Here is a 115,343-nt window from a genome sequence, read left to right as displayed (position 1 = left end):
GTCGGAATTGTAAACATACAACCCTGCGACGGCATAATCGGACTTCGGGCAGGCCGGCTTTTCCTCGATGGACTCAACGTGCCCTTCGCTCGAAAAGCCCACCACCCCGAATCGCTCCGGATCTTCTACATTAGCCCCGAAGACAAGGGCATCATCTTCGTTCCATACAGGGTCCTGAAATCCCGGCCCATAGAATAAATTATCTCCGAGAATTAATGCGGTACGCTCTCCTCGTATAAAAGCTTCCCCTATGATGAAAGCCTGAGCGATGCCTTCCGGTTTAGGTTGCACAGCATAGCGAATCGAGATCCCGAGCGTGCTCCCATCTCCGAGAAGCTGCTCGTATCGACCGAGATCCTGCTCCGTCGAGATGATCAAGATTTCACGGATTCCTGCTTCCATCAACGTACAGAGGGGGTAGTAAATCATCGGCTTATCGTAAAGGGGAAGGAGATGTTTCGAGATTGATTTCGTCAATGGATACAAGCGCGTACCGCTCCCCCCTGCCAATATGATGCCTTTCATATGGAACGCTCCCAACATAAGAAGATATTTCTGCTGTGTTATCGTATGCAAGGCGCAAAAAGAAGGTCCGCTGAGCACACATGCACAAAACCAAAAAAAGGAAAATATCTATTGCTGTCGAATATATTAAGAATCACGCTTAATCAAATGATAGGAGAAACCAATGAGCAAAAAGAAAAAAATCCTGTTGTTAGTGTTCCTTTCTGTAGCGGTCTTGATCGCCCTGCCTCCCTTCCTTGCGCCCGTTGTACACGGCCAAGGCTCGCCTGAATCTGCTTTGCGGGCAAGCATTTATCAAGAAGGCCATCCGTACCAAAGCTTCTTCGCACGAATCAGCGAGAACGAATACGTTGATGCTGAATTAGGCCAGCTCTATGATGTAAAATGGTTCGATTTTAATAGTCCGACCGGGGATACTTCATCTGTCTGCTATGCACCAAAACAGGATGACACTTACATGATCCAATGTGGCACCGGGCCATGAATGAAGGAATCAACGAGGTTCCTGGAAGAAGATGATTCCTGTTTAATGCAGGCGTCATCTTTTTTGATTCCATTCATATCGGCAATGATCAACCGATTATTCGAATGATCCTTCAACCGCTTGGTTAATCCCATTATTTTCAGCACATAATATGATGGTTACCAATCGATAAGGGGGATTGTTATGTCCAAGGATCGAAAAGCAGACACTCAAAGCGATACATACGGAGGAAAAGAGATCAAGCCCGATCAGCAACAACGATTACCGCATCACATGGAAATGGAGCTTCCACACGAACTCTCCATAAACCCTCTGTTTGCCCGCGAAGGTGAATCCACCATTCCCCGCCTTCATCTGGCGGATGGGGGGATGCTACCAGAAACAGCCTATCAGATCGTCCATGATGAAATCACTCTTGATGGCAATGCACGCTTGAACCTCGCTACATTCGTCAGCACGTGGATGGAGCCTGCCGCAGAGCGTTTATATGCCCAATCATTCGACAAAAACATGATAGACAAGGATGAATATCCGCAGACAGCCCAAATCGAGGAGAGATGCGTCCGCATTTTAGCCGATCTCTGGCATTCACCCGAGCCCCTGAAAACAATGGGTGTATCCACAACGGGGTCGTCTGAAGCCTGTATGCTTGGAGGACTGGCATTGAAAAGGCGCTGGCAAAACGCACGCGAAAAGGAAGGGAAACCGGTAGATCTCCCCAATATCGTATTTAGTTCTGCTGTTCAGGTCGTTTGGGAAAAATTCGCGAACTATTGGGAAGTGGAACCTCGCTATGTAAAGGTCACCCCTGAGCATCCCCAATTGAATCCTGAGGGAGTCCTCGCTGCAGTGGACGAAAATACGATCGGGGTAGTCGCCATTCTTGGCGAAACGTATACCGGTCTGTATGAACCCATAGCTGCCATTGCCAAAGCACTGGACGAGCTGCAGGAGAAATCCGGACTCAACATTCCGATGCATGTGGATGCAGCGTCAGGGGGATTTATCGCACCGTTCCTTCAACCTGACCTGGTTTGGGATTTCCAACTGCCGAGGGTGAAGTCCATCAATGTATCCGGACATAAGTATGGATTGGTCTACCCGGGATTGGGATGGATCATCTGGAGGGAAGCCAAGGACCTCCCTGAGGAACTCATCTTCCGTGTCTCCTATCTGGGCGGGAACATGCCGACTTTCGCCCTGAATTTTTCCCGACCCGGCGCACAAGTGCTGCTGCAATATTATAATTACCTGCGTCTGGGGAAAGAAGGGTACTATGAGGTCCAAAAGGCTTCACAGAACGTTGCCCTCTTCCTGAGCAAGGAGATTCAGAATATGGGACCGTTCGAACTTTTATCCGATGGTTCCGATATACCCGTCTTCGCTTGGCGACTGAGAGATGATGCCACATCCCATTGGACGCTATTTGATTTATCCAGACAAATGCGTGTGTTCGGCTGGCAGGTCCCCGCCTATCCATTGCCTCCTGACATGGAAACGGTGACGATAATGCGGGTGGTGGTCCGGAATGGTTTCTCCATGGACCTTGCCCATTTATTTTTGGTGAACCTCAAACAGGCCGTTGCTTTTCTCGATACTCTGGACGCACCTATGCCACATGATACGAAGTATGATAATGGGTTTCATCATTAGAAGGTAAACATGAGCAGATCTACTGAGTAGTTCCTGGTACTACACCAAAAAGCACCCTATAGGCAGACTCAGGTCTGTTCTATAGGGTGCTTTTTTCAGTCCTAGGGACCGTTGTTATTAGATCGACTTCACCATGCCTCCATCTACAAGGAAGGAGCTTCCGGTCATATAGGTGTTGGCGTCTGATACAAGGAAGGTGACGACGTTGGCGAACTCTTCCGGTGTCCCGTAGCGTTTCAACGGGATCTTCGCCTTCGACTCTTCCTCCACCTCTTCCACGCTCTTCCCATGCTTTTCCGCATTGACCGAATCGAGATGGGCGACGCGGTCGGTGGCGATCCTTCCTGGGGCTACGGTGTTGATCAGGATGCCGTACTCTGCTAACTCATCGGCAAGGGTCTTCGCCATGCCGATCATCCCCGTACGGAACGTATTGGAGAGGATCAGTCCCGGGATCGGCACCTTGATGGAAGAAGAAGCGATATTGATGATGCGCCCTCCATCCTTTTTCAGATGAGGCAAGGCCTCCCGGATGAGACGGACATAGCTCAATAGATTGAGCTGGAAGGCATTGATCCAGTCTTCATCGCTGAACTGCTCGAAGCTCCCTGCAGGAGGACCACCCGCATTGTTGATAAGGACATCGATCCCCCCGTACACGTCCACCGTCTGTTCCACAAGGCGGGTGATTTCTTCCGGCTTTGTAATATCTGCCGGACAATACTCCACCGTTCCATGGGCACTCAGCTCCTCCTTGACCTCTTTCAGAGTCCCCTCATTCCTGCTCGTGAGCATGACCCGCATGCCTTCTTTGACAAATTGGGTCGCAATGGCCTTGCCGAGCCCCTGGCTTGATGCCACCACCAAGGCCACTTTTCCATTCAGATTCAAGTTCATCTTGCTTCCTCCTTCTATGTATCCCTTCTATCACTCTATAACCTTCTCGGTTCAAGATGAAACTTCCTTCCCGACCCGATGGAAAGATTCCGCTGTTACAGCAGATGAAGCGTGAGAATGGGAGGAAATGACTTTTTTCTTTCGCGGTTTGACTGAAGGATCAAGGAGTCCTTCCAGTCCTTTCGTTGTTGCGGTCAAGGCAATGATGGCCAACGAGAAGAACAGCATCGGTGTCATGAAGATCCACCAGGCATTATAGATTTCACTGTAGTTCGTCCCCATGATGCTTGCCCACTCCTGGACGAACGGTTTAGGTGGATCACATCCGGCCGGATCATAGCATACGTCCGTTCCCCCGAAGTAAATCGTGAAGAATCCGAGATGGGCGATGATCAGGAGTGCCTGGATGACGAGTTTCGGGAAGAGGATGAACAGCCGCCCCTTCAGATGGGGGAGCACATGCTTCCAGAATAGGAAGAACCGGCTGCCGCCGAGGACCCGCGCACCTGCAATGAATTCCTTGCCGAGAATTTCTTTTGTTTCGTTGGAAATCAGGATGGCCGTCGTCGGCAGCATGATGAAGGCGAGCACCAGAATTGTCCAGATGATCCGCTCATTCAAGGTGGTGATAAAGCCCTCCTCCGTCTCCCACAGCAACGGATACAGGACGTTGTAGGCGATGATGGACTGCGGGATGAAATAAAAGCCCATGAGCACTTTATCGGAGTAGCGCCTGACTGCCGGCTTCCAGAATCCCATGAGGACACCGACAAGAAACGCCAAAAGGAAGGCCACCAGGGAAATGGCAATCGCTGCACCGAGGGTATACACCGCTCCGTCCACCACCTTATAGAACATATGGTAGCCGTCCCGGTCGGTCCCGAACATGATCTGGGATGAGGGGCTGAACGGAGCTGCGGCGAACCCCTCATCTCCGTTTGTCATGACGGTCTTAGGAATCTTGGATCCTTGGGAATGGAAAAGGATGCTCCACCCCAGCATCAAAAGGATGAACCCTGCTCCAAACCCTATCAGCAGCCGATTTTTCAACGTCGTCATAAACTCATCTCCTTCCCGATCCGGTGCTTCACCGTGAACTGCATCGCCTTCAGCACCCCATAGATCGGGAGAAAGAGCAGAATCGACGTGATGGCAAAGATCGCCGGCGTATTATAGGTGAACAAGAACGACGTGACACCGAAGACATTATACAGATACTCGAGGATCAACAGGTTCGACAGCATCATCCACACGATCTGCTTGCCGTGGTACGTCAGGCTGACCAGGATGTTCCGGATCATATGGATGAACAGAATCCGGTATTTTGTCAGTCCTTTGCTCCGGGCAAGCTCGACATATGGCAGATCTTCCTCTTCTTTCACGAATGAAATCATCAGACCGAGGAAGAAGAAGGTCGGCAGTACGCTCAGGGTGACGGCCGGAAGGAAGATGATTTCATTTGGATCGAGGGAAGCCACATCACCGAGAAGGATCCCCGTCTTCTTGAAAAACCAGATGATGAAGAGCTGCAGCGTAGCAATGACAAAGATATCCGGCACCGACTCGAGAACGGCGGCGATGGATTTGATCGCATTTTTCACGATCCGCCCGGACACCGTATAGATGATTAAGAGAATAAGAGAGGCACCAAGGGATATGGCAATCGCCAGAAAAAGGATCCGCATACTGCTCCATAGTGCCAGCAGGATGACCGGAAACAGCGGTCTCTCCGTTTGCGTTATGGTATATACGAGATCAAACGGATGAGAGAGATCCCCCCACATATCCAGGAAGGTTTGTCCGTACGATGCGAAGGAGAGGGATTGGTTTTTAAACAGGCCAGACCCGGCACTGACCAGTAGAATTCCTGCAATGATCAGAACCGGCTCGAGCAACCAGGCGAATCGCTTCATTACATTCAAAATTAATCCTCCAATTTCTTTTCGTTACATAAATTAACTGAATAAATATATTGATCCCATAATAATTTCAATAGATCTCTCAGAATGTATTACTTTTTAAAAGAGACCATTTTCAGAAATACATACAACAACCCCTAAATAAAATTGTACATTTTAAAATTATTTAACCCTTAAGTTCATCTACAAACAAAGAATAAGTATGCATTTTATGGGTAAATGATTCTATACCACCTTCAAGGCAATTAATAATAAGCTTTGCAATTTTTCTATCCGATGGATACCCTTTATTGGCAATCCACCCATTCTCATTATTTGATTCTAGTACAATTACTTGTTCTGTATCAGAATTAGTTACTATTGTAGAATTGTGAGTTACAACAATAACCTGTCTATTATTTTTTATTTTCTTCAAACTCTCTACCAAGTTTTTGTAAATATACTGGTTATCTAAATTATCTTCTGGCTGGTCTATAACAAGCGGTGTGTTATCGTTAGCATAGTGACCAAAATTAAATAAAAAAGATAATACAGCTACTACTTGTTGACCTAAAGACATTTCGCTTATCTCTTTCATGTAAGAACTTTTATTGCTAGTTATTTCTTTAGAGTTCACATTAAACATTAAAGTGAACTCATCAATTACTTCAAGCCATTTATTAATACTTGTTTCAATTGTCTTTCTCTCTATAGTTATTTTGTTAAATATTGTTTGGAAAATACGCATTTTATTCTCTTCATTAATTATTTCATAATTGGATTCTATATCACTAAACTGTAAATCAGTGGTGTCAACATAGAAAGAAATCGGCATTATATCATCTAATTTTCCGAACTTTTTCTGAAGTAATAACTTAATAAATAATAAAAATCCATGTTTTTGAGAAAAGCTTTGTATATATCTTGCAACATCATTCCAAGTAAGATATGTTTTTTCAACGTGTGCTTCTGAGCTTATTAAGTTTAGTAAATCAAGTAGATAGTAATCAGTATTTTTTATCTTAGGCGAATACTCTACTTTTAACAATTCACTGTATCTTAAGTTAAAACCATTAATTATTTTATTTATCCTTTCCTTACGTTCAGTAGCAGAGTCAATTATTTTATCAATGTTTTCTCTAAGGAATTTATTAAAACTCCTATCCTTAGTATTTTTAATTTGATCTGTGTAATTAGAAAAACTATCCCCATCTAAACCATGTAGTATTATTTCTTTTATAAATTCATCTACATTGCCTTGGCGGATCAAATTAATAATATTGTTTATTGAATAAGATCTTCTATATATATTTCCTAAGATTCTTTCAACATCTCCATGAGTTAATGTGGTATAAGAATCCTCGCTCACTTTAAATAAATTCACCCAATCTTTTGTGAGTAAATACTTCTCCTTACTCTTTTCAATGTAAGAATTGGGTAATAAAATATTTTCAACATAGTACTCTCTACTTAAATCCCTTTTCTGTGGTATAAATTCTAATATATAATCACTTTGCTTATGAAAAAACATAATATATATTTTTTCATGCTGAGAAATGAACTCCAAATTTTTCATACCCTGAATTTCCAATGTTAAGGCCGCCTCAAGAATATTTAGAATAGTACTTTTCCCACTACCTCTACCTCCAATAATACAGTTTAAGTCACGCGAAAAATCTATGCAAAAAGGTTCATTGGAGGGATAAGAAGGTTTATTCATTAAGAATCCTTTTTCACCTGGAAAAACTAACATTCCCTTAATAAAAGTGTCCGATTTCTGAGGTTTTTCGGTATAAATATTAATGGAATGGTTGTGAAATGCTTTCTTTAATGCAGGGAAATCAATTTTATTAAACTTTATCCAAGTATTTTTAACACCTATTGTTTCTATAGAATGGGAATCACCTTCATAGATAATCCCTAAATTTTTGGATGCAGCTTTATTGAAGTTTTTTATTCTACCACGTTGACTTTTCTCAGTACTGAGATTAGTTAGTCCGAATACTTTCATTAAATTTGATGAAAACAAGGTTTTATTATATAGTCCACTTCCATATAGATTACTGGAATTTAAATGAGCAATATATGCAAGTCCATCTAAGTCTTTAGTGATATCCTTTATAAGTTGTTCACTGGTTAAGTAAGTACCTTCCTCTTCACTAATAACTACATCCAGTAAAAATTGTTGGACCTTTTCATAATCATTCTCATTAAAAATTCCAATCAAATGATTTTGTTCTGAACATGAGATCTCAACACCCAAAAATAGGTATATCGGTCTCTGAGAATCCCAACCTTTAATCCTTTCCTTATAGTATTCCTCCAGTGCATACTTTAATTTTTTGAAACCGTTAATAGTATTGTGGTCTGTAAGTATTGCTACCTCGATTTGTTTCTGATATAACTTATGGGCGAGCAACATATAAGAGATATATTCTTTAAATGAAGCAAAAGGCTTCTTGCTACTTTTTAACTCATGAAAGTATGCTTCACCTTGATAATGCTCTATATCTTCAATTATTTTCTCACTATTATCTTTTGTTAAGTAAGACTGACGCACTGCAAAATCTAAAATCTCTTCAATTTTCAAGTCTGTATATCTATTATTTGGAATGAGTTCATAATCATGTGATGCTGGAGAGTGAAAATGAAATTCACATTTTTTTAATGTTCCGTAACTTTCTTTCGTGGAATGAAAAAGGTTTATAATATCTTCTAAATAGTCAGTGTCTTGCAATTTGTCCTACCCCATTCTAACAAATTATATTTTTATTTTATCACAATATTCAAAATAATTATATTTTTACAGACTAAAGAATTTTTAATACATATATCAAATGCACTTAAAATCATCTTTTGATTTTGATTCTAGAAGATAGTCAATCCTCCTTTATAATCCCCAAAATCAAATGATCCTCCCACGCCCCATTAATCTTAACGGACTTCCGCGAAATGCCTTCCTTCTCAAACCCGGCCTTCTCCAACACCCTGATCGAACCGCCATTCTTCGGCATCACTCCGGCCTCGATCCGGTGAAGGCCGAGGACGTCGAACCCATAGCGGACCAGTTGCCGGACGGCCTCGGTCGCATATCCCTTGCCGTTATGCTTCTGGCTCAGGCTGTAGCCGATGATGGCCATCTGCCTTGGCCCCCGTTCAATGCGGAACAAACCGATCGTGCCGATCAGTTCACCCCCATCAAGGAAGATCCCAAAATGATAGTCCTGGTCCTCTTCACTTCTCTCCAGTCTTGTTTTCAGCATATCCCGCTGCCCTGCCAGCGTATAAAAGTAATCCGGTCGACCGACACTGAATTCCTGGAAGAACGCCCGATTCTCCTCCTCGAATGCCAACAGGCTCCCTTCGTCTCCTTCTTGCAGCAATCGTATCGATAGGTTCTCCATCCCTTTTCCTCCTTTTGTCTATGTAGTAGGCATCCCCATCACCCGATCCAATGATCGTCCTCATGTATGTGCTGCGGGATATCCTTGTGCTCCATTTCGCCTTCTTCCCCTAGGTAATAGTGGCGGAGAGGGGTGAGATCATCATCCAGTTCATAGACAAGTGGAATGCCGTTCGGGATATTGAGCCCGGCCACTCCGTCATCCGGTATCCCGTCGAGATATTTCACGAGGGCCCTCAGCGTATTCCCATGAGCGGACAGGATGACGCGCTCGTTTTCCCGAAGGCACGGAACGATCTCATCCTTCCAATACTGAAGGGCTCGCTTTTCCGTATCAATCAAACTCTCTGTCATGGGGAGGTCTTCGTCGCTGACCGACGCATACTTGGGATCGTCACGATCCTTTTGGTGTGCGTCATCCGTCACGGCAGGCGGCCTGACATCTGCAGACCGCCTCCACTCCGTAACCTGCTCTTCCCCGAACTTCTCCGTGATCTCATCCTTATTCAACCCCTGAAGCCTACCATAGTGGCGCTCATTGAGCTTCCAGGATTTATACACCGGTATCCAGACGAGGTCCATCTCATGAAGCATGATCCACAGCGTCCGGATCGCCCGTTTCAATACGGAGGTGTGTGCGACATCGAACCCTATTCCGTGCTTTTTCAGGATGGCTCCAGCTTTTCTCGCTTCTGCGTACCCGTCGTCCGTCAGATCCACGTCGATCCAGCCTGTAAAACGGTTCTCAAGGTTGTACTGACTTTCTCCGTGCCGAATGAATACGATTTTCTTCATTGTCATCACCCACGTTTTTTTTACAGTATACACCTATTGAGAAAGAATTATGGAGTAATTTGCACAGGAAAATCCACACTAAGGGAAACTTGGAATTGAAAGGAGATAGGATCATGTTCAAACAAACGGCCGGGGAAAAGCTCATTGATATGCTCATTGAATGGGGCGTCGACCATATATACGGCATGCCGGGAGATTCCATCAACTCCCTCATCGAACCCCTTCGGAAAGCACAGGATAAAATCAAATTCATCCAGGTCAGGCATGAGGAAGCGGGTGCCCTTGCTGCCGCCGCCTATGCCAAGCTCACCGGGAAACTCGGGGTCTGCATGGCCATCGCAGGCCCTGGTGCCATCCACCTCTTGAACGGCCTGTACGATGCAAAGCTTGACCATGCACCGGTCCTTGCCATCACAGGTCAGGTGGAGTCCGACCTGATCGGGACCGATTCCTTCCAGGAGGTGAATCTGGAGCGGATGTTCGATGATGTGGCCGTTTATAATCAACGGATTATGTCGGCCGAGCAGCTACCCGCCGTCGTGAATCAGGCGATCCGGACCGCCTATGCTAAGAAAGGGGTATCGGTCCTCACGATTCCGGACGACATCCCGCGGTTCGAAGTCGGGAAAGAAGCCAGGGTCACCGCCCAGTTCACGGCTAAACAGGTTGTCCTTCCTATGAAGGACGATCTCCTCAACGCGAACAAGATCCTTGAAGAGGCTGCGAAACCGGTCATTCTCGCCGGTCGTGGTGCCCATGGACACCGTGATACCCTCCTCTCATTCGCGGAGAAGATCGGGGCCCCGGTCGTGCTTACCCTGCCCGGAAAAGGAGTCATCCCTGACAAGCATCCATACTGCATCGGGGGACTCGGCCTGATCGGGACCAAGCCGTCGTATGAAGCCATGCTGGAAGCCGACACCCTCATCATGATCGGCACCTCCTTCCCGTTCACGGCGTTTCTGCCGGAGCACGCGAAGACGATCCATCTCGATATCGACCCTGCCCAGATCGGGAAGCGTTATCCCGTTGATGTGGGTCTTGCCGGAGATGCCGGTGCAACCCTCTCCTGGCTGACGGATCATCTGGCAACGAAAGAAGATCGCTCATTCCTGGAAAAAAGCCAGGATCGGATGAAACACTGGCTGGCAAAGCTTGATCATCAGGAAGAAGACGGGTCCGTCCCTTTGAAGCCCCAGCGTGTCATCCATGCCCTCCAGGAAGTTGCAGCCGATGATGCCGTCCTGTCCGTGGATGTCGGGAACGTCACCGTCTGGATGGCGAGGCACTTTCATATCACCCATCAATCCTTCGTGATCTCGAGCTGGCTCGCCACACTCGGTTGCGGTCTGCCTGGCGCCCTTGCCGGCCAGATTGCCCACCCCGATAAACAGGTGTTCGCCGTGTGCGGGGATGGAGGGTTCGCCATGACCATGGCCGACTTCGTCACAGCAGTGAAATATGAGCTGCCGATCGTGGTCATCGTCCTGAACAACCATAAGATTGCTATGATCAAATTCGAGCAGGAGGTCATGGGGAATATCGAATTCGGGACCAACCTCCAAAACCCCGACTTCGCCCGCTACGCAGAAGCATGCGGTGGGGACGGGTACCGGGTGGAACGACCTGAACAGCTGCTGCCGGCGATCCAGCAGGCCGTCCAGAACCGCAAGGCCTGCATCATCGATGTCCTTGTGGATCCGGAAGAAGCCCCGATGCCGGCCAAAATCCAGTTCTCCCAGGCAGCAGGGTATACGAAACATATGATCAAGGAGTTGTTTGAGGAAGGGAAGATCGACCTGCCTCCTCTGTGATTCTTACATCAAAAAAGACTGTCAATCGCTTTTAAGCCGATCGACAGTCTTTCTATTTTTCCTCTATTAGAACAACACCGTACGGACTTGATTCCGTTTCACATCCAATGTGATGGTGCCATCGTGCACGCTCAGTTCACCAACCGGCTCTTCACTCAATTTGGCCTCTACCGGTATGATCCCCTGATCATTGAAGGCAAACGACGCTTGCGCCTGGTCGTCTGTCGGATTGTAGAATCTCAAGAGGAGACGTTCCTCCTTCTCCGCCTTCTTCAAAGTGCTGAGAACGATGCCAGATGGGCAGGTTTCCGCAAGAAGGCTGTATTCATGAGGGGTTAAGATCCCTGACGGGTTGAGCTTCATGGCATTATGCGGGATTTTATTATACGTATGGACCGGAGTCGTATACTCCTTCGCCTGGCGCCCCACATGGGCAGAAGACAACGAGCCACCGTGCATCAACAGGGCAAGCTCAAGATCCAGGGCCCCGATCATTTGGGAGTCCGGTGTAGGGAGTTTGATCCCGGATGGTCTTCCCGGTCTCCTTACAAGATTTTCTTTCCCGAGTACACCGACACTCCTGAACAGCGTGACGGCAATGGTGTCGTATGCCTCTCCGACAATTTCATATTCACGTGTGCTGTTCGTCAAAAGACTGACGCCCTTCATGTCATCGGTCAAACCGACAAATCCGAGCATCGGATAAATCGAATCAGGACGCTCATCCCAATCCTGGTCTTCCCACACTTCCATTGCCCCGTCGACGACATCACGCTTGATCATGCCGAACTGATTGTCAGACCAGGATACAGCCGACGCAATGCCTGTCGGGATCAAAGCACGGAGCCTGTGATCTTTTGCCTGATTATCTATGGCAGCCCTGATCCGGATCGTTGGGTCATCGTTCGCAATCTCAATATGCCAGTTGACCTGTACGGCACCGTCACGCTTTCCGGCTTTTCTGCTCTCGAGATCAATCGGCACCTGCAGGGCCACCCCGATGCTCATTTCGACGCCAAAGCGGTTCTGCCTTACGCTGATGTCTGCTTTGTTTTCCGCATTGTATAGGAGTTCTTCGCCTTCAAGTGGTGAGTAATCGTATTCGTCCCCATCATCTCCACCGTTTTCAAGAAGCAGCACCTGATCGATTTCACTTCCATCACACTTGTCATAGATTTTCAGCGTGCCGTTAGCGTTCACGCTGATCCGGTACAGATCCGTTTCCGCTGCATGGTCGTGAAGTTCCTCCCAATCGGCGACGGAGCATTCGTGGTCGGCCTCCTTGATCCTATATGCTTTATACCCCATTGCCGAAAGCGTGTCCTTCCATTGGATGACGTACTCATAGAATGGATCATAGTTTCCGTAGTGAACGATTTGCCGGTCAATCAGACCCGGATCCAGGATTTCTTTACCCAAGACTTCAAAGCTGACGCTCTCACCCGCTGAATCTTCCATGACAAAGCCATTCAGCTTGGTCACGACTCTGGCTTTGACGGTTTCTTCCCTATCATACGGAAGAAGATTGAACGCCGTCAGCAGATCCTCTCCGGTTTCGTTTTCGATGGAATCGGTGATCTTCCGCTTATAGAATTCAATGAGCTGATCGGTTTTTTCCTCGGCCAGGAAGAAGCGGTTCATGATTTCGCGATGCACTTTATCCGAACAGCAGCACCCGATGCTATCGTGGGCGTGGTTCTTCATGATCTCCTTCCAGATCAATTCGATTAGTCCGTGGTGATACTCAAATCCGAGGGAATACGCGATGGATGCGAGGGGCTCCAGGATATTCGTCAGCTTATTCTCGATCCGTGTGTTGGCCGCTTTGATATCCATCCTCGTCGAGTAGATGCTCCGGTGCACCCTCATATATTTCCCGTCCAGGAATTCGCCTGACAGGACGGAGAGATCATTCCCCTTCTCCAGCTCTGCAAAGATATTTTCATAGCGGCTAAGGAAAAACTCCCTGTCAGGGTAGAGGGTTCTGAGTTTATCCATGATCACATCGATATTCTGCTGAATCGGCATCTGATCATGGCCGTTCGGAAGGATGATGTGGTCGGTCGTGGCCCCTTTATCGAGCACGGTGAAATATTTATCGATCCGCTTCTGCAACGCCTCTTCATCCTCGGGGAGGTATTTCCCGATGGCGTATCCGAGGGGGAACAGCTGTACGAGTACCTTTGAGCCGTCGTCACTTTCCCAGTAGAACTCCGTCTTATCCGTTCCATGGCGCTCCGATGTCCCCCTCCAGAAGATGGAGAAGCTGATGTCGAAGCCGTTGAAGATCTGGGGCATCTGAGAGGATTGTCCGAACGAATCGGGCAGATAACCGATTTTCATCGGTGCCCCGAATTCCTCGCAATCCTTGTGCCCATAGAGGAGATTCCGGACGATCGACTCCCCGCCGACCACCATTTCATCCGTTTGGGTATACCACGGCCCGATAATCAGTTTCCCTGATTGGACCAGACTCCTCACACGCTCCCTGTTCTCCGGCTTAACGGCGAAGTAATCTTCCAGGATGGAAGTCTGACCGTCCAGCACATAGTGAGGATACTCCGGGTCACGTTCGAGCTTTTCCATGATTTCTTCCATATTGTTGACCAGTAGAATGCGAGATTCTTCTGTGGAAAAATACCATTCCCTGTCCCAGTGCATATGCGGGACGATGTGTACGTTCTTCATGAATTTCATTCCCCCTGGATGTATAGTTTCAGCTCTTTATGCTGCGAGATTTTCTTCTTTTGAAAGCTTACTCTTTCTTGTGACGATCAGGAGGAACATGGAGATGACCGCACCGATCAAGGCTGCTCCGAACCAGATGCCTGCCGCAAGCAAGATCGGCTGTCCTTTGAGTAGGGCAAGGGAGAAGATCCCTGCGCCCGGTACATTCAATCCAAGATCGAAGTAGGCTACGATGGCACCGGTCACGGCTGATCCCGCGACCAAGGATGGGATGACCCTGATCGGATCATTGATCATGAACGGGATTGCCCCCTCCGTGATCCCTGCCAATCCAAGGAGCCACGTCTGCTTTCCGATTTCCTGCTCCTGTTTGGAGAAGTATTTCTTCCCGATGATGGTGGCACCGGTCACGGCGAATGCCGAAACCATCTTGACCGAAGCAAAGGTGGCATAAGGGATGAAGTTTCCACTTGCCATCGCTCCGATACAGAACGTATAGGCCGCTTTATTGACGGGGCCGCCTAGGTCGAAGGACACCATCGCACCAAGTATGGCACCAAGGATAAGCGCGTTGGTGCCTGACAAGCTTCCGAGCCAATTGATCAATCCATTGTTGATCCATGCCAGTGGCTCACCGATGAGGAAGAGCATGATCGATCCGACCACGAGTGTTCCCACTACAGGATAGACCCAGAAGCTGATGAAGCCTGCGAACGTTCCTTTTGGCTGGATTTTTTTCTTCAGGAATTTCAAGAAGAATCCTGCCAGGAATCCACCGAGCATCCCTCCAAGGAAGCCGGATCCGATCAGGTTGGCTGCGACCCCTGCTGCAAACCCTGGTCCGAGTGCGGGCTTATCTGCAATGGAGTATGCCATGTAAGCGGCAAGGATCGGAACCATCAGCTGACCGAGGAGTCCTCCTCCAAGCTGCCTCAGTAGCCATAGCCAGGACCCTTCTTCCGCGTAGACATCCTGCAGGTTGAAGATCTGTGAAATCAGGACAGCCGCTGCCAGCGTCATTCCCCCTGCCACGATGACAGGGATGATGTAGGAGATACCGGTCAGGATGCTATCTTTGATTTCGGTTTTGAACGGTTTATGCTCCTGGTCATCCTGAGCGTCATCCGTGGCGCTTTGTTCCTCATACACCCTTTTCGGTGATTTTTCCGCTTTTTCCACTGCCTGCTCAAGCAGTCCCTTGGCATTCCGGAGCGGAGTGGCCACCGATGTTTTGACTTTCGGAAGATGGGCAAACCGGCTCTCATCCTTCACGGCCACATCATTGGCAAAGATTACGGCATCGGCACTCTGCAAGCGCTTTGAGGTATGCCGATCTTCGATCCCGTTGGCCCCCTGCTTCTCCACGAACACCTTGATCCCGAGTTCCTTCCCGGCTTTCACCAGGGCCTCGGCCGCCATGTACGTATGAGCGATCCCTGCAGGACAAGCCGTTACAGCCAGCACTACCTTACCTGTATCTTCGATTTCCCGTGTTTCCTCCGGGGCATCAACCACATCAAGGAGGCTGTATAGCTCCTCGCTTGAAGCAGCATTCAATAACCGTTCTTTGTATGTTTCATCTGATAAACGTGTGACGAATTCCGATAAGAGGGCAAGGTGGGTGGAGCCTGCTTCCTCATCCGGTATGGCCAGGAGGATGACAAGTTCCACCCGGTTGGCAGGATCGATGCTTTCCCAATCGGTCAACGGCGTCTCGATGGTGGCAACGGCAAACGCCGCTTCCTTTACGGCTTTCGACTTTCCGTGAGGAATTGCAAGTCCGCCTTCAAAACCAGTCGGTGATAGCTCTTCACGTTCATTAACCGCTTTCAAAAAATCGTACCGAGAACTCAGTTTCCCCTCATCAGCCAGTTGGTTGACTAAATACTCGATGGCTTCTTGTTTGGAACGAAGCTTCAGCTTCGTACTGATCAACTTCGGCGAGGTAAGTTTAGATAATTCCATGAGTATACCCCTCATTTCAATGTTTGTAAGTGTTTTCATTTTTTGAACTTGACCTAATCCTAGCAAAAAAAAATAAGAATAAAGGATTATTCTTATTTTTACACAGCATTCACCTGATAAAGCGTTTTCTTGTGTATACCGCCACTCTAGTAGTGCGCCCAGAAGTGATGGGAGAGCATCTCCAGCACCACCATTACAGGTGTTCGAGCCGTGATATTGTACCCGTTCTTCGTCTTCTTCGGCGCATAGCAGTACAGATTGATCGCAGCCATGGACTGAAGCGTGTTTTTCGTGAAGTGTGTCAGTGTGATCATGGGGATATTGCGCTCCTTCGCCTTGGTGGCCGCCTCGATGACCAACGGCGTCTCGCCCGATAAACTGATGAGGAAGAGGATGCTCTGATGATTCATTTGATCCAAACTGTGCAAAATCTCGTGCCGGTGCACATGATGATGGGTGGGTTTGCCGACCACGCGAAAATTGCGGGCCACCATCTCACACAGATCGGAGGAATCCCCGACCCCGAATAATTGAATCTGCTTGGAATCGACCAGGAGTCTGGCCGCTTCCTCCATCCGCTCCTTATCAAGGATCTCGAACGTCTTCTGGATCAACGAATGAGAGTCATCCTCGGGCGTTTCACAAGGTGATTCCAATTCCTCTTTCAGGCTGCTCTTCATATGGGAAAACCCGTCATACCCAAGCTTCTTCGATAGCCTGGTGATGGTGTTCGGCACGGTGAACACATTGGCCGCTACCGTCTGGATCGATTGGGTCACAAACTCAGCGTGCCTTTCTTTTATGTAATCAATGATCTGATCGTCTGTATCATTCAGCTTATACTCAAATTTGTGTGTGCGTTCGTCGAATCGCATGATGTCTCACCCCGTTATGGCAATGACATTATTATATCAGACGAAAGATCGATTTTCCCTATGACAGATTCCTTTCCAGCATAAAAAAGACCGCAGACATCATCCGCAGTCATACATCCCCTATCGTGTAGCCGGCCATCCTCCCTGCATCTTCCTGGACTGCATGATCTGACCCGTATGATACGCATCGTGGATCAGGATATGATACAAGTACTCGGCCACTTCGTTTTCTTTCATCTCTTCCTCTGACATTCCCTGAAGGATTGCCTTCAATCTGCCCTGGGCCCTCTCCGCCCGGTCGACGAGTGCCTTCCAGGCCGCTTCATCCTCCCGGGGCTCCGTCAGCTGAAACGTATCATGTCCATCAAGCGGGTTCTCCCACGGTTCACCGAGCAGCTTGGCCGCATGCCGCTCTTTATAATACGTCAGATGGTTTACATTTTCCCAGATGGAGTTCATGGCACTTCCCTCCGGCTTCCAGACGGCCATGGACACCGTCACCCCGCTCACGGCATCCTTGAACGGCGCATACCAGCTTTCCAGATCGTACGTATGGTCGAGCATCCTGATCAATAGGTCTTTACTTATCATGGTTTTCCCCTCCACGTTCAGAATTCACCTCTATACATTCCCCTTACCTCCCCTCAATTCCTGCCCACTTTCATTTACATTTATTTCATAAACCTCTATCATGGAAATGGGGTTCCATATATTAGTAGCAATGAGGTGAAAAAGATGAAAAAGCATTTTTGGGTGGGAATCTTACTCACAATTACCCTCCTGCTGATCGGGGGATGTTCATCTGATGAAAAAGGAGCAAAACCTGCTGATGATGACCTTTCCAACCAAGACACCGTGACGGAAGAAAGCACGAGTGAGGAAAACGAGTCCGATTCAGCTGTCACGGAGGATGATCGTGACGAGGAGGTTAACGAAGAAACACCAGCCGAGCCTTCTGACGAAGAAGAAGAGACCGTTGATCTAGAGGATCAAGAAAACGAAGAAGAAGCAACTTCGACTCCTCAGACGATCGAGGACAATGCCACCCAGGAGGAAAAAGACAAAGCGGTGGCCATCGTCACCGATTATCTGAAGGAAAAAGGGGAACTGGTGGAGGACAAGGATCACTTCGTCCAATATGACGGAACGTTCGATACCTATGTCATCGTCCGCTACTCAACCCTCGTATCAGGTCATTCTTCAACCAACGGACGATACGTCGTGGACCTTAAGACCAAGAAAGTGCAAGACTTCGACACTATCATGGATACTATTACCGAATGAAGAAAGGAGGAGACCCGATGCGGTCTCCTCCTTCTCTTACCTGACAGTAGAATAAATGCATGTATCCGTTAGCTTTGTGCCGTCAACAGACGGCGACTCATTCCTCAGGATCCCTTCCAACTCGTAGCCTAGCTTCTCCGGAATCGCCCTGCTCTTGACGTTCATCGACTCACAGCGGATCTCCACCCTCCTGAAGCCGATATGGCTGAGGGCAAGTTCCGTCAATCCTTTTACCGCTTCGGTTATGTATCCGGCACCACCATGCTTTGTGTCGACCCAGTAGCCGATTTCACCCTTTGGTACCTCCCAGTCCACATTATGAAACCCGGTGGACCCGATCAGTTCTCCGGTTTCCTTATGAAAAATCAGGTAACGGAACGCTTCCCGCTTCCGGAAGCGGACATACGCCTCCCGGAGATTGATTTCTGTCTCTTTCACGGTGGGAGCAACCTGGGCAAACCCGAGCCAAGGCTTCAGTTCGTTCAGGGAACGGTTAATGGCTTCATTCACCACCCTGCCGTCCCCCTGGGGAAGAGGTGCCCGCAACGTCAGCCTTTCCGTTTCAAATGATAATGGGATATCTTTCAATATGGGATTCATATCCGTTCTCCTTTCGCTCATCATATGTACTGTATTGCCTTCACCCTTATTGATGATAATCTACAAAATATAGAAATAGTACTAATTTATTCTATCGTTTTCACGTTTTCCAGAGAACAGCATTGTTTATAACAAGGAATATCTTATTGACGGCGATTATTTACTACTGGGAGATTTCAAGATCCCCTTACACTAAACAAGACAGCAGATGGCTGTCTTGTTTGTTTTCACCTGAAAGATTCTACGAACCGGTCCACTTCCCTGCTCATTTCCACTGAACGGGTCCAGTGGAGATAGTGATGGCCGTCCAGCGGCACCACCCGGCTCGCAGGTTCAGTCGTCAGCTGCGTTTCAAGGAATGTGACATTGTTCTTCCCGTCAGCAGTCGTCTTGCCCGCTTCCTTCGTAAAGAATAATACCGGCATGTCTGCCGGGAAGGCCATATCCTTTGTCTGATCGATATTCTTCTTGATTGCATTGGCCTCGGCTACGACATTGCGGTTATATCCCTTCCAGGCTGAGATCGCCTTGGTCTGGTCAAGATTTTCTTTTGAATATGTCCCTTCACCGGCTTCTGGTAAAAAGTTTCGGGAATCAATCATCAGGGCCAGCCTACCGATTCCAGACGGCGCAATATACTTCAAGAATCCAGGCATGGATGGCGGTGATTCATTGAAATAGTCCAGTGCCCCCGGCAGCGTCGGGTCGATCCCGATTACCGCCTTCACTTCCTCCGGGTATTGATCCGCATAGTACATGCTGTAGATGCCTGACACAGAATGAGGCATGAGAATGTAAGGTCCCTGGATATCCGCCTTACTCAGTGCCGCCCTCATCTCCCGTACTATGTTTTCCACCGTGCGATCCGTCTCGGCCAGGTCGCTCCACCCGTACCCGAATGGCTCCACGACAACGACTCGATGCTTCTTGGAAAGTTCATCAATCAGAGGGGCGAAATCCAGAACAGGCGCAGCCGTCCCCAATCCGCTCATGAGGACAATTGTCTCATCCCCCGTCCCCTTTGAATACACATGCATCTTCTTCCCATCCACTTCCACCCGTTCACCCGGCGGATGATACGTCCCCTGCTCATATGCCGTCATGATCGTGCTGAACACCGACCACCCGATGCACAGGATGAGCAGGATCGCTAGTCCGTTCCTCACGTACACCCATCCCCGTCTTCTCTTTTTCTTCATGAATTTGTCCTCCGCTGTAAGATGATTTCATCTTACCAAGTGGTCCTCACTAAGAAATGGAGACGGAGGAGTATCTTTTACTACGTCTAGAGGCTGATGGACTTCTCTCTCTTTTCATTAATCGCCTCACACCAACGCCGATTATCAGTAAACCCCGTGAAAAAGTTCCAATCAATCAGGAGATACATCTTACGGTCACCATGAGTCACGACAAGCGGCTCCCCTTTCCTAAAGAACCCGAGGCGGTCACTTGAATTCACAGTGAACCGACTAAACGCCTCATCATACTCGCAGGCCACGCGCTCGAACTCTTCCAGCGCCAGGTCTTCCCATCCATCCAATCTGAGTGTGTCCTCCGTCAGTTCAATGCTTCCGGTATGAGGGAATCTATACTTTGGATGGATCGTACCACTGATTTTATCTATCAACCCGTTTGTTTTCAGGTCTTTAGCTGTTGTGCCATAGTAAGTTGCTATCATTTGGTTCTCCTCTTAAAAATTCCATTTAATAGAAAATACACAAAAATAAGGACTTTTTCAATCAATAATGATAATGAAGGAAAATGAAGTTTGAGATGTAGGGCACTGCATTCATTAGTGAACACCCTGCAAATACTACAACCCTAGTCTTTGATCCATTTCATACTTTTGACGAAGATGATGACGGAAATGCATTCCCACAAGTTCATACCACTCCTGTGCGTTTAACCAACCAAAACCTCCATGTGCTTCTTTGTTGTCCGGATTTACATCCTTCAGCTTCTTCTCCACCCCCTCCATTCTCGTCATCAAGTGATCAAGCTCTCGCATCAGATCTTCTTTGGATGTCGGATTGTCGGGCGTTGCATTGAGTTCGGGTGGTAATTGAATCTTTATGGGAGGAAAGCAGCCGATATTGAATAGATATTCTCCAAATTCGGTTTTTCCTTTTTCTTGTTCTCCTTTGCCTGTGGCACAAGCTTCTGCACTATCCAAGTACTCATGGGCCACGCAAATCAGGTGGTTATACATTTGACCGATCGACCACACACCTTGCTCTGGTATATCGTTCAATTGCTCTAGGGAATACTTCTGTACAAATCCTTTGTATGTCTCAATCAACTTCAGATCATTCATGGGAATATCCCTCATCTAATTTAAGATTTTTAGTACTTTATCCTAGAATCCTGGCAGCTACCTAATCTATTCAATGAAAGAATCGATTTTCCTTTTAAAGAAATTTTCCGTAAAGAGTGTTGCATGTGAGGATAACCAAAAGCGATTAACTATTTATGGTATCATTTAGTAAAAACCCTATTTGTCTGAGCCTTCTCCCCTTCACGAAATACCGGTGTTGATGTGAAATATAGGATAAGCTTTGCAAAGAAGTTTGTATAAGATAGGAGATTCCTTTGAAAAAACAATTGATTAGCCAAATGATTATTTCGATTAGTATTCTGCTCATTTTATTCAGTCAGCTACGTTCTTTTCAGCATTGGAGTGACTTATCTTCCATGCGCCAATGGGCTTACATCCTCATGATCAGCCTATGGGGACTGCACCTACTAGTCTTTCTAACCATGGCGGTACTCAGCAACAGAACTAGATCAGTTTGATAAAAAAAACAAACAGAAAACGACCCTTTCTCAAGGGTCGTTTTCGTTTCAGCATTCACATATAAACTTCCTTTTACCTTTGCTCTGAAGCTTCCTGTCTTATTTTTTAGAATCTGAAAAAATACAATAAGCGCCAGGACAAAGCTAAGATTCAATAGCCGGAAAACAATATGGACACCATCAAACATATCCAATAATCCATGTACCACAATAATGTACATGGTAAATAATACGATTGTACTCTTCACCATACCCTCACCCTCTAGAATGTGTCTTCATTTGTTAAAATTGAAAACCTCATTACAACCCGCTCTGTTCACGATTCCTTTTTAACGACCTCGGCTTGCTAAAGAAGAGCGCAAGAATAAAAAAGAGGAAGGTCAACCATAATCCAAGCCACGCTTTTCCGGCTGTGTGTAATAACGGAGTGAGTCCTGCTGAAATAGAGGATAAAAGAAAGAAACATTTCATCAAAATAAACAGACTCCCAGCTACAAGATTTTAAAAGAATCCCATCCTAAAAAATGAGAAACCTTTGTTTATATGTAAATATTTTACACAAAATCCAGTCACCACACAAGCATAGACACAAAAAATCCGCTCCTGTTCCCAGGCAGCGGATTTTCCCATTAGTGTTCATGGCCATGCTCCATATCACAAAGAATCGCGGAGTCATGGGGATTGTTTTCAGTTTCGAATTGCATCGTGATATGTTTGATGCCGAAGTGCTGCAGACGGGGTTCCAAGCGTCTCAGAACTTGCTCTGTTCCTTTGACGGTAAGGTCTTCAGCTACTACGGCATGACAGGACATGGCAATGAATCCACTTGTAATAGTCCATATATGGAGGTCATGGATGTCGTCGATTCCCTCTTCCCGTTTGATCACATCAATCACCTCTTCGACATCAATTTGTTCTGGTGTTCCTTCCAAGAGGATATGAAGGGATTTTTTCACGACCCGGTATCCGCTGTTCAAGACGAGGATGGCGACGATGACACTTGCCAGTGGATCGGCCCAGCCCCAGCCGAAGAACATGATGAGAAGGGCAGCGATCACCGCTCCAACCGAACCGAGCATATCACTGATGACGTGAAGGAAGGCGCCCCTCATATTCAGGTTCTCATCCGTATCGCCTCCACGCATCATGATCCACGCAACCAGGACGTTGACAAGAAGACCGATGATGGAGATGATGAGCATGCCGCTTGTAGCAACCTCAGGCGGATGGGTAAATCGCTTGATGGCTTCATAAAAGATGAAGAGTGCGATACCGATCAAGGTAAGGCCGTTCAAGGTGGCTGCGATGATCTCAAACCGCTTGTAGCCGAATGTATTGCGATATGTAGCTGCCTTCTCCCCGAGCTTAAATGCGATCAGGGCAATCCCCAGGGATAGGGAGTCACTGAGCATATGACCCGCATCTGAGAGCAGGGCCAGACTGTTTGTCACATATCCTCCGATGGCTTCCACCACCATATAAACGGTTATGATGATAAATGAGATCAGCATGGTTTTCGTATTGGCGTGATGAGTGTGATCACTGTGATCGTGTGCCATGGGTATATTCCTCCTCTTCGGCTATGTTGTTTAACCTAGTTAGTCCTTCTTACGTTACCCATTTTCCTATTTATGCAACCTCAAAAACTTATATATGACTATATATTCATATATTAATTCAATTGCTTTCAACTGTCAACGTTCGCAAAAGGAAGGCAAGCCCTCAAAACTAAGGGCTTGCCTGTTAGGTGAAGCTATTCTCATTCCCCTACCTTTTCCCCCCGCACGACCAATCGCTCTTCAAATTCATTCGTGGTCCAGTTATAGGTCTCACACGTGATCAGTGTGATCGTCTGATCCTCCGTATCCTCCAGGACCGACAAATCATCAGGTGATACCCTCCTTTGTTCCGCCACTTTGTACGTAGTGGTTTTTCCGTTGACATCCAGTTCCATTACATCCCCTTCAGTCAGCTCATGAAGCCGATTGAAGAGGACACCGTATGCATTCATTTTATGTCCCGCAATGGAAATATTCGTGGCGGAAAAGGGAGTATCCTCCTCGATGGTCGCGACTCCATTCTTGAGATGGAATTCACTTGCCCCCTGGAAGATGGGCTCCTCTAATTCGATGGATGGGATACGGAGGACCGCCTTGATGTCAGAGGTCTCTACATCCGCGGAATCACTCAAGTATAGCTTCTCAAACATGGTTTTTTTCACTTCCCCCTTCCCTTCACTCGCTGCGACGAGAAGTTTTTCGTTGAACCCTTTATAGACTCCACCCTTGATTTGGCTATGAAACAAAAGGGGAAGGGACATCAGAATGATCAAGATGCCAATCACTTTCTTCATTTATAGACCTCCCCCTTCGGCAAGTCTGGCGTCAGGATGCCGTATTTCCGTTTGAAACGTTCCAGGATCCGAATCCACCCCACACTGAAGAGCCCGAGGAAAAATACGTTTGATAACGCATGGGCAAGATCAAAGTAAAAGCTAGCGATATAGGCCGAGGCGAACACTTCCCAAGAGGCATCACCAAGGAAGCCAAGGAGGAACCACAAATTCATGAACCACCCGAACAAAAAGCCTACGACAAATCCATATCCCATCAACCCCCATTTGGTATTGATGATCACTGTGTTACGGAGGAATCCGGCCATCATGCCGGCCATCCCCCAGGCATACATTTGCCAAGGGGTCCAGGGACCTTGACCCAAGAAGATATTGGAGACGATGGCCGCCATCGCTCCTATCAGAAAACCCGCTTCGGGCCCCAGAACGATGGCACTCACAATGATCACGAAGGTAGTCGGTTGCACACTCGGCAGGGGAGCAAACGGTACCCTGCTCATGGCTGCAATGGCTGCAAGTACCGCCAGCAGGACGATTTCCTTACTCCCGATCGCACGGAGTTCGAATCTCGCAAACAACGGGATGACCGTTACAATCATGATGGCGATGCAGATCATCATATAAGGCCTGTCGTCAAACAGAATGGCTGAAACAAATAAGAGAATCAAGGTCATGACAGAGGAGGTAATCAGGACGGCACGTGAAGATTCCATGTCTTATATGCCTCCTCTACCGTCAGGACCGTTGGAACATCGGCATTCTGACTCACGCGGTTGATCGTCGTGGTATAGAAGTAGTGATGATCCAACACCTCCCTCACCGTTCCGTCTGCCGTAATGCGACCGTCAAACAACCACGCGCATCGTGAAGCATGCCTTGCCGCAAATTCAATGTCGTGGGTCACCATCAGGATGGTCATGCCATCTTGATGAAGATCATCCAACATGACCGAGAACTGATCTTTGGACACCGCATCCATCCCCTTCGTCGGTTCATCGATCAAGAGTAGATCTGGCTCAATGAATAATAGGGTGGCAAGTGCCGCCTTCTGCTGTTCTCCCCCACTGCAATCATGGATATGCTTTTCCAGGATCGACTCAATGCCGAGACGGGTCGCGATGGACCTCATTCGTTCTTCCGGAAGCGGGATGTCGTAACGGACGGCAAGCTCAAGGATTTCTTCCTGTAGCGTTTCACACATAAAACAGAGCAACGGGTTTTGAGGAAGATAGCCCATTCTGCAGGATGACTTTTTCGAAACCTGCTTCCCATTCAGCCTTACCTTTCCGCTATACGGCTTCAGAATCGACGCAATGATTTTCAGGAGGGTCGTCTTTCCTGAGGCGTTTCCTCCCACCACAGTAAGAAAATCCCCTTTCCTCACCTCTAAGCTGATATCCTTCAGGATCATGGGTGCACGCTTTTCATACTTGAAGCTTACATGGTTCATTTCGAGAAGGGGTAATGCCTGCCCAGAAGAGACTTCTCGCTTGTGCTCCACCATCCCGATGGATAGATCCGATAGCCAGCGCTGGGCCTCTTTGACAGACAGGGGCACCCGCGTATCGTAAGACAGGTCGGCAAAGGTATAGTATAGCTTCGCAATGGCTGGAAGGAATGGAAGAAACGTGTTGTCCTGGTTCTTCCACACAGTGGAAACAACTGTCCTTGCCGTCCCTTCATAGGCCACGCTTCCTTTCTCCATGAGGATCACCCGATCCGCGATGGGATAGAGCTCTTCCAATCGGTGCTCGACCATGATGATCGTCATCCCGAATTCTTCGTTCAGACGGTGGACAAATTGAATCAGTGCTTTTGCCTGGACCGGGTCTAGTTGGGACGTCGGTTCATCCAATAACAACAGGTCCGGCTTTTGCAGGAGGACGCTCGCCACGTTCATCAGCTGTTTCTGCCCGCCTGAGAGATGTCTTGTATCCTGATCGAGGAGGTCTTCCATACCGAAGAAATGAACCATTTCCGCCACGCGCTGCCGCATCTCCCCCGTCCCCAATTGCTCGTTTTCCATGCCGAATACAAGTTCACTAAGGACGTTATCCATGACAATCTGATTTTCCGGGTCCTGAAACACGAATCCTACTCCCATATCTGACATCCTGATCTGTCCCATCATCCTTCCTACCGGTGTGAGTTCCTTTTTCAACAGCTTCAGAAGGGTTGTCTTCCCACAGCCTGAAGGACCTCCGATCACAATGAAATCCCCTTTATCCACGGTAAGGGAAAGGGAGCGGATGGCTGCTTGTTCTTCCTCTGGATAGTGAAAGCTTAGTTTGTCGAGTTCAATACATGCCATCGAAGTTGACTGCCTCCTTCAAGTAAAATGGGGAATGCCATCAGACAAATGAACAGGATCAAGATCAGCCAGTCCGAAGGGGAAAATGAGAGTGTCTCAAGCTGGGGATACACATTGAGTGTCCCGATTCCGTTCTGTGCAGAATACACACACACGCCGGCTATCCCTGCTAAGACGATGGACGCTCCCCAATCGGAATAGCGGAATGGGAACAGCTGATAATGCGACCTCTTCCGCTCCCCGAACCCTCTTGCATTCATGGATTCAGCCGTTTGAAGCGCCTCCTCCAACGACCACGTGAGGAGCTTTTGCATATAGAGCATGCCTGTCCTGCTCCGCTTCTTCACGCTTCCGTTGAACATATCGTGTCCCCTGAGCTTTTGCGTGTAATACAGCTCCTTCCACCGGGTAATGAGCAGCGGTACGAAACGCACCGTAATCATCAGCAGGAGGGCGAGCTGTGGCCACACTTTTGAAAAGAGAAATAAGAATTTCCGCCCGTGGATCACATCATTGAATGAAATGAACAGGATGAAGATCCCCCATAGACTCATGGCCATGATCATCCCGTATGCCACTCCTTCCAATGTAACGGGATTATGACGGAAATAGAACAGCACGGTGGCTCCCCTTCGGACGAAAAGGGGATTCATGACGATGATGATGAGCCCCATGCAAGCGATCGCAGGCATAGATTGGATCAGTTTCCCCCAGGTTCCTTGAAGGATATTCACCCCGAACAGGATCAAGATGGATACAGACAGGAACAACGGATGGGTGAACATCATCATGCACACACCCGCACAAACGTAGTAGAGAAAGCTTACGAAGGGGTGAAGTTCTTTCAATCTGATTGTCACGTTGCGTACCCCTTTCTTCTAGCGGAACGGCTTCAGCTCCGCTCCGAGATCTTTTCCGAGGTCGATGGTGTAAAGCCACTCAATGCGATCTCCGTCCTGGAGGGGGACTACTCCTGCCCCTCTGTTAGGGAAGATCCCATTCACCCGGTACATCCAACCGCTGCCGGATCCCCGGTCAAACTCAAATAGGTTGTTGATTCCTTCTACATAGGCATTCGCCCCTGTACCACCGCGGAACGACATGGGGATTCCTTGAGAACGTGTCACCTCGATGAGTACATCAAGGACCGTATCCCCATCCTCGATTTCGACTGAAGTCGGAGGGAGCACCGTACCCATTTGACTATCTGCCACAATGGAATAGGTGACTGTCGATGTTGCTGCCTGCTTTTCTTCCTTTTCGGGCTTTGGAGCGGGTCCAGGATTCTTGGAAGGCTGAGGTGCCGGTGCCTTGCTTTCAGATTGTGGTGATTCGGCACGTTCAGAGTCGGAAGGAGCTTTGGATTCTTTTGGGCTCTCTGCTTTTTGGTTTGAAGCTGTTTTTGCTTCTTTCGTTGATGTAGAGGTTTCTTGTTTGTCTGGCTTTCCTTCTGATTCAGGACGTTCCGTTGTTCCGTTTCTTTCTTCTTGTTGCTGAGGATCAGCCTTGCCGTCCTCTTTTGTACTTTTAGTGGTTGTGCTGTCCGATTTCTCGTTTGTGTCTTTTTCCTCTTTCTTTTCTTCCTGGTTCTCGGTCTTGGAATGTTCATCAGAGATAGCGTTTGGATCTTTTTGTTTTTCTTTATCCCCGGTCACGGAAGCGACGGAGTTTTCGCTACCCGCCACTTGCTTACTTGTTGGTGCCTTTTCTTCTTCGCCGGAGAAACCATAGGTAACCCCGATTACTCCAAGAGTAAGGAAGAACACCGTCAGGATCGACAGTATGAGCTTACGTTGCTTCTTCATCGAACTCCTCCTAACCTTTTATCTCCATCTTCCGCTTCTTGCGTGCACCCCAGAAATAGATCGAGAGGCCCGTGAGTAGAAAGAGCCCTCCCGCGACTGGAAGATACCATTCGTTCACGCCAGTATTGGGGAGCTTTTTCCCCGAAGAAGGGTTAGCTGCCGGTACAACAGTATCGTCTTTCTTGTTTTCCTTTGGAGACGAGCCCGTTTTTCCGTCATCCTGTGTTTTTTCTGGTTCATTTGTTTTCTCTTCCTCTTCCGTTCCCGTTGGTGCGGAGTTGAACACAGCAAATGTGCTCAGGTGATCAGGTTGTACACTGATCCATCCATCGGCATAGTCCCCTCCGACATGGTCCCACTTTTCCGTATCGGAATTATAAAAGTAAACGGCGGTAGATGTGCTGTCCACCTCTTCTTCCTTAACGGCGAAGGACAGTTCTACGGCATCTTTCACATCATGAATGCTTTCCCCATCCTGTTTGATGGTAAAGTCGTACACGTTACTAAGAGCTTCCTTCATGCCTTCCATGCGCTGGATGGAGAATTCAGCTTCTTTTTTTGAGAACCCTTTCAATTCAGTCTTCATTTTCACTTGAGATGATTCCAAGTGAAGCGTCGCCTCTTTATTGACCATCACACTCATGCTTTCATCCGGGAAGACGACGGTAACCGAATCGTCCGGGATCTCGATGATGATATCTCCCCCTGCCTTCAGGTTGCTGATACTATCCATCTCGATCGTGCCTTTTCCATCTTTCCATACAGGCTTTAGGGTCACCTGGTCCAGCAGCTTTGGCGGATCCTCATCTTTGGCTTCTTTTTTGTACTGTATCGTCACTTTCTTTGACACCACTTTTTCATTCTGATCTTGTGCGCTGACAATGAGAACATTCTTCCCCTCTTTTAACGAAAGGACGAACTCACCCGATTTGTTACCTTCAAGGGCTTGATCATTCAACTTCGCATCGACTACCAAGGCGTTTCCTTCTCCATCCTTTGCCTCAGCCGTGACCGTGATTTCTGGTGTTGTGACAATCTGGCCATCTTCTACCCCTTTTATCGTGAGGGTCGGATCAGGCATGGGTGTCGGTGGTTCCGGCTCCAATGGTTTAGGGAATGAATAAAGCTTCCCCTCCCCCTTTAAGAATTTCTGATACGCGACGAGGGCCTGCAGGGCTTGCTCGGTCGCCATCCCGTTGGAATTGCCTGGACTGACATGCATAAATCCGCCATCCTCCGACTTGAAGCTCAGAAGGTGTGTGACCAGATTATTGGATCCTTTCGTGAATGCCTTTGACGTCGGATCAATCCCGTTCGACGTCAGGGCAATGATGACTTGGGAAGTGGCTTCACTTGAAGTCCCCCCGACAAATGGATCGTCGAATCCTCCGCTTGATTGCTGTTCTGACGATAGGAATGAAAGCGCACCATCTACCGCTTTCTTCACATTCCCCTGGGATGATGTATAGGGTGCCAGAGCAATCAAGGCCATGGCCGTGATATCATAGCTCGGTCCCGACATGTATGCACTGAGGGACCAGCTTCCATCCTCATTCTGCTGCTTCAAAAGCTCATCAATCAGCTTTTGACGTGTCCACTTGGCGTTTGATGGCACCTCGAACTGTTGGCTGTCCAACGCGATCAAGGCGAAGATCGGTCCGTTATTCCCTTGAAGGGTCATCGTGTCATTCCCTGGTGACACATCATGACTGTTGTAGATCTTTTCAATCAAGTCTGTGCCGTTGACAGACAATGGATCCAAACCGATTGCCGCCGCCGCAATCACGTGGCGTTCAATATCGGTAATCTTAGCGTATCTCGATGGGTTGATGACCTGGCTATCCACCGATTGACTGAAATGATTCTGATAATAGGCATCCGGCACTGGATATCCCGCTGCCGCAAGTCCTATGGCTTCCCACTCACTACTTACTCCGCTGTCCAGAATGTGATTCGCAGCACCTTCAATGGTTTTATTGATCTCAGCCAGCGAAACATCCGTACTTGTCGCTGCCTCTGCGTGTCCAGACGGAATCCCCGCAACCGGCACACCCAAAAACAACACAACGCTCAATACACTTGCCAACATTGCTTGAAGTATTCTCACTCACATATCCTCCCGTATCCCTTATCCCCTGTACTAGATAAATAATATGTATATAAAAAAGCCCTGCTCTTCCCGAAAGAAGAACAAGGCTTTGAAATCCACGTGCACATACCAACCCCATGCATACTGATCCACCTCGCTTCACCTTTTACCGGAAGGCTCCACCATTACACATACAGGCAGGTCTCCTGACTCATGATTCATCGCTCCCTTCCGCCTTCCCGGACTCTTACATCCAGTGGCATTTCACAAAGATCGCTCATCACTTACAGTGGCCGGACCGCTCAGGATTCACACCTGATTCCCTTTTAATCAGCCCCGAACCCGAGGCTGAACCAATATGCACCTATGAAGTTATACTCCTCTCCATCTTAATGGAAACATTCGCTCAATTCAATATACTGTTAATTGGAGGAATATCAGGAAATGGGGAAGGATGTTGATGGGTGGCGGGGTTTGTCGGGGTTTGTACCATTGAAAATTATTTCACCAATCTTTTTCCATGATGATGAACCTATACTCCTGCCCTCTAATATTGTTCTGAAATTCACCTTTTTGTACAAACCCCGCACGTTCATACACGCTGATAGCACGGACATTGAAGTCCACCACAGCCAACTCCAAATGGTCATAACCGAGTTTCCTTCTTCCCTCTTCGATGATGGAATGGAAAAACCTCCTCCCCTCACCCTTCCCTGTCAGTGCCGGCTTCATCTGTATCCCAACTCCCATGATATCCTCCGTTTCATCTCCGACCTGGAAAAACTCACAGTTCCCTGCCAATCTCCCCTCCCGGTCAATGACCGAATAAAATCCTTCCCGATTACCGCTCTCAAGAAATCCGTTAACCTTCTCCTCTTGAATCGGATTATCATAGAACGAATAGTTGCCTTCATACCTCCACGTGATGAACTCTTGGATGTCTTGGTCTGTCCTTTTTCTTAACGTATAGCTCAAACGTATCACCCTTTCTTATACCTATAGTGTAAAGGCAAGCACACGCTCACTCTCCCTCGTAAACGACTACATAAAATATTCGAGGAAAAATAAAAAGCGTCCTCCGGTAAAAACCATCAGACGCTTCATGAAGACTATTCTCTCTTATAAACAATCCGTTCAATGCTCTTCACGGAAAGATGGTAGGCAGCAGCAAGCTGCTCCTTCTTCCACCCACACTTAAACCTCTCACAGATTTCCTTATTTCGCTCATCCAGAGTCTTCCTGGCTCCGCTCTGCTCTCCCCAGGATCGCTCGCTGCCGCTTTTTCTCGGGATGTATACATACTCACCATCCACATAGCCCTGAATGATGGCAATCAGTTCATCCGGTAGGACATCCTTTGCCCGTTTATGGCTCATTTTCGCCCCTGCTTCCTTATTAGAATTGGAATAAGAAAGGCAAAGACTGCTCATTTATCATTTCCATCTCCCGGCAGCCTTTGCTGCTAACGGGAGAATACTTTCAGGTTGGGGTATTTTGCCATGGTTGACCTCCTCGCGTATTTTTCTATATACTACCATATCCCTTGGCAGAGTTCCTGGTTTCGGTCAGCCTAACTCTTTATTCATCAATATGTTCTGTGATAATATCTGCAATCTCAGAGATAGAAAGTGTACCATCTACAACCAGGTCGGAATTTGGTTTAATTGTATGTAACATAGCAAGATACCCTTGCCTTCCTCTTGAAATGTAGTGATCTAGATCCCCTAATATATCTTCAACTGAAGCATGTTTAAAATCTCTGCTTATTCTACGCGCAAGCGCAAGATCTAATGGCGTATCAATAAACACGGTGAAATCAATCAGGTTGCTACTTGCATCATGTAGATAGGCAAATGGAAAATCCAATATGATGGTATCCAACGGCTCAGTCTGCAACGATTGTATCTCACAAATAAGAGGTGTTAGATCCCACTCATTCGGATTGCAACCATTCTCAATCCATTCAATCATGTCTTCTGGCCCTTTGAAGTCATAGTCATCGAAATAAAGCGCTATACTATTTCCTAGCTTCTCCTTTAAGCAAGAGGCTATTGTTGATTTTCCCCCGCCTGATACCGCAGCAATCGCAATCACTTTAGGGATTTTTCTTTTCATTAAATGCCTCCTTTTCAACATTATATTTTAAAGTTGTAAGGGATCTAGAAGTTAAACTTACCACCCTCCATTACTGGGATTTCCCTTCCTTCTTTCACTCCCACTACGTTCATATCGTCAGCTCCAAAGGTCACATTGACGGACAAGAGAGAGCTATTCAGACCCGCATCCTTTAATTCATGCTCAGATTTGTGAAGGCCATCTATGATCGTGGAGGGAGATGCATCCCCGATTCCGATATGACAGGCCGTATTTTCATCAAACAGGGTCTTGTAAAAGAGCGTATTAGCCTGAGCAAGAGGTACTTTAGTCGAAACCAACGCGATTTCCCCTAGATAATGTGAGCCTTCATCCGTTTCGATGAGATGTTGCAACGCTTCTTGTCCATTCGCGGCATAATAGTCGGTAATTCGGCCTTCTGTAAAAATCAGATGAAAGTCTTCTATGATATTCCCACCATAGATAAGAGGTTTAGTCCCTACCAGTTTGCCATTCACCCTGTTTTTGTGTGGAGCAGTAAATATTTCTTCTGTAGGGATGTTCGGAAAGAAAGGGATGCCTTGTTCATCTGTGACAGCCCCACCGATAAAAAGATGATTTTTGGCTAGACCCACTACTAAATCAGTTCCACGTTTATTTGTAAAATGCAGCGCTTCAAATCGGCTCTCGTTCAGGAATTTTTTTCGAGACTCGAAGGCTCTGTGGTGTTCTCTCCAATCATCAATGGGACTCTCCCCGTCTGCCCTAGCTCCACTTACAATCAATTCCCATAATGATTGTAAAGCTTCTTCTTTACTCAGGTTGGGGAATACTTTGGCTGCCCAATCAACGCACGGGACAGCTATAAGACACCACCGGACCTTATGGGATCTGACTTTGCTGTAATAATCCTTCAATTTTGTACGAGACGCTTTTTGGAAACGTTGAATCCTTTCAGCAGAAACGTCTTCCAAGACATTATCAGAAATAATATGAATGTAAGCAGCCCCTTCATCATTCCATTCTTTAAAACGCGCAGCCTGCCAATCGGGAATGTGATCGATGAAACGATCTGCTGCATGTATGTAAAATTCTTTGGACGACTGTTCATCCTTCCAATCAATCACTACATTCGAGGCACCTGCCTCGTAGGCTGCCGTTTGGATCAGACGAGCAAACCCAGCATGTTGGATATCACTATGAATAATCAATAACTGATCCTTTTGGAGATTCACACCGGCTCTTACAGCAAGTTCTGCGTACTTTTTCAATTGTGGGTCGCTTATAATCCCTTTAACCATTTACGATCTCCCCTATACTGTTCTGCATCGTTTTGCTAAAGACTCCTGACCTGCATAGCACCGATCTTGGCGTGCGTCAGCTCTTCGTAATCATTTCAATCTATAACGTTCAACACTTCTCTCACTAACCATTCTGCGATCTTGTCCCGACTGAGTTCATCTACCGTTATGATGTTTGCTTCTTTAAGATTGTTTATGATATTCATTTCAGGATGACGGTTTAAAGGAATCGTCCCAAGTACCACCTTGTTTCCTGAAAAAATGTCTTGAACGTTTTTCTTAAATGAATGAGAGAACATCTGCATATACCCGATCTCATCAATCACGATGATGTCCTTGGTACGAAGCGCCCCTTGTAAAATATCTTTGGCAAACAGATCAAACTCCTCTACATTAACACCATACCTTCCAACCCTGGTTGCGCTGCAGCTTTCTACGTTGGCAATGTCTACACTTTCTCCATCCATCGATACACACCGGAAACCTATCCGATCATCGAAGTTGGTTACTTCTTCCGTATAGAATCCTCCACAACGATCGACGCCGATTTCATGAATGATTTGTTTGATCAACGTTGATTTGCCTATTCTCGGCTTTCCCGAGAGTAAAAAAAATGTGGAATTCATATGTCCTCCTTCAACCGATATGTTGCTTAATATGGATGGATGGATTATTTCTGTGTAATAAACTCCCATCACCTCTTTTACATATTATTACATACAAAAGAGCTCACCAATACCCTAGTAGCTCATTTTCAAGATTTCTCATACGACTCAGGAATATTGAGGACTTGTTTCGGCAAGTCCTTTTTGTATGTTTCAAGCCCTCATTCATGGTGCATATTAGCAAGAGGGGGTGATAGAGTGAAGGATGAAAAGGGCAAATCAGAAAACCGTTCTGTATCGGATAAGGAAAGACAAGTCCAACACGACCGGAACAATGAAAATGCGAAGGCCAGAGCCGAGGTGGAATCACGAGTCCCTCGTATCAACACGGACAACCTCTGAATACTAAAAAAGCCATCCCTGGGCAAAACCGGGATGGCTTGTATCATTTATTTAAGGCAAAATAAAACCACCAAATATGTATTTGGTGGAGACGGAGGGAGTCGAACCCTCGTCCAGAAATAACGGCACTTGTGCGTCTACGAGCGTAGTCGATATATTCGCGGTTTCGCTGCAGCTTATGCCTACCGACTGGCGTCCGTGCAGCTAGTCTGGTTAATCTCTTCCTTTGTCCTCAGACGGTGGACTCCGGCGTAGCCTACTAAGAGTGAGTCCCTTACCCTACCACATAGGCGATGGAGGGAGGAACAGCTAAAGCGCTATTACGCAGCTAGAGCTAGGTTATTGTTAGTTTTGCCAGTTATTATTGGCTTTGACGTTTTAACGTAGACGATCCCTACGGCTCGCAACCCAAGCTCGAACTATCCCTGTCGAATCCGTAACGTCCCCATATGAGGAAGAACGGGAAAGAATAAGTTCTCACTGGTTACTTATTCAATTGTTCTTATCGCAGTCAGTTTGCCCTGCGACACTATTTATTATAACAAACTGAGCGCCAAATGCAACTGGAAGGATCAGTAATTCCCTTTTTGCCTTTGAGCGAGCTCGCGCTGGATCGAGCGGTTGGCTTCCTTGCGCTTCAGATCTTCACGTTTGTCATATTTCTTCTTACCGCGTGCAAGGCCGATGAGGAGCTTGGCGACGCCGTTTTTGATGTACAGCTTCAGCGGGACGAGTGAATATCCTGCCTCTTTCGTTTCACCGATGAGCTTGTTGATCTGCCTGCGGTGCAGGAGGAGCTTCCTCGTGCGGAGCGGATCATGATTGTACCGGTTCCCCTGCTCGTACGGTGATACGTGCATGTTGTAGACGTATACTTCACCGTTTCGGATGCGGGCGAAGGAATCCTTCAAGTTGACGCGACCGCCGCGGATCGATTTGATTTCCGTCCCCTGGAGGACGATGCCTGCTTCGAAGGTCTCTTCGACGGCGAAGTCATGGCGGGCTTTTTTATTCTGGGCAATGAGCTTGCCTTCTCCCTTTGGCATGTGAATCCCTCTCTCTCTTTCTGTGGTGCCATTATCTCATAAATACACCTGTATGGGTAGGATGAAACAGGAGCACGGGAGGATTCCCATGCTCCTTATGCTTACTTTTTCTTTTTGCGTTTGCTTTTTGGAGCATTGTCGAAGAACTTTTTGTTCTTCTTTTTCTTCTTATTGTTCTTCGGCGGACGTGTGGACCATTCGCCGCCTTCTTTTTTATCTTTATCAGCAGGCTTTTTGCCCGGCTTGCTTGTCGGTTTGCCTTTACGTTCCGGTCGGAATGAGCGGGCTTTGTCGTCGCGGCGACGAGTGCCTTTCATGCCGACGATCTCGAAGTCGATGGCGCGTTCGTCCTTGTTGACGTTTACGACCCGGACAGTGATCTCGTCACCGATGCGGTAGACGTTTGCCGTGCGCTCTCCGATCATGGCCAGCTGACGCTCATCGAACCGGTAATAGTCATCAGTCATGTAGCTCACATGGACAAGGCCCTCGATTGTATTCGGAAGCTCGACGAACAGTCCGAAGTTGGTGACGGAGCTGATGATCCCGTCGTACTCTTCCCCGACCTTGTCTTCCATGTACTCTGCTTTCTTCAGCTCATCCGTCTCACGTTCAGCATCGACGGCACGGCGTTCGCGGCTGGAGGTATGCTGGGCGATATTCCCCATCTGTGCTCCCCATTTGTCGCGTGTCGCCTGATCGACCTTTCCTTCGATCAGATATGTTCTGATCAAACGGTGGACGATCAGATCCGGATAACGGCGGATTGGCGAGGTGAAGTGGGTATAGAACTCCGTTGCCAGACCGAAGTGACCAAGGCTTTCCGGATCATACTTCGCCTGTTGCATGGAGCGGAGCATCATCGTGGAAACGACCATCTCCTCCGCTTTCCCCTGGACGTCATCGATGATTTCCTGGAGGGCACGCGGATGGATCGAGTTCGCCGATCCTTTCACGATGAGACCGAAGTTCGTGATGAACTCGAAGAAGCGCATAAGCTTATCTTCCTTCGGATCTTCATGGATACGATAGATGAACGGAACTTCCATCCAGTGGAAATGTTCTGCGACAGTTTCATTCGCTGCCAGCATGAATTCCTCGATGAGCTTCTCGGCAACGGAACGCTCGCGCATGACGACTTCCGTCGGCTCGCCTTCTTCGTTCACGAGCACCTTAGCTTCTTTGAAATCGAAGTCGATGGCACCGCGCTTCTCACGCTTCGTGCGAAGGATCTGAGCGAGTTTCTCCATGTCCTCAAACATCGGGACGAGTGGCTCGTATTTGCTTCTCAGCTCTTCATCTTTGTCCACAAGGATCTTGTTGACGTCTGAGTAGGTCATCCGCTCAGCAGTCTTGATCACACTCTGGAAGATCTCATGCTTCACGACTTCCCCGCTCGGTGTGATCTCCATATCACATGAAAGCGTCAGGCGGTCTACTTTCGGGTTCAGTGAGCAGATACCGTTCGACAGTCGGTGGGGGATCATCGGGATGACGCGATCCACAAGGTAGACGGATGTCCCACGGTCGAAAGCTTCCTCATCGATCGGCGAGCTTTCTTTCACATAGTAGGTAACATCGGCGATATGTACGCCGAGCTTGTAGTTTCCGTTTTCGAGCTTTGTAACCGTGACGGCATCATCGAGGTCTTTTGCGTCGGCCCCGTCAATGGTGACGATCGTTTGATCGCGCAGGTCGCGGCGGTTCTCAAGCTCGGATGGATTGATTTCATCAGGCACTTGATTCGCCTGCTCCATGACCTCTTCAGGGAACTCGACGGTGATGCCATGCTTATGGATGATGGAAAGGATATCGACGCCGGGATCATTTTTATGCCCGAGGATTTCAATGACTTCCCCTTCTGCGCTCTTGCGTCCTTCAGGATAAGCCGTCAGCTTCACGACAACCTTATGTCCTTCCGTCGCACCTTTTTGGGCGGATTTCGGGATGAAGATGTCACTTGCGAACTTCTTATCATCAGGGATGACGAAACCGAAGTGCTTGCTTTCGGTGAACGTCCCGACAATCTGATCGACACCGCGCTCGACGATGCGGACGATGGTCCCTTCGCGTCTTGAGCCTGACGAAGAAGCCGATACCCGTACGAGGACGATATCCCCGTGCATCGCATTGCTTGTTTCATTCGGCGGGATGAAGATATCATCCATGCCCTGCTCTTCCGGGATGACAAAGGCGAAGCCCTTGGCATGTGCCGATACCTTCCCTCTTACCAGATTCATTTTTTCAGGAAGACCGTAGCGGTTGCTTCTTGTACGCACCACCAATCCCTTCTCTTCCATGACGACAAGCGCCTTCACGAAATCTTTGAAGTTCCCTGACCCCTCGATTCCGAATGCTTCCTCCAGCTCTTGTACCGTCAATGGCTTGTAGGCTTCTTCCTTCATGTAAGAAAGGAGCTTATCCACATGCCCTTTAATATTTTCGTCCATGACATTCCCTCCTGATCGTGATTATACCATCCAGTCCAGTTTCTCCAGGAAGTTGTACACATCCTCGTGAAGCTGCTCTTTCTCTTTATCGAGCGTAATGACGTGCCCAGACTCTTCATACCATTTGATCTCTTTATCATCAGATTCTACGCTGTCATAGATGATATTCGCAGAATCCGTGTTGATCATATGGTCGTTCCGTGCCTGCACGACAAACGTCGGCGAGTAGATCATATCCACATTCCCACGCACATCGGCGATGAGCTCCTGAAGGGCCTTCAACGTACCCATCGGCGTCTTCTTGAACTCTTCCATTTCCTTTTCAATCTGGTCTTCTGGTTTTCCTTCATATTTTTTAAATTCACGGGCATATTCTACTACCCCGTCATACATGACTTCTTCGCTTTTTATATACATTGGCGCACACATTGGGACAATACCCTTTACAGGTACAGTGTAACCTAATTTCAATGAAAATACCCCTCCGAGCGAGAGGCCCGCAACGGCGATTTCCTCATACCCAAGGCTCTTCAGATGCTCATACCCGTCCATGACATCCTTCCACCAGTCTTCAGGGCCCGTATGCACCAATTCCTCCGGCGGCACACCATGTCCCTTATAGTGAGGCGCATGTGACGTATAGCCCTTCTTCTCAAGGAATCGCCCGAGCATACGCACATCCGATGAGTTCCCAGTGAACCCGTGCAACAGCAGGACAGCACGTTTTCCTGCTTCAAATGTAAATGGTTTCGGCAAATTGGTTTTCATGGTTTGATAGCTCCTTTTCGATCTCTTTGATGTCTAGTGGCTTGATGCAGCCGTTCAGATTCTTCTCACTTCTATTTTTAGCAAATATCGGTGGGACAATCCACCATTTCGCATTGTTGTGGCGGTTTTGGAGAGGATTGTTCAGAGTGTGAGGTTGGGTCATCCCGATGGGTGGCTCTACGCAGGTAGAGGCTATTTGCTACTTTAATCGAGTATTTGCGAATTTTTTGGAATCATAGCGATTCATAATGGTTTACCATGCATTTACCATCGCCATTCCCCTCTACTTTTCCCTTATGACATAATTCGACTTTTTTCGCACTTGATTTATGTCCCTTTTCTCTATCCCGAGACTCCACGATTCTGATCTAGGCGGATTTATTTGCGATAATCAAAAAAATACTTGCGGAATTTTGGATTTCATTTGCGAAAAAAAGCATTCTATTTGCGAACTGACATGTTGCCCTCGTTCCAATTTGCACATCATCCCCGGAACCAGCGTTCACTCGGAGTTATTTGCGAATGCGTCCACATACGGATGAACCACCCTAACCATCACCTGACGACTACTTACACCGCAAACGCACAAACGAGATTTGCACATCATCCCTTGAACCAGCATTCACACGCAGTTATTTGCGAAAGCCATCCCATAAGGATGAAACGCCCCAACCATCACCTGACGACCACCTACATCGCAAACCTACACAAACGAGATTTACACATCATCCCTTGAACCAGCATTCATTCACACCCAGTTATTTGCGAAAGCCATCCCATACGGATGAATCGCCCCAACCATCAACTGACGACTACTTACACCGCAAACCCACAAATGAGAATTGCACATCATCCCCGGAACCAGCGTTCACGTAAAGTTATTTGCGAAAACCATCCCATACGAATGAATCGCTCCGCCCAGCACCAAAGGGCCAAGTACAACCCCGATAAAACAAAAAACCTGACCCACAAACGAGATCAGGTTTTTAAACGTTCATTTAGATACGGACGATGGCAACTGTAAGAATGAAGAATAGTACGGCCAATACGATTGTGATGCGGTGCAAAATCAAGTCGAGTCCGCGCGCTTTCTGTTTACCGAATAGCTGTTCCGCACCACCTGAGATGGCCCCTGAAAGTCCAGCACTCTTACCTGATTGAAGCAATACCATGACGATCATGGCGATCGATACGATGATAAGTAACGTGACTAAAATAGTATGCATGAGTCCCACCTCCTGATCCGAACATAACATTGTCTTCATTTTACCATACGGGGGCTGGGGCAACAAGAACATAATGAATATTCGCTTAGATGACGTCCATTAAAAAAATCCCCGTCCGAGGACGGGGATTTCGGCAAACCGGCTATTAGCGGTTAACGTTGTAGAACGTTTTTGCTCCAAGGTATTGAGCAGTGTGAGCCAATTGATCTTCGATGCGAAGAAGTTGGTTGTATTTCGCCACACGGTCAGTACGTGAAGGAGCACCAGTTTTGATCTGACCAGCGTTAGTAGCAACCGCGATGTCAGCGATTGTGCTGTCTTCTGTTTCACCAGAACGGTGAGAGATGACAGCTGTGTAACCAGCGCGTTTAGCCATTTCGATAGCGTCGAATGTTTCAGTAAGAGTACCGATTTGGTTCACTTTGATTAGGATTGAGTTAGAGATTCCTTGCTCGATCCCTTGAGAAAGTTTTGTTGTGTTTGTTACGAATAGGTCATCCCCAACGAGTTGGACTTTGTTACCGATGCGCTCAGTAAGAAGTTTGTGTCCTTCCCAGTCGTTTTCGTCAAGACCATCTTCGATTGAGATGATTGGGTATTTGTTAACCATTTCTTCGTACCAGTCAACCATTTCTTCAGAAGTACGTACAACGCCTTCTCCAGAAAGATGGTATTTACCGTCTTCTTTGTTGTAGATCTCAGAAGAAGCTACGTCCATTGCAAGAAGTACTTCTTCGCCTGGTTTATAACCGGCTTTTTCGATTGCTTCGATGATTGTAGAAAGAGCTTCTTCGTTGGATTTAAGGTTAGGAGCGAATCCGCCTTCGTCACCAACAGCTGTGTTGTAACCTTTGTCTTTAAGAACTGATTTCAGGCTGTGGAAGATCTCAGCACCCATGCGAAGAGCTTCTTTGAATGTAGGAGCTCCTACAGGCATAACCATGAATTCTTGGATGTCTACGTTGTTGTCAGCGTGCTCTCCACCATTGACGATGTTCATCATTGGTACTGGAAGTTGCTTCGCGTTGAATCCACCAAGGTATTGGTACAATTCTACTCCGAAGAAGTCAGCAGCTGCGCGTGCAACGGCCATAGATACACCAAGGATTGCGTTGGCGCCTAGTTTACCTTTGTTTTCAGTTCCATCAAGAGCGATCATCGCCTGGTCGATGGCAACTTGTTCTGTTACATCGTAACCGATGATTTCTTCAGCGATTTCGTTGTTCACGTTATCGACTGCTTTTTCTACACCTTTACCTAGGTAGCGGCCTTTGTCGCCGTCACGAAGTTCAACTGCTTCGTATTCACCAGTTGAAGCACCAGATGGAACAAGTGCACGTCCGAAAGCTCCGGATTGAGTGTAAACTTCTACTTCGATTGTTGGGTTACCACGGGAGTCAAGGACTTCGCGTGCGTATACATCAGTAATGATTGGCATGAAAAACTCTCCTTTTTATAGGTGATTTTAGTTTAAAAGCTCTTACCGTCCGGGTGCCCCTGCAGGTCGGCACGCCGGCAGGTTTACTTCTTGATGAGGGATTGACCCGTCATTTCTTCCGGTTGATCGACGTTCAAGAGGTCAAGCATCGTTGGGGCAAGATCACCAAGGATCCCTCCGTCACGAAGTTCAAGTCCTTCTTTTGTCACGATGACCGGTACCGGGTTGGTCGTGTGGGCAGTCATTGGGTCGCCACCTTCTGTGATCACCTCATCTGCATTCCCATGGTCCGCAGTGATGATGGCCGTGCCACCTTTTTCAGTGATCAAGTCGATGATCTTGCCAAGACATTCGTCCACGGTTTCGATCGCTTTGATCGTTGGTTCAAGCATTCCGGAGTGACCGACCATATCAGGGTTGGCGAAGTTCAGGATGATGGCATCCTGGCGGTCTTCACGGATTTCTTCAAGAAGGGCATCCGTCACTTCGTATGCGCTCATTTCAGGTTTCAGATCGTATGTTGCCACTTTCGGTGAATCGATGAGGATGCGCTTTTCCCCTTCGAATTCCGCTTCACGGCCGCCGCTCATGAAGAATGTCACGTGCGGATATTTTTCCGTTTCAGCGATGCGGAGCTGCTTCAAGCCGTTTTGGGCAAGAACTTCTCCAAGTGTATTATCAAGGTTCGTCGGTTTGAATGCCACATATCCGTCAACCGTTTCACTGAACTTCGTCAGGCAGACAAAGTGCAGGTTCTTAGGGAACTTGTCCCCGCGGTCAAATGAACGGAAGTCCTGGTTGGCAAACGTATTCGAGATCTGGATGGCACGGTCGGGACGGAAGTTGTAGAAGATCACAGAATCGTCATCCTGAATCGTTGCAACCGGCTCGCCGTTTTCCTTTGTGATCACGGATGGAATGACGAATTCGTCATGGATTCCATTTTCGTATGAATCGTTCACCAATTCGATCGGATCCGTGTACGTAGGGCCTTCTCCGTATACCATGGCACGATAGGATTTCTCCACGCGCTCCCAGCGCTTATCGCGGTCCATTGAGTAATAGCGGCCAGAAATCGTCGCGAATTGACCGACACCGATTTCTTTCATTTTTGCTTGTGCATCTTCAATGTACTTCTTGGCGGTCTTAGGACCGACATCACGGCCATCAAGGAAAGCATGGACATAAACTTCTTCCATTCCTTCTTTAGCAGCGAGGCGAAGGAGGGCATACATATGCTCGATATGGCTGTGGACCCCTCCGTCCGATAGAAGTCCGAAGATGTGAAGCTTCTTGTCGTGCTTTTTAGCATGTTCGATGGCATCTTTGAAGGTTTCGTTCTTCTCGAACTCCCCTTCGCGGATGGCAAGGTTCACGCGCGTGAGGCTTTGATACACGATGCGGCCGGCACCGATGTTCAAGTGACCCACTTCAGAGTTACCCATCTGACCATCAGGCAGACCTACTGCTTCACCGCTTGCAGTCAGCTGATTGTGCGGGTATTGGTTCCAAAGGCGGTCGAAGTTCGGCTTGTTGGCCTGAGCAACCGCATTTCCTTCTTTCACATCACGGAAGGCAAAGCCGTCCAGGATGATGAGTGCTACTGGAGACTTACTCATGAGAGCTCGCCCCTTCTAGAAGCTGAAGGAAGCTTTGTGGTTCAAGGCTTGCGCCACCGACCAATGCACCATCGATATCAGACTGTGCCATGTATTCTTTGATGTTGGCAGGTTTTACGCTTCCGCCGTACTGGATGCGGACTGCATCGGCAGCTTCTTGACCGAACTCAGATGCCACAACTTGACGGATGTGGGCACATACTTCGTTCGCATCTTCAGCAGTTGAAGATTTACCTGTACCGATTGCCCAGATTGGCTCATAAGCAATGACGGTGTTCTTCACTTGATCAGCAGAAAGTCCGGCAAGGGCCTTCTTCACTTGATCTCCGACTAGTTCGTTTGTTTCGTTGTTTTCGCGTTGTTCAAGTGTTTCACCGACACATACGATCGGAGTCAGGCTGTGTTTGAAGGCAGCAATCGTCTTCTTGTTCACAGACTCATCCGTTTCGTTGAACATTTCACGGCGTTCTGAGTGTCCAAGGATGACATATTTCACTCCAAGATCTTGAAGGGCTACAGGGCTGACTTCGCCTGTGAACGCTCCGTTTTCTTCGAAGTGCATGTTTTGGGCACCGATTTCTACTTTGTATTCCTTCGTGCTGTTTACTAGGCTTTCAAGGAAAAGCGCTGGTGAACAGATCACGGATTCAACTACATTTGAATCAGGAACGAGTCCTTGTACTTCTTCGGTGAAAGCTTTGGCTTCACCGAGTGTTTTGTTCATCTTCCAGTTACCTGCGATGATCGGTTTACGCATTCTACTCATCCTTTCGATTGTTTTCTAAACGCATTTAGAAACAGGGATTATTTATCGTTCAGAGCAGTGACTCCAGGAAGTTCTTTCCCTTCCATGAACTCAAGAGATGCTCCTCCGCCTGTAGAAATATGACTCATTTTATCAGCATATCCGAATTTCTCGACCGCTGCTGCAGAGTCTCCGCCACCGATTACAGAGTATGTATCTGTTGAATCGGCCAATGCCTCTGCTACGGCTTTCGTACCGTTGGCGAATGTATCCATTTCGAATACGCCCATTGGTCCGTTCCAGATGACAAGTTTAGAGCTCTTGATTGCATCGCTGAAGATTTCACGCGTTTTAGGACCGATATCCATTGCTTCCCAATCAGATGGGATGGAGTCGATGCCCACTTCCTGTGTATTCGCATCATTAGAGAAGTCATCCCCAACAACCACGTCTACCGGCATAAGGAAGTTCACGCCTTTGTCTTTCGCTTTTTGCATGAATTGTTTCGCTAGATCGATTTTGTCTTCTTCAAGAAGGGATTGACCGATTTCGTAGCCGTTTGCTTTCACGAATGTGTATGCAAGTCCGCCTCCGATGATCAAGTTGTCCACTTTATCAAGAAGGTTGTCGATGACACCGATCTTATCTTTTACTTTCGCTCCACCAACGATGGCCGTGAAAGGACGTTCTGGGTTTGATAGTGCCTTACCAAGGACTTCAAGCTCTTTCTCCATAAGAAGACCTGCAACTGCCGGGATGTGCTCGGCGATTCCTGCTGTTGAAGCGTGGGCACGGTGAGCTGCACCGAATGCATCGTTCACATAAAGATCTGCAAGTGCTGCAAATTCTTTCGCAAGCTCAGGATCGTTTTTCGTTTCACCTGGGTAGAAACGAACGTTTTCAAGGACAAGGACGTCTCCGTCTTTCATGTCTGAAACTTTCGCCTGAACGGCTTCACCGTATGCTTCGTCTGCTTTGGCAACGTCTTTGCCAAGAAGCTCTGATAGACGGTTTGCAACAGGTGTCAAACGGAGTTCTTCTACCACTTCACCATTTGGACGTCCAAGATGGCTTGCAAGAAGGACTTTCGCTCCGCCTTCTACTAGATGTTTGATGGTAGGCAGTGCTGCCTGGATACGCGTTTCATCGGTGATCTTCCCGTCTGCCATCGGCACGTTGAAGTCTACGCGGCAAAATACGCGTTTCCCTTTCACATCGACGTCTTTGATCGATTTTTTGTTCATGGAAAAAGGCCTCCTTCAGTTATCAAATTCTACTCTTTTTTCAAGAAACTTGAAATCAGAATAGGAAAGGGGAGAGGGGAATGTTCCCCGCTCCCCTTCGACACATCTTCATTATAGATGGTGGGACAAAATATATCCATCCATCACCTAGATGTCAAAAACCAAACGCGTTTGAATTATAGTCCTTTTGAAGCTACGAAGCCTGCAAGGTCAACGACACGGTTAGAGTATCCGCTCTCGTTATCGTACCAAGAGATTACTTTTACCATGTTGTCTTCAAGAACCATAGTAGATAGAGCATCGATTGTTGAAGAAGCAGGGCTACCATTGTAGTCAGTAGATACTAGTGGCTCATCGCTGTAAGCAAGGATTCCTTTAAGATCGCCTTCAGCTGCTTCTTTAAGAGCTGCGTTTACATCTTCAGCTGTTACGTTTTTGTCCAATTCTGCAACAAGGTCAACTAGTGACACGTTTGGAGTTGGAACGCGGACAGCTCCACCGTTCAATTTGCCTTTAAGTTCTGGAAGAACTAGAGATACCGCTTTAGCTGCACCAGTTGTAGTTGGGATCATGTTCTCAGCAGCTGCACGTGCACGACGGTAGTCTTTGTGTGGCAAATCAAGGATTTGCTGATCATTTGTGTAAGAGTGGATTGTAGTCATCATTCCACGTTTCACGCCGAATTTATCGTTAAGTACTTTTGCGAATGGAGCAAGGCAGTTAGTAGTACAAGATGCGTTAGAGATAACATCATGGCTAGCTGCGTCGTATTTGTCGTGGTTAACGCCCATTACGATTGTGATGTCTTCATCAGATGCAGGAGCAGAGATGATGACTTTTTTAGCGCCAGCTTCGATATGTTTCGCAGCATCTGCACGTTTAGTGAAGCGACCAGTAGATTCTACGACGATTTCAACGCCAAGATCTCCCCATCCAAGTTGAGCTGGGTCACGCTCAGCCAATACTTTTACTTTTTTGCCGCCGACTACTAGGTAGTCACCGTCAACAGTAACTTCTTGGTCAAGTTTCCCGTGAACTGTGTCATATTGTAAAAGGTGTGCAAGCATGTTTGCATCAGTCAAGTCGTTGACTGCCACTACCTCTACATCGTTGCTTTTAAGTGCTGCACGGAATACGTTACGTCCGATACGTCCAAATCCGTTAATACCAATTTTTGTTGCCATGATTAATTTCCTCCTTTAGATCGTTAAGGATGATTTTATATTTCAAAAGGGATTTACCCTTTCAAAAGCGCTTTTGCTGCTCCTTCGTCCGTGATGAGGACGGTTGAAGATGGAGCACTTTTCATGTAGGACCGGATTGCCTTTGCCTTTGAGCTTCCGCCGGCTACGGCGATGACATGCTCGATATGGCTCAGGTCCTCGAGCTGCAGTCCGATGGTCGGCACCTTATGTACCACTTCGCCTTCTTCATTGAAGTAGTAGCCGAATGATTCCCCGACGGCCTGCCCGTCGATGATCTTCTGATAATCGGCTTCCGATGTCTTCCGTCTCTCAGCCATGGTGATCGCATCGCCGATTCCATGGAGGACCATGTTGGCTGACTTGATCATGGTGAGGACTTCTTTGATCATCGGTTCCTTCAGGAAGGACTTGTAGACTTCCTTGCTTACCTGGTCAGGCACATAGAGGACGCGATGACGCGATTTCGTATGCTCGGCCATCTTGGAGCAGATGGTGTTCGCCTGGTTTTTGACGTCTTCCCCGATTCCCCCTCTTGCAGGAACGAATAAGGTTTCTGACGACGTCAGGTCCGGTGTCAGCATTTCAGCTACAGAGGCCATGGTTGAACCGCCAGTCACAGCGATTGTAGTATTCCCCTTTAGGCGGCGTTTCATACTGGATGCTGTCGCACGCCCCAATTCTTCCTTTACCCACGGTGACTCGTCGCTATTCCCTGGAACGATTACAATTTCATGAAGATTGAGTAACGACTTGAGCCGATGCTCCATTTCATTAATTCCCGAAATCTCCCTCATCATGCATTCAATTTTTTCCAGTAGTTGCATGCCATCTTCGGTCATGATCATTCCGGACGTCTTGATGTCGATGAGATCTTGATTCTTCAGGAATTCAACTTCGCTCCTGAGTACACGCTCCGTCAGCCCCAGGTTCTGTGCCAGGCTTCTGCGGCCGACTGGCTGCATGAAGCGGATGGAACGGAGAATCTGATGCCTTTTTTGCATAACTTCAAGCAGGTCAGGTAATAATCGCTTTTGTATATCAATGATTGATTCCATGTACAAAGCCCCTTCAAAAACCGAAGTAAAAGGTTCAATAATCTGCTGGACTATAAAAGTCCCGGTTAGACATATTGTGTCCCACTTACTCCAAAAAAAATTCACACCCTGCTTTCATCTTCAATTCTAGCAGGGTGTGAATGCGAATTCAACTGGAAACTATCGAGTTTTTTCATGTAAACGCTTGCTCATCGTAAAAAGATCGATTTGTCCATATTGGAGGATCTCGCCGTCCATTTCCGCTACAGGGATCATGAGTCCGAACCTCTCCGTCCACTCGTCCATCTCTTCGATATCCCGCTCGATCAGCTCGAAAGGAAAATCGTCACGCAGCAAGTTGATGGTCAGCTTGGCTTCGTCACATAACCCACATTGCCGGCGGGTGTAAAAAATCAATTCTTTCATGAACATTCCCCTCACTCATATCGTTTCCGTTTCGTAGAAGACGGGATGCCAAGCTGGTCCCGGTACTTTGCCACCGTCCGTCTTGAGACGTCACACCCCTTGTCCGTCAGGAGGGCCACAAGCTTCTGGTCGGAAAGGGGCTTTCGCTTGTCCTCTTGATTGACAAGCTCCTGCAGCTCCTTCTTCACTGTACCGGCAGACACCGTTTCTTCATCTGTGTCCACGGCCCGGATCGCTGCCGTGAAAAAGTTCTTCAGTTCAAACACCCCATATGGCGTTTGCACATATTTCCCCCTGACGGCCCGGCTGATCGTGGATTCATGGGCTCCTACCTCTTCGGCAATCTGCTTCAGCGTCAGGGGCTGGAGATGGCCGGGTCCTTGAAGGAAAAATCCTCTCTGCTTCTCTACGATTGCCTTTCCCACCTTCAGCATCGTCTGGTTGCGTTGGCGGAGACTCTGGACGAGCCATTCGAATTCCTGCTTCTTTTCTTTTATATAAGACTCTGTATCACGGTCGGGATGGTGCCCGAGAAAATCCGTATATTCCTTATTAAGAGTGACCGTGATCGAAGTTCCATCATACAGGGCGACCGTCACATCGTCTCCTTTGACTCTTACATTGAGTTCAGGGACGATATAATGAGAGAAATCCTTGGCATAGGCTGATCCCGGCCGAGGATTGCACTGTGTGATGAAATCAGCCGCCGCCTGTACTTGCTTCAGCTCGAGCCCCAAGGTTTTTGCGATTTCCTTCCACTTGCGGTCCGCAAATGCCTGGAAATGTTCGCTCACGATAGCGAGGACGAAATCAGGCACCTCCCACCGACGGTCGAGCTGAAGGTAGATGCACTCCTGCAGGGAACGTGCTCCTATGCCGGCAGGTTCCAGTGATTGGACCAGGCTGATCATCTCATCAAGTGCTTCTTCACCGAGTTTATATTTCTCCAAAAATTGGTCGCGTTCAATATGCAGATACCCATTCCCATCAAGGCTGTATATCAATTCTTCCACACATTTACGTTCATTATCTGTAAGCGATTTCAAATTCAATTGTATCAATAGAACTTCAGATAGGCTTACTGCGGTATCCGATACGAAGTCCTGCCACTCTGTAAGCTTCCGCTTGGGTGGTTTCAACTGGATCAGGGGGTTCTCCATCGCTTTCGATTCCAGGTAGTCATTCAGCTCCATCGTTGAATACTGAAGGATCGTGATCGCCTGTGAAAGCTGCTGGGTCATCTGGAGCTTTTGTTGCTGCTGCTGAAAAAGTCCTGCACTCAAATTCATGATATGTACCCTCCCACTTTTCCATTTTACATGAAAACTCCTTATTCGTTAACGGGAATCTACTGGAATCGCTTTACCTATTGCTATGAAGGCATTCTTCGCAACATTCCTTGTATTCTCACCACAATGGTTCTAAAATGGAAATATCTACTTATCGAAGGGACTGAATGATGCACAGAGATCAATAGGAAGACTCCATGATGCACTCATTTTATAAAAACGGAGGGATCTATTGATAATGACATTACAAACCAAACGACTGGAATTACATGAACTGACACTGGACGATGCCCCTGCACTCTTTACGCTATGGTCACATCCCGATGTGACGCGATTCATGAACATCGACCGGTTCACAGATGAACAGCAGGCAAGGGATATGATCACCCTGCTGACAGAGCTTGCCGCCGAGAACAAGGCCTTGCGTTTTTCGATCTTTGATCGGGACTCAGGTAAACTCATCGGGTCATGCGGATACAATCACTTTGACCGTGACAACTTGATTACGGAAATCGGCTATGACCTCCTCCCTTCCCACTGGGGGAACGGAATCGGTACCGAAGCGGTCGAGCTCCTCACCCGTCACGCTTTTGAGGTACTCGGTATGAACCGGATCGAAGCAAAAGTAGAAAAGGGCAACGATGCCTCTGCCGCCGTCTTGGAGAAGAACGGATATCTCTTCGAAGGAACCTTACGTGATGGCGAGAAATCAAAGGGAAGGTACGTGGACATGAAGCTTTACGCGATCCTGCGATCCGATTGGAAACCTGAGTAAGAATGAATAGGACGGACATACTAAGGGCAAATGACGGAACGAAGGAGAGTTTATGTTTACGCTACTCTTATTATGGTCCATGCTCATCCTGCCCTGGTTTATCCTGATCCCATTGCGTTCTTATCAAGTGAAACGATTCTTCCCAGGAGGTGTGTTCGGAGCACTGCTCCTGACCGTGGTGTTCCAGATGGCCGATGCCTTAGACTGGTGGAAGGTGACAAGGACGATTCCTCTGTTTACGAATATCACCTCTTTTGTGTACGGACTGTTCCTTGTTGGAACGATCGTGATCTTATATTTCACGTACGGACATTTTTGGCGGTACTTCATCACGAATCTGGTGGTGGATGCGTTTCTCGCATTTTTGGTGAGTCCGTGGTTCGAGTACTTAGGCATATACGAACTGCACCGGATTCATCCGCTTGGGGTGTATGGCATCACGACCATTTTGAGCGTGTTGATCTACTGGTATATGAAATGGCAAGATGGCGTGATGGCGAAGTAGGACTTCCTTTTAAGGGAGTCCTATTTTTTATGGAGTGGCACAAACAGATAGGGAACAGGATGAGGTTGCATTTCCTTACATTATATAACTAAAATATTCCTTTTTATGGATTTAATTGTTATAATGCACGGTACAGTATCCATGTTGAAAGGAGGAGAAACATAAGGTGAAAAAGACATTGTCCACTGCCATAGCAGCACTACTCGTTCTCTGTGGTTGCCAGCAAGCTGAACCCCATCAAGACCTGGAGGGTGAACCGGTCGCAACCTTATCGGAGGTGGAAGTCCCAGACCCCATCTTTACGTCTGATCGTAAGGGCGCGTCCATTACGGAAGACGAAATAAAGAGCGCCATCACCCTGTACCTGGATAGCAGTGAGGATCTGGATGAAATCATGCAGGCTTTCCAGGAAACCATCTATTCCGAGGAGGAGCCGACTCGCGAAGAGATGGATAAAGTAAATAAGACCCTTTCCTTAATAGAAGAGAATGATCAGAACTTCAGCGACTTTATTACAGCCAACTCCCTCCCGGCTGATTATGCCAAAGGAGCGGACCGCATAAGCCGATATATCACCGATTACAATGACTATATACGTTCCTTGGACAAAGCATTTGATCGCTTTGATAAGGGAGAGATGAAAGTCAGTGACCTGGAAACCCTCCTCGGATCAAGTGGGTCGGTGAACGGCCGGGAACAGAAGAAAATTGAAGACTTCCTGCGCGAAAAGGACATTCAGACACGGGCATTCCAACAATAAAGAAAGAGGCTGTGACAGAAGTGTTTTAGCCATAGTAAAACCCGAATTCATTGCCTTTGAGCAGGCGTATAAATTCGGGTTTTTAGTTGTTTCATGATCATTACGATTTAATTGTTTCCAGCGGTTGATTGGAGTGCAAGACGAAGACTTCTGCGGGAAGAGTAGCGAATGTGAGAGCCCGCAGGCCCGCCGAGGAGGCTCGCGGGCCCCCCCGAAAAGCGAAGTCTTGCACGGAAATCATAAGCGGCATAAAGAAGCTATATGAGTGTTCTTCATGAAATGGTCCCTTTTTTGTTTTATCACCCTACAAACACAAGTTCCACTTCGGTCCCCTTCCCTTCCTCACTCCGGATGTTGATCTCTCCGAGGTGGAGCTTCATGATGCTCCGGGCAATATGGAGTCCGAGGCCGGTACCGCCGGTTTCCCTGCTTCTTGCTTTGTCGACGCGGTAGAATCGTTCAAAGATGTTCGTGATCTCTTCCTTGGGGATTCCGATCCCATAGTCTTTGACGCGGAGGACGGCGAGATCGCCTACCTTCTCGATATAAACATCGATTTTATCACTGCTGTATTTCATGGCGTTATCGAGGAGGATGATGATGACCTGCTTGATCTTCAGTTCATCCGCCGGAATGATCACCCGTGAAGCGTCCGTATGCAGGCTTATCTCGCGATGGTAGACCTCCTGAAGCTGCTTGATGCTGCTCCTTGAGAGGGCCACGAGGTCGATCTGGCTGATTTCGAGGACGTTTTCCTTCTCAAGATCCGCCAGATCGAGGAACGTATCGGTCATCTTCTGGATCCTCGTTGCTTCCGAATGGATGGCCTGGATGGCTTCGTCCGCGATTTCCTTGTTTTCGACCCCATGCCTCCGAAGCAGATTGGCATAGCTCTTGATGACGGTCAGGGGCGTCTTCAGCTCATGGGATGCATCCGATACGAACTGGGCCTGCTTCGCCATGTTCCCTTGGATCCTGCTGATCATGCGGTTGAACGTTTGAGCCATCGTTTGCAGCTCATCGTTTTCCCGTTTTTCAATGGAGAGGGTCTTCGGCACCCCGCTCGTTTCGATTTCTTCCATTGTCTTGATCATATTGGAAATCGGCCGCATGATGGTATTGGCAAGCCACCTGCCCCCCAGAAGGGAAAAGACGGCGGCGAGGACCGTACAGGCAATGAGGATGCCCTTCAGGGTTTCCTTACGAGCCTCCAATCCTTCCAATCGCTCGACGATCTCCAGGCTCTGCTCTCCATTTCCGAAGGGCACCCGGACGACCAGCACCTGCTCCTCATGACGCTGGTTCTTGATCACATGATTTTTCGCTTCTTTGTTCTCGGCAAACTTCCCTTCGATCTTGGAGGAAAGCATGCTGTCATTGGTCACCTGATGGATCAGTTCATCGCCCGGCCCCATGATCCGGATGAAGGAATGCTCGGTAAGATGCTTCTTCAGAGCCGTATCAAGGTCGTTCGTGGTCGGCGTCCCTCCGACTTCCTTCATGATCTCCTTCGCTTTATGGAATTGAACATCTTCTTCCATGGTTACGGTGTTCTGAACGAACAGGAAGTACACGACAAAGTTGATGACAACCAATATACACAGCATCCAGGCCGTGGTAAGCAGGTTAATCTTGGTTGTGATCTTCATCGGGGTTCTCCTTCATGGTGAAGCCGACCCCTCTGACGGTGGTGATCAGCTGTTTTGGGTATCCTTCATCGACCTTGACCCTTAGATGCCTGATGAACACATCGATTACGTTCGTTTCCCCTTCATACTCATATCCCCATACGTTCAGGATGATGTTTTCCCTGGTCACGACTTTGTTTTTATTCACCATCAAGTAGACGAGGAAATCATACTCTTTCGGAGTTAACGCAATGGATGAACCCCCCCTGCATACTTCCCGCGTTTCCGTATTGACCACCAGATCCTCCACCGATACGAGCCGCTCATCTTTCACCTCACCCGGGGAATGGTTCCGCAGGCACGCCCTGATCCGCGCGAGCAACTCTTCGATTTCAAATGGCTTGGTCACATAATCGTTCGCTCCCTGATCAAGTCCCGACACCTTGTCAAACGTGGTGTTCCGTGCCGTCAGCAGGATCACCGGCGTATCACGGTCCTCTTTGCGGATGCGTCTCAGCACTTCGAATCCGCTGAGGCCCGGGAGCATCACGTCCAAGAGGATCAGATGGACCCCGGATTGCAGAGCCCGCTCCAGTCCTTTCTTCCCTTCATGCTCCACGGTCACCTCGTAGCCTTCATATTCAAGCTCCATTTTTAAGACACGGGCTATTTGCGTTTCATCTTCGACGACAAGTACATGCGTTTTCACCCTGGCTTCATCCCTTCTTTTCTTACAATCTATATCGTGTTTCGTTATCAACAGGTCCTTCTACCCTATACTGTAGCATGATAAAGGATGAACGCAGTCATTTTCATGGATTTTTAATGAACCCTTCATGTAAACCCAGCATCGCCCCGTCCTCCCATCACCCATACCTTTCACCATATCGAAAAATATGATACTCTCTATTTTAATTGTTTATTAATGTTTTCTTCATCGGGCGTTCAGGTTTCTTTTATATAGTGGCTGTACCCCTCAGAAGTCGGGAGCATGTACACGCGCTCCGACACATCATCATCTATAAAGGAGATCATTTTGAATTACTCACTCTTTAAATCCATCAATCAACATGCCGGGCATCATCCGTTTTGGGATGGTTTGATGGCAGGGGTTACGAACAATGCCCTGTTCATTTTTGCCATCGTCCTTGTACTGATGTGGCTCTTCGGAAAGAACGACATGAAGCGAACGGTGCTCTATGCAGGGATCACGGGTATTGTCGCCTTGATCCTCAATGCCGTCATTGCCCACATTTATTTCGAACCAAGACCGTTCGTCTCCCATGATGTGAATCTGCTTGTTCCTCATGATGCAGACGCATCGTTCCCGAGTGACCATACGACAGGTGCGATCGCTCTGGCCTTTGCCGTGCTTTACGTGAATCGCAAGCTCGGTTCCGTGATGCTCGCATTCGCCCTTTTGACCGGATTCTCCCGCATCTATGTAGGGAATCATTATCCCTTTGATGTGGCAGGAAGCATCGTTGTCGCAGGTATTGTCAGCCTGGTGATCTACAAGCTGTATCCGATCCTTGATCCACTCGTAAACGGGATCATCCGGATCTATAACCGCATTCCCTTTGTCCCCAAATCGAAGGAATCGGCGCGCACCATCGATTTCAAATAACAAAAGGAAAACATCGGTCCGTTTATACGACCGATGTTTTCCTTTTTTCATCGTATCAGCCCTTCAGTGCCGTCCACTTGTTCTTCACGAAAGCAAATGCGACGGGCAGGAGGGAAACAGCGACAATGCCCAGTACGAGGACACTGAAGTTATCCTTGATCACCGGGATGTTCCCGAAGAAATAGCCGGCAAACAATGCGATGCTCACCCAAAGGATTCCCCCTATCACATTATAAGAAAGGAATTTCGCGTAGGGCATCTTCCCCACCCCTGCCGTGAATGGTGCGAACGTCCGGATGATGGGAATGAATCGCGACAGGATGATGGTGGCCGAACCGTGCTTGTCGAAGAAGCGATTGGTCTTGTCCAACGACTCCCTTTTCACGAAAAACAATTTTTCCCGCGCCTCCACCTTGTTCCCGGAGTAATGACCAATGGTGTAGTTCAGCGTATCTCCGGCAATGGCCGCCACACAGAAGATCAGGAAGATCGGCAGCAGGTGAATCGACCCGGATGCTGCAAGGGCGCCTGTAGCGAAAAGCAGGGAGTCCCCCGGAAGGAACGGCAACACTACAAGCCCCGTCTCACAAAAAATGATGGCAAACAAGATGACGTAGATCCATACGCCGTATTCATTCATATACCCTGCTATATGCTGATCAAGATGCAGAAAAACATCGATGATAGTACTCACTCTATTAGCTCCTATCCTGATGGCCTATTACTCTATTCATGATAAACGAAGGACCGGCATTTCACCAATCCATCTGATTCAAGTCTACTGCATCTCATCCACGCGCACGCATGTGTATCCTTTCGCCTTGACTGCAGGAAGCACATCCTTCAGCGCATCGATCGTGATGGCCGGCGCCTCTATATCCGCTCCCGGTGTATCTCCACAATCATGGAGCAGGACAACGTCTCCCCCTTTGATTCGAGTCAAAGCACGCCGGATCTTGTCACTTCCGCCAGTCGCTTTCCAGTCTTCTGCCGAAATCGACCAGAGGATGATGCGGTAACGGCTATCCTTGATAAAATCGATCAGGTTCAAGATTCCCCACGGCGGTCGGTAGTAGACGGTTCGTTCACCCGTAATCTCTTCGATGATCGCCGCCGTTTTCTCGATTCCTTCCTTCACCTTCCACGGACTCATGAGCCAATTGGACTTGTGCTCATAATTGTGGATGCCGAGGAGATGGCCTTCCCGGTGCATACGCCTGATGATGTCAGGATTCTTCTCGGCTTTGTTTCCGACCACGAAGAATGTGGCTTTCACCCCGTTCTCTTTCAGAACATCCAGCAGTATCGGCGTATAGGTGGGATCAGGTCCATCATCGAAGGTGAAGGCAATGTCCGTCGGACTCTCCGCCCTTTTCATCACCTTCCACCCCAGTCCACGCGACAACCCGTATGGAATCACCGTATACAGGGCAAGGAGGAAGATGATGATTGCTATGATATACACCATTTTGTCCCCTCAATTTCATATTGATTTTTATTCCGTTGATCAGGCTCTTGCAAGTCCGTACACGCCTGCCCGTTCTTCAAAGCTTGAAGGCATGTGGGCTGTCCCTTCGATGATGCTGTTCATGAACTCAGCAATCTTTCTCGGTGCTTCGGATTCAATGCCGTTTTGGTAAAGATGGATGGATGTCTTCCATTGATCCATGGTCTCGCGGTTCATCAAGATGCCAAGGAGTTCTTGTTCGAGGGAGTGATCCTGATTGAGTTTGAACACCAAGCCTTTTTCCCTCAAGTACCGCATATTGATCTCCTCTTGCCCAGGCAAGACCGATTGAACGAATATCGGCAGCTTTTTATGCAGGGCTTCACTGATCGTGACACCCCCCGGCTTCGTGACGATCACATCCACCTCATCGTACAGCTCGTTCATCTCCTCCCTGGAGGAAAGATACGGAAGAGGGTTGATGTGATCCGCGTTCCATGATTGCAGCTCTTCATAGAGGGCATCATTGTTCCCGCAGAGAACGTAGAGATCGAACGGCGAACTCTTTTTGAAGGCCTCAAGCTGTTTCATCATGCAGCCAAGTCCGCTATTCCCACCGGCCATCAATATTTTCGGGCGTCTACCCGCTAGCCTGGATCCGGTGGTGGCTGTGATCTGATGGTGCACAGGAATCCCCGTCACCATCATCCGCTGCTCTGCGATACGATAGCGTTTACCGTATTCGCGCTTCAATTCGGGCGTGGGAAGCAGATGATACTCGATTTCCTCCCGGCCCCAGACGCTGTTGACGAAGAAATCCGTGTAGGCATTCATCACCGGCGCCTCACATTCCCCCTGCCTCTTCAGCTCGCTGAGAAGGTAGGAAGGAAATCCATGGGTGCAGACGATCAAGTCCGGTTCTTCTTCCAGAAGGAGCTGCTTCATCTTCTTCAGAAAGAAGTAGTGTCGGACCTTGAATGATCGGCTTTTTTCTGTTTCTTTATTAAAAAGGGTTTTATACGCAAGATTATAGGTGGCTGGCGCATAGCGGATCCAGTTCAGATAGCTTTTCGTCACCAGCTTTTCGATATGTGGATTGCTATAGCTCAGCAGATCCACCTTTTTCATTTCTATATCTGCCCGTGTTTCCTTGATGCAATCCATGAGTGCCTCGGCCACTTGATGATGCCCCGAGCGCATTTGCAAGAACGGTAAGAATAGAATTTTCTTCATGTCGATTTCATCTCCTGTCAGCTCTCAACATGTGATTTCAATCTTTAATCTACCATCAAAAATCCGAAATGCGCCCTTCTTCATCAATTTTTAATGTAAAGAAAAGGAGATTTTCAGGAAAAGGAAAACAGCCTGTCATTCCTGAGGGCTGTTCACTCGTTTCGCTTTTTTCTTTTTCACATAATTGATCAGGACGAACAGGAAGAAAATAGCCAGGAACACAAGCCCGAGGTACGGAACATACGCAGGATTGATATCCACCTTGCTGCCGACAAAAAGACCGGCGAGGATGAACGGGAGCGTCCAGATCAACGCCCCTAACAGGGACAAGAAGAAGAAGCTTCCGAATCCGATGCGGTTGATCCCCGCAAAATACGGGCTGATCTGCCGGATGCCCGGCATGTAGTAGCCTAGGAGGATTGTCCTCCGCACATTCTTCATATATTTCTCCTGCACCTTGTCCCATCGTTCCTCGGTGATGCCCACATACTTCCCGTACTTCCGTATGAACGGACTCCCGATGTATCTTCCCACCACATACGCAGAGAGCATCCCGATGAAGGCACCGAAGAAGGCCGCCAGCGTAGCGGGCACGAAAGAAAGACTGTGCTGGAAGATCAGTACGCCGATCAAGAAAAGAAGCGATTCTTCCGGAGCAGGGATCCCGACGATCCCCAGAAATAAGAAAAGAAAGATGATGGCATATCCGTATAGATCCAAGTAGTGTAGAAGGGTATCAGTATTCATAATTCCTCTTTTCTTGAGTTTATTAACTGCCCGTAAGTAGTATTTTTTGTTATTTCACATTCTATTTATTAGTATTAAACCATTCGAAAAAAAAATCAATCTTTCATCCACAATGAGGATGGGACAAAACTAAAAGAGGCCCCTTTAATGCCGAACAAGTATAGGAANATCTTAATACCGCTCATGATCTCCGTGCAAGACTTCGCTTTCCGCGGGTAGCCCGTGAGCCTCCTCGGCAAGCCTGCGGGGTCTCACATCAGCTACACTTCCCGCTGGAGTCTTCGTCTTGCACTCCGATCAACCGCTGGAAGCGATGAAATGTGAATGTTCATTAAACGAATGTAAAACCCGAATCATTTGCTTTATCGTAGACAAATGATTCGGGTTTTACTATAACTAAAACATATTTGTCTCAGTCTCATTACAACTCATATAGAGCATTTTTGGTTTCTTAATCTAGCCGATCTAACTTTGAACTAATTCTTTCATTTTCTCTTTGAACTTCATTTAATTTGGAGATAGTCTCTCGATGGAATATATCTTCTCGCGCTTCCTTAATTAGAAGATTTATACTCTCCTTAAGTGTATCGGTTCTCCCCATTGTCAGGTATGAATGCAATGTATACAAGTCACCACTATACTTAAAATTATCAGGTATAGAGTGAATAGCATTTAATGAATTTAAATTATCTTTATAAATGGGTACAATGATGCGCAAATTTTTCCGAGCATTATGACGCAGGAACATTTTGTATCCAAAAGGAATCAAAAAAGATAAATAAAAGATATAAAAATTCTCATAAATCGAAAAGAAAGTGTCATAATTAGTTTGACTTGGCAAAAGCATTAAGGCAATAACAATGGTAACGAAAAATGATCCCACAAACCATAATATAGAGGTTCCGATAATTCTCCATAACTTAGCTCTTTTTTCATATTTAGGTATTTTATTTTCTGCAACTTCTACCTCATAAGCTAAGTCGTGAGCATAGGATAACGTATCAATTAATTCTTGTTTTCTCATCAAGAATACCTCCATTAGGATCACATTTGTAACCTTCTTGAGGAATGACATTTAAATAGCTCCCTCTAAATTATGAGCCAATATGATTACCAAACTTTCACTCCCTTCAAAGAAAATAATGCATAAAAATTGGAATTTATTCCTAATTTATTCCAAAAATCATTTCTAACTGAAATTAAGTCGTTTTTCCATTATCGAATGCAAACTTCTCACTCTCAATACAATGAGCACCGTGAATAAACCCTGAGAGTAAAAGCACGATCAAACTGACCACTCCGATCGCCGTCAAAGACTCAAGCGGACCATTCCATACAAGACCGTGATCGAAGAAGAACATCTCCCTCAAGCCCTCCACCATGAAACGCATCGGCAGCCAAGGATAGATCCAATCCTGATAGAAAGTCGGGAGCATCTCCGGAGCAAGCGTCAGAAGCGGAAGACCGAAGAACAGCATCAGCCCGAACACCGGCAGTCCTTTCGACCCCAAGATGGCAAGGACCGCCGAGATCATGAGGTAAAAGCTGTACGATGTGATGGCCAGGAAGATTGCCGTATCCATGTAGTCCGGGATATGGATGCCCACGATATCGGAAGCGACCCAGCTTAATCCGAATCCGACGACCAGGGCGATCACCATCCCGACCGCTGCCTGGCCGGCTTTGACCAACAGGCTCTGTTTCCGGGAGGATACCGTTCCCTTCCTGACAAGGAAGAAGATCAGGGCGGCGCTCCCAAGACTTGCCATCCATAGAGGTTGGAACAGGGAAACAGGAGAGTTCCCATTGGCACTGTTCTCACCTGGAATATGGACATTGGTCACCTTCTTCTCGATCGGATCGGCAAGGACCTCTGCCTGCTCCATCGACAGGGAGGTGGCTCCCTGATTCACCATACCGTCCATGACCTGGGTGCGGATCGATTGATTGAGCTGGTCGACCACCCCATTGAGCATCTGACCGGCCATTGTAGAAGCAGCCGTGTTCATTCCCTGATTCACGACCACTTCCATCTGTGCCGCTTCAGGCTCTGCGGTCTGGAGCGATGCCTGCTTGGCGCTGAAATCCTTCGGGATGACCAGTCCGGCGTAGTAGTCCTGTCGATCCATCCCCTTTTTCATTTCTTCCACGCTAGCCACCTGCACCCATTTCACCGATGTTCCGGACTTTTCACGGATGTTTTCCAAGACTTTCTCTCCAGCATTCATCTTTTCCTGATCCGGGGCCTTAAACCCTTCATCTGCATTGACTACGGCAATGGGCAGATCCTTCGGTGTAGGTTGCACGGTCGGTACTGCTGTAAGGGAAAAGATGAAGATAATCACGAATGCTATCACGGGCGATGCCCATACGATTTTATTTTTGAAAAATTTCATATTGATCAACTCCTTATTATAATGAACATGCTGTTGATTAGTAATCACATTGTTGATTATAATGGAATATGACTTCCGTACAATACTCAATGTCCAACGATGTGTCCCATACTCAACACATCCTCACATACTGTCCAGTAAGGAGCGAAAAAAAATGAAAAATGATCGCAGGCAGATCCGCACCAAGCAGTTGATCCGGGACGCCCTTCTCACCCTCATCCCGGAAAAAAGACTCTCCAAGATCACTGTCAAAGACCTGACCGAACGGGCCGACATCAACCGGGGAACGTTCTATCTTCACTACAAGGACGTCGCAGACCTCACCGATCAGTTGAAAGAAGAAATCTTTGCAGAGCTCCCCCTCCTCACATCGAGGATTGATCCAACAGACATCCGGATCGCAGCCAAACAAAATGAACCTTACGAGCCGATCCAAGCGTTATTGGAATACCTCCTATCCCATAGCGACTTCCTCCGGGTCATGTTGCTGCCTGAAGGAGACCTTCATCTTGCCATGCAGCTCAAGGACTTCATGAAAGAAAACATGCTGAAAAAGTTTGAGCAGTACCTCGGACCCGAAACCGACTCACCCACCGTGCCCGCCGATTATTTCATGGCGTACATCACTTCGGCCAACATCGGTCTCCTGACGCACTGGATGACAAGTGGAAATAATCTTCCCGTCGAAGATATAGCCCTGATGATGACGAAGATCATGAGTCAGGGGCCGTTGGAGGCGATGATGGGTGGAGGGCAATAATCCTCACAGAAAAAGCATTCAGCCATGGTGGCTGAATGCTTTTTCAATAAAATGATAAATGTGTTTATACAGATACCCTCATCAGCATCTTTCCTCCCGATAAAGATCCACCTTACCGCTCCCCAATACCATAGGTTGTCCGCCCTTTCTATCCATCGCATGAACAACATTTTATAACCATCGCTCAAGTATTCAGTGAGATCTGGATGGCATGTATCCCCTTACCCATCCTGAGTAATTCAAACGGATCTGAGACTGAAGAATGTTAGTCCATCTCCTTTATCTTCAAAACCGTACTCGACCCAAACATTATCCCAGAAAAACTTTTATCTATTAAAACGATTACATTCACAAAAAGGGTTTTAACCCAATATGAACGTGGAATGGTAAATACTGTACTTATTCAACGTGAAGAAAAACAAGGAGGAATCAGCAATGAGCGAACTGGACAAACAAACCTTTTTATCAAACGGAATCACTCCACAGACACAATCCAAACAGCCTGGAGTCGAAAAAGAAATGGATCCGACACCGATCTATGAACTGGAAAGCCATGTGGGCTCAGGAAAGCTGAAAGGCAAGGTGGCCCTCATCACAGGGGGAGACAGCGGAATCGGGAAAGCCGTGGCGATCGGCTATGCAAAAGAAGGCGCGGATATTGCCATTTCATACTTAGATGAACATGAGGATGCCGAACAGACGAAGAAACGCATCGAGGAAGAAGGCGTCAAATGCACCCTTCACCCTGGGGATGTAGTGGATGAAGATTTCTGCTTCAGTGTTGTTGAAGACGTCATCAAAGAGCACGGGAAATTAAATATCCTCGTGAACAACGCAGCACGTCAGGAAGTGAAGAACAGCGTCACGGAAATCAGCGCAGAGCAGTTGAAGCACACGTTTGACGTGAACTTCTTCTCCATGGTGTACTTCACGAAAGCAGCCATCCCTCATCTGACTGGCGGTGACAGCCTGATCTACACTGCTTCCATCAACCCATACACAGGAAACAAAGCACTGATCGATTACACATCCACCAAAGGCGCCATCGTGGCATTCGCCCGTTCCGTTGCACAGGAACTCGCCGAAAAAGCCATCCGCGTGAACGGTGTGGCACCAGGTCCGATTTGGACGCCGCTTATCCCAGCAACCATGACCACCGAACTACAGGAATCCTTCGGTGTATCGACTCCACTCGGCCGTCCTGGACAACCCGCAGACCTTGTAGAGCCATACATCCTGCTCGCTTCAGAAGGATCCGCCTATATGACCGGCCAGTTCATCCACGTGAACGGCGGAGGCTACATGTCTTCTTAAGGATGAATGAAAAAACTGCAGAAAAGGTCGCTTTTCTGCAGTTTTTATTATGGAATGAATCAAATGAAGGAGGAGCAACACGATGAAGACTGTCACATCCGGTTCGTCCACCGATTTTCAGAATCAAGAAGAGCTGAAGAAGCATGTATTCAAGACGCTTGATTTTTATTACCCCGCCTGCATCGATCACGAAAAAGGCGGCTATATCAACGGCTTCCTGGACGACGGCATCATCACCGACACCACAACCAAGCACCTCGTTGCAACCAGCCGGTATATCTATAATTTCAGCATCGGTGCCATCCTTGGAGGAGAAGAAGACTATTTTGAAGCAGCCCGTCACGGTATCCGGTTCTTGAATGAGCACCACCGGGATCATCAGCACAACGGCTATTTCTTTGAAATGAATGGCACCGAGGTCGAGAACCCTGCCAAGATGGCCTATGGCCACGCCTTCGTGCTGCTCGCATCGTCCATCGCTTACAAAGCCGGTATCGAGGAAGCAAAAGACGTGATGGAAAATGTATATGATGTGCTCGAAACCCACTTCTGGGATGAGGATCACGGACTGTATCGGGATGAGTGGAATGCGGATTGGACGAGTCTTTCACCCTACAGAGGGCAAAACCCCAATATGCATCTGTGCGAAGCGATGCTATCATCATACGAGGCAACCGGGAATGAGGTGTATCTTAGAAGGGCCTATACTCTCGCGAAAATGGTGACCATAGATCTTGCCGAGCGCTCAGAAGAACTTGTGTGGGAAAACTACACTCCTGAGTGGGAGCCGGATTACATGTACAATAAAGGCGATACCAAAGATGAATTCCGCCCGTACGGCTTCATCCCCGGCCACCAGTTCGAGTGGGCAAAGCTCCTCATGTGGCTCGACCGTCACCGCTCTGAACCGTGGATGCTCGAGAAGGCAGAGGATCTCTATGAAAGAGCCTGGGAGCTTGCATGGGACAATGAATACGGCGGTCTCTTCTTTGCCGTTTCTCCGGAGCTTGACGTAATCGACCACGACAAAAACTACTGGGTGATGTCAGAAGCCATTGCCGCCTCTGCCCTGCTTGCTGCCAAGACGGAAAGTCAGACATACTTGGAGAAGTATCAACAGCTATTCTCGTATTCTGCTGACAATCTCATGGATCATGAGCACGGAGGCTGGTATAAGCTCCTTGACCGGGAGAATGAGAAATACAGCCAAGAGAAAAGTTCGCCTCCCAAGACGGATTATCATCCCGTGGCGGCTTGTTATCAGGCGATCATTGCGCTGGATGACCCAAGTTAATGAATACGTAAAGAAACAACAATGCCCCCTTGAAAACAAGGGGGACTATTTTTAATAGTAAATATCCTCAAGCATACGTTTAATCGTGGGAGCTGTTTTAAGCGAAGAAGGAAAGTCGATGTTCAGAGAATTGGCGAGCATGGCCATTTCTGCAGTGATACCGGTCACAAGCAGTTCGGTCCCCATTACGTTCATAAGGCTTTCCAATCGGAAGATTCCTTCAAGGTCATCAGACGAAGGGTAGGTCAAACCCGACACATCAATAATCAATTTCTCGATATGATGGTCCGATACATGTTGAGAGGCCCCCTCGTATACGACCTCAAATCGATGTTCATTCATCGTCCCGACAAGAGGAAGAGCTGCAATATCACCGATTAAAGGGACAATGGGACAAGAAAGTTGCTCAATTTCTGACAGGGCCTTTTTATAGTTTTCCTCCGCCCTCTTTCTCGCGGTCACATCCCGCTGCACTCCTACAAAATAGTATTTATCTTCCTCTTCAATATATAAGGGATCCACCGACAGGCTATTCCAAAACGGCGTGCCATCTTTCTTGTAGTTCAGGACTTCAATGAAGACGGATTCTTTATCCTTGATGGCCACACGAAGCTTATCAATCTCATTCTGATCGGTCTCATTTCCTTGAAGGAAGCGACAATTCCGCCCCATCACTTCCTCCATGGAATACCCCGTCATCGCGGCAAAGCTTTTGTTCGCAAAAACGATGGGGTTATCAGGTAGAACGGGATCGGTGATCAACACACCCGCCCCTGTATAGTTCAAGGCTTTTAATAATATATGTTCACTCAGGTTAATAGACACTTTTCCCCCTAATGATTGGTTTGACATGGGTAACTTATTGATCCAATTATATCTACCAATTAGTATAATATAGTTGGAAAGGTGTCTACAAATTGTAATGTTTTACAGTAAATGTATCAATCTAGTCTACTTGGTGAGTGCCTTCCTTTCAGTACAGCAACAGGACCGCTTATTTTTCTGCACATATGGCTACCGTCTGATATCCCCTTGATCTCGGTCCTGTTTTCAACAGTACATTTTTTAACCCACTTTCCTTTATAAGAGGAAGGAGCTGTTCGTCTATCATCTTATTGACTCCACCCCATGATACTTCACTTGCTCCATTACATAAAGTAATAACGATTGTACCTCCTGGTTTTAGAACTCTATACATTTCCCGAATTGTTCGAGGCAACTCCCCCCAAAAATATACTGAATGTATACTCATGACCTTTGTGAAAAGTTGGTCTTCGAAAGGAAGATCCCTTACATCTCCGTGCACCAGTTTAACCTTTCCCCTTTTTATCGCATCCTTATTTCTCCTTTTAGCTGAACCGATTATCGACTTGGATAAATCCATTCCCACTACTTCTTCAACAGCAGATTTCTTGGCTAAAAGCTTCAATGCGTATCCAGCTCCACATCCTAATTCCAGAACGGACTCTTCCTCATTCAGGTTCAATAAATCAAGTGTCCATCGTGTTTCAGGTTCATGTTGCACGACCATTTTTTCACCAATATACTTCCCCAGAAGACCCGATGGCCGTTGGTATTGTCCCTCTAGGATTGTTTTTAACCGATTTAAGAATTTCATTCCTTCACCTCTGCAGACATTTTGTCTTCCAAAAAAATTATAAGCCAGCAGATTTATTAAACAATATAATAGAAGCTATAGATGTTATTGATTTTTTTTATAGTAATTGGAGGTTACGTTTGTGGATATCAATCAATTAGAGGCATTTGTTCATGTAGTAAGGCTCGGAAGTTATAGTAAGGCGGCCAGGCATCTCAACCTATCCCAACCTACGATCAGTATAAGAGTACAAGGAATTGAAAAAATGATAGGGGGCAGTCTCTTTCAGCGGGCAGGCAAAGGGGTGGCACTTACTGACATCGGGAAAGGATTCCTTCCATATGCATTGCAGATGATTGACGTTCTCTCCCGAGGGGTGGACAGAGTCAAATCAATTCAAGAAGGCAAGGTTGGACATGTGACGATAGGTACATTACCCACCTTCACTTCAGGCGCTTTTAGTTCGATCATTTCACAATTACATCGAAGTTCTGCCGATATTCAAGTAGAAATCCACACAGGACATAATGAACAACTCATTGAAATGCTTTTTGATGGATTCATTAAGATTGGTTTAATTACATATCCATACTTTAATTCGGAGATAAGGCACCATGCAGTACTGAAAGAACCACTCATTCTGGTAGCTCATCGTGATCACCTCATCGCTGTTACTCATGATCGTACTGTATCTGAATTAGTAAAGGTATGCTCCCCTTATATAATTGTTGACTGGAGCGAGGAAAGTAAACATTGGCAAAAATCGATGATTACCCCCGGACTTGATTATCTCGAACTTCCACCCAGCACGGCACTTGATTTTGTATTATCCAACAACGGGATCACATTGGTTACAGAATCAATGGTTCAAGATTTATTAGATAATAATACACTAGTAAAACTTAACCCTGTTGATTTCCCACAGATGTATCGTCAGATAGCACTGGTGAGTTTGGATAGCGAAGATTTGTTGTCTCCTGCTGTGAGGACTTTTATTGATCTTTTTAGAGTACGGTCGGATGGTTGAGGGAGAGGTGTAAATACCAGCTTTCTCATAAATCCATCCTATTTCGACTCATGGGTTGAATCCAAACAACTATTCTTATAGAAATTCTGCTCAGGTAAAGCTACCGGATAACGGTGAGTGGCTTTACGTATTTAATACTTCTGTAGTCGCTGCTTTTCTTCTAGCATGCTTACCTCCCATTGCGTGGTATAAACATTTGAAAAGCACCCAAAACAGGAAAAATAAAAAAGACCCTGTGCCTGCTGATAATCTCAACAAACACAAGGTCTCTGGTACGCCCTCGGAGGGAATCGAACCCCCATTTTAAGAACCGGAATCTTACGTGCTATCCGTTGCACCACGAGGGCATGTTTTAGTTACTGTCACGAGAACTAATTATAATAGAGAAAAGTCTCCAATGCAAGATGTTTTTGGCTTCTCATCTTAATACCTTATGAAAAAGCCAAGATTCCTTAGGAAGGATCTTGGCTTTTAATATGATTTAGAACGTATAGGACTCTCCGTCTTCCGGCACCAGGATGCGGGATTGGAGTCCTTTCTCTGTGGCGGTGTTCTTAAGTTCTTCCCTTGAAAGCGTGCCGTGGTTGACGGCTTCCATATGGGTGGAGATGATGGTGGCTTCGGGTGCTGCGCTCGCTGTCTGAAGGACGTCTTCTTTGCCCATGACGATGGATCCTCCTTCGAGGAACTGGTTGTCCCCTGCGTTGACGACGATGATGTCCGGATGGTGGGTGAGGATTTCTTCTTCCACCTCTTCATTCCATACGGTATCGCCGGCAACGTAGAGGGTTTTCTCGTTCTCATGTTTGAAGGCGATGCCGCTGACGGTCCCGGTGCGCTTGAGGATCTCTCCCCTTCCGTGCTTGCCTTTGGTTTTGATGAGCTGGATGCCGTTGAACTGCTCGTTATTTAGCATATGCACATTTGTGAAGCCTGCTTTTTGGACTTCTCCGGCATCGGCTTCGTTCTGTACATATAGATTGATGGATTTAGGGAGTACTTCTTTTGCCTTGTCATCGAAGTGATCCAGGTGAAGATGGGTGAGGATCACGGCGTCGATCCCCTCCAGTATGGCGTCAACGGATTCCGGCAGATCGACGATGGGATTCTTGATGTCATCCCGTTTTGACGGCGTGAAGGGAGGATAGGTCCCTTTCGGTGCGAGCATGGGGTCAATGAGGAATCGCGTGCCTGCATAGTCAATGATCAGGGTAGCGTTTCTGATGAGTTGTAGGTTCATAGTATCGGCTCCTTTTGTTCTATTTCTGATCTGATTCCCATAGAGGGGTGCACTTCTCATTTTACCCGTTGGCAAGGGGGAGCAATCACGAAACTTTCGCCTTTTGTACCGTTTAAAAAAGGGATGAGTGGGTATGATGTAGAAAGGATTTACATACAGGTTAATAAAGGAAGCATTAGGTTTGACCTTTATTGACCAACAGTGTATGATAACAGTACAAAGTGAATATGAAATGATTCAAAAATACACAGATGCATTTAAGGAGGAACGAGGATGAACTTAATTCCTACAGTTATTGAACAAACAAACCGCGGTGAACGTGCGTATGACATCTATTCCCGTCTATTGAAGGACCGTGTGATCATGCTTGGGAGCGCCATCGATGATAATGTGGCAAACTCAATCGTATCCCAGCTTCTATTCCTAGAGTCTGAAAACCCGGAGAAAGACATCTCCATCTACATCAACTCACCAGGCGGAAGCATCACAGCCGGTATGGCGATCTACGATACGATCCAGTACATCAAACCTGATGTTCAAACGATCTGCATCGGTATGGCCGCTTCCATGGGTGCATTCCTTCTAGCTGCCGGAGCAAAAGGCAAACGTCTTGCCCTTCCAAACGCAGAAGTCATGATTCACCAACCACTTGGAGGAGCTCAAGGTCAAGCGACGGAAATCGAAATTGCTGCTAAACGCATTCTCTTCCTTCGCGAAAAATTGAACCAAATCCTTGCTGACCGTACTGGTCAACCACTTGACGTGATTTCTAAAGATACGGACCGCGATAACTTCATGACTGCGGAACGCGCTTTGGAATATGGTCTGATCGACCGTATCATCACTCGTAACGACGCAGAAACTAAATAAGAATTGAATGAACCCCCTTGCAGGAGTGCAAGGGGGTTTTTTTGTGGTTCATCATTTACACAAAAGGTATAAAATGGTATAAAAAGATATTATATGGTTTATTAATGTTGTTTTGAATAAGGAGAATCATACGATGAATCCAGCTACCATTTTTCTACAGGCATCAGAAGTTAGGAATATCCCAGGTATCACTCTAAAATCTTTCATTTTTTATATCCTTCTCATCGCAGTCCCAGGATACCTGTTCGAAGTATTACCCCTTCCCATTAATACCCCAGAGTTATTAATAGGTGCGATATGGTTTTCGTATTTCATTCTAACCACATACCGCTTCAAAAGCATACGCCAAACTATCATTTCACAACTTGATGTACGTTGCTTCAAAAGGTGGAGAACCTACTTTTATATTCTTATTAGCTTAATCCTACCGTATGCCTTTCTCCATTTTTGCTTGAACTACGGATTCTTATTGGATAAGAACTACATCTTTTATTTTAAGAATCACATGATTCCCGCAACAGGCATCGGGTCAACCATCAACAGCTCGATTCTTACGCCAATAACAGAGGAGATACTGTTCCGTGGAATCCTTTTGGTGTTCCTCCTGAAATTTATGAAGCCTTATCTCGCAGTAGGGATTGTTACTATACTCTTCAGTATCCTTCATCCCTGGGACATCTGGATCTTCATTCTGCTTTCTGGTTTCCTTTTAACCATCACGGCTTATAAAACCAAGTCCCTCCTTCCCTCCATGGTGGCTCATGGACTATGGAATCTGTATATGACGCAGCTGTTTCTTTATTTTTAATACTACGAGGTGGATGATGGATATTGTATTTCACGAACTTGATGTAGTGGAAGAGAAGGCTTTTGATTTCGCCGTGATCAGCGTTGATTTTCAGGGGCAATGGATTTTTGTGAGGCATACTTCACGAGAAACCTGGGAAATCCCAGGAGGGCACAGGGAGCAGGGTGAAACGATTGAGGAAACGGCCAAGAGAGAGCTGTTTGAAGAAACCGGATGCCAGAGTGCCACATTCACTCCAATTTGTGACTACTCTATCGGAACCAGAAGTGGCAGACTGTTCTACGCAGTGGTGAAAGAGATTGGTTCAAAACCACCATCTGAGATCGGAGAGATAAGGTATTTTGACACTCCGCCCCATCCCTTGACCTACCCCGATGTTCAACCGCTTTTATTCGAGAAGACCCTTTCTTTCATGAATAATTCGAAATAAAGCAAAGAACCGCCTCAACCAAGGCGGTTCTTCAACGATTCGATGGCCAGATTCAGTGCGGTCAGTCTCCGTTCATTCAATGTCAGCTGGGGGCTTCCAACTTTGCACTTTACTAGCTGTTTATGAATCGAAGGGAGGATGTCTTCCAGCGTTTGTTGAGAAGTAGCGATGACGTCTCTTTCATATGAAAAACCGGTACCGTACCAATCGCTTCTCAGGCTGTCGATTGCTGTCTTAATAGCATCGACCCTCTTTTTCACCAGGGTGGTGTTCGCTCCTTTCCCCTCAATGCTTTCATAGGCGTTCGAGAGCTTGCGGTAGGTCGATTCCAGGGAGTCCAGGGACGCCTCCTGATCGGCACTGCTTATCATGGCCTCTCCCCGCCTTCTGAACGGGGTTCCCACAACCGCAACACTTCCACCAGATCGACACCGTCAAAGGTCAGCCGGTACACATCGGGCATATCGAGGCTCTCCCAAAACGCCAATCCATACCGGGGGTCAAAGTGATTCATGATGAGCACCATGATATTCCCGTGGGTCCCGACGGCCACGCTCTTCCCTTCGTATTCTTTTAGAAGTTCAAGCATGGCTGAGACGCCGCGCTTCTGGGCATCCATATTCGATTCTCCGCCTTCCCAGTGGAACGAAGGCTCTTCCCACACCTTGCGGATCGCTCCTTGAAAATCGTCTAAGGGTTCCGAAGATAGAAGCCGTTCCCTAAATCCGTCTATCAGGATCACGTCTTGATTCAAGGATGCCGCTGTACCCTCCACCGTCTGCACCGCACGCAAGAACGGGCTGGACACCACATGGTCGAGGTTTTCGGATTCTAGTATCCTGGTCATACGCCTGGCATCCCTCATCCCTTTCTCCGACAGAGGCCTGGTGAGCTCCTCCGGTGTATAGGTGGAATGGGCATGTCTGACGAAATAGATTACAGTTTTCATTGAATTCTCCCCTGCTTGCTTTTCTTCTATCCTAGCATATTTTTCCTACATGTCCCTGATTCGTTTCGTCAGTTCATTGAACCTCGCATCAAGCTCGGCGTATTCCTTTTGGGTAGGGGTCATGAAGCTCAGCTTCCCGAGGACCTCCTGGCACTCGGTCTCAAGCTGCATCTTGAGCTCTTCCCGTTCGTTCTTTGAAGGCTCTGCCTGTTCCCATTTTCTCACCATTTTTCTGTTTTCAATCGTAATTTCAGCCGATGTCGTCTTTTCTAAAAAGTAGCGATCGTGGGAAACGACGATGAGGGTGCCATCGTAGGCTGCCAGGGTATGTTCCAGCTGCTCGCGGCTCAGGAGGTCCAAGTGATTGGTCGGTTCATCGAGAATCAGCACGTCCCGGTCCTCGAGGATATACTTGATGAGCTTGCACTTCACCCGCTCTCCCATGCTCATATGGCGGATCGGCTCCTCCCACTGGCTTTTGCCGAATCCGAGATAGATCATGAGGTTCCTCACCTGCCCGCGGTCGTGAAACGTCTCCCTGTAAAAAAGATTCTCCGGTGTCTCATCGAGGGGTAAGTCGAAGACCTCCTGGGTGAGGTAGCCGATCTTCGCCGCAGGTGATAGCCACATCTCCCCTTCATCAGGCGTTTCTTTTCCCATGATCATATTGAGGAACGTCGTCTTCCCGCTCCCATTGCCACCGGTCACCGCAACCCGCTCCCCGTTTTGAATCGTGAAGGAGGCACCGCGGAAAAGCTCCTTGCTTCCATGGGCTTTACCAAGATCCTTTACTTCAAGGAGACGTTTGCCGGCCCTTCTGCCCGCACGGACGGAGAGGTGTTTCTTTTCCTCCACCTCGACAGGCTCGGCATTGATCCGCTCGATTTCTTTCTCAAGCCGCTTCCTCTTCGATTTCACCTGGGCGTCCATCCGTTTGGCCTTCGAACGGTAGAACTCCTTCGGAAATTCCTGCTTTGTCGACTGGGCATGGGCTTTTCCTGACCAGGAAGTAAGGTCCTGGATCTGTCCCTCGATCCGTTCGATGAGCTTCTGCTGCTTCTCATATGCCCGCTGCTGGGTGAGCCTGCGCTGCTCGACGATCTTCACGTATGCCGAGTAGTTCCCCTCATATGTCACAACCGTCTTGTTCTCGATGGACCAGATCACATCGGCCACCTCATCGAGGAACGCCCGGTCGTGGGAGACCAGGATGACGGTCCCGCGATATCCCTTCAGCTCCTTGATCAGAAATCCAATCCCCTCTTCATCGAGATGGTTGGTCGGTTCATCCAGAAGCAGCAAATGTGCATTCTGAGCGATTCCGCGTGCGAGTCTCACCTTCAGCTTTTCTCCACCGCTCAACTGTTCATACGGTCCATCCGGCACATCCCATTTCTGAAGGAGCGCTGTTTCCCCAGAGGACAACGCTTTCCTTGAATGATCCATGGCTTCCTGCTCCACCATCACGGTCTTCAACCCTTGAATCAGCGGTGTGATACTTCCTGACGACGGTGCAATGTCACCGTTCAACAGCTTCAGAAGAGTCGATTTACCGGCCCCATTATTTCCGATGAGACCGATCACCTCCCCCCTTCTAACTCCTGCCTTCACCTGTTCCAACAAAAGCGTTCCTTCTATTTCAATATTCACTGAATCGATTTTCACTAATTCCTGCATACAATCCTCTCCTCATTCCGGGAGAACACAAAAAATCCTCCCACGATTTCTGGAAGGATTAGCCGCAAACTACCATACACAAATAAGCCCGATGGAAATGGGACCTATGGGAAAAATGGGCAGACTAATCCTACTAAATATCATTCGAAATTCATTCAATTTCAAATTCTACCTACCAAGATTAGTTATCCATCGTTCACCCATCATCCCTTTCCCTTAACATTAGCCTAATCGTACCATCCACATCCCCATAAATCAATCCTCACCCATGGAAAAATAAGTATTGGAAAATACAAGAATGCGAGCTATAATACCTGTACCCAGCCATAAGGAAGGGATGCGTTTGAATTTTAACCTACTACACTCGTACACACCATAAAGTGCAGCGGAACGAAACGGACCCTTCCCTTCTTCACTCCCATAAAAAAGGGGGTGAGGGGTCGATCTTCCACCACTACACTCGTACACACCACAAAGTGCAGTGCAGCGAAGGACGGCCGACTCCCGCGGGAATAGAGGCAAGGTTGAGACCCTGCAGGCGCAAGCCGAAGCGGCTCAACTGCCTCCCCGCAGGAAAGCGGCCGGCCGCAGCGGAACGAAACGGACCCATAACCAACTACACAAACCACTACCAAAGGAGACTACCACCATGTTCACATTCCAAGTCCAACCAAACCTAACACTAGCCCTTCTCCAACCCCACCACTCCCAAGAAATCTACAACCTCGTCGACACCAACCGCCACCACCTCAAACACTGGCTCGGCTGGGTAGACGGCGTCCAATCACCCGACATCTACCGCGACTCCATCATCCCCGCCTGGCTCCAACAACTCGCCGCCAACGACGGATTCACCGCCGGCATCCGCCACCACGGCAAACTCGTCGGGATGATCAACCTCCACTTCATCAACTGGAAAACCCGAAGCACCAGCATCGGCTACTACCTATCAGAAGAAGCCCAAGGCAACGGAATCATGCAGGCCTGCGTCACCGCCATTCTCCAGCACGCATTCGACGACCTCAACCTGAACAAAGTCGACATCCAGTGCGCCGAAGGCAACAAGAGAAGCCGCCACATCCCCGAACGTCTCGGATTCAAACAGGAAGGCATCTCCCGCGACGCCGAATTCATCAACGGCCATTACAACGACATCGTCACCTACAGCCTACTTGCAAAAGAGTGGAGAGCAACTAGCAAATAGGGGATACGGTGCGGTTGCTACCTGAAAGACGCACAAGAACCGTCTCCATGCGTCACACAAAAGCAAAAAGGGACGGCTCCGATACTTCCTAATGGAAGAACCGGAGCCGTCCCGTTGTATCATTCGATCGTTCGATCTTCTGTCGGGACAAGGATATCTCCTTTTGTCCCTTTTTTCAATAGAAGGTGAAGAATGGTTTTTGATAGTTTGCTTGGATGATAGGGTTTCATCAGATAGTCGCTTGCCCCTAAGGTCAACCCCTTTTCTTTCTCATCAAGGGCAGAGGAGATGATGATCGGTATGCCGGTCAGGCTCTCTTCCTTCTTGATCTCCTCAAGCACATCCCAGCCATTCAGTTTACCCCCAAGCATGATATCCAGGACAATGGCATCGGGTTTCGTCCGCTTCAGACGCTCGATGGCACTTGAGCCATTCGTCGTGTGATCCACCTGGAAGCCGCTCTCGGAAAGCTCTGTGGCAAGAAGGGATGCAAGGCTCATATCGTCTTCAATCACAAGGATGTTGTGGCCGTTCCCCTGTTCTTCCTCCTTGAACGTATCAAGGGTGATGACCGGGAGGGTGACCGTGAAGGTGCTTCCTTTTCCGAGTTCAGACGACACGGTCACAGACCCGCCGTGGGCCTCGATGATTTCCTTGACGATGGTAAGGCCGAGGCCCGTGCCTCCAATCTTCCGCCGGTCTGAATTGTCGATCCGGTAGAATTTCGTGAAGAGCTTCCCGATCGCCTCTTCCGGGATGCCCAATCCTTCATCGCGGATCTCGATGGAGATCCGGTCTTCTTTTTCCTTCATGAGGATCGTGACGTCCCCTCCATCCGGTGAGTATTTCACCGCATTGCTGATGAGGTTCGTGAACGCTTGTGTGAGTTTATCCCCGTCACCGAGGACGATGGTGCAATCCGTTTCTCTCCCGATCGTGAAGGTATGATGGGGTGAACTCACCTTCGTGAGGTCCACGATATTCCGGATGATGTCCAGGACGTCTTCATACTTCTTCTCAAATGTCTGTTTCCCGGATTCCATCCGTTGCACGTCGAGGAAGTCATTGATCAGGGAGGTCAGACGCTGCGCTTCCTTGTAAATGGTGTTCAAGTATTTCTTCGTCCGCTCCGGCTTCAGATCACGGGTCAGCATGAGTTCCGTAAAGCCCAGGACACTGGCAAGTGGCGTCCTCAGCTCATGGCTTACGGTACTCACGAATTCCGATTTCATCTGGTCGACTTCGTATTCCTTTGTGATGTCCCGATGGACGAAGATGGTACCGACATGCTCCTCCTCGTGGTAAAGGGAGGTAGAATACACCTGGAAGACATCGTTTCCTTCTGTAAGCCTGTAGATCATGCTGTGACCCGTTTCCTGATTGCGGATGACATTTTGATAATAATCCTTGAGTTCATCACCGTTTTCCACCTGGGTGACAATGCTGCAGCCCCACTTTGAATATGGAGCATCTTTCAGGGCTCCCATGTCACTTCCGATGATCCTCGCAAACTTGGTATTCACCAGCAGGCTGTCGCCCATCGGGTCAACGAGCTGGATCCCTTCCTGAAGATTATTCAGGATATCCTGGTTCATGTGACGTACCCGTTCGGAATCCTCATAGAGCAGGATGTTCCTGAGAGAAATGGAGATCTGCTTCGCAAACCCTTTGTACTCCTGCTGTTCCTTGTCGGTGAATCCGTCACCGAAGCGGCTGAACACCATGAAGGCCTCCAGCTCTCCTTGAGCAGACAGGACCGGGATGAACAGGTCATAAGAATACATGGTTTCCTCATGATAGCCTTTTTCCGCTGTGACGAGCTCACGTTTTACACAGAACGGTTCCTTGGTCTCGAATAACCGCTGATGAAGACCATTCTGGATATGGGCAAGGAACTGGCCGATGGCTTCCTTGGATACCCCGAAGGAAGCATGGGTATCCTGGTCATCCATGAGGACGATGATCCCCCGTGGTGCGCCCATGATGCTACACATGCTCTTGACGATGCTTTCCAGTACCTCTTTCTTATTGAGGGAGTTCGATATCCCATTGATGAATTCGTTCCGGCGTTCAAGCTGCTCTCCCCTGTCGCGCGCAAGATGAAGCAATCGTTCCAATTCCTCCTGCTGGACTTCGAGCTCATCCTGCTGGGCCTGGAGCTCTTCATTCTGGGAAACGAGATGATCTTCTTTTTCCTGGACGGTGAAGATCATTTTCTCAAATGCGCGGGACAGCTGGCCAATCTCATCATGGCGGTCCTTATTGAATGTCCAGTTTTGATACGTACCGGTCTCGGCGATATGTTGGGCGGAGGTGGCCACCTCTTCAAGGGGCTGACCGATCTGCTTGGCAATCGAGCGCATGATCCGCATCAGTAGGAGCAGCATGAGCAAGACGAATACCAGGAAGATCGTCTGACTCGTTGCTTCCTTGGCCCGGAGTTCTTCATAAGCTTCATCAGTGGACTGTTGGATGTTGTCATTATAGGCGTCCAATTTTCCAAGGAATTCTTCTACTCTAGCAGTTCCACCACTGGCAGAGTTATCTTGGACACCCTGTTCATCGCCGTCTTCCACAAGTTTAATTGTCTGGTTAACAATATTTACATAGTAATCATAGAAATCTTCTACCTCGGAAGCGAAAGCGCCATCGTCTTCAGACTGAGAAATCTTATTCATTTCTCCTATGGTGACTTTCAACTGCTTCTCGAGGTTTGTAATGCTCTGCTTAAATTCAGGTCGTTTAAACGCCACATACCCGCGCCCTTCAAAGAAGATCCGGTTGAACTGCCGGTCAAGCTTCTGGGCGACTTCCTTCCGGTCATCGAGCTTGGCTTTCGTCTCATCGTATTCAACGGAAAGCCTGTGATCGTACCAGTATAAACAGCCTGCTCCTATCAGGAACACGAGGATGAACCCTGTCATAAGGACGATGATCCGTCGTCTCAGGCTGGAATGGTAGAATTCAAGGAGTTTATCCATTCAGAATGTCCCCGATCTTCTCCATGAGTTCGACCGGGCTGTAGGGCTTCGACATGAAGTAGTCGGCACCGGCGGCAAGGACAAGGTCCTTATCCGCCTGCTGATTCTTCGCCGATACCATCATGATTTTCACATCGCTCTTCCCGTGGTGGTTCCTCACCTGATCGATGACCTCGAGGCCCGAATAGGCGGGCATCATGTAGTCAAGGACGATGAGGTCATAATCGGTCCCGAGTATGTGCTCGATCGCTTCCTGTCCGTCGGCCGCTTCGTCGATGTCATATCCTTCATCTTCAAGGGTGTCGACCATGAGCATGCGCAGCACTTCTTCGTCTTCCGCAATCAAGATCTTCGCCATGTTCATTTCCCTCCTTTTCCATACGCTTCTTGCAGAATATAATAGGAATCTTTTAGTCTTTCATGGAAGGTCGGCTCTTCCCACTCTTTCCATGAATACCGGTAAAACGCCGCCGGATCCATGAAGCCGTCTTTCAGTGCCGGATAGGCGTAGGATTCCTTCCCCTCTGTTTCATAAAGTCCGATATTGATGGCGTCGATTTTCTTCTTGCCTTCAATTCCCGCCTTCCACATATCCCCCATGGCATCCTTGAGACTTGGATCCTTGATGTTCAGGAGCTGCCATGGGATGCGGATTTCGGTCATATCGCCTTCAGGAGATACGCTGATATCCGTGAGGGAGTCATAGTCTTCATCCCCGGGGTTCGCCGTCCCGAACTGCATCTTGCCCGTTTCATAGGATTCGAACGGCAGGGTCTTGCCCTGGATCGTCAGTTCCTTATTCAAGGTCAGGCGGATCGGATGATAGACGCCGTTATCCTTCTTGCCCGCATACGGCTCCTTGTCGATCATCTCGAGGAGGTTCCCGTAGTGATAGTAGTAGCTGTCGTAATAGCTATCGACAAGAAGTCGGGCGCTCTGATCCCCATTCATATGAAGGACGAAATCCACTCCTTTGGTCTTCACATCATCAACCCCTGGGATGGTCGATTGACCCTGGTCCGGGATCGTATCGAAGAGGAGGTAGGAATCCTTATCCTTTACGGAGTCCGTATCGACCCTCACGTATACATATCGTTCATCACTGGAAACGTAGAGGGCGTGGTCACCGTCCTCGAATGCAGGTTCAATGCCCTTGAACGCCCAGTCTTCTCTGCGTCCATCGACATGGAGGACGTCGGTGCGATTCTTGCCTGGATCAAAGCTCAGGACGCCGAACTGCTGTTCATTCGTCTGGGCATTAGACCAGAACGGCCGTCTGTCCGGGTCATCATAATCCATCGTGTTCCATGTCCGTTTGAACCATTCATCCTGCCAAGTAAAGACCATTCCCCCTGCCAGATTTTCTGCCAGGATGTCTTCAAAGAGCCTGCGGTCGATTTCACCCTGCTCTTTTTCAGAATGATGCCCTTGATCAAGTCCGTCGACATTCCGGTGGGTCAGGCCGCGTGAGCCCGGCACGCCGAATTCAGCGACGACGAGCGGCATGGTATGGTGCTTCTTCATATCATTCAGATAGCCTGCATAGTTGTTTTTCTCGCCGCGGTGATCGAGATAGTTGATGTACGCCGGCTCATAGTTGAGGAAGTCCGGGTAGTACGGATAGATATGGTACGATGCGAACAATCCCGTATACAGCTGATCCGTTGCTTTGATGACGTTCGGATCCACCGATACCATGTCTTCCTTCTCGGAAGGTTCATATGGATGGTCAAGGAGGTCCGTGGTCACCCAGTTGGTGAAGCTGACCGGGCGCTGCCATTTATAGGTGGAGGTCTCATACGATACGGCTTCATCCATCATGGTGGAGATCCATACCTCAAATGGCTGGGCCTCTTCCGTATAGAGATACTCACCCTTCAGATCCTTCATGCCCTTGTGTTTTTCGTTCGTCGAAAGGACCACTTCCGGATCCCACTCGACCCCGAACACCCAGCCGAGGACGTAAGGCGAAATATCATATTTGTATTGACCAGAAGCATGGCCAGGACGATCGGGAATGTCTGCATTCCCGTGGATCAGATCGACCGTGCGTTTGATTTCATCCTGGAATTCTTCGGTGTTTTCCTTGGCGAAGGCATCCTTCGTCTTCAGGAAGATCTCTTCATTCACCCACACCCCGTGGAAGAGGTAGAGGGGTTTTTCAGCCATCCGATTGTATTCATAAAAGGCTTCATAGAACTCCGGAGGATGGATCGTATAGACCCGTAGGGAGTTGGCATTCATGGCTCCGATCTGCTTGAACCATCTCAGGTACTCTTCCTTGGTGATGGCCGTCTCGCCGGGGAAATGTCCGGGCTTGGCAATCCCCATGTTGACGCCCTTGATGGTGATATCCTTCCACTTGCCGTCCTGGTTGATCTGGACGTAGTCAGATCCCACCTTGCCCGCAAGCTTGATGCCGTCCTCGACTTCCGTTTTCTGCGCTTTCGCCTTGGGCTCATCCTTCTGGCGATGGATCCTCTCCAGGATCGTGTCCATCATCGGGGCATACGCCTTCCAGTAGAATGCCGTTTCTTCATCCGGTCCCGAGCGCCCCGTCCACTTCCGCCATGTCGGCAGTCCTGATGTCTGATACAGATTCGGTACGTCCGGCTGGTCGGCGAAATCACCGCTGAAGTAGTATGTTTCGAATTGACGGTTCTCTTGGTGGATCACAGCCGGGAAGCTTGTCGGCAGATTGATCCCCTTCAGCTTATCTTTTCCCTTGTCGGTAAGGGACATGGAATACTCGGCCAGCACCTCGGCCGGATTGATGGCTTCGACGATATCGAACCAGTAGGAATAGGCAACCGACATGTCTTCACCGAATTCTCCTTCCCCCTTTTTGGTGGTGGAGAAGATGGCTCCTTTATCGGTGATGTCGTCCCCGTTCAGGATCATCAGGCGATCCGACCGATCGACGAGGACGAAGCCGCCACCTTTGAACGCATAATCCTTCCCGTACTGTTCTTTATAGTTGCTGCGGACCCACTCAGGGACCTCTTCGCTCGTCATGTCGGGGAAATAACGCCCGATCCACCCTGACCATTCAAGGTTGAAAAGGGAGTAGAACTTACGCCTGACCTTCTCATCCGTGGGATCGGCCATGGAGTTGAACTCGGCGATGATGGTCTTCCCTTCATTCAAGGCCATGGACTTCAGGGAGTCGATTTCTTCCTCCTCTAGCCCTCCATACACCTTGGAGGAGCGGGAACCGGAGACATTTTCCCTATCCAGGTCTTCCTCATACACCCCGTATGTATCGGTGATGTAGACGGCATCATAACCTTCAGCGGATTCCGGAACAGACGTCGGCTTCCCTTCCTTCGGGTCATAACCGATGTAGTCTGTGTCCTCCCGGTAGTTACTACCGTCGCTCTGCCTATATTTCTGCTGATTCAATAGCCACATCAAGCCTTTATGCTCCCGGTAGCTTTCATCGGGAACGGTCTTATCCACAATCATCAGATCAAGATCTTTCTTCCCCTTCACCTGCCATACCCAGAACGGGGAGGTCAGGAAGAGGACGATTCCCAAGATGAAGATCAAGAAGCCATAACGTTTCACGTTGTTCATTTGGATACTCCTTTTCTCGCCATTTCACCCCAGCCCCGCTTCTTGCGGAGGAAGTCGATGATGCCTTCACAGCGCCAGAGGACGGTCAATGGGCGATACCAGAGGGTTTCTGTTAGGGAATAGAAGAATAGTTTCGTAATGTCAGATGCCTTCGGATATTTCCGGATTGTCCATTCCTCCAGCAGCACAGCCGACATGGAAAGGATCGAACCGTAGAAGATCGATAATAAGAATAAGAGGATGGCAAACTCCAGATATACGCCGCCGAACAGCAGCGAAACGATCATGATGAGATAGCCCGTGAGCTCCACGACCGGTCCGAGGAACTCGATGATGAGGAAATAGGGCATGCTCACCATGCCTATGGAGCCGTATTTCGGATTGAACAAGAGCTTTTTGTGGATCCACAGGCTCTCGAACAGTCCGCGGTGCCATCTGCTCCGCTGTCTCCGCAAGTATTTCATGGACTCCGGTGCTTCCGTCCAGCTGACGGGATCCGGGACGTAGACGATTTGTTTGTCTGCCTTCTCTTCTTTCACGAATCGATGGAGCCTCACGACGAGTTCCATATCTTCCCCCACCGTATGGGCATAGCCCCCGGCCCGGATGACCCAGCTCTTCGAGAAGACGCCGAAGGCCCCGGATACGATGAGGAGAAGATTGTGCCGGCTGAGGCCGATTCGTCCCATCAGGAACGCTCTCAGGTACTCGATTACCTGCATGACGACAAGCGGAGAACGGGATAACCCGATCTTGACGATCTCTCCGCTCTCGATGTCACATCCATTGGCGATCCGTATGCTTCCGCCCGATGCGATGACGTCCCCGTCAGATTCGATGATCGGCTTCATGACCTTGAGGAAGGCTGAACGCTCTAAGACCGAATCTCCGTCGATGGAGCAGAAATACGGGAAGTTGGACACATTGATCCCTGCATTGAGGGCATCGGCCTTCCCTCCGTTTTCTTTATCGACGACAAGGAGGTTCTTATACAGCTTCGATTGATAGACCGCTTTGACGGGCTGGGTTTCGAGCTGTTGACGGATGACCCACTTGATCTTCACAAGCTGGAACGTCTCGATGAGCTTCTCAAGGGAGTCATCCGTCGACCCGTCGTTCACGATGATCACTTCGTATTCAGGATACTCGATGCTCAGGAGGGACCGGACCGTTGCCATGATCCCGACGGATTCATTATAAGCAGGCACCAGGATCGATACTGGCTTCGTCTGTGAAAGATGAAGGAGTTCTTCATACGGTTCCCAGTCGTCAAGCTGGTACGATTTCCGCAGCTGGAACATGGAGATCACAAGTAAGATCGTATAAAAAGAGATGACGAGAATCATATAAATGAGAACAAACCACCCGATGCCGAGCAGGACGTTTCCCCATGCGTCTGAAATGTTCATGTGATCCTGCCCCTTTCCAACCATTGTTCCGCCATATCCCTGGCATAAAGATCTTCTTCTGATACAGCCATTTCCTTCAAGATTTCTTGACCCCGTTCCAATCGCATGATGGCCTGAGCCGCCTGCGACCTTACATAGAAGGACGCATCCCTCATCAAGCTGATGAGAAGGCCGGTCAATTCAGGATTACGCACGTATTCACACACCTTGATGGCCATGAGCCGTTCCTGCCAAGACTCTGACTCCAGGTGTTCGGCAAGTAGGTCAGGCGGAAGATAATGCTCCATGGCCACGATCGCTTTCAAGGCACGGATTCGGATCTCGGAAGATGCCGATCCGAGCTTCTCCTCCAAAAATCCTGCATAACGTGGATTCTGCCTCATGCCGATGCTATCAATGAGGGAATGATGCATGACCTCCGGCAACTCCCCTGCCACCTCCATGAGTCCCTCAAAATCTTCATTTTCAAGGGCTTGGAACAGAAGGCTGTACTCAAATTCCGTGAATTCATGCTTCGGATGCATAAAGGCTTTCATCACGTCGAGAGATCCGTTTTTGATGTGGATCTTGAGAATTTGGATTTCTTCTTGTTTGGTCAGTTTACGGGATTGATAGACCCTGTCGAGTTCGGTTTTCATGGTGCGCATCCCGAAGTCCTCGATCCAGTACAGACCGTTCATCCGCATACTCCACCGCCGGTGACGGAGATGCTTCTTGATCTCCCCGTCAAAGTGGTCCTCTGCGAAAAGGCGGATCCTCATGAGGATATCTTCGCTTGCGAATGTTTGGGAGAAACCCGCCATCAGCTCGATCAATGCCCTGACCTGAAGGGGATCCCTTCCCACTTCAACTTCCTCCACCCCTTCCCTGAGGAAATGGAAAAGAGGAAGCTGGAGTTCCTCTTTATATGCCTCTATACTTTCACGCTTCTTCGTTTCTCTTATTTTTTTCATGACAAGATAAAGAAAAATCGAGAATAAGATGATCAGGAAAATCCCGAGCATCACGACAAAAAACAACAGCTCATCTTTGAACAATGGCCTTACCTCATTCTTTTCAGTATTTGATTCAAACGCGCCTCGAGCTCAAGAAGCTTGAAGGGCTTGGTGATGTAATCATCGGCTCCAAGCTGCAAGGATCTCGAGATGTCACGTTCGCTCCTTCTCGAGGTTAGCATGATTACCTTATAACGATCGGAATCCTGACGTCGTCGAAGATGTTCCAGTACCTCTAGGCCATCCATCTTCGGCATCACTCCATCAAGGACGACGAGGGTCTGTTCGCGGTCATGCCACTCGTCATAGAGGAAGGATTCTCCGTTATCGAACGTATTGACGTCATAACGCACGCCCGGTTGTTGGGGAAGCTTCGCCACGATGTCACTCATCACGGTCCGGATGATGGGGTCATCATCCACGATGGCCACCTTTAGGATTTTTTCATGAGAAGGGTCGAGACTCAGAACTTCGGATTTCACCCGGTTCCGGCCCCCTTCCTTTGCTTCATACAGAGCCGTATCCGCTAGACCAAGCCAGTGCTCGAACGGTCGGCCCGGATCGGTGATCTCCGCCACTCCCGCTGAAAACGTACAGCTGAATGCTTCTCCGGCAAAGAAGGTATGAAGGCTGAAGTCCTCGCGGAGGACATTCAATCTGGCCACTGCTTCATGGAGGGGAGCTCCGTGAAACAGGATGACGAACTCTTCTCCACCGTAGCGGAAGATGATGTCCTGTGCCCCCACCTTCTGTTTAAGGTATCCGGCAAATTCCCTAAGCACTTGATCTCCGATTAGATGGCCATATGTATCATTTACCTTCTTGAAGTGATCGATATCGAGGATCGCCACGCATAGCTGACGATCCCCTTGATCCTTCAGTCTGGAATACGCTTGTTGAAGATACTTCCGGTTATACACATGGGTAAGCTCATCGATGAGGACGAGGGATTCGAGGTGCTTCTTCCGTTGAAGCTGGCGGTCGACCCTGACAAGGAATTCATCCATGTCCACCGGCTTTGCCATGAAATCATCGGCTCCTACCTTATAGGCCTTGACCCGGACCTCCTTGCTCCTATCGGCACTCATCATCACGGCTGGAACATAGTGGCTCTTCAGGTTCTGCTTGAAGGAATCAAGCTCTTCATCATCCGCCATATCCACATTGAGGATCGCGCAGTCGGGACGGACATCATAGTACAGACCAATCGCCTTTTCCGTACTGACGACAGGCACCACATGCCACCCTTCTGCCTCCCCCTTCTCCTTTGCCTCCATCAGAAAATGGGTATCCGTATCCATGATGAGGACAACCGGTCCCTCTCCCCTGCGCTCGTATTTCCTGGAGAAATCGGGGATTTCCCCTTCTACATGAAGATAGCAGGCTTCGATGATGTCGAAGAGTTCATCCCGGATTTCCGTCATACTCCACATACGTGAATCTTTCTCCGGGAGCCCATCCATGATGGTACGTGCCTTCTTACCGATTGCATCCAAGCCCAAAACGGAGGCGGACCCCGCCAGGGAATGGATGAATCGGTACACCTCCTCATGGGGGATCTTCTCTGCGACTTCCCATTCCGACAGCTTCTTGCGAATATTTTCAAAGAAATGCTTTGTATACTTATCCATATACCCGTCTTCCTTTTCTCATTGATCGGCTGATCTTTCAGCCGTAGACCGTCAACATAGCTAACTAATTATACTCCTGCCAAATCATCTTATCTAGATACTTTATTAAGCATTTTTTCTTCATATGTAAGAAAAAACCTCTCACTCCCCAATGTACCAAATTCCGTAATCCTCTTCCATGAAAGAATGGCTGAAATAGGGTAAATTGAGACATTTTTAAGGGGTCTCCTCTTCTTTTAGAAAAATAAGGATGTTTGACCCATTAAAAAATCGGCGTCCTATGGTACGGACGCCGATTTTCATTACCCCTCGGTCGAAACAAATTCTTCAAGTGCTTTCACTGCCTCATCCTCATCGCTTCCATCCGCAATCAGGTTGACGGAAACGCCGGTGCCGACAGCCAGGCTCATGAGTCCCATGATGCTTTTGGCATTCACTTTCTTCCCATCCTTCTCAAGAAAAATATCAGATGAGAAGCGATTTGCCTCCTGAACGAATAGTGCAGCGGGCCTTGCTTGAAGACCGGTTTTCAATTTCACTTCTATGCGTTTTTCTACCATTGGACACTCTCTCCCCTTTGTCGTCGATTACGAATGGATTTTCTCGCCCGCCCTGATTTTCTCAGCAAGCTGATCAATCTTGCGCAAGCGATGGTTGATTCCTGACTTACTGATTGTCCCTCCGGATACCATTTCACCCAGTTCCTTCAGGGTTACATCCTGATATGTTACGCGCAGCTCGGCGATTTCCCGGAGCTTATCAGGGAGAACTTGGAGCCCCACGTGCTTCTCGATGAACTTGATGTTCTCGACCTGTCTCAGTGCGGCACCGATCGTCTTATTCAGATTGGCGGTCTCACAGTTTACAAGCCGGTTGACCGAATTCCTCATATCCCTAACGATCCGGACATCTTCGAACCTCATGAGGGCGTTATGGGCCCCGATGACATTCAAGAACTCCGTGATCTTCTCTGCTTCCTTCAGATACGTGATGAAGCCCTTCTTGCGCTCAAGGGTCTTGCTGTTGAGCCCGAATGAGTTCATCACCTCTGACAACGCTTCGTTGTGTTCTGCGTAAAGAGAGAAGATTTCAAGATGGTAGGACGAGGTTTCCGGATTATTCACGGATCCCCCTGCAAGGAAGGCCCCGCGCAGATAAGAACGCTTACAGCACTTCTTCTTGATCAGGTCTTCGGATATATTATGGATGAAGGTGAAGCCCTCTCCGAGTATCTTCAAATCCTCCAGGATCATCTTCGAGTCTTCCTTGATCCGGACGATGTAGACGTTATTCTTCTTCAGCCTCATTTTCTTCCGGACAAGGAGTTCGACTGGGGTGTCGTATCCCTTTTTGATCAATGTGTAGATCCTTCTGGCGATGGCAGCATTCTCGGTCTGGATGTTCACCACAAGCTGCTGATTGGAAAAGGACAGTGATCCGTTCATCCGGATCAGTGCTGAAAGCTCGGCATTCGCACAGCAATCCTTCACCTCGATATTGGTAAGTTCCTTTTTCGTTTCTGACGCAAACGACATCCCCATCACCTCCTAGCAAACAACATTATTTCTCCAGTGACTCCTTCAGATATGAAAAGATCATATCGGCCACCTTCTCTGTATTATGACGCACAAGCTGGTTTTCGTAAGATAGAATATCCTCGGCCACCACTTCGAGTCCCATGGACGCCAGCTTCTCCACGTCATAATGGACGGGCTTAGCCTGCTCTTCGCGGTAGAGGGCCTTCACTTCTTCCGGCACCTGCTTCTTATTCACAAGCACGCAGTCGATGCACGGCACTTCCATATGATCGAATATCGCCTTTACATGGTCACTCGCAGAGTAATCAAGGGTTTCCCCCGCTTGGGTCATGATATTGCATATATAAAGCTTTTTCGCTTCTGACCGGCAGATCGCTTCACCGATCCCCGGTACAAGAAGATTCGGCAATATACTAGTATATAGACTTCCCGGTCCCATCACAATCAAATCGGCTTCGTCGATGGCGCGTACCGTTTCACGCAGCGGTTTCACCGAATCCGCGTCGATGAAGACGCGCTTGATCCGTTTCCCCGCTTCAGGGATACTTGATTCTCCCGTCACGATGGAACCGTCCTCCATCTCGGCTTTCAGGACCACGCTCTGATTCGCAGAAGGAAGGACCTTCCCGTTGACATTCAAGACGCGGCTCATCTCTTGGATCGCGTGGACAAAGTCCCCCGTGATCGAGGTCATGGCAGCAATGATCAGATTGCCCAGTGCATGACCGGATAATTCATTTTCTGTATCAAATCGATGCTGAAACATCTGTTCAATCAATGGCTCTACTTCAGACAGGGCCGCGAGTACGTTCCGGACGTCTCCAGGCGGAGGGATGTCCAGGCTGTCACGCAGCCGGCCGGAGCTTCCGCCGTCATCTGCGACGGTCACAATGGCCGAAATATCGATCGGGTGCCGCTTCAATCCCCGGAGGAGGACAGGAAGCCCTGTCCCTCCACCGATCACGACAACCTTAGGCTGATCAGTCATGTTGTTATGCCCTTTCTCTTCTGGATGTCCCGGTGGGAAATGATGGTCTCATAATCCTCTTCAAAATGATGACCGATATACTCCGCCAAGGCGACAGAACGATGCTGGCCGCCCGTGCAGCCGATGGCGATCACAAGCTGACTCTTCCCTTCCCGCTTATACTGAGGAAGCATGAAGGAAAGGAGATCCGTCACCTTCTCGATGAACTTCGACGTCTCGTTCCACTTCAGAACATATGTCGCTACATCCTCATCGAGGCCCGTCCGTGGACGCATGGACTCGATGTAATGGGGATTTGGCAGGAAGCGCACATCGAACACCAAATCGGCATCGATGGGAATGCCATGCTTGAACCCGAAGGAAACGACATTCACGGTGAAGATGCTCTGTTTATTCACTGAGAACTCCGTCAAAATCTTCTCGCGGAGCTCACGAGGCTTCATTTCCGACGTCATATAGATCATCTGGGCGCGCCCCTTCAATTCTTCCAACAGCTCCCGCTCCTGCTTGATTCCCTCAAGGGGAAGACCTGCAGGTGCCAGCGGATGGGTACGGCGTGTTTCTTTGTAGCGGCGTACCAGGGCCGCATCATCGGCATCCAGATACAGGATCTGAGGCGTCACCCAAGACGTTTCCGCCAGTTCATCCAGTGATTTAAAGAGGTGGTCGAAGAACTCCCTTCCCCTGAGGTCCATGACGACCGCGACTTTATTCATCTTATTACCCGACTCTTTCATCAGTTCCAGGAACTTCGGAAGCAGGGTCGGCGGCAGGTTGTCTACGCAGAAAAATCCCAGATCTTCAAAGCTCTGCATGGCAACCGTCTTGCCGGCACCCGACATCCCGGTGATGATGACTAATTGTACTTCATTTACTGAACCCGTACTCATGCTCTTCCCCCCTGTAAGGTTTCTATCTATCTGCTATCGTGTAAACCCAGCTCAGCTCGGATCCAATCGGTAGGACAAAAGCTTGAAATCTGGCGTATAGGTGAAGGTGCCATAAATGGTCTTCTTACCGTGCAGGAGATAATCGAGGATATGGAAATCGCCTTCCGCCATGGGAAGCTCCCGGATCTCTTCGATATTATGCCACTTGATCGTACCTTCCTCCGACTCCTGGAAGTTCACACCATCGGCTTCTGTTGCAAAGAACGAGAACATCATCCACTCCTGGACAATCTGATCTCCGTCTTTAATGATGAAGGTGAAAACCCCCTTCAAATCAGGGTTCTTCAAGTAGATTCCCGTCTCTTCCCGATACTCACGGATGACGGCGTCACGGATCGATTCACCGGACTCCATCTTGCCGCCGGGCGCGACCCACCAGTTCCTTCTTGGTTTCTGAAGAAGGAGAACCTTGTCTCCATCCAGATATAAGCAATTTGTAACTCTCTGCACTCCATTCACCTCAATCCGACTATGGGGCTGTAAAAATCCCCATTCTTTATCATTCTTTTTATTATACTATGAACGCATACAAGCCACAATGTCTGCGGTGGCGGGACAATGTCGATAAACATCGAATAATTTGTCCAAATCCCGGTACACGCAGACCGATACAGGCCCTCCGGCTCCACTGTTACAGTTTTGTGGCAAAAAAAAGAGACACAGGCGAGTCCTGTGTCTTAAAAGGGATTTATTACTTAAAAGGGGGTCAATTTCTTATTTTCTATATTACCCGATAAATATTGCACCTGTGTTACAGCAGATTTAAAACGGTATTACGGAATTGTTAACCTTTGTCGAATCCATGCTGACCCTTGTCGAAATGCGCATCAAAAGTTATAAGAATCCATGATTTGATCGGCAATCAGGTCATACCCCTTCCCGTTTGGATGAAGGGAATCAGAGAAATATTCCCCTTTCGATTTTCCTTTGAACAATGGGTTGGATGAAACGTATTTCACGTTTTCTTGCTTCTTCACTTCCTTGATGATCGTCTCATTCCAATCATCCACATACGCTTCGATCTTGTCGCTGTCCCGGTCCGGATACGGATTATACAGCCCGATCACAAGGATAGGAGCATCTTCATTCAAGGTGTGGAGCGTATCAATGATCTCATCGAGATTATCCAGATACTCTTCCTTCGCTTCCACGATCTTATCATGATGGAGAGGCTTGAAATCTCCGCCATTGCTTTTGATCAGATCATTCGTCCCGATATTGATGATGAACAGATCGGCATCTGGCAGATCCTTCGTCACGTCCGGTTTCATGAGCTGCTTCTGAAGCTGGTTTGACTTTTGACCAGGGATGCCCAGATTTTCGAATGAGTAGGTTTCATCCGTCTTTTCTTTGTTCACCTTGTCCTCCAGGCGACCGATGTAACCTGAGTTCTCCTTGTCTCCTTTTCCGTATACGAGGGAGTCCCCTAGGGCGACCACATATTTTTTGTCTGCGGCTTCTTTTTTATCTGTGAAGAATAAATAATAAGCTCCGGCCAGGAGGACCACAACCACCAGTACTCCGACCATTTTCCAAACTTTCATCTTACCCCGACCTTCCGTTTAAACTTGGATGTATGTGTGGTTATTTTCCCTGAAAATGCGGTTGTAATCCTGTTTATTTTTGGATTGGTGGATTTTGTGAGGGAAGTCCTATTTTTGATGTGGATAGTGTGTTCAATATGGGGATTCCCTTTGAAAGGGGGCGTTTCGTTTCGCTGCGGCCGGCCGCTTTCCATGGGGCGTGCGGTGAGCCGCTTCGGCAAGCCTGCAGGGTCTCACCCTGCCCGCTTTTCCCATAGGAGTCGGCCGGCCTCCGCTTCACTTCACTTTGTGCGTGGTAGAAAATCGTGCTGGATTTTACAGGGTGGGTTCATCATTTTCCTTGTTTATTGGGATGCGGTGTGGTGTGTGGGACCGGTTCGCTTCGCTTCGGTCTAGTAGGGATGCGCAGTTTGATGAGGGTATAACCCATTAATACGAAATGTTTAATCTTCAGACCTTTATTGCAGAAGCATTTACATGGTTTTCATCCGATTTCACAAACAAATAGGAAGGGAAATGGAAGGCTCCCGAGAATTACTTCTGTAAGGACATATTTCCGGAGGGGTTTATGACTGTAGATATAACTGGACAAAGTATGAACATTGAAGGCGTTGAACTATATTATGAATACACAAAGAGTTTTAGTGACCGTTTAACGATTGTCTTAGAGTCAGGTTATGGGTGGGATTTGACCAACTGGAATACGATTAGAGATGATGTTTCATCGTTTGCGAATGTATTCTTGTATGATAGGGATGGCACCGGCAGGAGCGGAAGAAGCAATAAACCGAAACATAGTATGCAAATCATTAAAAACTTGAGAAACCTACTTATGAAAGCTGGAGTGAAACCCCCGTACCTTCTTGTTGGGCATTCTTTCGGAGGGGTGAATGTGAGGTTATTTGCCAATCTGTATCCTGAAGAAGTGGCCGGTGTTATGTTGTTGGATGCTGTTCATGAAGAACAAAACAAAAAGATGGTACCACTATTCGCTCAGAACGTACAAAGAGAATATTATGGGCAGTTCACAGTAGAAGCTTCTCTAGAAGAGTTCGAAGAAAGTTTGGAGCAAGTAAAAGGAATAGATCTAGGGAGAACTCCTCTGCTTGTTATTACAGGAGGTTCACAGCCCCATCACACAACCCATTCTATGGATCAGTGGATGACATTCCAGAAGCAACTCGCTTCCCTCTCCACCAGAAGTAATCATCTTATACTTCACGACGCTGGACATGCCGTCCACATCGACGAGCCCCACTTAGTCATTCATGCTATTGAAGAAATGGTATCCAAGCTATAAACTCCTTTATCATTTTACTCACGTTAACCAATGTAAAAAAATGGACCTTATTTCGAGATGGAAAGCAGGGGAATGAGAGGGGAAGACAGAATGAAATATTGTACATATAAATCAATACAAGGAGATGAATACATGAGTACATCGTTTATTGAACAAGTGCATTATAACCGAATCCCCGTAAAAGACCTGGAACTGTCCGCGAATTGGTACAGGGATATCCTGGGGCTCCAATTGCTGTCCCTTAACGAGGAGCTTGCGATATTGAAGATCAATGAAGGTCCCTCCCTCCTCATCCTGGTTCCTACGCGGGATGAAACATATGCTCATTTCACCATCGATCAGGAACAAGCGTTCAGCATCGCATTCACCTCCCCGGACATACCCGGATTTCATCAGCACCTAACGGACCACCAAGTCAAAGTCGATAACATCCAACACGATGAAGACCACGCCTACTTCCACTTTCACGACCCCGACGGAAACAAATTTCAAGTTCATTGGTGAGGATGTTCCCACTACATGTTGGCAATTAGACTAAGGTGATAAGGGTTTGTCATATAGGAGTGCAACGAAGAAAAGGTACTCTATTTTTTCGAGGATCTGGAACAAGTGAACCATAGAGCAGCTGAAATCAAAGCAGTCTCCTATCACCTACCCATGCAACAGCAAGTGACCCCACAGGACATTAAATGACCAGAACAGCACAATCACCATCAATCATCGAACAGTGCAGTGCAGCGGAGGACGGACGACTCCCGCGGGAATAGAGGCAAGGTTGAGACCCTGCAGGCGTCAGCCGAAGCGGCTCAACTGACTCCCCGCAGGAAAGCGGCCGACCGCAGCGAAAAGGAACGCTCTTACTACTATCACTACCCACTTCAACAGCAAGAAGAAGAAACGGAGTTGAACATAAAACCTCCCCATCCTTCACCGAACAGTGCAGTGCAGCGGAGGACGGACGACTCCCGCGGGAACAGAGGCAAGGTTGAGACCCTGCAGGCGCAGTGTGCTGCCCCCTTATTACTAGACACCCCAATCCTAAAAGGAGGGGTTATAAATGAACAAGCACACCCGTACGTTTAAACTTCAACTGGCCAAGCGTTACTTGGAGGATGAAACGGTTAGTTTTCGAGATTTAGCTTCACAAGAAGGCGTGGATGCTGCTGCGCTGGGCTATTGGGTCAAGTTGGTTCGCCATCATGGTGATCAAGCCTTTTCTTTTCCCTATACATCGTATTCTCCTGCCTTTAAACTAAAGGTACTTCACTATATTACGGACAAGAATTACTCCATTCGAGAGGCATCTGCCTATTTCCACCTTCCCGATCCCTGTATTGTGCGCAGGTGGTTGAGAAAGTGGGAGAAAAGGGGACGAGATGCCTTCGATTCAAACGAAATGAGGGCCTTGACGATGACTCCTAAACCACCCAATCAACCTAAGAAATTAGAAGACATGACTCCCGAAGAGCTACGAGCACACGCCGCCTATTTAGAGATGGAGAATGCTTATTTAAAAAAGCTGAGAGCCTTAGTTCAGGAGGAATCATCACCAAACAGATCAAAGCGAAAGTAGTATTTGAACTAAGGAATGCGTTCCCGGTGATTCAGCTCATCAAAGTAGCGAACCTCCCTAGAAGCACCTATTACTTCATCAAAAAACAGTGGGACCAACCGGATCCTGATCGAAAGTGGAAAAGAAGAATTACCTTGATCTTCCGCCGTCATTCAGGCCGTTATGGTTACCGTCGGATTACGGATGTACTCCAGGCAAAAGGGTATGACATCAATAAAAAGAAAGTCCTTCGCATTATGAAAGCCCTAGGGCTCCAGTGCCTGGTAAGAAAGAAGAAATACCGGTCTTATGAAGGGGAAGTTGGAAAAGCGGCGCCCAACACCCTCGACCGAAAGTTCATGGCATCGAAACCGAACCAAAAATGGGTAACCGATGTGACGGAATTCAAGATTGCCGGACAGAAACTGTACTTGTCCGCGATGTTAGACCTGTTTAATCGAGAGATCATTACGTACACGCTTCACACGAAACCTAGCTTTGATTTAGTAGAAACGATGTTACTTCAAGGAGTCGAACGTCTACGTGAAGGCGATGACCTTCTTCTTCACTCTGATCAGGGCTGGCACTATCGCATGCCTAAGTACCGAAGGATACTCAAGGACCATCACATCACTCAGAGTATGTCTCGGAAAGGAAACTGTTATGACAACGCCGTGATGGAGAATTTCTTTGGCATCATGAAATCAGAGTTTCTCTACAGAGAAACCTTTCGTAACCTCAAGGAGTTCAACCGAAAATTAGAAGAATACATGGATTACTACAACCACTTGCGAATTAAGTCTACGCTCGGTAAAAAGAGCCCGGTAGAATACCGACTGTACACACAACGAATGAATCAAAAAGTGGGTGTCCAATAATTTGGGTCCAGTGCACAGCCGAAGCGGCTCAACTGACTCCCCGCAGGAAAGCGGCCGACCGCAGCGAAACGGAACGCTCCCTTACAATCACACACCAATCCAAACACGCTTCCTAACTCCACTCTCATGCACAAAATAAAAACCGGACTCTCCGCGGAAAGAGTCCGATTTCCATTTGATCCCCTATTTCTTCTGTACTCCGAACCGTGCATTCAATTGACCCCTGATCATCTTCTGCTTCGCTTCGTTTTTCTCTTTTTTAGACAGCTCGTGTTTGATTTCCTTGGTCGTGACGCCTTCCTCCCGCTGGTCGGCAATATCCATCAATCGCTCCACATCACGGAACGAATACTTTCGGTACCCTCGATTGGACCGCTCAGGGAAAATCAGATTCTTCTCTTCATAATACCGGATTTTTCTCTCTGTCAAACCGGTAAGCTCACTGACGACCCCAATGGAAATCACTTTTTTATCCTTATAGGAAGGCTCCTTCTCCACACTCACTCATCCTCCTGAAAAGGGAATACCTTGATTATACATGAATCATCCTGAATTTGGATTGTTATGTGAGGAAACCTGACAAGAAAAATAGAATTTAGGTAGAAAAGCTTACACAACGGATGATTTCACCCGCTGAATCTCTTACACTTTTCTTATTCAGGTAGAAAGGGAGTGGAGTCAGTGCCTTTTTTGCGAGAAGCCGTTGAAAAACAGAAGGAGCAGTTCATCTGTCGACTGATGAAAGAGGGGGTGTATGAACGGAAGGAGGATGCTGAAAAATTGACCTTGACCGAGCTTGCCCTGCTGTTGGAGAACCATGTGAGGAAGAAATGAACAAAAGCCCTGTGGACACGGAGTCCACAGGGCTTTTAACGTATTATACCGGTTTAACCTTTTCTTTCAGTTCTTCTACATAGTGCTGGACGGCTTGGGCCGCGATGCTTCCATCACCGGTTGCCGTAACGATCTGACGCAGTTGTTTCTCACGTACGTCTCCAGCTGCGAAGATGCCGGGCACTTTCGTTTCCATTTGTTCGTTCGTTTCAATGTAGCCTTCTGCATTAGTGATGCCCAGGCTTTGGAATGGTTTTGTCAGCGGAAGCATACCGATGTAGATGAACACACCGTCTGCTTTGAATTCTGTTTCTTCTCCGCTTTCAGTGGACACGAGTGTCACACTTCCCACTTTTCCGTTGCCTTCGTTGATTTCTTTGATGGTATGGTTCCAGATGAAATCAACTTTTTCGTTATCGAACGCACGCTGTTGAAGGATCTTTTGGGCGCGCAGCTCGTCGCGACGGTGGACGATGGTCACTTTGTTCGCGAAACGGGTGAGGTATACCCCTTCTTCTACGGCAGAGTCTCCTCCTCCGATGACTACGAGGTCTTTGTTTTTGAAGAAGGCACCATCACATACGGCACAGTAAGAAACACCGCGTCCGCCGAGTTCCTTTTCACCAGGGACACCGATTTTTTTGTATTCGGCACCTGTGGTGATGATCACGGCACGGGCCTTGAATTCTTTTGAACCGGTTTTGATGATCTTGTACTCTTCACCATCGATGATTTCCTTGATATCGCCATATGCGTATTCCGCTCCGAATTTCTTCGCGTGGTCGAACATCTTGTTGGAAAGGTCAGGTCCTAGGATCGTATCGAATCCAGGGTAGTTTTCAACCTCTTCCGTGTTGGCCATCTGACCGCCCGGAACTCCCCTTTCAAGCATGAGTGTGGAAAGGTTCGCACGGGATGTATATACTGCAGCCGTCATGCCTGCAGGTCCTGCTCCGGCAATGATGACATCATAAATTTGCTCTTCTGACATAGCTGATTCTCCTTCCGAACAGAGTTCTTATTTAAATACTATGGAGGGTGGACCGTTTGGTTTCCTCCTTAGTATGAACTTCCTACGTCTATCCTATAAAATTAGGAAAGAACCGTCCAAATATATGCTCAGGAGAGGTAATCCTCAACAGTGGCGATATATTTTGTCAGCGTGGACACGGCAATCCCATATCGTCCGCTGACTTCCTTCTTCGTCTTTGCTTCGCTTCTGAGGCGGTACCAAGTGTACTCCAGCGCAGCAGCGAAAGCTTTTGTATTCTTAAAGTCTTCTCCTTCTTTCAAACCCCTATACGCAACGTTGAACCAAGTAAGGTACAGGCCGGACGTGACGCTTGAAATCGGATGGTGGTGCTTATACAAGTGAAGGGCGATCGCATGGATGGACTCAAGCGTCTCATTCACCTGTACCGACTTCCCTCCCCGCCCGTTCAGGATCTGGGCAAGATAAAGCTTTTCCACAATGGACAAATCGTCGATCTCACAAAAGTCGGCATGGGAAAGAATCGCTTCCTGATAATCGGATACAGACAGCAGGAATAGCCCGAATAGACGCTCTTCAGCATCTTCGCTCTTGAGCTTTTTCAGGATTGATGAGATATGGTTCTCAAATCCTTCCCCTTTCGGTTTCCCGCTCCACGGTTCCTGCCCTTCTTTTTCCGGGGCCAGGTCGAGCACCTTCTTCCACGCCTTACGGGCCGTATCATGACGGCCGGTTTCAAACGCTGAATGTGAAAGCCAGTAAAAGAAGCTTGCGTCTCCTTCAAAGCCCGTCTTTTGCAGTGACTTCAGCCATTCATAGCCTTTCTCCGCATGACCGATGAGGGCAAAGGTCGCTCCGAGCTTATAGCGATGTTCAAAGTTGATGGGACGCACTTTTTCAAGGCCGAGAATGAGCTCATCCAACTCATCGAATCTCCGCTGATAAAAGTAGAAGACAGCGGTATTGCACAGGGCGTGCAGATTCCCCGGGTTCTTCTCCAATACCTCTTCCAGGGTGGAAGCGGCCTGTTCCACTTCACCAAGGTAAAAGTACGCGAGGGCGAGATTGTTATAAGCCGACCAGAATTCGGGATACTCCTTGATCACACCTTGAAGGGTATCAGCCGCCTTCTGGAAGTTGCCTGCCTCCAGCTGTGTTTTCGCTTTTTCCTGCTTGGCGATCAGGTCATCGTGTTCGTACAGGTCATCGGTGATCAGGTCGGAATCGAGTTCGAGGAGCTCGAGGAGATCTTCGGCGTCTTCGGCAAATTCACCGTAGCGATCCTTTTCAAGGTAGGCGGACACCTGTTCATACGCTTCCTTGAACAAACCGAGATGCGCATAGTTGTTTGCCAGGAAGTAATGGCACTCGTTCATGCGTGGATCCAGATCCTTCAGGATTTCATGCAGCAGTTCATTGGCTTTTTTGAAATCACCGAGTTCTGTCAGGACAATGGAAAGCTGACATGCGATCATCGGCTCCAATGGTTCCAGTTGTAATGCTCTATTTAAATATTTTAATGATTTTTTCAGTTCACGATGGTGGTATGCTTTCATCCCTTTCGTGAAGTAATACTCACCTGTTGGGACGAAGGACAGCACCTTTGCTTGCTCACTGACTGTTTTTGACCCTTTTTTCATCAAAATCCTCCGAAACGTTCGTAATGTAACTACCGTAGTATAACATACAACGCACCGCTACTGAACTACCATATTTTAAGGGGCGGCCACCGCAGGATATGCAGGGACCGCCCCTTGAGGGATTACTTATTATGACGCTCGAGCAGCACGTTGAATACGTCATCCAATGGAAGTTTTTGCTCCCTCAGGAGGACCAGGACGTGGTAGAAGAGATCGGCGGTTTCCCACTTCAGCTCTTCCGCATCACGGTTCTTCGCCGCGATGATGACTTCTGATGCTTCCTCTCCTACCTTCTTGAGGATCTTATCGACCCCTTTTTCAAAGAGATAGGTCGTGTATGCCCCTTCCGGACGCTCTGCGTCACGGTCGGCAATCAAGGATTCCAGCGTCTTCAGGATTTCTGCACCTGTCGAAGTCTTCTCCCCGTGTACGGTTTCACTGAAGCAGCTTTCCGCACCGGTATGGCACGCCGGGCCTGCCTTCTCCACCATCACAAGAAGGGCATCCTTATCGCAGTCCCACGTAATGTTCCGTACCTTTTGGGTGTTCCCACTCGTTTCCCCTTTATGCCAAAGTTCCTGCCGGGACCGTGAATAGAACCAAGTCTCTCCGGTCTCCACCGTCTTCTTCAATGATGTTTCATTCATATAAGCCAGGGTCAGTACTTCCTTCGTCCCTGCATCCTGGATGATGGCAGGTACGAGCCCCGCCTCATCATAGACGACATCTGCAAACCATTCTGTCATCGTACATGCACCTCCTGCGTTCGTAAGTATCGTTTCACTTCTTCTATGCTTGTTTCTTTATAGTGGAAAATGGAAGCAGCAAGGGCGGCATCGGCTCGCCCTTCAGTGAAGGCATCCTTGAAGTGCTCTGCATTCCCTGCCCCGCCAGAAGCGATGACCGGAATCGAGACAGCTTCACTCACCGCCTTCGTCAGTTCAAGATGGAAGCCGCTTTTCTCCCCGTCGCTGTCCATGCTCGTGAGGAGGATCTCACCCGCTCCAAGGGATTCTGCCGTTTTTGCCCACTCGATGGCATCGAGGTCTGTCAGCTTCCTGCCTCCGTGGGTATAGACGCCGAAAGTCCCGTTCTCTACATCCTTCTTCGCATCGATGGCGACGACGATGCACTGTGAACCGAAATAGTCTGCGCCTTCTTTGATCAAATCCGGTCTCAGCACCGCCGCCGTGTTGAGGGAAACTTTATCGGCACCGGCACGAAGGATCCTCTTCATGTCGTCGACGGAGTTGATCCCGCCGCCGACGGTAAAGGGGATTGCAAGCTCTGCTGCCACCTGCCGAACCACCTCGACCATCGTTTCGCGCCCTTCGTGGGAGGCGGAGATATCGAGGAATACAAGCTCGTCCGCTCCCTGCTCATCATAGGCCTTCGCAAGCTCCACCGGATCGCCTGCGTCACGCAGCTCGATGAACTGGATGCCTTTGACGACACGTCCTTCCTTTACATCGAGGCAGGGGATGATTCGTTTCGTTAGCATGATGTCACCTCTCTGATGGCTTCCGCCACGGTGAATTTCCCCGTATAGAGGGATTTGCCGCAGATGGCTCCGCTCACACCGCTTTCCTTCAGCGTCTTCAGATCCTGAAGGGAGCTTACCCCACCTGAAGCGATGACGGAGGCGCCGGTCGCCCGAGCCAGTTCCCGGTTCGCTTCGACGTTTGGCCCGGAAAGCATCCCGTCTGTTGCGATATCCGTGAAGATGAAGGTCTTCGCCCCTGCATCAGCAAGGTCCTTCCCGAGGTCAATGGCTGTGAGCTCCGACGTCTCAAGCCAGCCGTGTGTGGCCACATAGCCATCCTTCGCATCGAGACCGATGACGATGCGATCTCCCCCGTAGCGCTTGATCCAGGATTTCACGAGTTCCGTTTGGGATACCGCGATGCTTCCAAGGATGACACGATCGACCCCTGCATCAAGATAATAGTCGATATCATTTTCAGTACGGATTCCTCCGCCGATCTGCACCTTGGCACCAAGGTTTTTGGCGACATTCAGCACATGCTCCCCGTTGACCCGGGAGCCTGCTTTCGCTCCGTCCAGGTCCACCATATGGATCCAGGATGCCCCTTGGTCCGCGAAGCCAGCAGCCATATCAAACGGGGAATCCCCGTAGATGGTTTCTTGATTATAATCTCCCTGAATCAGTCTGACACATTTGCCACCGCGCATATCAATCGCGGGATAGATGGTAAAACTCATGCTTTAACCTCCACGCGTGTTGTGAAATTCTTAAGAAGCTCCATCCCCAATTCTCCGCTTTTCTCAGGGTGGAACTGCATGCCATATACATTGTCACGGCTCACGACCGCGGGGATCTGCAAGCCGGCGTAGTCTGCCGACGCAACCGTCACATCAGCCGCCCCTTCGTGAACGTAATAGGAATGGACGAAATACACGTACCCTTCTCCCAACCCTTCGGTCAGGATGGACGGCTTGGCGTAGGTGAGGTGATTCCAGCCCATATGGGGCACTTTATACGTGTTCCCGTCCCGATCTTCCTTGGGGATGCGGACGACCGTTCCCGGCAGGAGACCAAGTCCCTTTGTACGGCCGTTTTCTTCGCTATCCTCAAACAGGAGCTGCATGCCGAGGCAGATGCCAAGGAGCGGCTTCCCTGTGTGCACAAAGGCCGTGATCGTTTCCTTCAGATGAGTGGACTCTAACAGGGCCATGGCATCCTTGAACGCCCCGACACCGGGAAGGATGATCCCGTCCGCCTTCAAGAGCTCTTCTTGATCATCGCTGATCACATACGGGACACCGAGCCTTTCCAGTGCTTTGCTGACACTGAATAAATTCCCCATGCCATAGTCGACGATTCCGATCATGATTTACAGCATCCCCTTCGTCGACGGGATCCCTTTCACACGGGGATCGATGGTCGTTGCTTCATCGAGGGCACGCCCTAGCGCCTTGAAGATCGCCTCGATGATGTGGTGGGTATTGTGTCCGTAATGAACAATGACGTGAAGGTTCATCCGCGCTTCCAAGGCGAGCTTCCAGAGGAATTCGTGGACAAGCTCCGTATCGAATGTCCCCACTTTCTGACTCGGTAGCTCGGCACGGAATTCCAGATGCGGACGATTGCTCAAGTCCACTACGACTTGGGCCAATGCCTCATCCATTGGAACGAAGGCAGAACCGTATCGCTTGATCCCCCGTTTGTCACCCAGGGCTTCCACCAGTGCCTGTCCAAGACAGATGCCGATATCCTCCGTTGTATGGTGATCATCCACTTCGATATCCCCATTCGCTTCGATGACCGTATCGAACTGGCCATGCTTGGTAAAGAGGTCGAGCATATGAGTCATGAACGGGACTCCGGTCTCGATCTTCGAGTTCCCTTCCCCGTCAACGCCAAAAGACAGGCTGATATTGGTTTCGTTCGTCTTACGTGTGATAGTCGCATTTCTCGTCATGGTCTGCACTCCTTTTACTTTTCACCCTTGAATCTGATTTCTACCGCTCTGGCATGGGCTTCGAGCCCTTCGAGTCTGGCAAGCTTGGCGATTTTGTCGCCATGTTCCTTCAGGGCTGCTTCACTATATGAAATGATGCTCGTCTTCTTCATGAATTCATCTACATTCAACGGACTTGAGAATCGCGCCGTTCCGTTGGTGGGCAGTACGTGATTGGGACCGGCAAAATAGTCGCCGACAGGCTCTGAGCTGTATCGCCCGAGGAAGATCGCACCCGCATGGCGGATCGAGGCCATCGTTTCGAACGGATGAGCGGTCAGGATCTCGAGATGCTCCGGTGCAAGATCATTCACGACCTCTACGCCTTCCTCCATGGAATCAACGACATAGATGGTGCCGTACTCTTCAATGGACCTCCTGGCAATCCCTTCTCGCGGAAGGCTTGAAAGCTGCTCTTCCACCTCTCGGGAAACCTTTTCGGCAAGCTCACTTGAATCGGTCACGAGTACCGCTGATGCCAGGACGTCATGCTCCGCCTGTGAAAGCAGATCTGCCGCGATTTCATCGGCATGCTGATGCCCATCGGCGAGGATGACGATTTCACTCGGTCCTGCGATCATATCGATATCCACATCGCCGAATACTTCCCGCTTGGCAAGGGCCACGTAGATATTTCCCGGTCCGGTGATCTTATCGACGGATGCGATCGATTCGGTTCCATAGGCAAGGGCCGCAACCGCCTGGGCGCCTCCGACCTTATAGATTTCCTTCACGCCGGCGATCTCCGCTGCAACGAGGACACCTGCCGGGATCTTCCCGTCCTTGCCCGGTGGAGAAACCATGACGATCCGCTCCACTCCCGCGACTTTTGCAGGAAGGACATTCATCAGGACCGAAGACGGATAGGCGGCGGTCCCGCCCGGCACATACACCCCGACAGAGTCGAGGGGGGTCATCTTCTGACCGAGCATGGTACCATCCGCTTTCGTTTCAAACCAAGAAGGACGCTTCTGCTTTTCATGAAAGTCCCGTATGTTGCACGCTGCCTCCTCGATGATCGTGATCAACTCGGGATCGAGACCTGAGAAGGCGTCCTCGATCTCATCACGGGTAACAGCCAGGCTTTCGAGGTGCACTCCGTCAAATTTCTCCGTGAGGCGGTGGAGGGCATCATCTCCAGCTTTTTTCACCTCTGCAATGATCGCCTGTACGGCTCTTCTCTGCTCTTCGGTTCCACTGTCCACGGAACGCTTGATGGACGCTCCTTTGATGTTATCGATGATGTTCACTGAGGTTCCCCCTTCCCGGTTTCATTCCCCGATCACCTTTGATAATCGGTCCACAAGGTCTTCTATTTTTTCGTCCTTCATCCGGTAGCTCACCGGATTGACGATCAGTCTCGAAGTGATATCCACAATCGTTTCGAATTCAACAAGTCCATTCTCCTTCAAGGTCCTGCCTGTAGAGACGATATCCACGATGCGGTCTGCAAGTCCGATAAGGGGCGCAAGCTCGATGGAACCATTCAGCTTGATGATTTCCACCTGTTCTCCTTGTTCACGGAAATAGGATGAAGCCACATTCGGATATTTTGTTGCGATTTTCGGTGCCACTTCGCTCATCTTCGTATCAGGCAGTCCCGCGACGGCAAGATAACAGTCGCTGATGCGAAGGTCGAGGAGTTCATATACATCCCGTTCTTCCTCCAGCATCACATCCTTGCCTGCAATCCCGAGGTCTGCTACACCGTGTTCCACATAAGTCGGTACATCCATGGGCTTGGCGAGGATGAAGCGGAGATCTTCTGCCGGCACCTCGATGATCAGCTTCCGTGAATCATCGAATTCCGGTGGCAGATCGTATCCGGCCCTCCGCAATAGTTCGACGGCCTCTTCAAAAATTCTTCCCTTCGGCATGGCAATGGTCAGACTCATCGGATGCCACCACCTTTCCCGCCGGCTCCGATACAGTAATGAACCGAGTTGAATAGTTTCGTATACTCATCCACGTCACTCACGCCACGCAGGCTCTGCAGGACGACGGATCGTCCTTCACCCCTCAGCTCGCGGGCGATTTCGAACGCTTCCTTCCTGCGCTCATCGCTGTACAGGATGCATTCCTGCTCAGGACGCTCCAATTTCACCTGAAGGGCCTCCAATACGTAATCGAGACGGAGTCCGAAGCCTGTCGCTCCTGAATCTTTCCCGAATTTCTCCAGAAGCTTATTGTAACGGCCGCCATTCCCGATGGCGAAGCCGACATTCTCACCGTACACCTCGAACAGGATGCCGGAATAATAGCTCATATGACTCACGAGGCTGAGGTCGAACTTGATATGATCCTCCACACCGTGGTCTTTCAAGATCCCCCACAGCTCGCGGAGTTCATTCAATGCTTCCATCCCCTTGCTTCCTTCAAGGAGGGCTTCCGCTTCTTCAAGGACCCCATCTGCTCCCCGAAGATTCAAGAAACCTTTCAAGCGATCTTTATCGATGGAAGATAGGGAGAGCTCCTCAACATGGCGGCGATACCCCACATAATTTTTCTCATAAAGGAAACGGCGCAGGATATCGGCGCGTTCGTCGGTCCCGACGATCCCTTTGAACAATTGCTGGACGAATCCGATGTGACCGACCGAGACTTTGAAGTGCTTCAGCCCGGCTTCCCTCAAGGTTTCGACCATCAGGGCAATTACTTCCCCGTCGGCACTGACGGACGGATCACCGATGCACTCGATTCCCACCTGCTCAAATTCCGCGGGTCTGCCGCCTTCACGCTGCTGGGCCCGGAATACGCTGTCGGAATAAGCGAGCCTCAGGGGCGCCTCGTCCTTCAGCAGTTTGGATGCTGCGATCCTAGCAATGGGAGCCGTCATATCCGGGCGCAGCACGAGGGTGTGTCCCTGCTGATCCAGGAGCTTGAATAATTGTTGATCCAGGATGGCCGAAGCATCGCCGACCGTTTCGTGGTATTCCAGGGTCGGTGTCTCGATGAGGCGGTACCCCCAGCGCGACATTTCCGCAACCATCCTGCTTTTCGTCTGATCTTTGACCTCATATAAGTCAGGGAATGTATCTCTCATCCCCAATGGCTTCTCGAACATGAATAGCTTTGTCATACGAACCACCTTTTGAACGTAGTATCCTGATCTTTTCCCTTGATTGAACTTTCTCAATCCTTTAGTTCGCTAATATACTAATAAAATAAAGTTACATGTAGTGTAGCGCTTCTTTTTGATTCCGTCAACCGATTTGAAGCTGATTCCTGCGAGGAATGACATGACCACCTATACTTGAAAGGAACGGGAATTCAATACTCCCATTCTCTCCAAAACAGATGACCGTATTTCACTTCATCAAAATACACCCTACTCTTTCTATCGGCTCCGGACATCCAATCCTATACAGGATCCCCTTATCCACACCAATTCAAAAAAAACGGAAAGGACATCAGTCCCTTCCGGTTTTGGCGGTTCCATAAATCTCGTCGTCATTCCAGCGATCGGCGAGTTCTTCTTTTGTGTAGATGATGCGCATGGGGTTCCCTCCTACGAAGGCACCAGGTGGCACATCTTTATGCACGAGGGTTCCGGCAGATACGATGGCCCCATCACCGATGCTGACACCGGGAAGGATCGTCGTGTTTGCTCCGATCATGACCTCCGAACCGATCTCGACGTTCCCCAGCCGGTACTCCTTGATCAAGTACTCGTGGGCAAGGATGGTCGTGTTATAGCCGATGACCGTATTCCGGCCGACGGAGATCTTCTCCGGAAACATGACGTCCAGCATGACCATCAGGGCGAAAGACGTCTGCTCCCCGATCTCCATTTTGAGGAACGTGCGGTAGAGCCAGTTCTTCAAGCCGAGAAACGGGGTGTAGCGCCCTGCCTGGATGACAAGGAAGTTCTTCACCACCTTGGCGAAGGGGACGGTTTTGTACACATGCCATAGGGAGTTCGCTCCCTCGACCGGGTACCTTGTCGTCCGTCTCATCCCTCAGCCCCTACGATCGTCAGGATGTCCTGCATCGTATCGAGCATGAAGTCTGGTTCATACTGCTCGAGATGGGCTTTTCCCTTTGCACTCCAAGCCACCCCTGCAGACAACGTTCCTGCGTTCCGCCCACCAAGGATATCATGATGGTTGTCACCGACCATGAGCGCTTCCTCAGGTGTGGATCCGAGCGCTTCCAATGCTTTTTGGACAGGTTCCGGATTCGGCTTCGGATGCTCCACTTCATCAAGGCTGATGATCACATCGAAGTATGGTTTCAGCCCCATGAGCTCCAGGCCGCGAATGACCATCATACGTGACTTTGTGGAGACGATGGCAAGCTTGTAGCCCTGTTCATGAAGGGTTTCGATCGTTTCCGTGACCCCTTCGAACTCCTTGACGAGCTCATCGTGGTTCGCCCGGTTGTGCTCCCGGTAGTGGGCACACATCTCATCACATTGATCCGGATTCAATTTTCCGAATGATTCTTTAAGGGGCGGCCCCATGAACGGGAGGACACTTTCGCGATCATAGTCACCCGGGTAAAAGTGGTTCAAGGTGTGGAGGAACGAAGAAATGATCAGTTCGTTTGTATCGATCAGTGTTCCGTCCAGATCAAACAGTATGGTTGTAATCTTCCTCATATTGACGCTCCTTTTCTTTCTTCACATCGACTTTCCGCCAGAAGTAGGCGATTGTCACCGTCAGCAGGATGGCCGTGGTGAGTCGTATGGCCAAAAGCGGCCACACCGGGATTCCAAGCGGGATGAAGATCAAGGTATCTTCTACCACGGCATGGCAGGCAACCAAGAAGATGAAGGCAAGGGTCACATCCCGCTTGCTTACACCTTCTTCTTTGACTGCCTGGATCATGACCCCAGCCCCGTAGGCAAGACCCACGACCAGACCCGTCACCATGGTGGACGACGTATTGGCATTCATACCGAGGGCGTGGGTGATAGGGGCCATCCATCTGGAGAAGACGTCCATCCACTTCAGGTCCTTCATGATCTGGATGATCATCATGAGGGGAATGACGATGATGGCAAGCTGAATCACCCCATAACCCGCTTTCTGAAGTCCAAGAAGGATGATTTGTCCCCATCCATGTGGGTCAGCCTGCTCCGCAGGCATCATCCCGTACTGGGCAAGCTCTGCGCCACCATCCCATACAAGATTGATGACAATGGCAGACAGGAGGGCAAGGCCGATCCTGACAATCAGAATCAGCCAGATCTTCACGCCGACCTTCGAAGCCACAGTGGACTCGATGAATAGATTATGGGAGAAAGACAGCATGACGGCGATGATGAACACTTCCTTCACCGTCAGGTCCAAAGAGAGGATTCCCCCGATACCTGCGTAGAGGTTGAGGAAATTCCCAAGTACCAACGGAATGGCAGCATCCCCGGAAAGGCCGAGGATTTTCATGAATGGGGCAATCCTGTCCATGACCCACGGAAGGACAGGAGTGTATTGCAGAATGAAGACGAGAAGCGTGATCGGGAAAATCACCTTCCCAAGGGACCAGGTCGTTTTCAAGCCGACGAGCCCCCCCGTTCTGATCGATCCGAGCATGCTGTCTCCCCCTTTAGCTTTTGGCGTTCTCTTTTTCCTCGTAGTACTGGTTCGCGAGGCCCGTTTTCCTTCTATAGATCATCGTCACGATGGCGGCAACGATCAGTGCGACGGATATGACCTGTGCAAACCTGAAGTCTCCGAGCATCAGACTATCGGTCCGCATGCCTTCCACGAAGAAGCGTCCGATGGAGTATCCGATGACATATGTAAGGAACAATTCTCCCCTTCTCAATGATTTCACCTTCCGGCGGATAATCAAGAGTAGGATGAGGACGACCACATTCCAGAGTGATTCATACAAGAATGTAGGATGATAGTATGCTCCGTCGATGTACATTTGATCAATGATGAATCTCGGCAGATGCAGATTCTCAAGGAACTGACGTGAAACTTCCCGGCCGTGGGCTTCCTGATTGATGAAATTCCCCCAGCGTCCGATTGCCTGGCCGACGATCAAACTCGGAGCCGCGATATCGGTGAGCTTCCAGAAGGAAAGCCCCTTTATCTTGGCAAAAATGATGGTCGTTAGCACCGAGCCGATCAGGGCTCCGTGGATGGCGATCCCACCATTCCAGATTTTGATGATATCCTCTGGATGATCGGCATAATAGTTGTTCCATTCGAAAGCTACATAGTAAATGCGAGCAGAGATGATGGCAATCGGGATTGCCCATACGAGCAGGTCGATGAATGTATCTGGATGCAGTCCCTGGCGCTTGCTTTCACGGATGACCATATACATTCCGAGGGCGATGCCAAGGCCTATGATGACCCCATACCAGTGGACCGAAATGGGACCGAGTTGAAAGGCGATGGGATCGATCGGCGTGATTGTCTCGTTCATAATTCTTCTCCTTCATCAGCGGGCCCGTGACCCGGTTTTTCAATCCATGTCGTCATGGTCGCCGTCTTCGATGACATCTGACAAACGATTGGTGAATTGTTCGGCTGCGTTCACACCCATCCTCTTCAGACGGAAGTTCATGGCGGCCACTTCGATGATGACGGCCAGATTTCGTCCTGGTCGCACAGGGACCGTCAGCTTTGTGATTTCCGTGTCGATGATTTTCATTTTCTCTTCGTCGAGACCAAGGCGGTCATATTGCTTCGCTTTATCCCAAAGCTCGAGATTGATGCAAAGGGTGATGCGCTTATGACTTCTCACGGCCCCCGCACCGAACAAGGTCATGACATTGATGATGCCAAGACCGCGGATCTCAAGGAGGTGTTCAATGAGATCAGGGGAATTCCCGATGAGGGTATCCATGTCTTCCTGCCTGATTTCCACACAGTCATCGGCTACAAGGCGGTGTCCGCGTTTCACAAGCTCAAGGGCCGTTTCACTTTTACCGACGCCGCTTTTACCGGTGATGAGTACACCGACGCCATAGATATCCACAAGGACACCGTGGATCGCCGTCGTTGGCGCAAGCTTGCTTTCCAGATAATTCGTGAGATGCGAAGAAAATCTCGTCGTCTTCATCGGTGACCTCATGACCGGCACGTCATACCGATTGGCCGCGTCAATCAAATCAGGTGGCACCTCAAGCTCCCGTGAAATGATGATGCCGGGTGTGATATCGGTACAGAGGGATTCAAGCCTTCTTTTCCGCTCTGCGTCGTCAAGCAAGTCAAGGAACGTGATCTCCGTCTTCCCAAGGAGCTGAATCCGCTCTGCAGGATAATAGTCGAAATAACCGGCAATCTCAAGGCCGGGTCTTGATATATCACTCATCGTAATCGGTCTATGTAATCCTTCTTCTCCACCGACAAGCTCAAGATGGAACTTATCCATGATGTCTTTCGTGCGCACTTTTGCCACTCTTTACTCCTCCTTCAACTTGCTGTACCTCTAACCTATTTTAGCAATTATGTGGAAAAGCGCAAGGTAATGGTAAGCACGCAAAAAAGCGGCCCATGCCTGATGACGGCACGGGCCACTCTCTTATGCTTTTCGTTTCGGTTCGAATATCGCTTTTTGGATGATCAGGTTGCACGCGGATAAGATGATGCTCGCCAAGAAGGCCATTCCGAATCCTGAAATCTCAAAGCTGCTCCCCATGATTTTATCCGTGAGCATCAAGGTGATGGCATTGATGACAAACAGGAATAAACCGAGGGAAAGAATCGTAACCGGCAGCGTCAGGATGATCAGGATCGGCCTGACAAGCACATTCAGGAATGATAGGATGATGCTCGCTAAAATGGCGGCTCCGATCCCCGTCACCTGGAATCCTTCAAAAAAGCCGGCTAACGCTATAAATATGACCGCATTGATAAGTATACCTATAATCCACCTCATTATCTGATGGAATCCTCCTCATTCGGCAGCACAAAGGCAAGTAGGGCATATACCACGACTAGGGGGAAGAAGCCCGTCGGGATCAGCAGCAGGATGAAGGCGACCCTCAGGATGATGGGGTCGATCCCCACCGTCCTTGATAAGCCCCCGAGCACTCCTGCCAGCTTTCTATCAGACCTTGTTCGTGCCAATGTTTTCTTCATGATGATACCCTCTTTCTAGTTCGTCTCTTTGTTGCTATTAACATTCTTCGATTCGTACTTTTTTATGAGCACGGAACCGGTTTTTGTTTCAGCAAAGAGATGAAGCTTATCCGGAGAGGCTGTTTTACGTGAGAAGCGGATCGATTTCTGCACCACTTCATTTTTTTCTTCCAATACATCGATACCCTCAAGTTCCATTTTGAAACCACCGAGATTCGATTTCGCCTCACCTGAGATGTTGATGTTTTCCGGTACGTAGAAGTCGACGCTTCCCGTCACGGTCTTCGCATGGACGGTATCGGCTTTGTCCCCCGTCAAGGAGCAGACGATGTTCCCATTCAAGGACTGGGCATCCGTATGAAGGATATCACCTTCAACGAGGACCTTCCCGTTGATGGATTCTGCTTCCACATGCTCGGCAGAGACGCGGGTAAGGGTGATGGCCCCGTTTGATGTTTCCACATTGGCCCTTTTAGCTCTCAACCCATCGACGATGATCTTGCCGTTCGCCGCCTTCGCTTTCAGGTCTTCCACTTCGAGGTCATTTGCATTCAGACCGCCGTTAAACAAACGGACGGAGATTTTTTTGTACTGATGTTCAGGCACATAGAATTTCGCATTCACTTTCATCCATTTGGACTGGGTGCCAAAGTACAGGGTATCACCTTCTATGGAGAAGGAGGACGTATCATGGAATTGCTTGAGGCCTTCTTCCCGGTCCTCGGTCCGGTATACCTTTGCATCGCATTCCACCCGGACCTCCGCGCCACTCCATGGATGAATCTCGACCTTGCCGTTCGCCACATCGATATCGATCTTATCAAAGGATACTTCAGGCTGCTGGAATACATGGGACACTTCAACCGATTGACTCAACTGGAAATCGAAATCAAAGTTCTTTATCTTATTGAGGGCTGTATTCATGAAATCAACGACTTTATCCTTGGAATTGGACGAACCGGATGATGTCGACTTTTGTTTGGGCTGATCGTCCGGATCCTGAAAAATCGAAACGAATTCGTCCACGAAGCTTTTCTCCTTCGGTTTCGGTTCTTCAGGTTTCTTATCCAATGCTTCCAAAAGGGCCACGGCTTCCTGAGCAGAAATCGTTCCGTTCTCCAACATATCCAAAATCCGTTTACGCTCTTCATTCATACCCGTTCAACTCCCATTTTCAGATTATCTGAGTACTATCATGAATATAACCGATCACGCAAAGTTATACCTGATCCGTCATTCATTGCTTCTATAGTATGTACGTTTAAAGCGCCCAAAGGTTTCATTCCTTTAAAAAATGTTCTTCACTGTCCCTTACCCTCCTGACAACATAATAAAACGGAGGCGCCCGGGGCACCTCCGTTTCAATCAGTTCGTCACGCCTTCTTTTTCCCTGACTTTCCTTTTCATCCGTTCGCGCTCACGCTCTAGGACCGGCTTCAGGTATTTACCTGTATACGACCCCTTCGCTTCAGCTACCTTCTCGGGAGTTCCGGTGGCTACGATCGCGCCTCCTTTATCTCCACCTTCGGGACCAAGGTCGACGAGGTAATCGGCTGCTTTGATGACATCGAGATTATGCTCGATGACGAGGACCGTATCCCCGTTCTCCACAAGACGCTGAAGGACGACGAGGAGACGCGAAATATCATCCACATGCAAGCCTGTCGTCGGCTCGTCGAGGATATATAGGGAGCGGCCCGTCGAACGGCGATGAAGCTCGGATGCAAGCTTCACGCGCTGCGCCTCCCCTCCGGAAAGGGTCGTGGCAGGCTGCCCGAGGGTGATGTATCCGAGGCCGACATCATAGATGGTTTGAAGCTTCCTTCTGATCTTCGGAATGTTTTCGAAGAACTGCAGGGAGTCTTCCACCGTCATCTCAAGGACATCGGCGATGTTTTTATCCTTGTATTTCACTTCAAGGGTTTCACGGTTATAGCGTTTCCCGTGACAAACCTCACATGGGACGTATACATCAGGAAGGAAATGCATCTCGATCTTGATGATTCCGTCACCACGGCATGCTTCACAGCGGCCGCCCTTCACGTTGAAGCTGAAACGGCCTTTTTTATATCCGCGTACCTTCGCTTCATTCGTGGTGGCGAATACGTCACGGATATCATCGAAGACCCCTGTATAGGTCGCCGGATTCGACCGGGGCGTACGGCCGATCGGGGATTGGTCGATGTCGATGACCTTATCGAGATGCTCGATCCCCTTGATTTCCTTATGAGTCCCAGGCTTCGACTTGGCGTTATGAAGCTTCTGGGCAAGGGACTTATGAAGGATCTCGTTGATAAGGGTACTCTTACCTGAACCCGAGACGCCCGTCACCGCCATGAACAGGCCGAGGGGCAGCTTCACTTTTACGTTATTCAAGTTGTTCTGCTTCGCTCCGAGGATCTCAAGATAACGGCCGTCCGGCTTTCGTCTTTCCTGCGGGAGCGGGATGAACTTCTTCCCGGATAGATATTGTCCGGTCAAGGATTTTTCATCATCCATGACCTCTTGAGGGGTTCCTGCCGAAATGACCTCTCCTCCGTGTTTCCCTGCGCCAGGACCGATATCGACAAGATAGTCCGCTGCCATCATCGTATCTTCATCATGCTCGACGACGATGAGGGTGTTCCCGATATCCCTCATATTCTTGAGGGTATCGATGAGGCGGTCATTATCGCGCTGATGAAGTCCGATTGACGGCTCATCAAGGATGTAGAGCACACCTGTCAGTCGCGAACCGATCTGGGTCGCGAGTCGGATCCTCTGTGCTTCCCCGCCCGACAGTGTACCGGCGGCACGACTGAGGGTCAGATAATCAAGTCCTACGTTCACGAGGAAACCGAGGCGTTCGCGGATTTCCCTCAGGATCAGCCTGGCGATCTGCATATCTTTGTCCGAAAGTTCCAGGGCATCAAAGAATTGATCTGCTTCCTGGATGGAGAAGGCCGTTACCTGCCCGATATGAAGGGAATCGACCTTCACGGCGAGGGACTCTTCCTTCAGCCTGTGTCCATCGCAGCTCGGACAATTTTGGGTAGCCATGTATTTCTCCATCTGTTCCCTTACGTAATCGGAGCTTGTCTCACGGTAGCGTCTCTCCACGTTCGCCATGACGCCTTCAAATCGGAGATAATTCTCTCTGACTTGACCGAAATCATTCTCATAGCGGAAATAGATTTCGTCTTTTCCGCTACCGTGAAGGATTTTGTCCATATCATGCTTCGGCAGGTTCTTCACCGGCACATCCATAGGGATCCCGTAGTGATCACAAACCGCCTTCAACAAGGAAGGGTAATACTGTGAGCTCGTCGGCTCCCACGGGGCGATGGCATGCTCATCAAGGGTCTTATCCCAGTTCGGGATCACAAGCTCTTTATCGACTTCGAGTTTCGTTCCAAGACCGTCACATGTCGGGCATGCACCGAACGGACTGTTGAAGGAGAACATCCTAGGTTCGAGCTCCGAGATGGAGAAGCCGCAGTACGGGCATGCATGATGCTCGCTGAACAGGAGCTCCTCTTCCCCGATCACATCGATGATCACCTGACCACCTGCTAGGCGCAGTGCTGATTCAAGGGAGTCCGATAGTCGTGCAGCCACGCCTTCTTTTACTACGACGCGGTCAATGATGACTTCGATGGTGTGTTTTTTATTTTTCTCTAGGGTGATTTCCTCGCCGAGGTCTTCCACCTCTCCATCGATCCGCACCCTTACATACCCCTGCTTCTTGATATCCTCAAGGGTCTTCGCATGAGTTCCCTTCCGGCCCGATACTACGGGCGCAAGCACCTGAAGTTTTGTGCGTTCCGGATACTCAAGGATGCGATCCACCATCTGTTCGATCGTCTGAGACGTGATTTCGATCCCATGATTCGGACAGATCGGCTTTCCGACCCGTGCAAATAGCAGACGGAGATAATCATAGATCTCTGTTACGGTCCCAACCGTGGAACGTGGATTCCGGCTCGTCGTCTTCTGGTCTATGGAAATTGCCGGTGACAATCCTTCGATGGCGTCCACATCAGGCTTATCCATTTGTCCGAGGAATTGCCTTGCATAGGCAGAAAGGGACTCCACGTAACGCCTTTGACCTTCCGCGTAGATCGTGTCGAAGGCAAGGGATGATTTCCCTGAACCCGAAAGGCCGGTCAGTACGACCAGCTTATCCCTCGGGATGGTGATATCAATATTTTTAAGGTTATGAGCGCGAGCTCCTTGTACGATAATATTTTCCTGCGCCATAAGTCGTTCATCCTTCCGCTTTCAGCTCGAGAATGGTATCGCGAAGCTGGGCTGCCCGTTCGAAATCGAGGGCTTTGGCCGCTTCTTTCATTTCCCCTTCTAGGCTGGCAATAAGTTTTTGTCTCTCCGGTTTGGACAGTTTCGACACATTCGTGCGACCTCCGTCCATCTCCTCTGTTTCCTCCACTTCGCGAGTGGCCTTGATGGCATCCCGGATCTCCTTCTGGATCGTCGTCGGGGTAACGCCGTGCTTCTCGTTGTATTCTTCCTGGATTTCCCGGCGGCGCTTCGTCTCGCTGATCGCCTTCTCCATGGAATCGGTCATCTTGTCTGCGTACATGATGACCTTCCCTTCGCTGTTACGGGCCGCACGTCCGATGGTTTGGATCAAAGATCGTTCGGAACGGAGGAAGCCTTCTTTATCAGCGTCGAGTATGGTCACCAAGGACACTTCCGGTATGTCCAGCCCCTCCCTCAGGAGGTTGATGCCGATGAGGACATCATATTTTCCGAGGCGGAGGTCACGGATGATCTCGATCCTCTCCAGGGTCTTGATTTCAGAATGCAGGTACTGGACCTTGATGCCGATCTCCTTCAGATAAGCACTTAGGTCCTCGGACATCTTCTTGGTGAGGGTGGTGACAAGGACACGTTCGTCCTTCTCCACGCGCTCATTGATCTCCCCGATAAGGTCATCGATCTGCCCCTCGATGGGCCGGACTTCAATAATCGGGTCAAGAAGCCCCGTCGGACGGATGATTTGCTCAACCATCTCCGGACTGTGCTCAAGCTCGTAAGGACCCGGCGTCGCCGACACGTATAGAAGCTGATTCGTCTTCCCTTCGAACTCATCGAACTTCAACGGACGGTTATCCATGGCGGATGGCAAGCGGAATCCATGATCCACGAGCACTTTCTTCCGCGCCTGGTCCCCGTTGAACATCCCGCGCACCTGTGGAAGCGTCACATGGGACTCATCGATGACGATGAGGAAGTCTTCAGGGAAATAATCCATAAGGGTGTAAGGGGTAGAGCCCGGTGGTCTCAGCGTAAGATGACGGGAGTAGTTCTCGATTCCCGAACAGAAGCCCATCTCCCTCATCATCTCAAGATCATAGCGGGTCCGCTGCTCCAGACGCTGGGCCTCGAGGAGCTTATCATCCTCCCTCATGATTTTGAGCTGTTCTTCAAGCTCCTTCTCGATGTTTTCAATGGCCACCTTCATCTTCTCTTCACGGGTAACGAAGTGGGAAGCCGGAAAGATCGCGACATGATCGCGGTCGCCCATGATCTCACCCGTAAGGGCATCGACTTCACGGATCCGGTCGATTTCATCACCGAAAAACTCGACCCTCATGCAGTGTTCATCCCGTGATGCCGGGAAGATTTCCACCACGTCACCGCGGACCCTGAATGTTCCGCGCTGAAAGTCTATATCATTTCGTTCATATTGTATATCCACAAGCTTTCTCAAAAGCTGATTACGTTCGATTTCCATCCCGACTCTCAGAGATAGGACAAGCTCCCTGTATTCTTCCGGATTACCCAACCCGTAGATACAGGATACACTTGCGATGATAATGACATCCTTCCGTTCAAACAGTGCGGAGGTGGCAGAGTGGCGAAGCTTATCGATCTCATCATTGATGCTCGCATCCTTCTCGATGAACGTATCGGTCTGAGGGACATATGCCTCCGGCTGGTAGTAATCGTAGTAACTTACGAAGTACTCTACGGCATTGTCGGGAAAGAATTCCTTGAACTCGCTGTAGAGCTGTCCGGCCAGCGTTTTGTTGTGGGCAATGATAAGAGTGGGCTTCTCCACTTCCTTGATGACATTGGAAACGGTGAACGTCTTTCCCGTCCCCGTCGCCCCGAGGAGCGTCTGGTGGCGTTTGCCTTCCTTGATGCCCTCTACCAGCTTCTTGATTGCCAGGGGCTGGTCCCCTTCAGGTTTGTATTTAGACTTTAGCTCGAATTGATCTTTCACCGTGAAACCTCCTATAGGTAAGGAACAGTATATTCTATGCTTGTCTATACCCATCCCTTGCACTGTCCATTCGTCTCTTCCCATTTTACCACAATCATTCGGAATTTAACCATCAATAAGCGAACAAAAGTTCGTTTTTCTTCCACGAAAAGTTATGGCCTGTGGACAATCGCCGGTTCGACAAACATCCCGCTGACAATCGACAGCATTCGACTACTTTTACACACATCATGTGGATATGTCTGTTGATAACCACTATACCGCTGTGGAAAAGACACCTTCTTACCCACAATTCGTCAAAATTCTTGTGTATTCTTCTAGCGAAACCGCATACAACCTGTGCATAACTCCATGAAACAAAAAAAGAGCACTCCCCATTGGGAATGCCCGGTTATTCACTTTTTTGCCCTTTACCCTTCATCCGTCCGCTGTACCAAAAACCCACGGTCAAACTGGCTGCGTCGATGACGATCAGCAGGATAGAGTCCGTATATCCTTTGGAAACAGAAGCGGCGATCAATGCCACGGTCAAGGCAAGTCCGATGTATCGATTGTAGGTGACCCTCGAAAAGAATACGACGAGGAGGCCGGGCAGGAAGGCTGCCAGAATGATCTTGGACACAGTCAACTCTCCTTAAAGAAGGAATATCAACTAGTTTAACGGATATTACCTGTTCTGGAAAGAGGCATCATGCCCCCGATGATAGAATCCGCTCTGTCCTCTCCTTCAATTCGCTGTGGGGAATGAACTTCTCTGCAAGCATGTCCGGCAAGACGTACTCAAGGAAGTATTTCACACTCGCAAGCTCCTTGAATTTAATGATCGTCGAAAGGGCTTCCTGATAGATTTCCATGAACAGCGGCTCCGGATTTCCTTTTTGGATCTCACCGAATGATTCATAGAGAAGATCGACTTTGTCGGCTACGGATAAGATCCTGCCTTCAAGCGTCTCGTCCTTCCCTTCCTTGAAGCGGTTCCTGTATACATCGTGGAATTGAGGCGGGAATTCTGTCGTGATGAATTTTTTGACCATCTGATCCTCCACCTGGCTGAACAGTTCCCTCAGTTCCTTCGATGCATATTTCACAGGCGTCTTGATATCTCCGGTGAAAAGCTCTGCATAGTCATGATTCAGCGCCTTTTCATACAGGGACTTCCAATCGACCTCATGCCCCTCCTGTTCTTCAACGGTTCCTAGAAATTGCGCAATCTTCGTCACCTTAAAGGAGTGGCTGGCCACATTATGCTGATGATATTTGAATCGACCCGGACAGCGGATGAGCGTCTCGAGGTCTGATAGACTTTTAAAATAGTGATGGATCCCCATTTCGATTCTCCTCTCTAAGGCATACTATGATGATCTGGATGTA

The 115,343-nt window shown here is 48.6% G+C and carries 109 protein-coding genes, 1 tRNA gene, 1 other RNA gene, 1 pseudogene and 1 riboswitch (1 of these 113 running past the window's edge); of the genes and pseudogenes, 22 read left to right on the top strand and 90 right to left on the bottom strand.

What is annotated here, in order from left to right:
- Positions 1-525, bottom strand: the 5' portion of a protein-coding gene (rfbA, locus tag AF331_RS16625; protein ID WP_053429200.1) for a glucose-1-phosphate thymidylyltransferase RfbA. It extends 342 nt beyond the left edge of the window; 525 of the gene's 867 nt are visible here — the first part of the coding sequence; it begins with the start codon at positions 523-525; its stop codon lies beyond the left edge, outside the window.
- A gap of 163 nt (positions 526-688) precedes the next feature.
- Here rfbA and AF331_RS16620 point away from each other — a divergent pair, with 163 nt between their 5' ends.
- Both AF331_RS16620 and AF331_RS16615 read left to right on the top strand, forming a co-directional pair.
- Positions 689-1,009: a hypothetical protein gene (locus AF331_RS16620; RefSeq protein WP_053429199.1), complete on the top strand. Its 321-nt coding sequence runs from the start codon at positions 689-691 to the stop codon at positions 1,007-1,009.
- A 183-nt stretch (positions 1,010-1,192) separates the two neighbouring features.
- The gene (locus AF331_RS16615) at positions 1,193-2,662 is read left to right on the top strand and encodes a glutamate decarboxylase (protein WP_053429198.1); all 1,470 of its coding nucleotides are present in this window, start codon (positions 1,193-1,195) and stop codon (positions 2,660-2,662) included.
- A 117-nt stretch (positions 2,663-2,779) separates the two neighbouring features.
- Here the strand turns inward: AF331_RS16615 and AF331_RS16610 are convergent, their stop codons facing one another.
- The 6 genes from AF331_RS16610 to gpmA all read right to left on the bottom strand — a co-directional run bounded on the left by AF331_RS16610 (position 2,780) and on the right by gpmA (position 9,655).
- The gene (locus tag AF331_RS16610; protein ID WP_053429197.1) at positions 2,780-3,559 is read right to left on the bottom strand and encodes an SDR family oxidoreductase; all 780 of its coding nucleotides are present in this window, start codon (positions 3,557-3,559) and stop codon (positions 2,780-2,782) included.
- A gap of 51 nt (positions 3,560-3,610) precedes the next feature.
- Positions 3,611-4,618, bottom strand: coding sequence for an ABC transporter permease (locus AF331_RS16605; protein WP_053429196.1), 1,008 nt, complete (start codon positions 4,616-4,618; stop codon positions 3,611-3,613).
- Positions 4,615-5,472, bottom strand: coding sequence for an ABC transporter permease subunit (locus AF331_RS16600; RefSeq protein WP_327205428.1), 858 nt, complete (start codon positions 5,470-5,472; stop codon positions 4,615-4,617). Before AF331_RS16600 ends, AF331_RS16605 begins: the two co-directional genes overlap by 4 nt.
- Positions 5,473-5,644: 172 nt before the next feature.
- Positions 5,645-8,194, bottom strand: a complete 2,550-nt coding sequence (locus AF331_RS16595) for a Spaf_1101 family AAA-like ATPase (RefSeq protein WP_053429194.1) — start codon at positions 8,192-8,194, stop codon at positions 5,645-5,647.
- A gap of 142 nt (positions 8,195-8,336) precedes the next feature.
- The gene (locus AF331_RS16590) at positions 8,337-8,861 is read right to left on the bottom strand and encodes a GNAT family N-acetyltransferase (RefSeq protein ID WP_053429193.1); all 525 of its coding nucleotides are present in this window, start codon (positions 8,859-8,861) and stop codon (positions 8,337-8,339) included.
- 38 nt (positions 8,862-8,899) lie between these two features.
- Entirely contained in the window at positions 8,900-9,655 is a 756-nt protein-coding gene (gene gpmA / locus AF331_RS16585) for a 2,3-diphosphoglycerate-dependent phosphoglycerate mutase (RefSeq protein WP_048007175.1), read from the bottom strand.
- A gap of 113 nt (positions 9,656-9,768) precedes the next feature.
- Between gpmA and AF331_RS16580 the strand changes: the two genes are divergently transcribed.
- Positions 9,769-11,469, top strand: a complete 1,701-nt coding sequence (locus AF331_RS16580) for a pyruvate oxidase (RefSeq protein ID WP_053429192.1) — start codon at positions 9,769-9,771, stop codon at positions 11,467-11,469.
- A 66-nt stretch (positions 11,470-11,535) separates the two neighbouring features.
- On the opposite strand, the gene mngB is transcribed toward AF331_RS16580, so the two are convergent.
- The 4 genes from mngB to AF331_RS16560 form a co-directional block, all read right to left on the bottom strand.
- The gene (gene mngB / locus AF331_RS16575) at positions 11,536-14,157 is read right to left on the bottom strand and encodes a mannosylglycerate hydrolase (protein ID WP_053429191.1); all 2,622 of its coding nucleotides are present in this window, start codon (positions 14,155-14,157) and stop codon (positions 11,536-11,538) included.
- 36 nt (positions 14,158-14,193) lie between these two features.
- A complete protein-coding gene (gene mngA, locus AF331_RS16570) occupies positions 14,194-16,122 on the bottom strand; it encodes a PTS 2-O-a-mannosyl-D-glycerate transporter subunit IIABC (RefSeq protein ID WP_053429190.1) in 1,929 nt (642 codons plus the stop codon).
- Positions 16,123-16,268: 146 nt separating this feature from the next.
- Complete coding sequence (locus tag AF331_RS16565; protein ID WP_053429189.1) at positions 16,269-16,997, bottom strand: MurR/RpiR family transcriptional regulator; 729 nt, start codon at positions 16,995-16,997, stop codon at positions 16,269-16,271.
- A gap of 120 nt (positions 16,998-17,117) precedes the next feature.
- Positions 17,118-17,588, bottom strand: a complete 471-nt coding sequence (locus tag AF331_RS16560) for a DinB family protein (protein WP_053429188.1) — start codon at positions 17,586-17,588, stop codon at positions 17,118-17,120.
- Between the two features lie 144 nt (positions 17,589-17,732).
- Here AF331_RS16560 and AF331_RS16555 point away from each other — a divergent pair, with 144 nt between their 5' ends.
- Positions 17,733-18,281: a hypothetical protein gene (locus AF331_RS16555; RefSeq protein ID WP_053429187.1), complete on the top strand. Its 549-nt coding sequence runs from the start codon at positions 17,733-17,735 to the stop codon at positions 18,279-18,281.
- Between the two features lie 36 nt (positions 18,282-18,317).
- On the opposite strand, the gene AF331_RS16550 is transcribed toward AF331_RS16555, so the two are convergent.
- The 16 genes from AF331_RS16550 to AF331_RS16470 all read right to left on the bottom strand — a co-directional run bounded on the left by AF331_RS16550 (position 18,318) and on the right by AF331_RS16470 (position 34,253).
- Positions 18,318-18,881, bottom strand: coding sequence for a GNAT family N-acetyltransferase (locus AF331_RS16550; protein WP_053429186.1), 564 nt, complete (start codon positions 18,879-18,881; stop codon positions 18,318-18,320).
- A 227-nt stretch (positions 18,882-19,108) separates the two neighbouring features.
- Entirely contained in the window at positions 19,109-20,080 is a 972-nt protein-coding gene (locus tag AF331_RS16545) for an alpha/beta fold hydrolase (RefSeq protein ID WP_082347017.1), read from the bottom strand.
- 86 nt (positions 20,081-20,166) lie between these two features.
- The gene (locus AF331_RS16540; RefSeq protein WP_053429185.1) at positions 20,167-20,559 is read right to left on the bottom strand and encodes a hypothetical protein; all 393 of its coding nucleotides are present in this window, start codon (positions 20,557-20,559) and stop codon (positions 20,167-20,169) included.
- A gap of 135 nt (positions 20,560-20,694) precedes the next feature.
- Complete coding sequence (locus AF331_RS16535; protein WP_053429184.1) at positions 20,695-21,195, bottom strand: DinB family protein; 501 nt, start codon at positions 21,193-21,195, stop codon at positions 20,695-20,697.
- A 1,108-nt stretch (positions 21,196-22,303) separates the two neighbouring features.
- Positions 22,304-23,233, bottom strand: coding sequence for a cation diffusion facilitator family transporter (locus AF331_RS16525; protein ID WP_053429182.1), 930 nt, complete (start codon positions 23,231-23,233; stop codon positions 22,304-22,306).
- 200 nt (positions 23,234-23,433) lie between these two features.
- A complete protein-coding gene (locus tag AF331_RS16520) occupies positions 23,434-24,027 on the bottom strand; it encodes a class D sortase (protein ID WP_053429181.1) in 594 nt (197 codons plus the stop codon).
- Positions 24,024-24,647 (bottom strand): ECF transporter S component, encoded by a 624-nt coding sequence (locus tag AF331_RS16515; protein ID WP_373921202.1) that lies wholly within the window; start codon positions 24,645-24,647, stop codon positions 24,024-24,026. The genes AF331_RS16520 and AF331_RS16515 overlap by 4 nt, the downstream gene beginning before the upstream one ends.
- 68 nt (positions 24,648-24,715) lie before the next feature.
- Positions 24,716-26,338 carry an ABC transporter ATP-binding protein gene (locus AF331_RS16510; protein WP_053429180.1) on the bottom strand — a complete coding sequence of 541 codons (1,623 nt, stop codon included), beginning with the start codon at positions 26,336-26,338 and terminating at the stop codon, positions 24,716-24,718.
- Positions 26,311-27,198, bottom strand: a complete 888-nt coding sequence (locus tag AF331_RS16505; protein WP_053429179.1) for an energy-coupling factor transporter transmembrane component T — start codon at positions 27,196-27,198, stop codon at positions 26,311-26,313. Before AF331_RS16505 ends, AF331_RS16510 begins: the two co-directional genes overlap by 28 nt.
- 18 nt (positions 27,199-27,216) lie before the next feature.
- Positions 27,217-28,143, bottom strand: a complete 927-nt coding sequence (locus AF331_RS16500) for a DUF4430 domain-containing protein (protein WP_053429178.1) — start codon at positions 28,141-28,143, stop codon at positions 27,217-27,219.
- A gap of 10 nt (positions 28,144-28,153) precedes the next feature.
- On the bottom strand, positions 28,154-30,250 hold the full coding sequence (locus AF331_RS16495) for an LPXTG cell wall anchor domain-containing protein (protein ID WP_152915682.1): 2,097 nt from the start codon (positions 30,248-30,250) through the stop codon (positions 28,154-28,156).
- A 161-nt stretch (positions 30,251-30,411) separates the two neighbouring features.
- Positions 30,412-30,605: riboswitch (cobalamin riboswitch) on the bottom strand.
- 131 nt (positions 30,606-30,736) lie between these two features.
- Positions 30,737-31,216 (bottom strand): GNAT family N-acetyltransferase, encoded by a 480-nt coding sequence (locus AF331_RS16490; protein ID WP_235576421.1) that lies wholly within the window; start codon positions 31,214-31,216, stop codon positions 30,737-30,739.
- A 125-nt stretch (positions 31,217-31,341) separates the two neighbouring features.
- Positions 31,342-31,608, bottom strand: coding sequence for a CD3324 family protein (locus AF331_RS16485; protein WP_048014664.1), 267 nt, complete (start codon positions 31,606-31,608; stop codon positions 31,342-31,344).
- A gap of 202 nt (positions 31,609-31,810) precedes the next feature.
- Positions 31,811-32,347: a nucleoside/nucleotide kinase family protein gene (locus AF331_RS16480; protein WP_053429175.1), complete on the bottom strand. Its 537-nt coding sequence runs from the start codon at positions 32,345-32,347 to the stop codon at positions 31,811-31,813.
- A 44-nt stretch (positions 32,348-32,391) separates the two neighbouring features.
- Positions 32,392-33,627, bottom strand: coding sequence for an aminopeptidase (locus tag AF331_RS16475; protein ID WP_053429174.1), 1,236 nt, complete (start codon positions 33,625-33,627; stop codon positions 32,392-32,394).
- Positions 33,628-33,722: 95 nt separating this feature from the next.
- On the bottom strand, positions 33,723-34,253 hold the full coding sequence (locus AF331_RS16470; protein WP_053429173.1) for a nucleoside-triphosphatase: 531 nt from the start codon (positions 34,251-34,253) through the stop codon (positions 33,723-33,725).
- A gap of 237 nt (positions 34,254-34,490) precedes the next feature.
- On the opposite strand from AF331_RS16470, the gene AF331_RS22555 reads away from it, so the two are divergent.
- The gene (locus AF331_RS22555) at positions 34,491-34,634 is read left to right on the top strand and encodes a hypothetical protein (protein WP_160316576.1); all 144 of its coding nucleotides are present in this window, start codon (positions 34,491-34,493) and stop codon (positions 34,632-34,634) included.
- A gap of 83 nt (positions 34,635-34,717) precedes the next feature.
- Here the strand turns inward: AF331_RS22555 and ssrA are convergent.
- From ssrA to rpoN, 13 genes are all read right to left on the bottom strand, one after another.
- Positions 34,718-35,081, bottom strand: a transfer-messenger RNA (tmRNA) gene (gene ssrA, locus AF331_RS21995).
- A 125-nt stretch (positions 35,082-35,206) separates the two neighbouring features.
- Positions 35,207-35,680, bottom strand: coding sequence for an SsrA-binding protein SmpB (gene smpB / locus AF331_RS16465; RefSeq protein WP_048006753.1), 474 nt, complete (start codon positions 35,678-35,680; stop codon positions 35,207-35,209).
- A gap of 101 nt (positions 35,681-35,781) precedes the next feature.
- Positions 35,782-38,130: a ribonuclease R gene (rnr, locus tag AF331_RS16460; protein ID WP_053429172.1), complete on the bottom strand. Its 2,349-nt coding sequence runs from the start codon at positions 38,128-38,130 to the stop codon at positions 35,782-35,784.
- Positions 38,131-38,151: 21 nt separating this feature from the next.
- Entirely contained in the window at positions 38,152-38,898 is a 747-nt protein-coding gene (locus AF331_RS16455) for an alpha/beta hydrolase (RefSeq protein WP_053429171.1), read from the bottom strand.
- 998 nt (positions 38,899-39,896) lie between these two features.
- The gene (gene secG, locus AF331_RS16450) at positions 39,897-40,124 is read right to left on the bottom strand and encodes a preprotein translocase subunit SecG (protein WP_048006750.1); all 228 of its coding nucleotides are present in this window, start codon (positions 40,122-40,124) and stop codon (positions 39,897-39,899) included.
- 145 nt (positions 40,125-40,269) lie between these two features.
- Entirely contained in the window at positions 40,270-41,562 is a 1,293-nt protein-coding gene (gene eno / locus AF331_RS16445; RefSeq protein ID WP_048006749.1) for a phosphopyruvate hydratase, read from the bottom strand.
- Between the two features lie 83 nt (positions 41,563-41,645).
- On the bottom strand, positions 41,646-43,181 hold the full coding sequence (gene gpmI / locus AF331_RS16440) for a 2,3-bisphosphoglycerate-independent phosphoglycerate mutase (RefSeq protein ID WP_053429170.1): 1,536 nt from the start codon (positions 43,179-43,181) through the stop codon (positions 41,646-41,648).
- Entirely contained in the window at positions 43,174-43,938 is a 765-nt protein-coding gene (gene tpiA / locus AF331_RS16435; RefSeq protein WP_048015738.1) for a triose-phosphate isomerase, read from the bottom strand. The genes gpmI and tpiA overlap by 8 nt, the downstream gene beginning before the upstream one ends.
- 47 nt (positions 43,939-43,985) lie before the next feature.
- Positions 43,986-45,170: a phosphoglycerate kinase gene (locus tag AF331_RS16430; protein ID WP_048013385.1), complete on the bottom strand. Its 1,185-nt coding sequence runs from the start codon at positions 45,168-45,170 to the stop codon at positions 43,986-43,988.
- 176 nt (positions 45,171-45,346) lie between these two features.
- Positions 45,347-46,354: a type I glyceraldehyde-3-phosphate dehydrogenase gene (gap, locus tag AF331_RS16425; RefSeq protein WP_048006745.1), complete on the bottom strand. Its 1,008-nt coding sequence runs from the start codon at positions 46,352-46,354 to the stop codon at positions 45,347-45,349.
- Between the two features lie 53 nt (positions 46,355-46,407).
- Complete coding sequence (locus tag AF331_RS16420; RefSeq protein WP_053429169.1) at positions 46,408-47,430, bottom strand: sugar-binding transcriptional regulator; 1,023 nt, start codon at positions 47,428-47,430, stop codon at positions 46,408-46,410.
- Positions 47,431-47,589: 159 nt separating this feature from the next.
- Positions 47,590-47,835, bottom strand: a complete 246-nt coding sequence (locus tag AF331_RS16415) for a glutaredoxin family protein (RefSeq protein ID WP_053429168.1) — start codon at positions 47,833-47,835, stop codon at positions 47,590-47,592.
- Positions 47,836-47,846: 11 nt separating this feature from the next.
- Positions 47,847-49,124 carry an RNA polymerase factor sigma-54 gene (gene rpoN / locus AF331_RS16410; protein WP_053429167.1) on the bottom strand — a complete coding sequence of 426 codons (1,278 nt, stop codon included), beginning with the start codon at positions 49,122-49,124 and terminating at the stop codon, positions 47,847-47,849.
- Positions 49,125-49,362: 238 nt separating this feature from the next.
- Here rpoN and AF331_RS16405 point away from each other — a divergent pair, with 238 nt between their 5' ends.
- The 3 genes from AF331_RS16405 to AF331_RS16395 all read left to right on the top strand — a co-directional run bounded on the left by AF331_RS16405 (position 49,363) and on the right by AF331_RS16395 (position 51,164).
- On the top strand, positions 49,363-49,899 hold the full coding sequence (locus AF331_RS16405; protein ID WP_309516056.1) for a GNAT family N-acetyltransferase: 537 nt from the start codon (positions 49,363-49,365) through the stop codon (positions 49,897-49,899).
- Positions 49,900-49,951: 52 nt separating this feature from the next.
- The gene (locus AF331_RS16400; RefSeq protein WP_048015743.1) at positions 49,952-50,404 is read left to right on the top strand and encodes a hypothetical protein; all 453 of its coding nucleotides are present in this window, start codon (positions 49,952-49,954) and stop codon (positions 50,402-50,404) included.
- Between the two features lie 166 nt (positions 50,405-50,570).
- Positions 50,571-51,164 carry an NDxxF motif lipoprotein gene (locus AF331_RS16395; RefSeq protein ID WP_053429165.1) on the top strand — a complete coding sequence of 198 codons (594 nt, stop codon included), beginning with the start codon at positions 50,571-50,573 and terminating at the stop codon, positions 51,162-51,164.
- A 299-nt stretch (positions 51,165-51,463) separates the two neighbouring features.
- Here the strand turns inward: AF331_RS16395 and AF331_RS16390 are convergent, their stop codons facing one another.
- Complete coding sequence (locus AF331_RS16390; RefSeq protein WP_053429164.1) at positions 51,464-52,813, bottom strand: sensor histidine kinase; 1,350 nt, start codon at positions 52,811-52,813, stop codon at positions 51,464-51,466.
- A complete protein-coding gene (locus AF331_RS16385) occupies positions 52,791-53,501 on the bottom strand; it encodes a response regulator transcription factor (protein ID WP_082347032.1) in 711 nt (236 codons plus the stop codon). The genes AF331_RS16390 and AF331_RS16385 overlap by 23 nt, the downstream gene beginning before the upstream one ends.
- Before the next feature lie 327 nt (positions 53,502-53,828).
- Between AF331_RS16385 and AF331_RS16380 the strand changes: the two genes are divergently transcribed.
- On the top strand, positions 53,829-54,419 hold the full coding sequence (locus AF331_RS16380; RefSeq protein WP_048015748.1) for an undecaprenyl-diphosphatase: 591 nt from the start codon (positions 53,829-53,831) through the stop codon (positions 54,417-54,419).
- A gap of 55 nt (positions 54,420-54,474) precedes the next feature.
- Here AF331_RS16380 and AF331_RS16375 read toward each other — a convergent pair whose 3' ends face one another.
- The 6 genes from AF331_RS16375 to AF331_RS16350 form a co-directional block, all read right to left on the bottom strand.
- On the bottom strand, positions 54,475-55,113 hold the full coding sequence (locus AF331_RS16375) for a DedA family protein (RefSeq protein ID WP_152915680.1): 639 nt from the start codon (positions 55,111-55,113) through the stop codon (positions 54,475-54,477).
- An 84-nt stretch (positions 55,114-55,197) separates the two neighbouring features.
- Complete coding sequence (locus AF331_RS16370; protein ID WP_053429162.1) at positions 55,198-55,887, bottom strand: polysaccharide deacetylase family protein; 690 nt, start codon at positions 55,885-55,887, stop codon at positions 55,198-55,200.
- A gap of 39 nt (positions 55,888-55,926) precedes the next feature.
- On the bottom strand, positions 55,927-57,099 hold the full coding sequence (locus tag AF331_RS16365) for an MGDG synthase family glycosyltransferase (protein WP_053429161.1): 1,173 nt from the start codon (positions 57,097-57,099) through the stop codon (positions 55,927-55,929).
- A gap of 135 nt (positions 57,100-57,234) precedes the next feature.
- On the bottom strand, positions 57,235-57,846 hold the full coding sequence (locus AF331_RS16360; RefSeq protein ID WP_053429160.1) for a DedA family protein: 612 nt from the start codon (positions 57,844-57,846) through the stop codon (positions 57,235-57,237).
- Positions 57,847-58,297: 451 nt separating this feature from the next.
- Positions 58,298-58,870, bottom strand: a complete 573-nt coding sequence (locus AF331_RS16355) for a hypothetical protein (protein WP_152915679.1) — start codon at positions 58,868-58,870, stop codon at positions 58,298-58,300.
- A 175-nt stretch (positions 58,871-59,045) separates the two neighbouring features.
- Positions 59,046-60,242, bottom strand: a complete 1,197-nt coding sequence (locus AF331_RS16350; protein ID WP_053429158.1) for a YhgE/Pip domain-containing protein — start codon at positions 60,240-60,242, stop codon at positions 59,046-59,048.
- A gap of 154 nt (positions 60,243-60,396) precedes the next feature.
- On the opposite strand from AF331_RS16350, the gene AF331_RS16345 reads away from it, so the two are divergent.
- From AF331_RS16345 to AF331_RS16335, 3 genes are all read left to right on the top strand, one after another.
- Positions 60,397-61,002 (top strand): TetR/AcrR family transcriptional regulator, encoded by a 606-nt coding sequence (locus AF331_RS16345; RefSeq protein ID WP_053429157.1) that lies wholly within the window; start codon positions 60,397-60,399, stop codon positions 61,000-61,002.
- 435 nt (positions 61,003-61,437) lie between these two features.
- Positions 61,438-62,316, top strand: a complete 879-nt coding sequence (locus AF331_RS16340; RefSeq protein ID WP_053429156.1) for an SDR family oxidoreductase — start codon at positions 61,438-61,440, stop codon at positions 62,314-62,316.
- A gap of 82 nt (positions 62,317-62,398) precedes the next feature.
- Complete coding sequence (locus AF331_RS16335; protein WP_053429155.1) at positions 62,399-63,610, top strand: AGE family epimerase/isomerase; 1,212 nt, start codon at positions 62,399-62,401, stop codon at positions 63,608-63,610.
- Between the two features lie 51 nt (positions 63,611-63,661).
- Here AF331_RS16335 and ytvA read toward each other — a convergent pair whose 3' ends face one another.
- Together ytvA and AF331_RS16325 are read right to left on the bottom strand one after the other, a co-directional pair.
- A complete protein-coding gene (gene ytvA, locus AF331_RS16330) occupies positions 63,662-64,435 on the bottom strand; it encodes a YtvA family blue-light photoreceptor (protein ID WP_053429154.1) in 774 nt (257 codons plus the stop codon).
- A gap of 169 nt (positions 64,436-64,604) precedes the next feature.
- The gene (locus AF331_RS16325) at positions 64,605-65,228 is read right to left on the bottom strand and encodes a class I SAM-dependent methyltransferase (RefSeq protein ID WP_053429153.1); all 624 of its coding nucleotides are present in this window, start codon (positions 65,226-65,228) and stop codon (positions 64,605-64,607) included.
- Positions 65,229-65,349: 121 nt separating this feature from the next.
- Between AF331_RS16325 and AF331_RS16320 the strand changes: the two genes are divergently transcribed.
- Positions 65,350-66,234, top strand: a complete 885-nt coding sequence (locus AF331_RS16320) for a LysR family transcriptional regulator (protein WP_053429152.1) — start codon at positions 65,350-65,352, stop codon at positions 66,232-66,234.
- A 275-nt stretch (positions 66,235-66,509) separates the two neighbouring features.
- On the opposite strand, the gene AF331_RS16315 is transcribed toward AF331_RS16320, so the two are convergent.
- Positions 66,510-66,581, bottom strand: a tRNA-Arg gene (locus AF331_RS16315).
- Between the two features lie 134 nt (positions 66,582-66,715).
- Positions 66,716-67,474: an MBL fold metallo-hydrolase gene (locus AF331_RS16310; RefSeq protein WP_053429151.1), complete on the bottom strand. Its 759-nt coding sequence runs from the start codon at positions 67,472-67,474 to the stop codon at positions 66,716-66,718.
- Positions 67,475-67,747: 273 nt separating this feature from the next.
- On the opposite strand from AF331_RS16310, the gene clpP reads away from it, so the two are divergent.
- The 3 genes from clpP (at position 67,748) to AF331_RS16295 (ending at position 69,582) form a co-directional block, all read left to right on the top strand.
- Positions 67,748-68,344: an ATP-dependent Clp endopeptidase proteolytic subunit ClpP gene (clpP, locus tag AF331_RS16305; protein ID WP_053429150.1), complete on the top strand. Its 597-nt coding sequence runs from the start codon at positions 67,748-67,750 to the stop codon at positions 68,342-68,344.
- Between the two features lie 133 nt (positions 68,345-68,477).
- Positions 68,478-69,152 carry a CPBP family intramembrane glutamic endopeptidase gene (locus AF331_RS23195; RefSeq protein ID WP_053429149.1) on the top strand — a complete coding sequence of 225 codons (675 nt, stop codon included), beginning with the start codon at positions 68,478-68,480 and terminating at the stop codon, positions 69,150-69,152.
- Between the two features lie 13 nt (positions 69,153-69,165).
- Positions 69,166-69,582, top strand: a complete 417-nt coding sequence (locus AF331_RS16295; RefSeq protein WP_053429148.1) for an NUDIX hydrolase — start codon at positions 69,166-69,168, stop codon at positions 69,580-69,582.
- A gap of 14 nt (positions 69,583-69,596) precedes the next feature.
- Here the strand turns inward: AF331_RS16295 and AF331_RS16290 are convergent, their stop codons facing one another.
- The 3 genes from AF331_RS16290 to abc-f are packed head-to-tail and all read right to left on the bottom strand — an operon-like array spanning position 69,597 to position 72,208.
- Positions 69,597-69,953, bottom strand: coding sequence for a hypothetical protein (locus AF331_RS16290; RefSeq protein ID WP_053429147.1), 357 nt, complete (start codon positions 69,951-69,953; stop codon positions 69,597-69,599).
- The gene (locus AF331_RS16285; RefSeq protein WP_053429146.1) at positions 69,950-70,531 is read right to left on the bottom strand and encodes a histidine phosphatase family protein; all 582 of its coding nucleotides are present in this window, start codon (positions 70,529-70,531) and stop codon (positions 69,950-69,952) included. Before AF331_RS16285 ends, AF331_RS16290 begins: the two co-directional genes overlap by 4 nt.
- A gap of 45 nt (positions 70,532-70,576) precedes the next feature.
- Complete coding sequence (gene abc-f / locus AF331_RS16280; protein WP_053429145.1) at positions 70,577-72,208, bottom strand: ribosomal protection-like ABC-F family protein; 1,632 nt, start codon at positions 72,206-72,208, stop codon at positions 70,577-70,579.
- A gap of 649 nt (positions 72,209-72,857) precedes the next feature.
- Between abc-f and AF331_RS16275 the strand changes: the two genes are divergently transcribed.
- Positions 72,858-73,412 carry a GNAT family N-acetyltransferase gene (locus AF331_RS16275; RefSeq protein ID WP_053429144.1) on the top strand — a complete coding sequence of 185 codons (555 nt, stop codon included), beginning with the start codon at positions 72,858-72,860 and terminating at the stop codon, positions 73,410-73,412.
- Positions 73,413-73,531: 119 nt separating this feature from the next.
- On the opposite strand, the gene AF331_RS16270 is transcribed toward AF331_RS16275, so the two are convergent.
- The 12 genes from AF331_RS16270 to AF331_RS16215 form a co-directional block, all read right to left on the bottom strand.
- Entirely contained in the window at positions 73,532-76,393 is a 2,862-nt protein-coding gene (locus AF331_RS16270) for an ATP-binding protein (RefSeq protein ID WP_053429143.1), read from the bottom strand.
- On the bottom strand, positions 76,386-76,751 hold the full coding sequence (locus tag AF331_RS16265) for a response regulator transcription factor (protein ID WP_053429142.1): 366 nt from the start codon (positions 76,749-76,751) through the stop codon (positions 76,386-76,388). The genes AF331_RS16270 and AF331_RS16265 overlap by 8 nt, the downstream gene beginning before the upstream one ends.
- A 2-nt stretch (positions 76,752-76,753) precedes the next feature.
- The gene (locus AF331_RS16260) at positions 76,754-79,969 is read right to left on the bottom strand and encodes a hypothetical protein (protein WP_053429141.1); all 3,216 of its coding nucleotides are present in this window, start codon (positions 79,967-79,969) and stop codon (positions 76,754-76,756) included.
- Positions 79,966-81,378, bottom strand: a complete 1,413-nt coding sequence (locus tag AF331_RS16255; protein WP_053429140.1) for a glycosyltransferase family 2 protein — start codon at positions 81,376-81,378, stop codon at positions 79,966-79,968. Before AF331_RS16255 ends, AF331_RS16260 begins: the two co-directional genes overlap by 4 nt.
- Positions 81,375-82,415 carry a HEAT repeat domain-containing protein gene (locus tag AF331_RS16250; protein ID WP_053429139.1) on the bottom strand — a complete coding sequence of 347 codons (1,041 nt, stop codon included), beginning with the start codon at positions 82,413-82,415 and terminating at the stop codon, positions 81,375-81,377. Before AF331_RS16250 ends, AF331_RS16255 begins: the two co-directional genes overlap by 4 nt.
- Positions 82,416-82,420: 5 nt before the next feature.
- Entirely contained in the window at positions 82,421-84,004 is a 1,584-nt protein-coding gene (locus tag AF331_RS16245; protein WP_053429138.1) for a diguanylate cyclase, read from the bottom strand.
- Positions 84,005-84,306: 302 nt separating this feature from the next.
- Complete coding sequence (locus AF331_RS16240) at positions 84,307-84,564, bottom strand: HPr family phosphocarrier protein (protein ID WP_048006712.1); 258 nt, start codon at positions 84,562-84,564, stop codon at positions 84,307-84,309.
- Positions 84,565-84,591: 27 nt separating this feature from the next.
- Complete coding sequence (whiA, locus tag AF331_RS16235; protein ID WP_048006711.1) at positions 84,592-85,539, bottom strand: DNA-binding protein WhiA; 948 nt, start codon at positions 85,537-85,539, stop codon at positions 84,592-84,594.
- Between the two features lie 25 nt (positions 85,540-85,564).
- Complete coding sequence (locus AF331_RS16230) at positions 85,565-86,530, bottom strand: gluconeogenesis factor YvcK family protein (protein ID WP_053429137.1); 966 nt, start codon at positions 86,528-86,530, stop codon at positions 85,565-85,567.
- Positions 86,527-87,420, bottom strand: a complete 894-nt coding sequence (gene rapZ, locus AF331_RS16225) for an RNase adapter RapZ (RefSeq protein ID WP_053429136.1) — start codon at positions 87,418-87,420, stop codon at positions 86,527-86,529. The genes AF331_RS16230 and rapZ overlap by 4 nt, the downstream gene beginning before the upstream one ends.
- A gap of 51 nt (positions 87,421-87,471) precedes the next feature.
- A complete protein-coding gene (locus AF331_RS16220) occupies positions 87,472-87,930 on the bottom strand; it encodes an 8-oxo-dGTP diphosphatase (protein ID WP_048006708.1) in 459 nt (152 codons plus the stop codon).
- A 377-nt stretch (positions 87,931-88,307) separates the two neighbouring features.
- Positions 88,308-89,024 carry a GDSL-type esterase/lipase family protein gene (locus AF331_RS16215; protein WP_053429135.1) on the bottom strand — a complete coding sequence of 239 codons (717 nt, stop codon included), beginning with the start codon at positions 89,022-89,024 and terminating at the stop codon, positions 88,308-88,310.
- A gap of 568 nt (positions 89,025-89,592) precedes the next feature.
- On the opposite strand from AF331_RS16215, the gene AF331_RS16210 reads away from it, so the two are divergent.
- The 4 genes and pseudogenes from AF331_RS16210 to AF331_RS21990 all read left to right on the top strand — a co-directional run bounded on the left by AF331_RS16210 (position 89,593) and on the right by AF331_RS21990 (position 92,754).
- Positions 89,593-90,324 carry an alpha/beta fold hydrolase gene (locus tag AF331_RS16210; protein ID WP_053429134.1) on the top strand — a complete coding sequence of 244 codons (732 nt, stop codon included), beginning with the start codon at positions 89,593-89,595 and terminating at the stop codon, positions 90,322-90,324.
- Between the two features lie 132 nt (positions 90,325-90,456).
- Entirely contained in the window at positions 90,457-90,828 is a 372-nt protein-coding gene (locus AF331_RS16205) for a VOC family protein (RefSeq protein ID WP_053429133.1), read from the top strand.
- 228 nt (positions 90,829-91,056) lie between these two features.
- Positions 91,057-91,407 carry a hypothetical protein gene (locus AF331_RS22545; protein WP_160316574.1) on the top strand — a complete coding sequence of 117 codons (351 nt, stop codon included), beginning with the start codon at positions 91,057-91,059 and terminating at the stop codon, positions 91,405-91,407.
- Positions 91,382-92,754, top strand: a pseudogene (locus AF331_RS21990) (IS3 family transposase). Before AF331_RS22545 ends, AF331_RS21990 begins: the two are co-directional and overlap by 26 nt.
- Before the next feature lie 183 nt (positions 92,755-92,937).
- Here AF331_RS21990 and AF331_RS16190 read toward each other — a convergent pair.
- Positions 92,938-93,252 (bottom strand): MerR family transcriptional regulator, encoded by a 315-nt coding sequence (locus AF331_RS16190; RefSeq protein ID WP_048006705.1) that lies wholly within the window; start codon positions 93,250-93,252, stop codon positions 92,938-92,940.
- Positions 93,253-93,435: 183 nt separating this feature from the next.
- Here AF331_RS16190 and AF331_RS22540 point away from each other — a divergent pair, with 183 nt between their 5' ends.
- Positions 93,436-93,588 carry a hypothetical protein gene (locus tag AF331_RS22540; RefSeq protein WP_159644293.1) on the top strand — a complete coding sequence of 51 codons (153 nt, stop codon included), beginning with the start codon at positions 93,436-93,438 and terminating at the stop codon, positions 93,586-93,588.
- 43 nt (positions 93,589-93,631) lie between these two features.
- Here the strand turns inward: AF331_RS22540 and trxB are convergent, their stop codons facing one another.
- From trxB to AF331_RS16080, 22 genes are all read right to left on the bottom strand, one after another.
- Positions 93,632-94,579, bottom strand: a complete 948-nt coding sequence (gene trxB / locus AF331_RS16185; RefSeq protein ID WP_053429130.1) for a thioredoxin-disulfide reductase — start codon at positions 94,577-94,579, stop codon at positions 93,632-93,634.
- A gap of 128 nt (positions 94,580-94,707) precedes the next feature.
- A complete protein-coding gene (locus AF331_RS16180) occupies positions 94,708-96,219 on the bottom strand; it encodes a tetratricopeptide repeat protein (RefSeq protein ID WP_053429129.1) in 1,512 nt (503 codons plus the stop codon).
- Positions 96,220-96,341: 122 nt separating this feature from the next.
- Positions 96,342-96,965, bottom strand: a complete 624-nt coding sequence (gene hisIE, locus AF331_RS16175) for a bifunctional phosphoribosyl-AMP cyclohydrolase/phosphoribosyl-ATP diphosphatase HisIE (protein WP_053429128.1) — start codon at positions 96,963-96,965, stop codon at positions 96,342-96,344.
- Positions 96,962-97,720: an imidazole glycerol phosphate synthase subunit HisF gene (hisF, locus tag AF331_RS16170; RefSeq protein ID WP_053429127.1), complete on the bottom strand. Its 759-nt coding sequence runs from the start codon at positions 97,718-97,720 to the stop codon at positions 96,962-96,964. The genes hisIE and hisF overlap by 4 nt, the downstream gene beginning before the upstream one ends.
- Positions 97,714-98,442 carry a 1-(5-phosphoribosyl)-5-[(5-phosphoribosylamino)methylideneamino]imidazole-4-carboxamide isomerase gene (gene hisA, locus AF331_RS16165; RefSeq protein WP_053429126.1) on the bottom strand — a complete coding sequence of 243 codons (729 nt, stop codon included), beginning with the start codon at positions 98,440-98,442 and terminating at the stop codon, positions 97,714-97,716. The genes hisF and hisA overlap by 7 nt, the downstream gene beginning before the upstream one ends.
- The gene (gene hisH / locus AF331_RS16160; protein ID WP_053429125.1) at positions 98,439-99,071 is read right to left on the bottom strand and encodes an imidazole glycerol phosphate synthase subunit HisH; all 633 of its coding nucleotides are present in this window, start codon (positions 99,069-99,071) and stop codon (positions 98,439-98,441) included. Before hisH ends, hisA begins: the two co-directional genes overlap by 4 nt.
- Before the next feature lie 3 nt (positions 99,072-99,074).
- Entirely contained in the window at positions 99,075-99,662 is a 588-nt protein-coding gene (gene hisB / locus AF331_RS16155) for an imidazoleglycerol-phosphate dehydratase HisB (protein ID WP_053429124.1), read from the bottom strand.
- Between the two features lie 14 nt (positions 99,663-99,676).
- On the bottom strand, positions 99,677-100,951 hold the full coding sequence (hisD, locus tag AF331_RS16150) for a histidinol dehydrogenase (protein WP_053429123.1): 1,275 nt from the start codon (positions 100,949-100,951) through the stop codon (positions 99,677-99,679).
- 21 nt (positions 100,952-100,972) lie between these two features.
- Positions 100,973-101,596 (bottom strand): ATP phosphoribosyltransferase, encoded by a 624-nt coding sequence (hisG, locus tag AF331_RS16145; protein ID WP_048016192.1) that lies wholly within the window; start codon positions 101,594-101,596, stop codon positions 100,973-100,975.
- Positions 101,593-102,780, bottom strand: a complete 1,188-nt coding sequence (locus tag AF331_RS16140) for an ATP phosphoribosyltransferase regulatory subunit (protein WP_053429122.1) — start codon at positions 102,778-102,780, stop codon at positions 101,593-101,595. Before AF331_RS16140 ends, hisG begins: the two co-directional genes overlap by 4 nt.
- Before the next feature lie 331 nt (positions 102,781-103,111).
- A complete protein-coding gene (locus AF331_RS16135) occupies positions 103,112-103,657 on the bottom strand; it encodes an acyltransferase (protein WP_053429121.1) in 546 nt (181 codons plus the stop codon).
- Positions 103,654-104,301: a pyrophosphatase PpaX gene (gene ppaX / locus AF331_RS16130; protein WP_053429120.1), complete on the bottom strand. Its 648-nt coding sequence runs from the start codon at positions 104,299-104,301 to the stop codon at positions 103,654-103,656. Before ppaX ends, AF331_RS16135 begins: the two co-directional genes overlap by 4 nt.
- Entirely contained in the window at positions 104,273-105,235 is a 963-nt protein-coding gene (locus tag AF331_RS16125; RefSeq protein WP_053429119.1) for a nucleoside recognition domain-containing protein, read from the bottom strand. The genes ppaX and AF331_RS16125 overlap by 29 nt, the downstream gene beginning before the upstream one ends.
- Positions 105,236-105,248: 13 nt before the next feature.
- Complete coding sequence (lgt, locus tag AF331_RS16120; RefSeq protein WP_053429118.1) at positions 105,249-106,082, bottom strand: prolipoprotein diacylglyceryl transferase; 834 nt, start codon at positions 106,080-106,082, stop codon at positions 105,249-105,251.
- Between the two features lie 39 nt (positions 106,083-106,121).
- Complete coding sequence (gene hprK, locus AF331_RS16115) at positions 106,122-107,060, bottom strand: HPr(Ser) kinase/phosphatase (RefSeq protein WP_053429117.1); 939 nt, start codon at positions 107,058-107,060, stop codon at positions 106,122-106,124.
- A gap of 123 nt (positions 107,061-107,183) precedes the next feature.
- The gene (locus AF331_RS16110) at positions 107,184-107,540 is read right to left on the bottom strand and encodes a phage holin family protein (RefSeq protein WP_053429116.1); all 357 of its coding nucleotides are present in this window, start codon (positions 107,538-107,540) and stop codon (positions 107,184-107,186) included.
- On the bottom strand, positions 107,540-107,743 hold the full coding sequence (locus AF331_RS16105; RefSeq protein WP_053429115.1) for a PspC domain-containing protein: 204 nt from the start codon (positions 107,741-107,743) through the stop codon (positions 107,540-107,542). The genes AF331_RS16110 and AF331_RS16105 overlap by 1 nt, the downstream gene beginning before the upstream one ends.
- A 15-nt stretch (positions 107,744-107,758) precedes the next feature.
- Positions 107,759-108,898, bottom strand: a complete 1,140-nt coding sequence (locus tag AF331_RS16100) for a DUF4097 family beta strand repeat-containing protein (RefSeq protein ID WP_053429114.1) — start codon at positions 108,896-108,898, stop codon at positions 107,759-107,761.
- A gap of 210 nt (positions 108,899-109,108) precedes the next feature.
- Positions 109,109-111,982: an excinuclease ABC subunit UvrA gene (gene uvrA / locus AF331_RS16095; protein ID WP_053429113.1), complete on the bottom strand. Its 2,874-nt coding sequence runs from the start codon at positions 111,980-111,982 to the stop codon at positions 109,109-109,111.
- Between the two features lie 7 nt (positions 111,983-111,989).
- Positions 111,990-113,972, bottom strand: coding sequence for an excinuclease ABC subunit UvrB (gene uvrB, locus AF331_RS16090; RefSeq protein ID WP_053429112.1), 1,983 nt, complete (start codon positions 113,970-113,972; stop codon positions 111,990-111,992).
- Positions 113,973-114,363: 391 nt separating this feature from the next.
- The gene (locus AF331_RS16085; protein WP_053429111.1) at positions 114,364-114,594 is read right to left on the bottom strand and encodes a CsbA family protein; all 231 of its coding nucleotides are present in this window, start codon (positions 114,592-114,594) and stop codon (positions 114,364-114,366) included.
- A 67-nt stretch (positions 114,595-114,661) separates the two neighbouring features.
- The gene (locus AF331_RS16080; protein WP_053429110.1) at positions 114,662-115,300 is read right to left on the bottom strand and encodes an HD domain-containing protein; all 639 of its coding nucleotides are present in this window, start codon (positions 115,298-115,300) and stop codon (positions 114,662-114,664) included.
- Positions 115,301-115,343 lie beyond the last annotated feature (43 nt).

The sequence above is a fragment of the Rossellomorea marisflavi genome (genome assembly GCF_001274775.1).
In the GTDB taxonomy this organism is placed as follows: Bacteria; Bacillota; Bacilli; order Bacillales; family Bacillaceae_B; genus Rossellomorea; species Rossellomorea marisflavi.
Note: the sequence above shows the minus strand (reverse complement) of the source record. Positions and strands in the feature narration are given on the sequence as shown.

Bases quoted from the DNA above. Each gene is read 5' to 3' on its own strand.
- AF331_RS16470 (WP_053429173.1), bottom strand. From the start codon at position 34,253: ATGAATTCCACATTTTTTTTACTCTCGGGAAAGCCGAGAATAGGCAAA.
- AF331_RS16555 (WP_053429187.1), top strand. From the start codon at position 17,733: ATGAAAAAGCATTTTTGGGTGGGAATCTTACTCACAATTACCCTCCTG.
- AF331_RS16400 (WP_048015743.1), top strand. From the start codon at position 49,952: ATGTTTACGCTACTCTTATTATGGTCCATGCTCATCCTGCCCTGGTTT.
- hisB (WP_053429124.1), bottom strand. From the start codon at position 99,662: ATGACGAGAAATGCGACTATCACACGTAAGACGAACGAAACCAATATC.
- AF331_RS16230 (WP_053429137.1), bottom strand. From the start codon at position 86,530: ATGACTGATCAGCCTAAGGTTGTCGTGATCGGTGGAGGGACAGGGCTT.
- AF331_RS16205 (WP_053429133.1), top strand. From the start codon at position 90,457: ATGAGTACATCGTTTATTGAACAAGTGCATTATAACCGAATCCCCGTA.
- hisIE (WP_053429128.1), bottom strand. From the start codon at position 96,965: ATGACAGAATGGTTTGCAGATGTCGTCTATGATGAGGCGGGGCTCGTA.
- AF331_RS16140 (WP_053429122.1), bottom strand. From the start codon at position 102,780: ATGACAAAGCTATTCATGTTCGAGAAGCCATTGGGGATGAGAGATACA.
- rapZ (WP_053429136.1), bottom strand. From the start codon at position 87,420: ATGAGTACGGGTTCAGTAAATGAAGTACAATTAGTCATCATCACCGGG.
- hisG (WP_048016192.1), bottom strand. From the start codon at position 101,596: ATGAGTCTGACCATTGCCATGCCGAAGGGAAGAATTTTTGAAGAGGCC.
- AF331_RS16615 (WP_053429198.1), top strand. From the start codon at position 1,193: ATGTCCAAGGATCGAAAAGCAGACACTCAAAGCGATACATACGGAGGA.
- gap (WP_048006745.1), bottom strand. From the start codon at position 46,354: ATGGCAACAAAAATTGGTATTAACGGATTTGGACGTATCGGACGTAAC.
- AF331_RS16545 (WP_082347017.1), bottom strand. From the start codon at position 20,080: ATGAAGAAAAAGAGAAGACGGGGATGGGTGTACGTGAGGAACGGACTA.
- eno (WP_048006749.1), bottom strand. From the start codon at position 41,562: ATGCCAATCATTACTGATGTATACGCACGCGAAGTCCTTGACTCCCGT.
- uvrA (WP_053429113.1), bottom strand. From the start codon at position 111,982: ATGGCGCAGGAAAATATTATCGTACAAGGAGCTCGCGCTCATAACCTT.
- AF331_RS16480 (WP_053429175.1), bottom strand. From the start codon at position 32,347: ATGAAAAGAAAAATCCCTAAAGTGATTGCGATTGCTGCGGTATCAGGC.
- AF331_RS16345 (WP_053429157.1), top strand. From the start codon at position 60,397: ATGAAAAATGATCGCAGGCAGATCCGCACCAAGCAGTTGATCCGGGAC.
- AF331_RS16240 (WP_048006712.1), bottom strand. From the start codon at position 84,564: ATGGTAGAAAAACGCATAGAAGTGAAATTGAAAACCGGTCTTCAAGCA.
- AF331_RS16245 (WP_053429138.1), bottom strand. From the start codon at position 84,004: ATGGATAAGTATACAAAGCATTTCTTTGAAAATATTCGCAAGAAGCTG.
- AF331_RS16535 (WP_053429184.1), bottom strand. From the start codon at position 21,195: ATGAATGATCTGAAGTTGATTGAGACATACAAAGGATTTGTACAGAAG.
- AF331_RS16100 (WP_053429114.1), bottom strand. From the start codon at position 108,898: ATGAATGAAGAGCGTAAACGGATTTTGGATATGTTGGAGAACGGAACG.
- AF331_RS16325 (WP_053429153.1), bottom strand. From the start codon at position 65,228: ATGAAATTCTTAAATCGGTTAAAAACAATCCTAGAGGGACAATACCAA.
- rpoN (WP_053429167.1), bottom strand. From the start codon at position 49,124: ATGAATTTGAGTGCAGGACTTTTTCAGCAGCAGCAACAAAAGCTCCAG.
- gpmA (WP_048007175.1), bottom strand. From the start codon at position 9,655: ATGAAGAAAATCGTATTCATTCGGCACGGAGAAAGTCAGTACAACCTT.
- AF331_RS16105 (WP_053429115.1), bottom strand. From the start codon at position 107,743: ATGAAGAAAACATTGGCACGAACAAGGTCTGATAGAAAGCTGGCAGGA.
- AF331_RS16360 (WP_053429160.1), bottom strand. From the start codon at position 57,846: ATGAATACTGATACCCTTCTACACTACTTGGATCTATACGGATATGCC.
- AF331_RS16290 (WP_053429147.1), bottom strand. From the start codon at position 69,953: ATGATAAGCAGTGCCGATCAGGAGGCGTCCCTGGACTCCCTGGAATCG.
- AF331_RS16500 (WP_053429178.1), bottom strand. From the start codon at position 28,143: ATGAAGAAGCAACGTAAGCTCATACTGTCGATCCTGACGGTGTTCTTC.
- AF331_RS16255 (WP_053429140.1), bottom strand. From the start codon at position 81,378: ATGAACATTTCAGACGCATGGGGAAACGTCCTGCTCGGCATCGGGTGG.
- AF331_RS16580 (WP_053429192.1), top strand. From the start codon at position 9,769: ATGTTCAAACAAACGGCCGGGGAAAAGCTCATTGATATGCTCATTGAA.
- AF331_RS16415 (WP_053429168.1), bottom strand. From the start codon at position 47,835: ATGAAAGAATTGATTTTTTACACCCGCCGGCAATGTGGGTTATGTGAC.
- abc-f (WP_053429145.1), bottom strand. From the start codon at position 72,208: ATGCAGGAATTAGTGAAAATCGATTCAGTGAATATTGAAATAGAAGGA.
- AF331_RS16430 (WP_048013385.1), bottom strand. From the start codon at position 45,170: ATGAACAAAAAATCGATCAAAGACGTCGATGTGAAAGGGAAACGCGTA.
- secG (WP_048006750.1), bottom strand. From the start codon at position 40,124: ATGCATACTATTTTAGTCACGTTACTTATCATCGTATCGATCGCCATG.
- AF331_RS16310 (WP_053429151.1), bottom strand. From the start codon at position 67,474: ATGAACCTACAACTCATCAGAAACGCTACCCTGATCATTGACTATGCA.
- AF331_RS16110 (WP_053429116.1), bottom strand. From the start codon at position 107,540: ATGAGGTGGATTATAGGTATACTTATCAATGCGGTCATATTTATAGCG.
- AF331_RS16335 (WP_053429155.1), top strand. From the start codon at position 62,399: ATGAAGACTGTCACATCCGGTTCGTCCACCGATTTTCAGAATCAAGAA.
- AF331_RS16265 (WP_053429142.1), bottom strand. From the start codon at position 76,751: ATGGCGAAGATCTTGATTGCGGAAGACGAAGAAGTGCTGCGCATGCTC.
- AF331_RS16520 (WP_053429181.1), bottom strand. From the start codon at position 24,027: ATGAAGAAAGTGATTGGCATCTTGATCATTCTGATGTCCCTTCCCCTT.
- AF331_RS16540 (WP_053429185.1), bottom strand. From the start codon at position 20,559: ATGATAGCAACTTACTATGGCACAACAGCTAAAGACCTGAAAACAAAC.
- hisA (WP_053429126.1), bottom strand. From the start codon at position 98,442: ATGAGTTTTACCATCTATCCCGCGATTGATATGCGCGGTGGCAAATGT.
- AF331_RS16405 (WP_309516056.1), top strand. From the start codon at position 49,363: ATGACATTACAAACCAAACGACTGGAATTACATGAACTGACACTGGAC.
- AF331_RS16210 (WP_053429134.1), top strand. From the start codon at position 89,593: ATGACTGTAGATATAACTGGACAAAGTATGAACATTGAAGGCGTTGAA.
- lgt (WP_053429118.1), bottom strand. From the start codon at position 106,082: ATGAACGAGACAATCACGCCGATCGATCCCATCGCCTTTCAACTCGGT.
- AF331_RS16565 (WP_053429189.1), bottom strand. From the start codon at position 16,997: ATGCGATTCGACGAACGCACACACAAATTTGAGTATAAGCTGAATGAT.
- AF331_RS16485 (WP_048014664.1), bottom strand. From the start codon at position 31,608: ATGAGCCATAAACGGGCAAAGGATGTCCTACCGGATGAACTGATTGCC.
- AF331_RS16550 (WP_053429186.1), bottom strand. From the start codon at position 18,881: ATGAATCCCATATTGAAAGATATCCCATTATCATTTGAAACGGAAAGG.
- AF331_RS16355 (WP_152915679.1), bottom strand. From the start codon at position 58,870: ATGAGAAAACAAGAATTAATTGATACGTTATCCTATGCTCACGACTTA.
- mngA (WP_053429190.1), bottom strand. From the start codon at position 16,122: ATGGAATTATCTAAACTTACCTCGCCGAAGTTGATCAGTACGAAGCTG.
- AF331_RS16455 (WP_053429171.1), bottom strand. From the start codon at position 38,898: ATGAAAACCAATTTGCCGAAACCATTTACATTTGAAGCAGGAAAACGT.
- AF331_RS16350 (WP_053429158.1), bottom strand. From the start codon at position 60,242: ATGAAATTTTTCAAAAATAAAATCGTATGGGCATCGCCCGTGATAGCA.
- AF331_RS16420 (WP_053429169.1), bottom strand. From the start codon at position 47,430: ATGGAATCAATCATTGATATACAAAAGCGATTATTACCTGACCTGCTT.
- AF331_RS16370 (WP_053429162.1), bottom strand. From the start codon at position 55,887: ATGGTGTATATCATAGCAATCATCATCTTCCTCCTTGCCCTGTATACG.
- mngB (WP_053429191.1), bottom strand. From the start codon at position 14,157: ATGAAGAACGTACACATCGTCCCGCATATGCACTGGGACAGGGAATGG.
- AF331_RS16340 (WP_053429156.1), top strand. From the start codon at position 61,438: ATGAGCGAACTGGACAAACAAACCTTTTTATCAAACGGAATCACTCCA.
- AF331_RS16285 (WP_053429146.1), bottom strand. From the start codon at position 70,531: ATGAAAACTGTAATCTATTTCGTCAGACATGCCCATTCCACCTATACA.
- AF331_RS16260 (WP_053429141.1), bottom strand. From the start codon at position 79,969: ATGAACAACGTGAAACGTTATGGCTTCTTGATCTTCATCTTGGGAATC.
- AF331_RS16510 (WP_053429180.1), bottom strand. From the start codon at position 26,338: ATGGCATGTATTGAACTCGACAAACTAAGCTTTCACTATCCAGAGGAA.
- AF331_RS16475 (WP_053429174.1), bottom strand. From the start codon at position 33,627: ATGGTTAAAGGGATTATAAGCGACCCACAATTGAAAAAGTACGCAGAA.
- AF331_RS16515 (WP_373921202.1), bottom strand. From the start codon at position 24,647: ATGATGATCTGCATCGCCATCATGATTGTAACGGTCATCCCGTTGTTT.
- AF331_RS16390 (WP_053429164.1), bottom strand. From the start codon at position 52,813: ATGAAGATCACAACCAAGATTAACCTGCTTACCACGGCCTGGATGCTG.
- AF331_RS16605 (WP_053429196.1), bottom strand. From the start codon at position 4,618: ATGACGACGTTGAAAAATCGGCTGCTGATAGGGTTTGGAGCAGGGTTC.
- AF331_RS16270 (WP_053429143.1), bottom strand. From the start codon at position 76,393: ATGGATAAACTCCTTGAATTCTACCATTCCAGCCTGAGACGACGGATC.
- trxB (WP_053429130.1), bottom strand. From the start codon at position 94,579: ATGTCAGAAGAGCAAATTTATGATGTCATCATTGCCGGAGCAGGACCT.
- clpP (WP_053429150.1), top strand. From the start codon at position 67,748: ATGAACTTAATTCCTACAGTTATTGAACAAACAAACCGCGGTGAACGT.
- AF331_RS16080 (WP_053429110.1), bottom strand. From the start codon at position 115,300: ATGGGGATCCATCACTATTTTAAAAGTCTATCAGACCTCGAGACGCTC.
- ppaX (WP_053429120.1), bottom strand. From the start codon at position 104,301: ATGAGGAAGATTACAACCATACTGTTTGATCTGGACGGAACACTGATC.
- AF331_RS16610 (WP_053429197.1), bottom strand. From the start codon at position 3,559: ATGAACTTGAATCTGAATGGAAAAGTGGCCTTGGTGGTGGCATCAAGC.
- tpiA (WP_048015738.1), bottom strand. From the start codon at position 43,938: ATGCGTAAACCGATCATCGCAGGTAACTGGAAGATGAACAAAACACTC.
- smpB (WP_048006753.1), bottom strand. From the start codon at position 35,680: ATGCCAAAGGGAGAAGGCAAGCTCATTGCCCAGAATAAAAAAGCCCGC.
- AF331_RS16590 (WP_053429193.1), bottom strand. From the start codon at position 8,861: ATGGAGAACCTATCGATACGATTGCTGCAAGAAGGAGACGAAGGGAGC.
- AF331_RS16215 (WP_053429135.1), bottom strand. From the start codon at position 89,024: ATGAAAGTTTGGAAAATGGTCGGAGTACTGGTGGTTGTGGTCCTCCTG.
- hisH (WP_053429125.1), bottom strand. From the start codon at position 99,071: ATGATCGGAATCGTCGACTATGGCATGGGGAATTTATTCAGTGTCAGC.
- AF331_RS16560 (WP_053429188.1), bottom strand. From the start codon at position 17,588: ATGATAAGTAAAGACCTATTGATCAGGATGCTCGACCATACGTACGAT.
- gpmI (WP_053429170.1), bottom strand. From the start codon at position 43,181: ATGAGTAAGTCTCCAGTAGCACTCATCATCCTGGACGGCTTTGCCTTC.
- AF331_RS16125 (WP_053429119.1), bottom strand. From the start codon at position 105,235: ATGCTCGGATCGATCAGAACGGGGGGGCTCGTCGGCTTGAAAACGACC.
- AF331_RS16295 (WP_053429148.1), top strand. From the start codon at position 69,166: ATGATGGATATTGTATTTCACGAACTTGATGTAGTGGAAGAGAAGGCT.
- AF331_RS16600 (WP_327205428.1), bottom strand. From the start codon at position 5,472: ATGAAGCGATTCGCCTGGTTGCTCGAGCCGGTTCTGATCATTGCAGGA.
- AF331_RS16365 (WP_053429161.1), bottom strand. From the start codon at position 57,099: ATGAAGAAAATTCTATTCTTACCGTTCTTGCAAATGCGCTCGGGGCAT.
- AF331_RS16275 (WP_053429144.1), top strand. From the start codon at position 72,858: ATGTTCACATTCCAAGTCCAACCAAACCTAACACTAGCCCTTCTCCAA.
- whiA (WP_048006711.1), bottom strand. From the start codon at position 85,539: ATGTCGTTTGCGTCAGAAACGAAAAAGGAACTTACCAATATCGAGGTG.
- rnr (WP_053429172.1), bottom strand. From the start codon at position 38,130: ATGGACGAAAATATTAAAGGGCATGTGGATAAGCTCCTTTCTTACATG.
- AF331_RS16620 (WP_053429199.1), top strand. From the start codon at position 689: ATGAGCAAAAAGAAAAAAATCCTGTTGTTAGTGTTCCTTTCTGTAGCG.
- AF331_RS16525 (WP_053429182.1), bottom strand. From the start codon at position 23,233: ATGGCACACGATCACAGTGATCACACTCATCACGCCAATACGAAAACC.
- hisF (WP_053429127.1), bottom strand. From the start codon at position 97,720: ATGCTAACGAAACGAATCATCCCCTGCCTCGATGTAAAGGAAGGACGT.
- AF331_RS16135 (WP_053429121.1), bottom strand. From the start codon at position 103,657: ATGAGACGGACGACAAGGTACCCGGTCGAGGGAGCGAACTCCCTATGG.
- AF331_RS23195 (WP_053429149.1), top strand. From the start codon at position 68,478: ATGAATCCAGCTACCATTTTTCTACAGGCATCAGAAGTTAGGAATATC.
- AF331_RS16180 (WP_053429129.1), bottom strand. From the start codon at position 96,219: ATGAAAAAAGGGTCAAAAACAGTCAGTGAGCAAGCAAAGGTGCTGTCC.